Origin of the sequence: Viridibacterium curvum, from assembly GCF_039544165.1 — a bacterium.
Taxonomy (GTDB): Bacteria; Pseudomonadota; Gammaproteobacteria; order Burkholderiales; family Rhodocyclaceae; genus Viridibacterium; species Viridibacterium curvum.
Genome location: NZ_BAABLD010000017.1, coordinates 279,459 through 394,801, shown reverse-complemented (window position 1 = coordinate 394,801; position 115,343 = coordinate 279,459). Strand labels below are relative to the sequence as shown.

Annotated in this window: 100 protein-coding genes, 1 tRNA gene and 1 pseudogene (2 of these 102 cut by a window edge); 52 read left to right on the top strand and 50 right to left on the bottom strand. The window is 62.7% G+C overall.

Going from position 1 to position 115,343, the window contains the following annotated elements; translation table 11 throughout:
- Together ABEA02_RS18255 and ABEA02_RS18250 are read right to left on the bottom strand one after the other, a co-directional pair.
- Positions 1-1,530: the 5' portion of a hypothetical protein gene (locus tag ABEA02_RS18255; protein WP_345534533.1), read on the bottom strand. The gene continues 204 nt to the left of window position 1, outside the view; the window shows 1,530 of its 1,734 coding nt (coding positions 1-1,530); the start codon lies at positions 1,528-1,530; the stop codon falls past the left edge of the window.
- Positions 1,531-1,539: 9 nt separating this feature from the next.
- The gene (locus tag ABEA02_RS18250; RefSeq protein ID WP_345534532.1) at positions 1,540-2,055 is read right to left on the bottom strand and encodes a hypothetical protein; all 516 of its coding nucleotides are present in this window, start codon (positions 2,053-2,055) and stop codon (positions 1,540-1,542) included.
- Positions 2,056-2,361: 306 nt separating this feature from the next.
- On the opposite strand from ABEA02_RS18250, the gene ABEA02_RS18245 reads away from it, so the two are divergent.
- Positions 2,362-4,527: a type I secretion system permease/ATPase gene (locus tag ABEA02_RS18245; protein ID WP_345534531.1), complete on the top strand. Its 2,166-nt coding sequence runs from the start codon at positions 2,362-2,364 to the stop codon at positions 4,525-4,527.
- Between the two features lie 3 nt (positions 4,528-4,530).
- Positions 4,531-5,958: an HlyD family type I secretion periplasmic adaptor subunit gene (locus ABEA02_RS18240; protein ID WP_345534530.1), complete on the top strand. Its 1,428-nt coding sequence runs from the start codon at positions 4,531-4,533 to the stop codon at positions 5,956-5,958.
- A gap of 43 nt (positions 5,959-6,001) precedes the next feature.
- Here the strand turns inward: ABEA02_RS18240 and ABEA02_RS18235 are convergent, their stop codons facing one another.
- Entirely contained in the window at positions 6,002-8,197 is a 2,196-nt protein-coding gene (locus ABEA02_RS18235) for a PhoX family protein (RefSeq protein WP_345534529.1), read from the bottom strand.
- Positions 8,198-8,528: 331 nt separating this feature from the next.
- On the opposite strand from ABEA02_RS18235, the gene ABEA02_RS18230 reads away from it, so the two are divergent.
- Positions 8,529-8,675, top strand: a complete 147-nt coding sequence (locus tag ABEA02_RS18230; RefSeq protein WP_345534528.1) for a rhodanese-like domain-containing protein — start codon at positions 8,529-8,531, stop codon at positions 8,673-8,675.
- 9 nt (positions 8,676-8,684) lie between these two features.
- On the opposite strand, the gene ABEA02_RS18225 is transcribed toward ABEA02_RS18230, so the two are convergent.
- From ABEA02_RS18225 to ABEA02_RS18200, 6 genes are all read right to left on the bottom strand, one after another.
- Entirely contained in the window at positions 8,685-9,884 is a 1,200-nt protein-coding gene (locus ABEA02_RS18225; RefSeq protein WP_345534527.1) for a 4Fe-4S binding protein, read from the bottom strand.
- Between the two features lie 77 nt (positions 9,885-9,961).
- Positions 9,962-10,354, bottom strand: coding sequence for a hypothetical protein (locus ABEA02_RS18220; RefSeq protein WP_345534526.1), 393 nt, complete (start codon positions 10,352-10,354; stop codon positions 9,962-9,964).
- A gap of 204 nt (positions 10,355-10,558) precedes the next feature.
- Positions 10,559-11,362: a sulfite exporter TauE/SafE family protein gene (locus tag ABEA02_RS18215; protein WP_345534525.1), complete on the bottom strand. Its 804-nt coding sequence runs from the start codon at positions 11,360-11,362 to the stop codon at positions 10,559-10,561.
- Positions 11,362-11,781, bottom strand: coding sequence for a DUF6691 family protein (locus ABEA02_RS18210; RefSeq protein WP_345534524.1), 420 nt, complete (start codon positions 11,779-11,781; stop codon positions 11,362-11,364). The genes ABEA02_RS18215 and ABEA02_RS18210 overlap by 1 nt, the downstream gene beginning before the upstream one ends.
- 3 nt (positions 11,782-11,784) lie before the next feature.
- On the bottom strand, positions 11,785-12,216 hold the full coding sequence (locus tag ABEA02_RS18205; RefSeq protein WP_345534523.1) for a YeeE/YedE family protein: 432 nt from the start codon (positions 12,214-12,216) through the stop codon (positions 11,785-11,787).
- 5 nt (positions 12,217-12,221) lie between these two features.
- Positions 12,222-12,536 (bottom strand): metalloregulator ArsR/SmtB family transcription factor, encoded by a 315-nt coding sequence (locus ABEA02_RS18200; protein WP_345534522.1) that lies wholly within the window; start codon positions 12,534-12,536, stop codon positions 12,222-12,224.
- Between the two features lie 83 nt (positions 12,537-12,619).
- Here ABEA02_RS18200 and ABEA02_RS18195 point away from each other — a divergent pair, with 83 nt between their 5' ends.
- Genes ABEA02_RS18195 through ABEA02_RS18185 form a run of 3 tightly spaced genes read left to right on the top strand, consistent with a single transcriptional unit; the run spans position 12,620 to position 14,101 of the window.
- On the top strand, positions 12,620-13,495 hold the full coding sequence (locus ABEA02_RS18195; protein WP_345534521.1) for an MBL fold metallo-hydrolase: 876 nt from the start codon (positions 12,620-12,622) through the stop codon (positions 13,493-13,495).
- 49 nt (positions 13,496-13,544) lie between these two features.
- Positions 13,545-13,742 carry a YgaP family membrane protein gene (locus ABEA02_RS18190; protein WP_345534520.1) on the top strand — a complete coding sequence of 66 codons (198 nt, stop codon included), beginning with the start codon at positions 13,545-13,547 and terminating at the stop codon, positions 13,740-13,742.
- An 8-nt stretch (positions 13,743-13,750) separates the two neighbouring features.
- Positions 13,751-14,101, top strand: coding sequence for a carboxymuconolactone decarboxylase family protein (locus ABEA02_RS18185; protein ID WP_345534519.1), 351 nt, complete (start codon positions 13,751-13,753; stop codon positions 14,099-14,101).
- Between the two features lie 7 nt (positions 14,102-14,108).
- Here the strand turns inward: ABEA02_RS18185 and ABEA02_RS18180 are convergent, their stop codons facing one another.
- The 4 genes from ABEA02_RS18180 to ABEA02_RS18165 form a co-directional block, all read right to left on the bottom strand.
- Positions 14,109-14,837 (bottom strand): amino acid ABC transporter ATP-binding protein, encoded by a 729-nt coding sequence (locus ABEA02_RS18180; protein ID WP_345534518.1) that lies wholly within the window; start codon positions 14,835-14,837, stop codon positions 14,109-14,111.
- Between the two features lie 10 nt (positions 14,838-14,847).
- On the bottom strand, positions 14,848-15,504 hold the full coding sequence (locus ABEA02_RS18175; RefSeq protein WP_425584691.1) for an amino acid ABC transporter permease: 657 nt from the start codon (positions 15,502-15,504) through the stop codon (positions 14,848-14,850).
- Positions 15,501-16,238 (bottom strand): amino acid ABC transporter permease, encoded by a 738-nt coding sequence (locus tag ABEA02_RS18170; RefSeq protein WP_345534516.1) that lies wholly within the window; start codon positions 16,236-16,238, stop codon positions 15,501-15,503. The genes ABEA02_RS18175 and ABEA02_RS18170 overlap by 4 nt, the downstream gene beginning before the upstream one ends.
- A 62-nt stretch (positions 16,239-16,300) precedes the next feature.
- Positions 16,301-17,212: a transporter substrate-binding domain-containing protein gene (locus ABEA02_RS18165; protein ID WP_345534515.1), complete on the bottom strand. Its 912-nt coding sequence runs from the start codon at positions 17,210-17,212 to the stop codon at positions 16,301-16,303.
- A 299-nt stretch (positions 17,213-17,511) separates the two neighbouring features.
- Here ABEA02_RS18165 and prsT point away from each other — a divergent pair, with 299 nt between their 5' ends.
- Together prsT and xdp1 are read left to right on the top strand one after the other, a co-directional pair.
- Positions 17,512-20,295 carry an XrtA/PEP-CTERM system TPR-repeat protein PrsT gene (gene prsT, locus ABEA02_RS18160; RefSeq protein WP_345534514.1) on the top strand — a complete coding sequence of 928 codons (2,784 nt, stop codon included), beginning with the start codon at positions 17,512-17,514 and terminating at the stop codon, positions 20,293-20,295.
- A gap of 183 nt (positions 20,296-20,478) precedes the next feature.
- Positions 20,479-21,363 carry an exosortase-dependent surface protein XDP1 gene (gene xdp1, locus ABEA02_RS18155; RefSeq protein WP_345534513.1) on the top strand — a complete coding sequence of 295 codons (885 nt, stop codon included), beginning with the start codon at positions 20,479-20,481 and terminating at the stop codon, positions 21,361-21,363.
- Positions 21,364-21,597: 234 nt separating this feature from the next.
- Here xdp1 and ABEA02_RS18150 read toward each other — a convergent pair whose 3' ends face one another.
- The 13 genes from ABEA02_RS18150 to ABEA02_RS18090 form a co-directional block, all read right to left on the bottom strand.
- Positions 21,598-23,409 (bottom strand): ABCB family ABC transporter ATP-binding protein/permease, encoded by a 1,812-nt coding sequence (locus ABEA02_RS18150; RefSeq protein ID WP_345534512.1) that lies wholly within the window; start codon positions 23,407-23,409, stop codon positions 21,598-21,600.
- A gap of 4 nt (positions 23,410-23,413) precedes the next feature.
- Positions 23,414-24,643 carry a c-type cytochrome biogenesis protein CcmI gene (gene ccmI, locus ABEA02_RS18145; protein WP_345534511.1) on the bottom strand — a complete coding sequence of 410 codons (1,230 nt, stop codon included), beginning with the start codon at positions 24,641-24,643 and terminating at the stop codon, positions 23,414-23,416.
- Between the two features lie 18 nt (positions 24,644-24,661).
- On the bottom strand, positions 24,662-25,171 hold the full coding sequence (locus ABEA02_RS18140; protein ID WP_425584689.1) for a cytochrome c-type biogenesis protein: 510 nt from the start codon (positions 25,169-25,171) through the stop codon (positions 24,662-24,664).
- A complete protein-coding gene (locus ABEA02_RS18135) occupies positions 25,164-25,694 on the bottom strand; it encodes a DsbE family thiol:disulfide interchange protein (protein WP_345534510.1) in 531 nt (176 codons plus the stop codon). Before ABEA02_RS18135 ends, ABEA02_RS18140 begins: the two co-directional genes overlap by 8 nt.
- A 1-nt stretch (position 25,695) precedes the next feature.
- Entirely contained in the window at positions 25,696-27,666 is a 1,971-nt protein-coding gene (locus ABEA02_RS18130) for a heme lyase CcmF/NrfE family subunit (RefSeq protein ID WP_345534509.1), read from the bottom strand.
- 19 nt (positions 27,667-27,685) lie between these two features.
- The gene (gene ccmE, locus ABEA02_RS18125) at positions 27,686-28,132 is read right to left on the bottom strand and encodes a cytochrome c maturation protein CcmE (protein WP_345534508.1); all 447 of its coding nucleotides are present in this window, start codon (positions 28,130-28,132) and stop codon (positions 27,686-27,688) included.
- A gap of 6 nt (positions 28,133-28,138) precedes the next feature.
- Positions 28,139-28,309, bottom strand: a complete 171-nt coding sequence (gene ccmD, locus ABEA02_RS18120; RefSeq protein WP_345534507.1) for a heme exporter protein CcmD — start codon at positions 28,307-28,309, stop codon at positions 28,139-28,141.
- Positions 28,306-29,043 carry a heme ABC transporter permease CcmC gene (ccmC, locus tag ABEA02_RS18115; RefSeq protein ID WP_345534506.1) on the bottom strand — a complete coding sequence of 246 codons (738 nt, stop codon included), beginning with the start codon at positions 29,041-29,043 and terminating at the stop codon, positions 28,306-28,308. Before ccmC ends, ccmD begins: the two co-directional genes overlap by 4 nt.
- A 55-nt stretch (positions 29,044-29,098) precedes the next feature.
- Entirely contained in the window at positions 29,099-29,773 is a 675-nt protein-coding gene (ccmB, locus tag ABEA02_RS18110; protein ID WP_345534505.1) for a heme exporter protein CcmB, read from the bottom strand.
- Entirely contained in the window at positions 29,770-30,396 is a 627-nt protein-coding gene (ccmA, locus tag ABEA02_RS18105) for a cytochrome c biogenesis heme-transporting ATPase CcmA (protein WP_345534504.1), read from the bottom strand. The genes ccmB and ccmA overlap by 4 nt, the downstream gene beginning before the upstream one ends.
- A 66-nt stretch (positions 30,397-30,462) precedes the next feature.
- On the bottom strand, positions 30,463-30,936 hold the full coding sequence (locus ABEA02_RS18100) for a hypothetical protein (RefSeq protein WP_345534503.1): 474 nt from the start codon (positions 30,934-30,936) through the stop codon (positions 30,463-30,465).
- A 183-nt stretch (positions 30,937-31,119) separates the two neighbouring features.
- The gene (locus ABEA02_RS18095; protein WP_345534502.1) at positions 31,120-32,307 is read right to left on the bottom strand and encodes a response regulator; all 1,188 of its coding nucleotides are present in this window, start codon (positions 32,305-32,307) and stop codon (positions 31,120-31,122) included.
- A 90-nt stretch (positions 32,308-32,397) separates the two neighbouring features.
- Positions 32,398-33,588: a response regulator gene (locus ABEA02_RS18090; RefSeq protein WP_345534501.1), complete on the bottom strand. Its 1,191-nt coding sequence runs from the start codon at positions 33,586-33,588 to the stop codon at positions 32,398-32,400.
- 194 nt (positions 33,589-33,782) lie between these two features.
- Between ABEA02_RS18090 and ABEA02_RS18085 the strand changes: the two genes are divergently transcribed.
- Both ABEA02_RS18085 and ABEA02_RS18080 read left to right on the top strand, forming a co-directional pair.
- Complete coding sequence (locus ABEA02_RS18085) at positions 33,783-34,640, top strand: phosphate/phosphite/phosphonate ABC transporter substrate-binding protein (protein WP_345534500.1); 858 nt, start codon at positions 33,783-33,785, stop codon at positions 34,638-34,640.
- 36 nt (positions 34,641-34,676) lie between these two features.
- On the top strand, positions 34,677-36,707 hold the full coding sequence (locus ABEA02_RS18080; protein ID WP_345534499.1) for a hybrid sensor histidine kinase/response regulator: 2,031 nt from the start codon (positions 34,677-34,679) through the stop codon (positions 36,705-36,707).
- 68 nt (positions 36,708-36,775) lie between these two features.
- Here the strand turns inward: ABEA02_RS18080 and ABEA02_RS18075 are convergent, their stop codons facing one another.
- Entirely contained in the window at positions 36,776-37,228 is a 453-nt protein-coding gene (locus tag ABEA02_RS18075; RefSeq protein ID WP_345534498.1) for an Hsp20 family protein, read from the bottom strand.
- A 180-nt stretch (positions 37,229-37,408) separates the two neighbouring features.
- On the opposite strand from ABEA02_RS18075, the gene ABEA02_RS18070 reads away from it, so the two are divergent.
- The gene (locus ABEA02_RS18070; RefSeq protein WP_345534497.1) at positions 37,409-38,296 is read left to right on the top strand and encodes a 2OG-Fe(II) oxygenase; all 888 of its coding nucleotides are present in this window, start codon (positions 37,409-37,411) and stop codon (positions 38,294-38,296) included.
- Positions 38,297-38,407: 111 nt separating this feature from the next.
- A complete protein-coding gene (zwf, locus tag ABEA02_RS18065) occupies positions 38,408-39,868 on the top strand; it encodes a glucose-6-phosphate dehydrogenase (RefSeq protein ID WP_345534496.1) in 1,461 nt (486 codons plus the stop codon).
- 29 nt (positions 39,869-39,897) lie between these two features.
- Here the strand turns inward: zwf and ABEA02_RS18060 are convergent, their stop codons facing one another.
- Positions 39,898-40,938 (bottom strand): LacI family DNA-binding transcriptional regulator, encoded by a 1,041-nt coding sequence (locus ABEA02_RS18060; protein ID WP_345534495.1) that lies wholly within the window; start codon positions 40,936-40,938, stop codon positions 39,898-39,900.
- A gap of 735 nt (positions 40,939-41,673) precedes the next feature.
- On the opposite strand from ABEA02_RS18060, the gene ABEA02_RS18055 reads away from it, so the two are divergent.
- From ABEA02_RS18055 to ABEA02_RS18025, 7 genes are all read left to right on the top strand, one after another.
- A complete protein-coding gene (locus tag ABEA02_RS18055; RefSeq protein WP_345534494.1) occupies positions 41,674-42,918 on the top strand; it encodes an ABC transporter substrate-binding protein in 1,245 nt (414 codons plus the stop codon).
- Positions 42,919-43,071: 153 nt separating this feature from the next.
- Positions 43,072-44,085: a carbohydrate ABC transporter permease gene (locus tag ABEA02_RS18050; RefSeq protein ID WP_345534493.1), complete on the top strand. Its 1,014-nt coding sequence runs from the start codon at positions 43,072-43,074 to the stop codon at positions 44,083-44,085.
- A 4-nt stretch (positions 44,086-44,089) separates the two neighbouring features.
- Positions 44,090-44,935, top strand: coding sequence for a carbohydrate ABC transporter permease (locus tag ABEA02_RS18045; RefSeq protein ID WP_345534492.1), 846 nt, complete (start codon positions 44,090-44,092; stop codon positions 44,933-44,935).
- A gap of 29 nt (positions 44,936-44,964) precedes the next feature.
- Positions 44,965-46,296, top strand: a complete 1,332-nt coding sequence (locus tag ABEA02_RS18040) for a GH1 family beta-glucosidase (RefSeq protein WP_345534491.1) — start codon at positions 44,965-44,967, stop codon at positions 46,294-46,296.
- The gene (locus ABEA02_RS18035) at positions 46,293-47,396 is read left to right on the top strand and encodes an ABC transporter ATP-binding protein (protein WP_345534490.1); all 1,104 of its coding nucleotides are present in this window, start codon (positions 46,293-46,295) and stop codon (positions 47,394-47,396) included. The genes ABEA02_RS18040 and ABEA02_RS18035 overlap by 4 nt, the downstream gene beginning before the upstream one ends.
- 346 nt (positions 47,397-47,742) lie before the next feature.
- Positions 47,743-48,966, top strand: coding sequence for a carbohydrate porin (locus tag ABEA02_RS18030; RefSeq protein WP_345534489.1), 1,224 nt, complete (start codon positions 47,743-47,745; stop codon positions 48,964-48,966).
- Positions 48,967-49,041: 75 nt separating this feature from the next.
- Entirely contained in the window at positions 49,042-49,677 is a 636-nt protein-coding gene (locus ABEA02_RS18025; protein ID WP_345534488.1) for a hypothetical protein, read from the top strand.
- A 48-nt stretch (positions 49,678-49,725) separates the two neighbouring features.
- Here the strand turns inward: ABEA02_RS18025 and ABEA02_RS18020 are convergent, their stop codons facing one another.
- From ABEA02_RS18020 to ABEA02_RS18005, 4 genes are all read right to left on the bottom strand, one after another.
- Positions 49,726-50,886 (bottom strand): response regulator, encoded by a 1,161-nt coding sequence (locus ABEA02_RS18020; RefSeq protein ID WP_345534487.1) that lies wholly within the window; start codon positions 50,884-50,886, stop codon positions 49,726-49,728.
- A 535-nt stretch (positions 50,887-51,421) separates the two neighbouring features.
- Positions 51,422-53,044: a chaperonin GroEL gene (gene groL, locus ABEA02_RS18015; protein ID WP_345534486.1), complete on the bottom strand. Its 1,623-nt coding sequence runs from the start codon at positions 53,042-53,044 to the stop codon at positions 51,422-51,424.
- Between the two features lie 34 nt (positions 53,045-53,078).
- The gene (locus ABEA02_RS18010; protein WP_345534485.1) at positions 53,079-53,396 is read right to left on the bottom strand and encodes a co-chaperone GroES; all 318 of its coding nucleotides are present in this window, start codon (positions 53,394-53,396) and stop codon (positions 53,079-53,081) included.
- A gap of 153 nt (positions 53,397-53,549) precedes the next feature.
- Entirely contained in the window at positions 53,550-54,182 is a 633-nt protein-coding gene (locus ABEA02_RS18005) for a hypothetical protein (protein ID WP_345534484.1), read from the bottom strand.
- Positions 54,183-54,446: 264 nt separating this feature from the next.
- Between ABEA02_RS18005 and ABEA02_RS18000 the strand changes: the two genes are divergently transcribed.
- From ABEA02_RS18000 to ABEA02_RS17965, 8 genes are all read left to right on the top strand, one after another.
- Complete coding sequence (locus ABEA02_RS18000) at positions 54,447-55,112, top strand: TetR/AcrR family transcriptional regulator (protein WP_345534483.1); 666 nt, start codon at positions 54,447-54,449, stop codon at positions 55,110-55,112.
- An 88-nt stretch (positions 55,113-55,200) separates the two neighbouring features.
- Complete coding sequence (locus tag ABEA02_RS17995; RefSeq protein ID WP_345534482.1) at positions 55,201-57,705, top strand: acyl-CoA dehydrogenase; 2,505 nt, start codon at positions 55,201-55,203, stop codon at positions 57,703-57,705.
- A 103-nt stretch (positions 57,706-57,808) separates the two neighbouring features.
- Positions 57,809-59,095, top strand: a complete 1,287-nt coding sequence (locus ABEA02_RS17990; RefSeq protein ID WP_345534481.1) for an acetyl-CoA C-acetyltransferase — start codon at positions 57,809-57,811, stop codon at positions 59,093-59,095.
- Between the two features lie 5 nt (positions 59,096-59,100).
- Complete coding sequence (locus ABEA02_RS17985; RefSeq protein WP_345534875.1) at positions 59,101-61,041, top strand: 3-hydroxyacyl-CoA dehydrogenase NAD-binding domain-containing protein; 1,941 nt, start codon at positions 59,101-59,103, stop codon at positions 61,039-61,041.
- Positions 61,038-61,439, top strand: a complete 402-nt coding sequence (locus ABEA02_RS17980) for an acyl-CoA thioesterase (RefSeq protein WP_345534480.1) — start codon at positions 61,038-61,040, stop codon at positions 61,437-61,439. Before ABEA02_RS17985 ends, ABEA02_RS17980 begins: the two co-directional genes overlap by 4 nt.
- Positions 61,440-61,472: 33 nt before the next feature.
- Positions 61,473-62,738 (top strand): OmpP1/FadL family transporter, encoded by a 1,266-nt coding sequence (locus ABEA02_RS17975; protein WP_345534479.1) that lies wholly within the window; start codon positions 61,473-61,475, stop codon positions 62,736-62,738.
- Between the two features lie 108 nt (positions 62,739-62,846).
- Entirely contained in the window at positions 62,847-65,237 is a 2,391-nt protein-coding gene (locus ABEA02_RS17970) for a 3-hydroxyacyl-CoA dehydrogenase/enoyl-CoA hydratase family protein (RefSeq protein ID WP_345534478.1), read from the top strand.
- Between the two features lie 88 nt (positions 65,238-65,325).
- Complete coding sequence (locus tag ABEA02_RS17965; RefSeq protein WP_345534477.1) at positions 65,326-66,528, top strand: acetyl-CoA C-acyltransferase; 1,203 nt, start codon at positions 65,326-65,328, stop codon at positions 66,526-66,528.
- A gap of 150 nt (positions 66,529-66,678) precedes the next feature.
- Here ABEA02_RS17965 and ABEA02_RS17960 read toward each other — a convergent pair whose 3' ends face one another.
- Positions 66,679-67,449, bottom strand: coding sequence for a YdcF family protein (locus ABEA02_RS17960; RefSeq protein WP_345534476.1), 771 nt, complete (start codon positions 67,447-67,449; stop codon positions 66,679-66,681).
- Positions 67,450-67,565: 116 nt separating this feature from the next.
- Between ABEA02_RS17960 and ABEA02_RS17955 the strand changes: the two genes are divergently transcribed.
- The 8 genes and pseudogenes from ABEA02_RS17955 to ABEA02_RS17920 all read left to right on the top strand — a co-directional run bounded on the left by ABEA02_RS17955 (position 67,566) and on the right by ABEA02_RS17920 (position 72,252).
- Positions 67,566-68,168, top strand: coding sequence for a DUF2802 domain-containing protein (locus ABEA02_RS17955; protein ID WP_345534475.1), 603 nt, complete (start codon positions 67,566-67,568; stop codon positions 68,166-68,168).
- Positions 68,161-68,997 carry an SPOR domain-containing protein gene (locus ABEA02_RS17950; RefSeq protein WP_345534474.1) on the top strand — a complete coding sequence of 279 codons (837 nt, stop codon included), beginning with the start codon at positions 68,161-68,163 and terminating at the stop codon, positions 68,995-68,997. Before ABEA02_RS17955 ends, ABEA02_RS17950 begins: the two co-directional genes overlap by 8 nt.
- A 35-nt stretch (positions 68,998-69,032) precedes the next feature.
- Positions 69,033-69,545, top strand: a complete 513-nt coding sequence (locus tag ABEA02_RS17945) for a hypothetical protein (protein ID WP_345534473.1) — start codon at positions 69,033-69,035, stop codon at positions 69,543-69,545.
- Between the two features lie 89 nt (positions 69,546-69,634).
- Positions 69,635-70,132 (top strand): annotated as a pseudogene (gene dfrA, locus ABEA02_RS17940) (DfrA12/DfrA21 family trimethoprim-resistant dihydrofolate reductase).
- 411 nt (positions 70,133-70,543) lie between these two features.
- Positions 70,544-70,981, top strand: a complete 438-nt coding sequence (gene fliW / locus ABEA02_RS17935; RefSeq protein WP_345534472.1) for a flagellar assembly protein FliW — start codon at positions 70,544-70,546, stop codon at positions 70,979-70,981.
- A gap of 63 nt (positions 70,982-71,044) precedes the next feature.
- The gene (locus ABEA02_RS17930) at positions 71,045-71,425 is read left to right on the top strand and encodes a RidA family protein (protein ID WP_345534471.1); all 381 of its coding nucleotides are present in this window, start codon (positions 71,045-71,047) and stop codon (positions 71,423-71,425) included.
- 15 nt (positions 71,426-71,440) lie between these two features.
- On the top strand, positions 71,441-71,803 hold the full coding sequence (locus tag ABEA02_RS17925) for a hypothetical protein (protein ID WP_345534470.1): 363 nt from the start codon (positions 71,441-71,443) through the stop codon (positions 71,801-71,803).
- Positions 71,800-72,252, top strand: a complete 453-nt coding sequence (locus tag ABEA02_RS17920; RefSeq protein WP_345534469.1) for a GNAT family N-acetyltransferase — start codon at positions 71,800-71,802, stop codon at positions 72,250-72,252. Before ABEA02_RS17925 ends, ABEA02_RS17920 begins: the two co-directional genes overlap by 4 nt.
- A gap of 46 nt (positions 72,253-72,298) precedes the next feature.
- On the opposite strand, the gene ABEA02_RS17915 is transcribed toward ABEA02_RS17920, so the two are convergent.
- Positions 72,299-73,861: a pectate lyase family protein gene (locus ABEA02_RS17915; RefSeq protein ID WP_345534468.1), complete on the bottom strand. Its 1,563-nt coding sequence runs from the start codon at positions 73,859-73,861 to the stop codon at positions 72,299-72,301.
- A gap of 257 nt (positions 73,862-74,118) precedes the next feature.
- Between ABEA02_RS17915 and recG the strand changes: the two genes are divergently transcribed.
- Entirely contained in the window at positions 74,119-76,167 is a 2,049-nt protein-coding gene (gene recG, locus ABEA02_RS17910; protein WP_345534467.1) for an ATP-dependent DNA helicase RecG, read from the top strand.
- 13 nt (positions 76,168-76,180) lie between these two features.
- Here recG and ABEA02_RS17905 read toward each other — a convergent pair whose 3' ends face one another.
- Both ABEA02_RS17905 and ABEA02_RS17900 read right to left on the bottom strand, forming a co-directional pair.
- Positions 76,181-76,978 carry a transporter substrate-binding domain-containing protein gene (locus tag ABEA02_RS17905; protein ID WP_345534466.1) on the bottom strand — a complete coding sequence of 266 codons (798 nt, stop codon included), beginning with the start codon at positions 76,976-76,978 and terminating at the stop codon, positions 76,181-76,183.
- A gap of 96 nt (positions 76,979-77,074) precedes the next feature.
- The gene (locus ABEA02_RS17900) at positions 77,075-77,929 is read right to left on the bottom strand and encodes an HDOD domain-containing protein (RefSeq protein WP_345534465.1); all 855 of its coding nucleotides are present in this window, start codon (positions 77,927-77,929) and stop codon (positions 77,075-77,077) included.
- Positions 77,930-78,115: 186 nt separating this feature from the next.
- Between ABEA02_RS17900 and ABEA02_RS17895 the strand changes: the two genes are divergently transcribed.
- From ABEA02_RS17895 to ABEA02_RS17880, 4 genes are all read left to right on the top strand, one after another.
- A complete protein-coding gene (locus ABEA02_RS17895; protein ID WP_345534464.1) occupies positions 78,116-78,667 on the top strand; it encodes a chorismate--pyruvate lyase family protein in 552 nt (183 codons plus the stop codon).
- The gene (ubiA, locus tag ABEA02_RS17890) at positions 78,664-79,554 is read left to right on the top strand and encodes a 4-hydroxybenzoate octaprenyltransferase (RefSeq protein WP_345534463.1); all 891 of its coding nucleotides are present in this window, start codon (positions 78,664-78,666) and stop codon (positions 79,552-79,554) included. The genes ABEA02_RS17895 and ubiA overlap by 4 nt, the downstream gene beginning before the upstream one ends.
- An 11-nt stretch (positions 79,555-79,565) precedes the next feature.
- Positions 79,566-81,029 (top strand): metalloprotease TldD, encoded by a 1,464-nt coding sequence (gene tldD / locus ABEA02_RS17885; protein WP_345534462.1) that lies wholly within the window; start codon positions 79,566-79,568, stop codon positions 81,027-81,029.
- 197 nt (positions 81,030-81,226) lie between these two features.
- Positions 81,227-82,330, top strand: a complete 1,104-nt coding sequence (locus ABEA02_RS17880; RefSeq protein WP_345534461.1) for a nucleotidyltransferase family protein — start codon at positions 81,227-81,229, stop codon at positions 82,328-82,330.
- Between the two features lie 54 nt (positions 82,331-82,384).
- On the opposite strand, the gene ABEA02_RS17875 is transcribed toward ABEA02_RS17880, so the two are convergent.
- From ABEA02_RS17875 to rpsU, 5 genes are all read right to left on the bottom strand, one after another.
- Positions 82,385-82,463: transfer RNA gene (locus tag ABEA02_RS17875), tRNA-Ile, on the bottom strand.
- A 194-nt stretch (positions 82,464-82,657) separates the two neighbouring features.
- Complete coding sequence (gene rpoD / locus ABEA02_RS17870) at positions 82,658-84,670, bottom strand: RNA polymerase sigma factor RpoD (RefSeq protein WP_345534460.1); 2,013 nt, start codon at positions 84,668-84,670, stop codon at positions 82,658-82,660.
- An 85-nt stretch (positions 84,671-84,755) separates the two neighbouring features.
- Complete coding sequence (gene dnaG / locus ABEA02_RS17865; protein ID WP_345534459.1) at positions 84,756-86,513, bottom strand: DNA primase; 1,758 nt, start codon at positions 86,511-86,513, stop codon at positions 84,756-84,758.
- A 17-nt stretch (positions 86,514-86,530) separates the two neighbouring features.
- The gene (locus ABEA02_RS17860) at positions 86,531-86,977 is read right to left on the bottom strand and encodes a GatB/YqeY domain-containing protein (protein WP_345534458.1); all 447 of its coding nucleotides are present in this window, start codon (positions 86,975-86,977) and stop codon (positions 86,531-86,533) included.
- Positions 86,978-87,083: 106 nt separating this feature from the next.
- Positions 87,084-87,296 (bottom strand): 30S ribosomal protein S21, encoded by a 213-nt coding sequence (gene rpsU / locus ABEA02_RS17855; protein WP_345534457.1) that lies wholly within the window; start codon positions 87,294-87,296, stop codon positions 87,084-87,086.
- 186 nt (positions 87,297-87,482) lie between these two features.
- On the opposite strand from rpsU, the gene tsaD reads away from it, so the two are divergent.
- Positions 87,483-88,517 (top strand): tRNA (adenosine(37)-N6)-threonylcarbamoyltransferase complex transferase subunit TsaD, encoded by a 1,035-nt coding sequence (tsaD, locus tag ABEA02_RS17850; RefSeq protein ID WP_345534874.1) that lies wholly within the window; start codon positions 87,483-87,485, stop codon positions 88,515-88,517.
- Here the strand turns inward: tsaD and plsY are convergent.
- A complete protein-coding gene (gene plsY, locus ABEA02_RS17845) occupies positions 88,508-89,122 on the bottom strand; it encodes a glycerol-3-phosphate 1-O-acyltransferase PlsY (protein ID WP_345534456.1) in 615 nt (204 codons plus the stop codon). The two genes, tsaD and plsY, sit on opposite strands and share 10 nt — an antisense overlap.
- A 29-nt stretch (positions 89,123-89,151) precedes the next feature.
- Between plsY and ABEA02_RS17840 the strand changes: the two genes are divergently transcribed.
- Positions 89,152-89,538, top strand: a complete 387-nt coding sequence (locus ABEA02_RS17840; protein ID WP_345534455.1) for a dihydroneopterin aldolase — start codon at positions 89,152-89,154, stop codon at positions 89,536-89,538.
- 65 nt (positions 89,539-89,603) lie between these two features.
- On the opposite strand, the gene ABEA02_RS17835 is transcribed toward ABEA02_RS17840, so the two are convergent.
- From ABEA02_RS17835 to ABEA02_RS17805, 7 genes are all read right to left on the bottom strand, one after another.
- Positions 89,604-89,939 carry an H-NS histone family protein gene (locus ABEA02_RS17835; RefSeq protein WP_345534454.1) on the bottom strand — a complete coding sequence of 112 codons (336 nt, stop codon included), beginning with the start codon at positions 89,937-89,939 and terminating at the stop codon, positions 89,604-89,606.
- A 150-nt stretch (positions 89,940-90,089) separates the two neighbouring features.
- A complete protein-coding gene (gene xerD / locus ABEA02_RS17830; protein ID WP_345534453.1) occupies positions 90,090-91,031 on the bottom strand; it encodes a site-specific tyrosine recombinase XerD in 942 nt (313 codons plus the stop codon).
- Positions 91,001-91,486 carry a methylated-DNA--[protein]-cysteine S-methyltransferase gene (locus ABEA02_RS17825; protein WP_345534452.1) on the bottom strand — a complete coding sequence of 162 codons (486 nt, stop codon included), beginning with the start codon at positions 91,484-91,486 and terminating at the stop codon, positions 91,001-91,003. Before ABEA02_RS17825 ends, xerD begins: the two co-directional genes overlap by 31 nt.
- Positions 91,483-92,013 carry a chalcone isomerase family protein gene (locus tag ABEA02_RS17820; RefSeq protein WP_345534451.1) on the bottom strand — a complete coding sequence of 177 codons (531 nt, stop codon included), beginning with the start codon at positions 92,011-92,013 and terminating at the stop codon, positions 91,483-91,485. Before ABEA02_RS17820 ends, ABEA02_RS17825 begins: the two co-directional genes overlap by 4 nt.
- Before the next feature lie 194 nt (positions 92,014-92,207).
- Positions 92,208-94,457, bottom strand: a complete 2,250-nt coding sequence (gene pbpC / locus ABEA02_RS17815) for a penicillin-binding protein 1C (protein WP_345534450.1) — start codon at positions 94,455-94,457, stop codon at positions 92,208-92,210.
- A gap of 202 nt (positions 94,458-94,659) precedes the next feature.
- Positions 94,660-100,524 carry an alpha-2-macroglobulin family protein gene (locus tag ABEA02_RS17810; RefSeq protein ID WP_345534449.1) on the bottom strand — a complete coding sequence of 1,955 codons (5,865 nt, stop codon included), beginning with the start codon at positions 100,522-100,524 and terminating at the stop codon, positions 94,660-94,662.
- Positions 100,525-100,656: 132 nt separating this feature from the next.
- Positions 100,657-101,094: a DciA family protein gene (locus tag ABEA02_RS17805; protein WP_345534448.1), complete on the bottom strand. Its 438-nt coding sequence runs from the start codon at positions 101,092-101,094 to the stop codon at positions 100,657-100,659.
- Between the two features lie 257 nt (positions 101,095-101,351).
- On the opposite strand from ABEA02_RS17805, the gene secA reads away from it, so the two are divergent.
- The 5 genes from secA to argJ all read left to right on the top strand — a co-directional run bounded on the left by secA (position 101,352) and on the right by argJ (position 109,303).
- The gene (gene secA, locus ABEA02_RS17800) at positions 101,352-104,075 is read left to right on the top strand and encodes a preprotein translocase subunit SecA (protein ID WP_345534447.1); all 2,724 of its coding nucleotides are present in this window, start codon (positions 101,352-101,354) and stop codon (positions 104,073-104,075) included.
- Between the two features lie 190 nt (positions 104,076-104,265).
- Complete coding sequence (locus ABEA02_RS17795; protein ID WP_345534446.1) at positions 104,266-106,152, top strand: potassium transporter Kup; 1,887 nt, start codon at positions 104,266-104,268, stop codon at positions 106,150-106,152.
- A 112-nt stretch (positions 106,153-106,264) separates the two neighbouring features.
- The gene (locus tag ABEA02_RS17790) at positions 106,265-106,480 is read left to right on the top strand and encodes a KTSC domain-containing protein (RefSeq protein ID WP_345534445.1); all 216 of its coding nucleotides are present in this window, start codon (positions 106,265-106,267) and stop codon (positions 106,478-106,480) included.
- A gap of 71 nt (positions 106,481-106,551) precedes the next feature.
- Entirely contained in the window at positions 106,552-107,994 is a 1,443-nt protein-coding gene (locus tag ABEA02_RS17785; RefSeq protein ID WP_345534444.1) for an HDOD domain-containing protein, read from the top strand.
- A gap of 73 nt (positions 107,995-108,067) precedes the next feature.
- Entirely contained in the window at positions 108,068-109,303 is a 1,236-nt protein-coding gene (gene argJ, locus ABEA02_RS17780) for a bifunctional glutamate N-acetyltransferase/amino-acid acetyltransferase ArgJ (protein ID WP_345534443.1), read from the top strand.
- Positions 109,304-109,503: 200 nt separating this feature from the next.
- Here argJ and ABEA02_RS17775 read toward each other — a convergent pair whose 3' ends face one another.
- Positions 109,504-110,841 (bottom strand): sensor histidine kinase, encoded by a 1,338-nt coding sequence (locus tag ABEA02_RS17775; RefSeq protein WP_345534442.1) that lies wholly within the window; start codon positions 110,839-110,841, stop codon positions 109,504-109,506.
- A 123-nt stretch (positions 110,842-110,964) separates the two neighbouring features.
- Here ABEA02_RS17775 and ABEA02_RS17770 point away from each other — a divergent pair, with 123 nt between their 5' ends.
- The 5 genes from ABEA02_RS17770 to ABEA02_RS17750 all read left to right on the top strand — a co-directional run.
- A complete protein-coding gene (locus ABEA02_RS17770) occupies positions 110,965-111,489 on the top strand; it encodes a YgjV family protein (protein WP_345534441.1) in 525 nt (174 codons plus the stop codon).
- Between the two features lie 174 nt (positions 111,490-111,663).
- Positions 111,664-113,367: a GspE/PulE family protein gene (locus ABEA02_RS17765; protein WP_345534440.1), complete on the top strand. Its 1,704-nt coding sequence runs from the start codon at positions 111,664-111,666 to the stop codon at positions 113,365-113,367.
- A gap of 11 nt (positions 113,368-113,378) precedes the next feature.
- Positions 113,379-114,605, top strand: coding sequence for a type II secretion system F family protein (locus ABEA02_RS17760; RefSeq protein ID WP_345534439.1), 1,227 nt, complete (start codon positions 113,379-113,381; stop codon positions 114,603-114,605).
- 16 nt (positions 114,606-114,621) lie between these two features.
- Complete coding sequence (locus ABEA02_RS17755) at positions 114,622-115,095, top strand: hypothetical protein (protein ID WP_345534438.1); 474 nt, start codon at positions 114,622-114,624, stop codon at positions 115,093-115,095.
- A 107-nt stretch (positions 115,096-115,202) separates the two neighbouring features.
- Positions 115,203-115,343, top strand: partial view of a prepilin-type N-terminal cleavage/methylation domain-containing protein gene (locus tag ABEA02_RS17750; RefSeq protein WP_345534437.1) — the beginning only. It continues 345 nt past the right edge of the window; only the first 141 of its 486 coding nucleotides appear in the window; it begins with the start codon at positions 115,203-115,205; the stop codon falls past the right edge of the window.

Sequence of the window (115,343 nt, the reverse complement as noted above, 5' to 3'; positions counted from 1 at the left end):
ACGAGACGCTTCGCCAATCAAATTCCCATTGTTCAAGATGTCGACTATTTCATAGTTTAGTTCGAGGGACTGAATTCCTGCTTCTGCGATGGAGCGGAGCTCACCTGTATCAGTAATTCCGTTAATGTTTTTGTCTTGCCAAATTTTCAATTCATAGAACTGATTGTCGTTGGCATTAATTACCCCATCAAAATTGGAGTCGTATCTCGCAAGCTGAGCGTAACCTTCCCCGCGAATATCGCTGCCGAACATCTCTGAAACAGAAGTTATCTTTCCGTCGCCGTTGTCGTCATGAACAAGGAATGCGTCGCTTGAGTTTAGCCACCCGGTTCGAACCTTGTTACCAGTCCCCAGCAAATCAAACTCTACGAAAGCATCCGACATGGACAAGGTGTTGAGTCCGTCACCATTCAAATCCACGGCGATAGGTGATGAGTATGAGGAAGAATAGTAATTTTCTAAAGCCGTCGAGTCGCCAACAGCGGCCTCTGCGTCGGCGAGTCGGGCCAGCCCAATTTGGTATATCCAGTCTGGGTCCCCTGTTATGTCATAGTATTCACCATGGTACGTAAAACCAAAAATGGTGTCAGAGTTAGAGAAGTCTTGGGTGAAAAAATTCTCCAAGGAAATCCAGTCTGCTGCATATGAGTAGGGGTTTAAAGCGGATCCAAGAGTGTCGGCTAGTCCCGCTGCGCCAAGAACACTTTGTGCAAACTCTATGGTGTTGCCAGAGAACCCATCTTGCAGGCCGGATAGTGCAGCACTATACGCAGACTCAAAATCTCCAATGTCATTAAAAGAGATGTTTGTAGAAGCCAGAATGGTGCCGAATGAATCTATTTCGTCTGTGTAAAGCAATCCAGTGGTTTGTGTTATACCGAACTCGCCCAGAATCATTTCATCTGGCCCGATAAACCTGAGTGTAATAAATTCCGTACCGTTGTTTTGGTATTGGGTGATCTGCAGGGATGGGTCGGCGAAGTTTTCTGGAGGGGTTTGGCTGAAAATTAATGGGGATAGATCGGTTCCCGAGGCTGGGCTCCATGTGCTGTCAAAGAAGCCGGTATCCGCAGGAGGGGTGATTCCCGCTTCCATCAGGGCGGTGCTGGCTGCTGAGTTCGAGTTTTGCGTGAGGGGCGAATAGGTGAGGTTGGCGTCATTGATGGCCCCTCCAGTAGCTACTATTTGCGCCCACTGTATTGAGAGATCATTGCCTTGAGCTACCACTGTTACTGGATTGCTTGGGTTAAGCAATTGTCCGATGTTGAGCGACTGATAGACGCTAGGGTCATTAATCGGACCTGCTATTACTTGAAGATTTCCGTACACCGATCCGCCTTGCGCGTTTGCCAAAGACGCTTGAGAGACGTTGGAAATATTGCTGGTGTTTGCGGGTGGCGTCCCCGTTGGAAATCCGCTTGATATGTATGTTTGTCCCTGAGAGTTTACATATACAATTGTCTGGTGATAATACTCTGTGCCAAAGAACGTTCCGAGTGGTTCATATACTACAGAAATGCTTTCTGTCATTTTGTTTCCTTAAATTGCGTTGATGACAAACTCAATTTCTACTTTTTGTACCGTGTCGTACTTGTTTTGATCAGTCGGAATTAACGTAAAAACAATGACTGTTTTTGTTGGGAACGATGAATTTATTTCTATTTCTCCAATAACGGAGAAGGCCAATGGAGAGTTTCCTAGAAGTAAATTCCTTCCTCTTTTAGATATCTTTCCGCCCATTTCTTCTACAAGTGCTTCCGCATCATCAAATGCCATGCCGCTGTAAAAGTAACTGGACATCTCTTCACTTATTAAATTTCTTCCTGATCCGCGCGGTTTTAGATGGTCTCTTTTCTCTGCATATAGGTTGTTTAACTTTGCTCTTGCTTCTTTTGCTATTTCTTGCATGCTTTGGCCTTTCGTTGATCCAGCTGTAGTGAGGCTTCTAGACGAGTCATTAATGGTTTTAGGTGATGAATTTTGAGGCGTTGCTGTGCTCCATCCTATGAGGCTGACGACAGCGCTTATAACGATGATTGCGATTTTTGTCTTCAAGGCAGATTTTCCTGAGAGGCCGAGGCTGGTGTTCGGTTCGGGGGCTGAAATGTTCGGTCCCGGCAATCGACCTATGTGAACTCGTTGCCGGTTGTGGCGCTGGAGCTCAGGCGTTCTCGGCGACTATGGCGCCGTCAGCGGAGGTGCGGGCTAGATCTATCGTTACGGTTGGTGAGATGCTAATGTACTGCTATGGCAAATGCAAACTGTTCGTGTTAGCGATAGGTTTTTGGCATTTTGGGTTGAACTTGGTTGAGGGGGCGTGTTAGGAGAAGTCATGGCGTATACACAAAATGGACTGAATCAATGGGTGCAATAGAAGATAGGGCTGCGCCTGGGGTTGGTCATCCGAAGCCTCCCCTTGATTCGGGTCTCGCGTGTCTGGTCATGCTGGCCCGCTTCCATGCGCTGGCCGTAGAACCCGAACAGATCGCCCACGAGTTCTGCAGTGACGGACTCGCCATGACGAGCACCGACATCCTGCTCGCCGCAAAGAAGCTCGGCCTGTCGGCCAAGAAAGCACGCGTTCGCGTCGAACGCCTTGCCACCACACCACTGCCCGCCATGGCTGTGGATCGCGATGGTCGCTACTTCATCCTGGCGCGCGTGGACCAGCAGGAAGGTGCACTGCGCGCCCTCATCCATGATCCCGCAGTGGCGCGCCCAGAACAGCTGTCCCTCGAACAGCTGACCGCGCGCTGGCAAGGCGAGCTCATCCTGTTTACCTCGCGCGCCTCGCTTGCTGGCGATCTCGCCAAATTCGATTTCAGCTGGTTCATTCCCGCCGTTGTCAAATACCGCAAGCTGCTCATCGAAGTCCTGCTGGTCTCCTTCGTCCTGCAGTTTTTCGCGCTCGTTACGCCCCTGTTCTTTCAGGTTGTCACCGACAAGGTGCTGGTACACCGTGGTCTGTCGACACTCGACGTCGTCGCGATTGGCCTTTTGTGCGTCTCGATCTTCGAAGTCTCCCTGACCGCCTTGCGCAGTTATGTCTTTGCGCACACCACTAGTCGTATCGACGTCGAGCTCGGCGCACGCCTCTTCCGCCACCTGCTGACGCTGCCGCTCGCCTACTTCCAGGCTCGTCGTGTTGGTGACTCTGTGGCCCGTGTACGCGAGCTTGAGAATATCCGCTCATTCCTGACCGGTAATGCACTCACCCTGGTGCTCGATATCCTCTTCTCGATAGTCTTCATTGCAGTCATGTTTTTCTACAGCACGCCGCTCACGCTCATCGTGCTGATCTCCCTGCCGTGCTACGCCATCCTATCTGGCTCGCTCATTCCGCTCTTCCGCATCCGCCTGCAAGAGAAGTTCAACCGCAGTGCCGAGAACCAGGCCTTCCTCGTCGAAACGCTCAGCGGGATCGACACCGTCAAGGCCATGGCAGTCGAGCCGCAATGGACGCGCAAGTGGGACCAACAACTAGCCGCCTACGTCGCCGCCGGCTTCCGTACCGCGACACTGGCCACCATTGCCAACAACGGCGTTAGCCTCATCGGCAAGCTGGTGACGCTTGCCGTCATGTACTTTGGTGCCAAGCTCGTCATCGAAGGCAAGATGACCGTCGGCCAGCTCATCGCCTTCAACATGCTCTCTGGCCACGTTTCGCAACCCATCATGCGGCTGGCCAACCTCTGGACAGACTTCCAGCAGACCGGCATCTCCGTACAACGCCTTGGCGACATCCTCAACACACGGACCGAGATTGCCAGCGCCAAGAGCGCGCTGCCACCGCTCAAGGGAGAAGTCGTCTTCGACGACGTGGTCTTTCGCTATCGTCCTGATGGACAGCCTGTTCTGCGCGAAGTCAGTTTGGTCGTTGCACCGGGAGAAGTGTTGGGCATCGTAGGGCGCTCCGGTTCAGGCAAGAGCACGCTCACCAAACTTGTGCAACGACTCTACGTGCCCGAACGAGGCCGCGTACTCGTCGACGGTGTCGATCTCTCGCTGACCGATGTGTCCTCCCTGCGCCGCCAGATCGGCGTCGTGCTGCAAGAGAACGTCCTGTTCAATCGCAGCATTCGCGAGAACATTGCCCTTTCCGACCCCGGGGCCTCGCTCGACGCCGTCCTGCAAGCTGCCCGCATGGCCGGCGCCCATGAATTCATCACCGAATTGCCCGAAGGCTACGACACGCTGGTTGGCGAACATGGCTCCACCCTCTCAGGTGGTCAGCGCCAGCGCATCGCCATCGCCCGAGCTCTGATGAGCAACCCGCGCATCCTCATCTTTGACGAAGCCACCAGCGCGCTGGACTACGAAAGCGAACGCATCATCCAGGACAACATGAAACGCATCTGCCAAGGCAGAACGGTTCTGATCATCGCTCACCGCCTCTCGGCTGTTCGTGACGCCAACCGCATCATCGTCATGGAGCGCGGCGAAATCGTTGAACAAGGGACGCATGCCGAATTGCTGACACGCCCTGACGGGCACTACGCCAGGCTGCACGGCCTGCAGCAGGGATGAATGATGAGTATCAAACTTCGACTCCTCGCCGCAGCCGATCTCTTCAACCGTTACCGCATTGTCTTCGCCCATGCCTGGCAGAACCGGCGCGCCATGCAAGGGCCCGGCTATACGAGTCACGAAGCCCACTTCCTGCCGGCGGCACTTTCCCTGCAGGAGACCCCCGTATCACCCGCGCCTCGCATCGCCATGTGGCTGCTGATTGCGTTCGCTGTGCTGGCCTTGCTTTGGGCCATCTTTGGGCGAATTGACGTGGTGGCCAGTGCGCAGGGACGCATTGTGCCCAATGACCGTGTCAAGACCCTGCAGTCACTGGAGCGTGCAACCGTCAAAGCCATCCACGTGACGGATGGGCAAGCTGTCAAGGCTGGCGATGTTCTTGTAGAACTCGATGCGACCTTTACCCAAGCCGACCAGGATCGGCTCGCCAGTGAACTGAACAGCGCCCGATTGCAGGTGCAGCGTGCCAGAGCGCTGCTGCAAGCGCTCGATAGCGGACAGTTACCGGTACTGGGCAAGATGGATGGCGCGGATGATTTGCTGCGCGCACAGGCACAAAGCCTTCTCACGAGTCAGTACAGCGAATATCAGGCCAAGCGTAGTCGTATGGCCTCTGACATTGCCCAGCGCGAAGCCGAGCTTCGCAGTACGCAGGAGCAAGTTCGCAAGCTGGAGCAGACTGTGCCGATTGCCCGTCAGCGCGCGGAGGACTACAAGAATCTCGCCAATCAGAACTTCGTATCGCGGCATGGCTACCTGGAGAAAGAACAGGCACGCATTGAGCTGGAGGGTGATCTTGCCAATCAGCGCAGCAAGCTGCAGGAAATCGAGGCAGCGCTTCAGGCTGCCCGTTCGCAGCAGGTATCTTTGCTGACTGAGACCCGGCGCAATGCGCTCGACAGTGCCAACGAGGGCGTGCAGAAGGCAGCGAGCCTGGAGCAGGAGCTGCGCAAGGCGACTTCCCGCAATGCCGATACTCGGCTCGTAGCGCCCGTCGACGGCACCGTGCAACAGCTGAGCGTTCACACCGTTGGCGGGGTCGTCAAGGAAGCCGAGCCCTTGATGATCATCGTGCCCAAAGACAATCCGCTGGAGATTGAGGCGATGATTGAGAACAAGGACATTGGCTTCGTTAATGCCGGACAGGTGGCTGCGGTGAAGGTGGAAACGTTCCAATACACCAAGTACGGCACGATTCCAGCGACGGTTACCAGTGTGTCGACGGATGCCATCAATGACGAGAAGCGGGGTCTGATCTACACCGCAAGGGTCAAGATGAGCAGATCGAGCCTGGTGGTGGAAGGCAAGACAGTGAATCTTTCGCCGGGCATGGCGGTGGGCGTAGAGATCAAGACGGGACGGCGGCGCGTGATCGAGTACTTCCTCAGCCCGCTTATCCAGTACTCGCAGGAAAGCTTGAGGGAGCGTTAAAACAGGGCCTGCGGTCGCTGGCCCTGATCGTTGAGCCTGATCCTCAACTACCGATACGCCCACCATCCTTCTTGGTGATGACGATGGTGGCCGAGCGCGGGCGCTTGCCGGGGCCATAGCCGGCGTTGGCAGGCCACTGGCTGGTGTACTTCGCCGGATCGGCGATATTCGCCGGTGAGGTCGTCTCGCCCGGATGCTGGATGTTGATGAACAGTGCCTTGCCGTCAGGCGTTTCGCACAGGCCGGTGATTTCGCAATCGACCGGGCCGACGAGGAAGCGCTTGAGCGTCTTGTCGGTGGCCTGGGCGCCGACGAAGGTGTCGACAGACAGCGTGCTGCCATCGGCCTTCTTGTAGCTGAGCGTCTTCTTCTCGCCATCACCGACCTTGCCCGGCGTGGCCGCGAGCAGCATGCAGTTGCTGACATCGGTGTAGGCGCTGTCGTCGGTCTGGATCCAGCAGATGCCGGTCGCCTGGCTGAAGGCGATGCCGTCGGGGCTGGAGAAGTCCTGGTCGGGGGTCAGGCCGGAGAGGTTGATTGAACGCGGCGCGCCCGCTTCGGCACCGAAGAGGTAGACGTCCCAGCTCAGGCGGTTGTTGCCATCGTCGCGGATGCGCAGGATGTGGCCGTTGGGGTTGCCGCTCTGCAGGGTCGCGGTGTCCTTGACGTCGGTGTAGGCGCGCGGGTTGGCCGAGTCAGGGGCGAGTTGCGAAGTGCCCGAAGGATTGACGCTGCGGTTGTTGTTGTTGGTCAGCGTGTAATAGACCTCGCCGGTCACCGGATGCACAGCGCACCATTCAGGGCGATCCATCTTGGTGGCGCCTGCTGCGTCACCCGCGATGCGGGTGTTGATGCAGATGTCGGCCTGGTTGGCGAAGCGGTAGGCGCTGTAGCCGGCGAGTGCCGGATTGCTGGTGTTCAGTTCCAGCCACTCACCCGTGCCGTCGGCATTGAAGCGCGCGACGAAGAGCTTGCCGTCGTCGAGGTACTTGGCACCCACAGCGAGGCGGTCTGCCGCGTTGGCGTCGGCCGGATTCCAGTTGGCGTTCGACACAAACTTGTAGATGTACTCATTGCGCGCGTCGTCGCCCATGTAGACGGTGAGCGGCTGGCCTGCGGCGACCTTGCCGAAGGCGGCGCTCTCGTGTGCGAAGCGGCCCAGCGCGGTGCGCTTCTTCGCCTTCTTCGTGCGGTCATAGGGGTCGATCTCGACGACGTAGCCGAAGGTGTTCATCTCGTTGCGGTAGTCGTCCGAACCGTCAGCCGAGGTGCCGGTCTTGTTGTTGCTCCAGCGCACGTACTTGTCTTCGTTGCCAGCCGACTCCCAGCCATGGCGCGAAGCCGAACCTTCGGCGCGGCCGTAGCGCTTGAGCGCGAATACGCTCTTGTCATTGCCACGCGCGGCGTCGTCGCCCTTGGCGCGAGCGAAGTAGCCGTTCCAGTTCTCTTCGCCCGTCAGCAGCGTGCCCCAGGGCGTGCGGCCGGTGCCGCAGTTGTTGAGCGTGCCGCGTGCGCGCAGGGCGTCGGGCGAATACTTGGTGACGAGCTGGGCGTCGCCGCGCGCCGGGCCGGCGATTTCCAGCTCGGTCTGCGTGGTCAGGCGGAAGTTGAAGGGCGAGGCAGGGACGTACGCCCACTTGCTGCCGCGCGCCTTGCGCACTTCAACGACCGACACGCCATGGATGGCGAGTTCCTTGTCGACTTCGCTCGCCGGGCGCGGCAGGCTCATCTTGCCGCCATCAGCGTGCAGGAAGAAGGAGCTCAGCTTCGAGTCGGTCGTCGCTTCGTGGTTCATGCCCAGCAGGCCGCGTTCGGTTGCCGTCCAGGAAGGCTTGCCGTCACCGGACAGACCGAACCATTCCATGCCGTCGTGGTGGTCGCCGGCACGGTTCTCGTAATCGGTGTCAGTGCCGTCGTTCTTGTACGCTGGTGTGCTGGCGTTGAGTGGGTCGCCCAGCGCGTAGATGATGGTGTAGGTGTAACCGTCCGCCACGACCACCTTGTCGGCAAGGCTTTTGCCAATGGCCTTGAAGCCGAGTTTGCTGACGCCAGCCTTGTGATCCGCAGCCGCCATTGCGGGCAGGCTCAGGCTGCCGAAGACGGCCATGGCACCCGTGCCGACAGCACCGCCCATGAAGTTGCGGCGGCTGATGCGCGCAGCCAGCAGGCTGTCGAAATGCGGGTTAGCGGATGTGTTGTTGTCTTCGTCGTCGAAAGCGGGGGGAGTGGGCTGGTTCATGTGGCGGGCTCCTGTCAGTCAAGCCGGCCACGGTAGCGCGGCCATGTTGCAAACCCGTGACAGGGGCTGTGGGGGCTTTTAGAGTAGCGTTTCTGTCGGAGGGCTAATGGCTTGCTCACCACCTGCGTCACAATGCCTGTGTTCAGTTGCTGAAGGGAGTTGCCATGAGGTGGATGCTTGTGTCGCTGGCTCTTTGGGCCGTGCCTTGGCCTGCGCTGGGCAAGACAGTGTTGATCGATGTGCGCACACCTGACGAGTACGCCGAAGGGCACCTGGGAACGCCATCAATATCGACCATGCCGTCATTGCGCAGCAGATATCCAAAGCCGGCGTGAGCAAGGACGATACGGTGATTCTGTATTGCCGCTCGGGGCGTCGTTCGGGTGTTGCCCAGCAGACGCTGCGCAGCATGGGCTACAAGGATGTGCAGAACTACGGCGGACTGGACGAGGCACGCAAACGCTTGCAGAAGCCGTGAGCGCGCCGCCTACTCTGGCTGGCGCAGACGCGCCACAGCATCGCGTACGCGCTGTGTGTCGAACTCTGTTTCGCTGACGCCAAGTTTCTGGCGGATTGCTTTGCACGGCGTATCCGGGGGCACCTTGTCCTGCGTGAAGCCCAGTTCGCGATAGAGCGTGTCCAGATCAACATGGAAGGTCGTCGCGACTTCGCTCAAGGTCATAAAGCCTCTGATGTTGGCCGGGTCCAGCGCGCCGTCGGTGCTGACGACTTCGGTCAGTGTTGCGGGGGACGTCTGCCAGACGCCTGCGAGTTTTGCCGCGCCCAGTGTGCCGAGAAACAACGCCAGCCCCAGTGTGGCGAGCCATCCCGGTGACACTTTGAAACGCCCCAGCGTGTTGTGCAGGAAGCTCTTGCCCTCATGCTCCGTGCCGCGCTTGCCGGTCGGGCACGTGGTGGTACAGCCGAGGCAGGCTATGCATTCGGCGGAGTGGATCACGTCCCGCCGCATCAGCGGGATATTGACCGGACATTTCTGCTCGCAGAGCCCGCAGCTGATGCAGGCATCCGTCTCGCGCCGGATACGGAAGGCGCCGAGCTTGGTCGTCAGGCCCAGAAACGCACCTAGCGGGCAGACATATTTGCAGAACACCCGGTCGTAGAACACCGAGGCAATGAGGCTCAGCAGCAGGATGCTGGCGCCGACAGCGAACTCCGCCCACATTTCGCCCAGGCCGGCGAAGGCGTGTGCGTAGGCGGCCCATGGGTCGTAGGGGCGGATGATCAGCGTGGCCGTCTGCCAGGTGAGGTACAGCGTACCGAGCAGCACCAGGTACTTGAGCCAGCGCAGCGGCTTGTCGGCGACGGCGGGCATCACGAAGTGGCGCTTGCGGAACAGGCGTTGCCCCAGTTTGCGCGAGAGCTCCTGCAGGGTGCCGAGTGCGCAGATCCAGCCGCAGAAGTAGCGCCCCACGATCAGTGCCAGCGCGATGGTCCCGGCAAGCAGCACGAGGTCGGAGTAGTACAGGCGGTTGATGAAGCCACCGCTGGCGACGAACTTGTAGAGGGTCTCCAGCCCACCAAAGGGACAGAGGGCGTCGATGGACGCGGAGCCGTCAGGGCCGCCGCCCAGTAGCTGATGGCGAATGGCAGCTGTCGTGACCAGTGCCAGGAATGCCAGCTGGGTGAGCAGGCGGTAGGCCGGGACGCGCGAGGTGTTCTTGCTCATGGTGATTCTCCCTGATCGACTCTGCGGACGACAGCGATCAGCGTGGGCTGAGCGCTGTCGTGTGCGGTGACATGCACTCAGAGAGCGCGTCCCGGGCAGTTTTCGGCACGCATGCCTTGCATGCGACCTGTGCCGCGCGGGTTGCCGACGGCTCCGGTCTGCATGGAGTGCATGCCACCTCTGGTTTGGGCGCGCATCGCCTGAGCTTCGGCGAGGCTCAGCTTGCCGTCCTTATCCGTATCCAGGGCATCAAAGTGCTGCGCCATGTGGGGCAAGGTTTTCTCGGTCTCGGCGCGCGTGAGCAGGCCGTCCTTGTCGGTGTCGGCAAGTTGAAAGTGTTCGGTGAGATGGCCCTGTGGCGCGAAGCCGGCGGCGCCTTGTCCGCGTGCAGGGCCGTTCTGGGCGAGGGCTGCGCTGGCGAGCAGGGCGGCGGCGAGGGCGGTGAGGGTGATGCGAGTGGTGGTTTTCATGATGCGCTCCTTGACAGGTGTAACCGCCAGCGCAAAAGGCGCGGCGGATTCGTCTCTGTTGGGCACATCGACCGGCGAGGCCGGTGAGGGCTTTGCGTGGCATAGCCGGATGGCATGCCGTGCTGTGGTATGAGTCCAGTATGGTCAGATTGCGCTTGCGAGCTGTTTCACAAGCGCGAGCATTTGTATCGGGATGTGAGGCGTTCAGCTGCGGAGCGATTGGATACCCAACCCCAGCGCCACGCACAGCAACAGCAGGGCAAAGGCGCGTTGCACATGTGCAGGGGAGAGAAAATGAGCGAGGCGGCGGCTCGCCAGCATGCCGCTGACGGCGCTGAGTGTGAAAACCACGCCCAGGGACAGTGACATCTCTACGCCATGCCACAGGTTGCTGAGCACCCCGCCGACGCTGATGAGGGCGATGACAAGGAGTGCAGTGGCTACACGGCCGTGTGCTGAGAGCTGAGTGAAGCGCCCCAGCATCGGTACGATGATGAAGCCGCCGCCCACGCCAAGCAGGCCGGCCATGAAGCCAGTCACGGCCCCGATGCTGCCCAGCACACCGGCGGTGGTGGCCGTCCAGATGAAGCGGCCGCTGTATGGATGGATGGGGCCGAGTGCACAGAGTGTGGCCGTTGCGTCATGGCCCCCGGCTTGCGCTGATTGCCGCCAGCTTCGCACGGCGGTGATCAGCATGACGATGACGAAAATCTGCATCACCCGTTCATGGGGCAGCGCATGGGCAGCGCTGACGCCCACCAGGGTGAAAGGCAGGCTGACAAGCGCGACGAGCATTGCGGCGCGGTAGCGCACTAGCCCGTGGCGCAAGCCCTCGATGGCGCCGGCGCCTGCAGCGCTGGCTATGGCGAGCAATGCGACGGGCGCGGCTTGCTGCATGGAGAGCCCGAGGCCGGCAACCAGTGCGGGCACGGCGAGCACGCCGCCCCCCGCGCCAGTAATACCCATGATGGCGCCGACACCCAGGCCGATCAGGATGGCGGAGAGCATCAGGGGGCCTGTTTGCGCTGCAGCTGCGCGAAGACGAGCATGCCGGCCAGCATGGCGGCTGCGAACAGAATGCCTTTGACATTCAGCGCACCGACGAGCACCAGCGCGGGGCCGGGGCAGATGCCGGCGAGCCCCCAGCCGATGCCGAACAGCAGGCTGCCAAGAATGAGCCGGCGGTCGACCTGGCGGGTGTCGGGCAGCGTGATAGTGGCTCCTTGCAGGGTGTGGCCGCGCCGCCTGGCCCACGCGAAGGCCGGCGCCGCGACGCCGATGGCGCCGAGCATGACGAAAGCGAGCGAGGGGTCCCAGTGACCCGCCAGGTCGAGGAAGCCAATCACCTTGGCCGGGTTGCTCATGCCCGAGACGATCAGGCCGAGGCCGAACAGCAGGGCTGCGAGGAATGCGCCGAGTGCCTGCATGGTTCAGCCTCCTGCCAGGTGGCGCAGCACGAACACCGTGCCGAAGCCTGCCGCCATGAAGCTCAGCGTGGCCACCATTGAGCGCAGCGACAGGCGCGAGAGCCCGCACACACCATGGCCGCTCGTACAGCCTGCGGCATAGCGCGTACCGACCCCGACCAGCAGGCCGGCAATGACCAGCTGAACGGAGCCGGTGTCGATCTGGATGACGGGCAGCGCGGCGAACAGCTGCCAGAGCAGCGGCGCGGCAACCAGCCCCGCGACGAAGCACAGGCGCCAGATACGGTCTGCCGGCCACTGCAACAGGCCGCCGAGAATGCCGCTGATGCCGGCAATGCGGCCCCACAGCAGCACCAGCGCGGCCGCCGAGGCGCCGATGAGTGCGCCGCCAAGCAGCGATGCCAGCGGAGTAAAGGCGTCCAGATCGATCTGCATGGGGCTCACCGTGCGGGGCAGTAGAGTTGATAGAGGGTGCCGAGAAGCTGCAGCACCTTGGGATCGGCGACGGAATAGAAGATGCGTTTGCCGTCGCGTCGTGTGCTCACCAGACCCTCGTTGCGCAGCACGCCCAGCTGCTGCGAGAGGGTGGGCTGGTGGATGTCCAGCAGTTCCTCAAGCTCGCTGACGGCCTTTTCGCCCTGGCTGAGCTGGCACAGCAGCAGCAGGCGGTCGGCGTTGGCGAGGGCGCGCAGCACGCTGGTGGCCTGGTCGGCGGCGCTGCGCATCTGATCGATGTCGAGGGAGGCGGCTTCCATTGATCTGATCCAAACAATTTACTTGAAAATAGTTTATACATTGATAGTATGTAAAGCAATATATTGTTTGGACGGTGTTGAAAATGCCTGCGCAAAGCCTGAGCCCACAGATCGAGCCCTTTTACGACGCGGTCACCGGCACGGTGGCCTACGTGGTGTTCGACCGCGCGGGCGGCCGCGCGGCGCTGATCGACCCGGTGCTGGACTTCGATGCCAAGTCGGGCCGCACGCACACGACGCTTGCCGAGCGCATGGTGGCGTTTGTGCGGGACGAGGCGCTGACGGTGGACTGGATACTGGAGACCCATGCGCACGCCGATCACCTCTCGGCCGCGCAATACCTGAAGCAGCAGCTTGGCGGCAAGGTGGCGATTGGCGCGCGCATCCGGCAGGTGCAGGGCGTGTTCAAGCGCCTCTTCAATCTGGAGGCGGAGTTCGCACCGGATGGTTCGCAGTTCGATCACCTGTTCAATGGCGACGAAGTCTTCGCCATCGGCGCGTTGAGCGCGCGCGCACTGTATGTGCCGGGTCACACGCCAGCGGACATGGCCTACCAGGTGGGCGACGCGGTGTTCGTCGGCGACACCCTGTTCATGCCCGACGTGGGGACGGCGCGCTGCGACTTCCCCGGCGGCGATGCGGCAACGCTCTACCGCTCGGTGCGCCGCCTGCTCGACATGCCGCCGGAGACGCAGCTTTACATGTGCCACGACTACCCTCCGACACCGCGCGCGCCGCTGTGGGTCAGCACGGTGGCCGAGCAGCGCGCGCACAACATCCACGTTCGGGATGGCATCAGCGAAGCCGACTTTGTCGCCATGCGCACGGCACGCGATGCGACGCTGGATGTGCCCGTCCTGATCATTCCTTCCGTGCAGGTCAACATCCGCGCGGGCGCCATGCCGCCCGCAGAGGCCAATGGTGTGTCCTACCTGCGCCTGCCGGTCAACGTTTTCTGAGTTTTACTCCGTATGTCACAACCTGTATGTCACAAGACAAGGAGTCGTCATGAAAAGCAATGTCGGAACCATTGATCGTACGCTGCGCATCCTGTTGGGGCTTGCGCTCATCGCGGGTGCAGCGACAGGCGTGTTGGGGGCGTGGGGCTGGGTCGGCGTCGTGCCGTTGGCGACAGGCATCTTCCGTTTCTGTCCGGCTTACCTGCCGTTCGGCTTGAGCACCTGCCGCGTCAAGCAAGCGGACTGAGGTACGCCATGAGCATCCCGAACTACCGCGAACACACGCGCGCCATCGGTCAGAACCTGAGCGCACTGCGCGAAGACCTGCCGGCAGTGATGAAGGCTTTCAACGAGCTGGGCAAGGCGGCGTCCAGCGACGGCGTGCTGGATCGCAAAACCAAGGAGCTCATCGCACTGGCGCTGGGCGTGGCCGCACGCTGCGATGGGTGCATCGGCTTTCACGTGCAGACGCTCGTGAAGCTGGGTGTGACCAAAGCCGAGCTGGAGGAGACGCTGGCGATGGCGGTGTACATGGGCGGCGGCCCGTCGCTGATGTACTCCGCCAACGCGCTGGCGGCGTTCGACGAGTTGTCGAACACCGCCTGACGGCGCCTCAGTGCTGCAGGATGCGCGACAGGAACTGCTGCGCGCGTTCTGACCGGGGCTTGCCGAAGAAGTCGTCCTTGCTGGCGTCCTCAACGATGTGGCCCTGATCCATGAAGATCACCCGGTGCGCCACTTTGCGCGCGAAGCCCATCTCGTGTGTGACCACCATCATGGTCATGCCTTCCTGCGCGAGTTCGACCATGACGTCGAGCACCTCGTTGATCATCTCGGGGTCGAGTGCCGAGGTGGGTTCGTCGAAGAGCATGCAGATCGGGTCCATCGACAGGGCACGCGCAATGGCGACCCGCTGTTGCTGACCACCCGAGAGTTCGCCGGGGAACTTGTTGGCGTGCGCCTTGAGGCCTACGCGGTCGAGCAGCTTGAGGCCGCGTTCGATGGCTTCATCAGACTTGCGACCCAGCACCTTGACCTGACCGATGGCGAGATTCTGCGTAATCGACAGGTGAGGGAAGAGTTCGAAGTGCTGGAACACCATGCCCACGTGCGAGCGCAGCTTGGGCAGATCGGTCTTGGGGTCGTGCACGCTGGTGCCATTGACGATGATGCTGCCTTGCTGAATCGGCTCCAGCGCATTGACCGTCTTGATCAGCGTGGATTTGCCGGAGCCCGAGGGGCCGCAGACGACGACCACTTCACCTTTCTGGACATTGGTGCTGCAGTCGGTAAGGACCTGGAATTTGCCGTACCACTTGGAAACGTTCTTGATATCAATCATGTCGTTGAACTCAGCGAATGATGGCGATGCGCTTGTGCAGGCGCTTGACCAGGGTGGAGAGCGAGAAGCAGATGGCGAGATAGATAAGCGCTGCGAAGGTATACATCTCAACCGGGCGGTTGTAGGTCTTGCCCGTTACCTCGGCCGCGTGCAGCAGGTCGGATGCGCCGATGGCGTACACCAGCGACGTGTCCTGGAAGAGCACAATGACCTGGGTGAGCAGCACCGGCACCATGTTGCGGAAGGCCTGCGGCAGGATGACGTATCGCATGCTCTGCGAGTAAGTCATGCCTATGGCGAAGCCGGCGTTCACCTGCCCTTTCGGAATGCTCTGGATGCCGGCGCGGATGATCTCGCAGAAGAAGGCAGCCTCGAACAATGTGAAGGTGATGAGGGCAGAGGTCTCCGGCTTGATGCGCACAACGAAGGGAATCAGCAGGAAGAACCAGAGGATCACCATCAGCAGCGGGATCGAGCGCAGGGTGTCGACATAGATTGCAGCCGGGGTGCGCAAGAACTTGATGCTCGACAGACGGGCCAGTGCGAGCAGGGTGCCAAGCACGACGCCGCCGCAGGTGGCGATGACGGTAAGGGCCAGGCTGAACTGGAAGCCTTTCCAGACGAAGGGAAGGCTGTTGGGGATGACGCTGAAATCGAAACTCATCAGTGACTCGCAATCAGGCCGGGGACTCGGGTACGCCGCTCAATCAACAGCATCAGGCGGTTGGCAGCAAAGGCGCAAAGGAAGTACAGCAGCGTTGCGACGGTGAGGGTTTCGATGACCTGTCCGCCGGACTCTTCCACCATTTGCCGTGAGACGAAGGTCAGGTCCCATACGCCGATGGCAAACGAGACGGCCGAATTCTTGAAGGTATTCATGAACTCGGAAGTGAGCGGCGGAATGATGATGCGCAGGGCCATCGGCAAGATGACGTGGCGGTAGGTCTGTGCCTGCGTGAAGCCCAGCGCAAGACCCGCATTGCGCTGCCCGCGCGGCAGGCTCTGGATGCCGGCGCGTACCTGTTCGGCGACACGCGCCGAGGTGAAAAATCCCAGAGCAACGGCGGCGGTAATGAATTCCTTGGCCGGCATGTCCTGCTTGACCCACATCGACAGATCACGCGGAAGCAGTTCGGGCACGACAAAGAACCACAGGAAGAGCTGCACCAGAATGGGGATGTTGCGGAAGATTTCCACCCAGATGGTGCCGATCATGGCGACGCGGCGGTTGGGCACGGTGCGCAGGGTGCCCATGACGAGACCGAAAAGCAGCGCAATCAGCCAGGCGGTGAGCGAGACGGCGACTGTCCAGCCCAGACCGATGAACATCCAGTCCAGAAAAGTGTGGTCGCTGGACGAGACTTGCTGGAGGAAGATTCCCCAGTTCCAGTTGTAATTCACATCGACTCCTTGTTGTTGTGGCGCGGGGCCGGAGCAGGCCCCGCGCTGGACTGCGACTGCGATTACTTCTTGTAGGACTCAGCCGGATTGTCATTCGGATTCGCGATCGCGCCCTTGAGGGCGTCGCTCATCGCGAAGTTCAGACTGATGTTCTTCGGCGGAATCGGGGAGAGGAACCACTTGGTGTAGAGCTTGTTGATCTCGCCGGACTTCATCAGACCTTTGACGCTGTCATCGACCAGCGCTTTGAACTGCGGGTCGTCACGACGAAGCATGATCGCAATGGGCTCGGTCGACAGGGCCGGCCCCACGATGGCGTACTGGGCAGCGTTCTGCGAATTGGAGATCAGGCTGGCCAGCAGGTTGTCATCCATCACAAATGCGACCGCGCGATCCGATTCGAGCATCAGGAAAGAGTCGGCGTGATCCTTGCCATAAACCTCCTTGAAGTCGACGTTCTTGCCCTTTTCGTGCGCGCGCATCAGGGCCACGCTGGTGGTGCCCGTCGTGGTCGCAACCGGCTTGCCGGACAGCTGGTCGAGTTCGGTGATGCCCGAGGCTTTCTTGACAGCCATGCGGACGTTGGTCACGAAGGTCGTCGGCGCGAAGGCGACCTGCTTCTGGCGGTCGGCGTTGTTGGTGGTTGATCCGCACTCAAGATCCACGGTGCCATTGACGGTCAGTGGAATGCGATTCTGCGAGGTGACGACCTGCTCGGCGACCTTGAGGCCAGGCATCTTGAGCCTGGCTTTTACGGCATCAACAATCTTGTAGCAGATGTCGATGTGGTAGCCGACAACCTTCTGGTTGCCATCCAGGTAGGACAGAGGGCCGGATGATTCGCGGATGCCCAGGGTCAGCGTGCCGGAATCCTTGACCTTCTTGAGCGTGCCGGTAAGTTCTTCCGCGCTCTGGGCATGAGCATTGAAACTCAGGGTGCTGGCGACGGCAGCGGCGATGAGCAGTAATTTCATCGTACAGACCTCCTGTGGAGAAAAGATGGGTTTGAGAACCCGGAATGTATTGCAACAAGCGGGCCAGAGACCTGAGGGAGCAAAGCCACGGCCGCGGTCGGCAACGTGGCCATACGCTGGCATGCTGCGTGGCCTGGTCACAATCGTGGATTCCCGCAGTGCTGCCAAGACTTCAGTGCAAACGGCCGACCCACGGGCATCCTGTCACGGATTGCGCCTTATGGAGGCCCTATACTGAGGGCCCGAAAACCGTCTTTTCTCTGCCCATGCCCGCTCGAAATTTCCGCTTTGCGCGGATCGTGAATATTTGTGTCGCGCTCTCTCTGGCGGGCATTCCGGCTATCAGTGCGGCCGATTCAGCCAGTGCTGCGCGTTATTACGAGGACGGCTTGGCGCGGTACAAGAAAGACGACGTGCCGGGCGCCATCATCCAGCTCAAGAATGCACTGCAACAGGACAACAAGCTGCTGGCGGCTCATGTGCTGCTGGGCAAGGCGCTGTTGCGGTCGGGTAATCCACCGGCGGCCGAGGCGGCTTTCAACGAAGCGCTGAAACTGGGTGTCAGCCGCAGCGAGGTCTATCCCTCGCTGGGGCGTGTCTGGCTGCAACTGGGGCAGCCCAAGCAGATCATCGAGAGGCTGAATCCGGATGACCTGCCAGTGGCGTCGCGCGTCGAGGTGCTGTCGATCCGCGGCATCGCCTACGCCGAGCAGGGCAACTACCCGGCGGCTGCACGCAGTTTCGAGACGGCGCGTGGCCTTGATGCCAATTCGCTGATTCCCCTGGTTTCGGAAATTCCGGTGCTGCTGACGCAGGCGCAGATTGATCGGGCTAAAGCGCTCAGCGAGAAAGCAATCACGATAGATCCGAACAGCGCGGATGCCTGGAACATGCATGCCTCGACAGCGCATGCTGCGATGGATATCAAGACGGCACTGGAGCGTTACAGCAAAGCCCTGCAGCTCGACCCGCAGCACGTCGATGCGAGGATTGCACGCGCTTCCATCCTGCTCGATCTCAAGCGCGACGCCGAGGCGGCCAAAGATCTGGAAGAGCTGAAGAAGCTGGTGCCGGACGAGGCGCGGGTGGCTTATCTGCGTGCAGTCATCGCCGGTCGCCAGGGCAGGACAGCAGAGGTACAGGCCTCGCTCAAGAAAATCGTCGAAGTCGTGGATGGCTTGCCGGCCTCCTGGCTTGCGACGAGGGAGCAGTTCCTCATGCTCGGGGGCGTCGGCCACCATGGGCTCGGCGAGTTCGTGAAGGCGCGCGCCTATCTCGAATCCGTGATCAACCTGAACTCCCGTAACCTCGGCGCGCGCAAGCTGCTGGCGTCCATTTATCTCGACAGCAAGGATTACGCATCGGTCGAGCGCACGCTGGACCCCATCCTGCGCAGTCTGCCTAATGATCCGCAGACGCTGTATCTCATGGGGCAGATGCGTCTGGCGCAGAAGCGCTATGTGCAGGCCTCCGAGTTGCTGGACCGCGCATTGAAGGCGGGGGGCGACTCAGCTGAAGTGCGTGCAGCCATCGGCTTCACGCAGCTTGGTCTCGGGGAAGGTGCTGCGGGCGTCAAGAGTCTCGAGCTGGCGTTTGCACGTAAACCGGGGGACCCCAAGGTCGGCCTTGCTCTGGCGACCCAGTACCTCAGCAGCAATCAGGGCGCCAAGGCCATTCCCGTCATCGACGCGGTCGCCAAGGCCGAGCCCGAGAACCTCGCTACACGTAACGCGCAGGGGGCGGTGCATGCAGCGGCGGGTGACCTGGCCGGTGCGCGAAAGATCTACGAATCCATACTCGCCAAGGACCCGAACTTTGCGCCCACCGTGCTCAATTTCGCCAAGCTGGAGCGCGCGGAGGGCCGTACGGAAGAAGCACGCAAACGCCTGAGCGCCCTGCTGAACCGTACTCGTGATGATGACAACGCCATGTACGAGATGGGGCAGCTGGAGCAGGCTATCGGGCGCAGGGCCGAGGCTCTGCGCTGGTTTGAGCAGGCTTTCCTGCAGCGCAAGACCAACGTACGCGCAGGCATTTCGCTGGTGGATGCGCAGCTGGCGAGCGGCAAGACGGCAGAGGCCGTGAAGACGGCCAAGGAGCTCGTCGATGCGAACCGCGGCAACATTGATGCGTTGTCGGCACTGTCGCAGGCACAGCTCTCTGCCGGCGACCGCCCCGGGCTGCTGCAGTCGCTGAAGGAGCTGACCTCACTTGCCGAGTACGACGCGCTTCTGCAATTGCGCATTGGTCGCATGCACCTTCTCGCCGGCAATGCCGATGGCGCTGCGTGGAATGCGCAGAAGTCCCTCGCCGCTGCGCCCAACAACCTGGGGGCCATGTCGCTGATGGCGGATGCCGAACTGACGCGCAAGGCCTGGCCCAAGGCGGAAAGTCTTGCGCACGAGCTGCAGACGCGCTACCCGAAGAGCGCCGAAGGCTTCCGCATCGCTGGCGATCTCGCGACAGCGCGCGGTAATGCCGCCGCTGCGGCCGACGCCTACCGCGCAGCCCTGGACCGCGAGCCCTCGACCATCGCCGTTCAGCGCGTTGTGCACGCGCTGTTGCTGGGCAAGGACCCGGGCAAGGCGCAGGACACCATTAACGCCTGGCTGGCCAAGCACCCCACCGACCTCGGCGCCCGTGCTGCGCTCGCTGAGGTGCACATGCGGACAGCCAACTGGAAGGGCGCGCGCGAGCAGTTCGAAAAGGTTCTCGCCGTACGGCGCGACGATGTCGGCATCCTCAACAATCTCGCCACCGTCCTGCAGAAGCTGCGTGACCCGAGTGCCATGTCGGTCGCCGAACGCGCGTGGAAGCTGGCGCCGCAAGACCCCAATGTGATCGACACCTACGGCTGGAGTCAGGCCCAGGCGGGGCAGTATGATGCCGCCCTCCGTTTGCTGCGGGATGCGCGTCTGCGGAACCCCGAAAACCTGGAGACCCGCTATCACCTGGCCTGGACGCTGGGCAAGCTGGGCCGCAAGGCCGAAGCCCGCGAAGAGCTGGCGCCGGTGCTGAAGGCCGGCAGCGCGTTCGAGGCGCAGGAAGAGGCGCGTGCGCTGAACCGGGAGCTGGGTGGCTGAGTCGTGCTCGCAGCCTCCCCAAGACTATTCCGCTGAACACAATCCGACCTGTCGCCAAATTTGACGCTCTGTGTCAGTCGCTTGTTTTTGCTGCATTCAAGCTATTGATATTTATTGAAATTATTGTTGTGGACTGATGCTTGCTACAAGGTCTGCAAAGAAACCGGATTTATCGAGGCTTTCATGTCCCGCATCCTCAAAACCGCTGTTGTACTTGCTGCGCTGGCTGGCTCCCAAGCCGTGCTGGCTTCGGCAACCTACAACTTCACGTCGACAGGGTCTGCATCTACGACCTGCGACAGCTTCACGACCAGCTGCTACGGCAACACCCGTTCCTACACCGCGACCGAATCGGTCAGCGGCTCGGCGATCTCCATGACCGTCAAGGCTTATTCGAATACGGGTACCGCAAGCAGCGCAGCGACCAACGCCAATGCCGTCCTGCAGGACGCTTATCTGGGTTACTACTCCGGCGGCGGTCTGGGCATCACTAACCGCGACCAGGCTTCTTCGGCAGGCGACACATACGAAAACACGGCCCCCGAGCACGCCATCGACAACAACCAGCGCTACGACATGGCCCTGCTGAGCTTCAGCAAGAGCGTCACCCTGTCCGCCCTGTCGATCGGCTACGCGCCTTATGACTCCGACCTCAGCGTCTGGGCCTATGTCGGTACCGGCACACCGGTGCTCGACGGCGCCACCTACGCAGATTTGTTGAGCAGCGCCAGCGGCCTCGTGTCGTCTGGCTGGATCGTGGTCGGCAACTATGCTGATGTTGGCACGGGCTCCGAAGCTATCAATGCCAGCAAGGTCAGCTCCTCATACTGGTTGATCGGCGCTTACAACCCCGCCGGCACGGCAGCATCGTGCGGCTCGAACAGCAGCACCAAAAGCGCCACGGGCACAGCCGGCGACCTGGACTGCGGTGACGATTACATGAAGCTGCTGTCGGTCTCGATTGCGGACCAATCGACCCCGACCACGGAAGTCCCGGAACCCGGCACCTTGTTGCTGACGGGTCTGGCACTGGCCGGTGTCGCAGCGAATCGCAAGTTCAGGAAGTAAGCGCAAGCAGCAGTAAAGCAGTACAGCAGTACAGCAGTACAGCAGTATAAAAATCAAGAAGAGAGCATCGGTGCTTCAAAAAAGAGAAACGGCAGCCTCGGCTGCCGTTTCTCTTTTGTCGTTCCGGATTCCTTGCTTCCAGCAGCTAGCCTGACATAGCCACGCGGGCGCTTTTGCCGTAGGGCCATGTCAAAGACCCGACACGTGCCTGGCGCAGCTATCGCGTGTCCCGCATCAATCGTCGCGCCCGTGTTCGTCTTGCTGCTGAAGGGCCCACATGCGGGCGTAGTTGCCTTGTGCTTCGAGCAGGGCCTTGTGCGTGCCGCGTTCGATGACGCGTCCGCCATCGAGCACGATGATCTCGCTGGCGTTCATGACCGTGGACAGGCGGTGCGCGATGATCAGCGCCGTGCGGCCGACGGCTGCAGCTTCGAGTTGTGACTGGATGGCTTTCTCTGTCTTGGAGTCGAGCGCCGAGGTGGCTTCGTCGAAGATCAGGATGGCTGGATCCTTCAGCAGGGCGCGGGCAATGGCGACGCGCTGCTTCTCGCCGCCAGATAGCTTGAGGCCGCGCTCACCGACGCGGGTTTCGTAGCCATCAGGCAGGCTGGCGATGAAGTCGTGCAGCTGGGCGGCGCGTGCCGCAGCGAGCACTTCGGCTTCGCTGGCTTCGGGGCGGCCGTACTGGATGTTGTAGCGGATGCTGTCGTTGAACAGCACGGTGTCCTGCGGGACGATGCCGATGGCCTGCCGCAGGCTGGCCTGGGTGTAGTGGCGCAGGTCGGTGCCATTGAGCGTGATGCGACCTTGCTGGACATCGTAGAAGCGGAACAGCAGGCGTGACAGCGTGGATTTGCCGGCGCCGGAGTGGCCGACGACGGCGACGGTCTGGCCCGGAGCAATGCTCAGGCTGACGTCTTCGAGCACCGGACGGCGCGGGTCGTAGGCAAAGCCGACCGATTCGAAGCGCAGATGCACCGGCCCGTGTGGCAGGGCGACGGCGTCCGGCGCATCCTGGATCTCGCGCTCGGTGCGCAGCAGACCGAACATGCGCTCGATGTCGACGAGTGACTGGCGGATTTCGCGGTAGAGCACGCCGAGGAAGTTGAGGGGGATGTAGAGCTGAATCAGGAAGGCATTGACCAGCACGATGTCGCCGATGCTCATCTGGCCCGCGGCAACGCCCGCTGCGGCGCGCCACATCATGACCGTGACGCCGATGGCGATGATCAGCGCCTGTCCGGCATTGAGCGCCGAGAGCGAGAACTGGTTGCGGATCTGCGCGTTCATCCAGGCGCCGAGCTGTTCGTCGTAGCGGCGCGTTTCGTAGCCTTCGTTGTTGAAGTACTTCACCGTCTCGTAGTTGAGCAGGCTGTCGATGGCGCGCGCGTTGGCCGCCGAATCGAGCTCGTTGGCCTGGCGTCTCAATGCCGTTCGCCAGTTGGTGACGGTGATGGTGAAGACGATATAGCTCAACAGCGTGAGCACCGTGATCAGTGCGAAGCTCACGTCGTAGTTGCGCAGCATGATGCCCAGTACCAGCGCAATCTCCACGAGGATGGGGAGGATGCTGTAGATCGCGTAGCTGATCAGCGAGCCGATGGAGCGCGTGCCGCGTTCGATGTCACGTGTCAGGCCTCCGGTCTGGCGTTCGAGGTGAAAGCGCAGTGACAGCGCATGGAGATGCTGGAACACCTCGAGCGCAATGCTGCGCACGGCCTGTTGTGTCACCCGTGCGAACAGCAGTTCGCGCAGTTCGGTGAAGGCCGAGGTGAGAAAGCGCAGCGCGCCATAGGCCAGCAGCAGCGCGGCGGGGACGATCAGCAAGGCTTGTCCGGTAGTGAGGCTCAAGTCATCGATGACGTGCTTGAACACCAGCGGCACGGCAACGTTGGAGACCTTGGCGCCGACCAGACAGATCAGCGCCAGCGCAACGCGAAACTTGTACTGCCACACATAAGGCAGCAGCGAGCGCAGCGTCTTCCAGAGATTCAGTTCTCCGGGCGCAGTGGGCGCGGCTTGCGGCAGGCTGGCGGCGCGGCGCATGCGTTTACTTCACGACCTCGGCAATCTCGATGCGGATGCCCGTGGCATCCATGGCGGTCTCGGCCGTGAGGCCTTGCAAGTCCCCCGCTTGCGGCATCGCGTTGCCGCGCTTCGAGATGCGCGCACCGATGATGACCTTCTGCTTCGGGTCCGGTGAGCCCATCATGAGTTGGGCCTGCGCAAAGTCGAACTGGATTGGCAGCTCGCTGACTTTGAAGCGCATGCCTGCGAACGGCGGTCCGCCGGCGGCAGGGCGGGCGAAGAGGAACAGGGCGTCGTCTGGCGAGGCTTTGTCGCGCAGCGCCGCTGCGAGCGTGACGGTGCCGCGCATTTTCAGTGGCGAAGCCGCTGCCGGCGACGGCGTCACAGGCGAAGGCGCGCCAGCTTGCTTCTGCGGCATGCCACCACGCTGGCGCGCCTCGCGCAGCATCGCATCAACCGATTGAGCGAACTCGCTTTCTGGCGGTACGCGTGCCGCGATCTTTTCCCAGTCGGCGACGGCCAGCTTGAATTGCTTGCGCTCGAAAGCCAGCGTACCGGACAGCGCGAGCGCCTTGATGTTGTTGGGGTCGAGCTTGAGCGCCTGACGCACGAGCTTTTCCGGTTCGCCCTCCAGCGAACGGTTCTGGCGACTGGCGACGGCGTCTGCCCAGTCGGCATAGGTCTGCGCTTCGGGCTTCTTGCTGGCGAGCTGCGCGAACGTGGTTTCTGCCTCGGCGAAGCGACCCAGCACCATGTACGAGCGCCCCAGCATCTGCAGGCCTTCGAGATCGTCCGGATGGCGCTTCACGCGGTCGGCGAGTCCGGCCACCATGGCATCGATTTGCGCAGCAGTCGGCGCGGCGTCTTCAGCCAACGCGGCCGTGGCGCGCGGGTTCAGACCTTGCAGGTTGCCCAGCGACAGGTACAGCGCGACGGCCGCCAGCGGCAGCACGAGGGCAAGCCCTGCCGCCCACACGCGGCGGGGTTTGCCGAGGGACTGTTCAGGCGCTTCCGACTCTGCGAGTGCGCGGGCTTCGAGCTCGCCGAGCGTTTGGGCGTGCGCTTCCGCCGTAATCTTGCCGGCTGCCAGCTCGCGATCCAGGTCGGCGCGCTGCTCGCGCAGCACTCTCAGCGCCGGGCTTTCCGCATCGGTCGTAATCGCGCGCCCCTGCCACAGCGGGCGAAAGAGCAGGGCGGTGACGATCAGCAGGAGCGCCAGTGCGGCCGCAATGAACAGGAAGAATGGTGTCATGGGGAGGGAGCGCGGAGATCAGGCGTCGGGCGAATCAAGCAGGGCGCGTGCGCGGGCCTTGTCGGCATCGCTGAGTGACGTTGTGGTTTGCTGGTTGCGGCGTGCGCGCACCGTCAGCGCAAAGCCGCCCAGTGCGAGCAATAGCAGGGTTGCGGGGCCACCCCACAGCAGCAGGGTGCTGGTCTTGACGGGGGGGTCGTAGAGCACGAAGTCACCGTAGCGCTCCACCATGTAGTCGCGGATCTCGTCGTCGCTCTTGCCGGCCGCGATCATCTCGCGCACCTGGCGCTTGAGGTCATTGGCGAGGTCAGCGTTCGATTCCGCAATCGACTGGTTCTGGCAGACAAGACAGCGCAGGGTCTCGGCCAGCTTCATGACACGGGCCTCGACCACGGGGTCCGTGGCGGCGAGGGGCTGCGTGCTGAGGAATGGAAGTGCCGCTGCAATGGTGATGGTGCGCAGCGCGCTCCCCAGGTTCCATTGAGGGCAGGGGGCGTATTGCGTATCGCCTCTTGAGTGGTCAACCACGCTTGAGCTCCGCGATCTTGGGCAGCAGGATCTTGTCGAGCACTTCCTGCGTCAGCGGGCCGATGTGCTTGTAGCGGATGCGGCCATTGCCGTCGATGAGGAAGGTTTCGGGCACGCCGTACACGCCGTAGTCGATGCCGGTGCGGCCTTCGGGGTCGACGATGGAGAGCGTGTAGGGATTGCCCTCGGTGGCCAGCCACTTGAGGCCGTCATCGCGTTTGTCCTTGTAGTTGAGGCCGATCAGCGGCACCAGGCCTTGCTTCGCGAAGTCGACCAGCACCGGGTGCTCTTCGCGGCAGGCCACGCACCACGAAGCCCATACGTTGAGCAGCCAGACCTGGCCCTTCATGTTGGCGAGCGACAGGGACTTGTCGGGCTCTTGCAACTGCGCAAGCTGGAAAGCCGGTGCGGGTTTGTCGATGAGTGCCGAGGGGATCTCGCGCGGCTTCAGCTTGAGGCCTACGCCCAGCAGCACGGCAAGGGCGATGAAGATGGCAAGTGGAATGAGGGCTTTGGTTTTCATCTCAGGCGCCCTGCGCCACGGCGGCAGATTTCGCTTCGCGCGCAGCCTGCTTGCGATAGCGTTTGTCGGTGGCCGCCAGGATGCCGCCGCCGGCCATCATCAGGCAGCCCAGCCAGATCCAGCTGATGAAGGGCTTGTAGTAGAGGCGCACGACCCAGGTGTCGTTGTTCACCGCATCACCCATCGAGGCGTAGATGTCGCGGAATACACCGTTGTCGATCGAGGCTTCCGTCATCGGCATATTGCGGGCCGTATAGAGGCGCTTTTCAGGGTGCAGGGTGTTGAGCGTCATACCGTTGCGAGACAGTGTCAGCGTCGCACGCGCGGCGCGGTAATTGGGGCCTTGCACTTCGCGCACCTCGTCAAGCTTGAAGCTGTAGCCGGCCAGCGCGGTGCTGGTGCCGATCTTCAGTGCCACGTCGACGTTGGCTTCGAGGCTGCGCACCAGGCTCACACCGATGATGAAGATGCCGATACCCAGGTGTGCGAGCCACATGCCCCACCATGCCGAGGGAATGTTGCCCAGCTTCGCAGCAAGGCCGGAGTCGCGACGTTCGCCAAGGCGCTCCTGCAGCAGCTTCAGGCTGCCGAGCAGCACCCAGGCAGCAAGGCTCAGGCCCAGCGCGCTGCGCCAGCTCAGCACGTTCAGCGCCGCCGCGCTGCCGACGCCGATCACAGCGCTGATGAAGAACGCCGGGGCCAGCTTGCGCAGCAGCGGCTGCAAGGCGTGGCCTTTCCAGCGCACGAAGGGGCCGATCACCATGAGCAGCACGACCGGCGCCATCAGCGGGTAGAACACAGCCTCAAAGTAGGGCGGGCCGACCGACAGCTTGGCGCCACTGAGCGCGTCTACGGCCAGCGGGTAGAGCGTGCCGAGCAACACTGTCGCCGCGGCCACGGCCAGCAGGACGTTGTTGGTGAGCAGGAAGGTCTCGCGCGATAGACCATCGAACTGACCACCCCCCACCAGCTTGGGGGCGCGCCAAGCATACAGTGCAAGCGAACCGCCGATGACGAAGACCAGCAGCGCCAGGATGAACACGCCACGCGTCGGGTCACTCGCAAAGGCATGTACCGAAGTCAGTACGCCGGAGCGCACGAGGAAGGTGCCCAGCAGCGATAACGAGAAAGCCGCGATGGCGAGCAGTACGGTCCAGCTCTTGAAGGCGCCGCGCTTCTCGGTGACCGACAGCGAGTGGATCAATGCCGTGCCGACCAGCCAGGGCATGAAGCTGGCATTCTCGACCGGGTCCCAGAACCACCAGCCGCCCCAGCCCAGTTCGTAATAAGCCCAGCCCGAACCGAGTGCGATGCCGATGGTGAGGAACACCCAGGCCGCCAGCGTCCAGGGGCGCGACCAGCGCGCCCACGCCGCATCAAGGCGGCCGCTCAGCAAGGCCGCAATGGCAAACGCGAAGGCTACGGAGAAACCCACGTAACCCATGTAGAGCATGGGCGGGTGGATGATCATGCCCGGATCTTGCAGCAGCGGATTGAGGTCGTTGCCCTCTGGCGCGCCAGGGATCAGGCGCGTGAAAGGGTTGGACGTGAAAAGCGTGAAGGCGAGGAAGCCCGTAGCGACCAGACCCAGCACACCCAGCACGCGGGCGACGAAGCTTTCGGGCAGGTTGCGCGCCAGCGACACAGCCAGCGTCCAGCCCGACAGCATCAGGCCCCACAGCAGTAGCGAGCCCTCGTGGCTGCCCCACACGGCCGTAATGCGATACCACACGGGCAGCTGCGTATTGGAGTGCGAGGCGACGTAGGCGACCGAGAAGTCGTTGGCGATGAAGGCTTGCGTCAGACACAGGAAAGACAGCAGCACCAGTGCGAACTGGATCTGTGCCGCAGGCCTTGCAAGGCGCATCAAGGTGGCATCGCCACGCTGGGCACCGATGAGAGGCAGGGTGCCCATCACAGCGCAGATCAGCATGGCCAGAATGAGGGACAGGTGGCCGAGTTCAGGAATCATGGTGATGTGAGCGCCAGACTTACTGCTTCATGGTGCGCGCGGCTTCGTGCGCCTTGTCGATGGCAGCCTTGGCTTCGGGCGGCATGTAGTTCTCGTCGTGTTTGGCCAGCACCTCGCTGGCGATGAACAGGCCGCTGTCGTCCATCTTGCCTTGCGCCACGGCACCTTTGCCATCCTTGAACAGGTCGGGCAGCGCACCCTTATAGACCACGGGCAGGGTTTTGGCCGTGTCCGTGATGGTGAAACGCACGGTCAGACCGTCTTCCAGGCGTTCGATGGAGCCGCTCTCCACCATGCCGCCAACACGGAAGTTCTGGCCCTTGGGCACCTTGCCATCGGCGACTTCGGTCGGCGTGAAGAAGAACACCAGGTTGTCATTGAAGGCGTTGAGCACCAGCGTGGTGGCGCCGCCGAGCAGGGCCAGTGCGATGCCGATGAGGAGGAAACGTTTGTGACGGGCTTTCATTGCGATTCAGTCTTCGAGTTGTTGCAGGCGCTTGAGTCGATGCAGGGTGTCCCTCCGACGCTTGCCGAGCTGCCAGAGTTCCACGGCGATCAGCAGGAAAGTGGCGCCGTACGAGCCCCATACGAAGGCGCCACGGCCACCCATGGCAAGAAAGGCGGATACAGAGTCCCAGTTCATGCCGTGGCTCCTGCAATCTCGGCCTTGGCCCAGTCCGTGTTGCGTTCGCGCTCCAGGATGATGCTGCGTACGCGCCACAGCGTGACGGCGATGCTGTAGGCCCAGGCGGCCAGCGCCATGATCAGCATGCCCCACAGCATGGTCATGGCCATGCTGGGCGACTTGGTGAGGCTGACCGACGAGCCCTGGTGCAGGGTGTTCCACCACTGCACCGAGAAATAGATGATGGGTACGTTCACCGCCCCGACCAGGGCGATGATGGCGCCGGCCTTGTCGGCACGGCGCTGGTCTTCGATGGCGCTGGTCAATGCCATGAAGCCGAAGTAGAGGAACAGCAGCAGCAGTTGCGAGGTCAGCCGGGCGTCCCACACCCAGTACGTGCCCCAGGTCGGGCGTCCCCACAGGGCGCCGGTCCACAGCGCGAGAAAACAGAAGATGGCACCGGTGGGGGCCAGGGCGCGGCTCATGTAGAACGACAGGCGCGTGCCCAACCCGAGGCCTATCGCAGACCAGAACGCCATTGCCATGTAGATGACCATGCTCATCCAGGCGGCCGGGACGTGGATGAAGATGATGCGATAGACCTCGCCTTGCGTGGCATCGGTCGGTGCGACGAAGAAGCCGATGTAGAGGCCCACGGCACACAGTACAGCGGCCAGCGCGGCGATCCAGGGCGCAAGGCGGCCGGCCAGGGGGTAGAAGGTCTGTGGCGAGGAGAAATGGAAGAAATTCATGGTCGTACCGGCGTGAGGCCGCCATTATCCGGGATGTGAGTGTCTTGCGGCAGGCTTATTCACTGGCCAGGCGCAGTGCCGCTGCGCAGGCCAGCGGGCTCAGCGCCAGTGCGCCCAGCAGGCCGCCGCCCATCAGCAGCAGATGCGCCTTGAGGCCGATGCCGCCGCTCCAGGCATCGACGCTGCCGGCGCCGAAGACCAGTACGGGCACCATCAGGGGCAGCACCAGCAGGGCCAGCAGGCTGCCGGCGCCACGCAGGCCCAGCGTGAGGGCAGCGCCGATGGCGCCGATCAGCGAGAGGACAGGGGTGCCGATCAGCAGGGTGAAGGCCAGTACCCCGATGGCGCCCGGCTCCAGACCGTACATGAGCGCCAGCACAGGCGAGACGGCCACCAGCGGCAGCCCGGTACTGAGCCAGTGGGCGGCGATCTTGGCGGTGACCCACAGGACGGCGGGTTCGGGCGACAACAGCATCTGTTCGAGCACGCCGGAGTCATGGTCCTGACTGAACAGGCGTGGCAGGGCCAGCAGGGTGGCGAGCAGAGCGGCGACCCACACCACGCCGGGGCCGATGGCGCGCAGCTGGTTGGCTTCTGCCCCGACGCCGAAGGGGAACAGGCTGGCGACAATGACGAAGAAGCTCAGCGCGACCAGCAGGTCGGCGCGCGAGCGCCAGGCCAGCAGCAGATCGCGTTGCAGGGTGGCGAGGAAGATGCTGCTTGGCTTCATGCGATATGCGTCCACAGGTCGAGCTGGCGCACGGGGTGGATGAAGTTCACGTCCTGATGGCTGGTGAAGATGACCGCGCCGCCGTGTGACAGGTGGTGGTCGATGCGGCGCGCCAGGGCGTCGACAGCGGCGACGTCCAGGGCGGTGAAGGGCTCATCGAGTATCCACAGCTTCTGTGTGGCACCCAGCCACAGGCGGGCGAGGGCAACGCGGCGGCGCTGGCCCTGCGACAGAAGCTTGCAGGGCAGTTCGAGCTGACGGGCAAGGCCCAGTTCGACGAGCGCTTCGCTGCAGCGCGCCTCATCGGCCGGAGCGTTCATCAGGCTCGCCGCGAAGCGCAGGTTTTCAAGCGGGGTCAGCAGTTCGTGCAGGGCCGGAGCGTGACCGATGTAGAGCAGATCAGCATGGAAGGCTTCGCGCTGCGCAGCCATCGGCTGGCCCTGCCATAGCAGCTCGCCGGCCTCGATGTGCATGAGGCCGCACAGCATGCGCAGCAGGCTGGTTTTGCCGACGCCGTTGGGGCCGATGAGGCGCAGCAGCTCACCGTGCCTGACGGTAAAGTCGAGGCGGCGGAACAACAGGCGTTCGCCGCGCAGACAGGCGAGTTGACGGGCTTCCAGCATGGGGCGGATTGAACCACAAATACGTGGTGAGACAGGGCGCCGGTTTGCGCGGCCCCTGCGGACGGCTTATTGCGCCTTGATGCAGAAATTGATTGCGATCTCGTCCCAGGTGGCGGTCGTGCGACGCCACAGGCGCGGGCTGCGCGAACCTTGCTGGGCGTAGCGGTAGCCACGGAGTAGATCGTCGCCGGAGAATTCGTTGGTGACGGCCCCTTCGCCCATGACTTCGTCGAGCTTTTTCGGGGACTTGATGTGCAGGAAGACAACCGACAGCGGCGGCGATGAGCTGAAGACCGTGAAGGCCCAGCCGCCTTTGCCGGCGCACAGGTGATCGATTTTGCTCTTCGAGATATGGCGGAATTTCTTGGTGCCCATGTCGACGGCCAGGGCCTGTATTTCCTGTTCGCACAACAGTTCCCACTTGGCGCCGTCTGGCCCGATTTTCATGTTGGGCACGATCAGCGAGCCGCCGGTGTAGGTGCAGACCTGAATGCCACGGCCGATCAGTGAGGTCGGGCCATCGAGAATCGGTGTCGTCATGTATGTCTCCTGGTCAGTGCAAGGGGGGCTGCTGCTCTGGCAGGAGTGTATAGAAGCTTGCGCGTTGCGCTGGTGGGAATGACGCGAAAGCAGGCCCTCCCTTTTCGCGGTTGTGGCATCGGCCGTGCTGACATCTGGAGAGCTCTGCCAGAAGCAGGCGTGCCTGAGCGCCCGACTTTGCGCTCAGAAAAGCTCGAAGTCCTCGCCGCCGCTTTTGCCGCGCAAACTGCCGAGGACGGTTTCGAATTCGCTGTCGAACGAGGCGCCATCGAGGAGGAGCTTGAGGATGGCCTCTATCGGCTGGTGCATGGCCCGGTTGATTTCATCTTCCAGGCGATCATCGCGATCAAGCCACGGGAACGCTGAGCTGATGTTGGTCTCGGCATTCAGGAGCTGCAAGCGTACGCCAGCGATCAGGTTGCGCTGCCGATTACGCAAACCTTCCAGCGTGGTGAATATGTCACCCAGCGCGGATTGCATGCTCTCTGCGCGCTCGGCGGATTCACGCCGCATGCCGACACTTTCGGCCAGGGCTTCCGCTGTCTCGGTGACGATGGTCATGTTGTCGCGGATGCGGCCGGCGAGCTCGGGGTCGTTCTCGGGCATGTTGCTGATCACGGTCGTCACCGTGGCGTAATTGATCGCCAGCCGGTTGCGGAAGGCGACTTGCCGACCCATCGATGAGAGTTGATTGATGGCGGCAAGTTCGAGCTCGGTGATTTCCCCGCGTGACGAGTGCGTGGTGGTGTTGCCATTGTGGCGGATGATCACGCTGCACTGGACGCCGAATGTTCTTGCAGCTTCTACGAAGTGTGAGGCCAGTTCTTCGTAGCTCCGACACTTCAGGCTGCTGCGGATGAATTGCAGGAGTGCGCCGTTTTCGCTGGCCGAGGACAGAAAATTCATGGCCATGCGGTGCAGCGAGTCCTTCTCCTGGAGAAGGGAGCGCTGGAGCTGATGTTGCCGGATGGCGAGCTTGACCTTGCGCGAGAGGATCTCTGCCGAGACGGGTTTGACAAAGATGTCCGACCCGCCTGCATCGAATGCCTTGAGGTGTTCCTCGGGGGACGCGTGCCCTGTGGCGAAGAGAATGGGAATGTCGGTGATTTCGCGCAGGCGGCGGCAGGTTTCAAAGCCATTCATGCCTGGCATGTCGATGTCCAGCAGCATGAGGTCCGGCATCTGCGCCTCGCAGGCTTGCAGCGCAGCCTCACCGCTGTTCGCGATCTGGATGTTGTAGCGATCACCGAGGATGGCGCTGTGCATGCGGGCTGTCGCGCGGTCGTCATCGACGACAAGGATATTGGCCCCGGCCATGTCTGCATCGTCATTGCCGGATGACAAGGGGGGTGACGGGTCGGTTTTGGTCATGGCAGTAGTGGATCGCGGTTGTGCCGGCGGCGCGCGTCTTCCGGCATTGTGGGCGTGCAGTCAATCAAGCCGGACTCTCGCCGGCGGGGTTCATGCGGCGCCATGGGGCAACTCCCGCGGGGATGAATCAAGACCACTGCCTGCGCCCGACGTGCAGCGCGCAGGGCTTGTCATGAGGCTCAACAACTGCTCGAACAGGCTATCGGCAGCAGCGTCCTGGCGCAGAACCTCATGGATATCCTCCAGCGGGGCATGCAGGGCGGCGCTCAACACCTCTTCTTGATGCTTGTCGGTGCCGAGCCGATCAAAACTGGCTTCAAGGTTGTCGCGCAGCGCAGTGGTCGCAAGGCCGATGCGGGTGATCAGGCTGCGATGACGCAGGCGGAGAGACTCAAGCATGTTGGCGGCGTTGGCGGGCAGGTCGAGCGGTCTCTCCGGCATGCAGGAGGGGATGCGGGCGCTGAGTGCTTGGATGCATTCGAGGCGCTGCGTGACCTGGGCATGTATGCGATGCGCTTCGGCAGATTGTGCGTCGGGCATGTTGCTGATAACGGCCGAGATGTGCGGGTAGTTGATGCACAACCGGCTCTTGAAGCGTGTTTCGGGGCCGAGTTCAGACAACTGGGCCAGCACCGAGCGTTCGAGAGGGCTGGCCTCACCGTCCTGGCTCAATGTGATGTCCTTGCCGTCCGAGCGCAGGCGCACGCAGCAGTGAATGCCCAGGTGGCGCGTGGCGTCGATGAAGTGCGCCGCCAGGCTGGCGGGGGTGGTACAGGCGAGGGCCTGTTCGAGGAATTCGAGCAGGATGCCGCGCTGCGAGTTTATCGGCGGCAGACGTTGTGCCAGATCCTGCAGGCTCTCCCGCTCGGTCAGCAGGCGACGGCGCTCATGGTGCTGGAGGATGGCGGTGGAGACTTTGTGCAGCAGGATCTCGGCACTGAGCGGTTTGACGCAAATGTCGGTTCCACCTGCTTCATAGGCCTGCATGTGCTCTTCGGGCGAATCGTGTCCGGTAGCGAAGATGATGGGAATGTCGGTCGATTCGCGGAGGGCGCGGCAGGTGTCATAGCCATTCAGTCCGGGCATGCCGACGTCGAGCAGCACAAGGTCGGGCATTTGCTCGCGGCACAAGGCTATGGCTTCTTCGCCCGATTCCGCCGTACGGACTTCGAAACGATTGGCCAGCATCAGACGATGCATGGCACGGGTGGACGACACGTCATCTACGACCAGTATGCTGCCCTGTTGCCTGCGAGCAAGGAATTCTTCGTAGGTTTCCATGTGGCTCTTCTGACGTCCTGCATTCACTTGTATCGAAGGTAAACGGCAATGCCAGGAGTGGCTTTAGCGAGCGCCCCGCTTCAGTTGCGACATGACGTGCCGATATCACCGGAAGCCGGCGGAAATCCAGCGGGCAGCACGCGGACAACCCGCCAGAAAGCACGGTGCTGCAGATCGTCAATGAGGAGGCTTTCATGTCAGTCAAGACAATCATCTCGCGTTGGGCGGCAGGCCTGGCCTGCTTCATCGGCCTGCTTGCCGGGGCTCAGGCCGAGGATGTGGTGTATCGCTTTTCGCCGGTGAATCAGTGGGATATCAACAAGACGGCGGCTTACTGGAACCCCATCATCCAGTACGTGAGCGACAAAAGTGGCGTGAAACTGCAGCTCAAGATCGGTCGTACCTCGGCGGACACGACGGCCTACGTGCTGGCGCAGGAGGTCGAGTTCGTATTCAGCAATCACCTGTTCAGTCCTGAGCGCGAGGCGCTGGGCTGGAAAGTCTTCGGGCGCCGCCAGGACCCCGAGATTCGCGGCGCCATTGCGGTGCCTGAGGACTCGCCCATCGCGAAGCTCGAAGACCTGAAAGGTCAGGAGGTCGCCTTCGCCGGACCGGAAGCCTTCATCGGATACAAAGTGACATATGGCCATTTGCTGTCGCGCGGCATCGACGTCAAGGTGGTGTTCGGAGGCAATCAGAACGCAGCGTTCGCGCAACTGTTTGCTGGCAAAGCCCGTGCGGTGGGCAGCAACTCGGCGTTGATCGAAGCGTTCGAGAAGCGCGAGGGCAAGAAATTCCGCGTCCTGTGGACCTCAGAGGGCTACAACGATCTGGCACTCATGCACTCCGGCAAGGTGCCAGAAAAGGATGTGCGCGCAGTGGCTGCTGCATTCTTCGGCATGCACAAGGATCCGGTTGGCAAGGAAGTGCTGCGCAAGGCGTCTCAGGAGGTGGGGCTGACTGCCGGCGAAGACTTCTTCATCCCGGCTACAGGTAACGACTATGCGTCGTACCGACGCTTCTATCAGACAGCGCCCGCTGCGCTGCGCTAAGCGTGTCAGCCTGTATTGCAGGCGGGTGACGTGACCATGGCGTGGCGCGTTCTGCGTTTGCCCGCATCGCTGGTCGGCCGTGTCTACCTGCTCTATGCGGCGACATGGCTGGCGTTCGTCGCGTCCGGTCTGGGCCTGTTCTATGAGACCCGATTTCATCAGAACGTCGAGGAGCAGCAGCAGTCAGCGGCGATGCTGATCGAGGTGGTGGCGCAATCCGTTGGCGACAGTGCGGTCATCGGTGACTACGACACCATTCAGCGCATGCTCGAAAAAAGCATTCTCAGCTCGTCGTTCTCTGCGGCTACCTACATCGACTTGAGCGGTGGAAAACTGGTCGCGCAGAGCGCCAGAGCTGTCGAAACGCCGGCGCCCTCCTGGCTGGTGGAAGAGGTGGCGGGAGAGCTGGACGAGATCAACCGCACCATCACGGTGGGCGGTAAGGATTACGGTGTGTTGCGCCTGCAGTTCGATGTGCCCCTGATCGCGGGGCAGTTGTGGATGGTGGTTCGTCTCGCGGCAGTACTGTCGGTGGCGAGCCTGCTCGGTAGTCTCTTGCTGATCTGGTACCCCTTGCGCTTGTGGCTGGGGCGTCTGAAACCGGTGTCGATGGCCTCATCAAGCGGACCTGCGCCTGCCACGGCGCCTGTCAATGACAGCATGATTGCGAACGCGCCACTGGAATTCCGTGACACGCTGGTGACGCTGCAAGCGACAGCGGAGCGGCTGCAGAGCGAGTTGTCTCATCGCGAGCAGGCTTTGTCTGCTTTGCGCGGGATCGTTGCCGATCTCATGCCCGCAGGCGATGGTGGGGCAGACACGCAGGAGCTGGAGTCGGTCATCCAGACAATATCGCGGCTGGTGGCCGAGCGCGAGCAAGCGGCCAGACAGATGCGCGAAGCGCGCGACGCAGCCGACGCGGCGAACCGTGCGAAGAGTGACTTCCTGGCCAACATGAGCCATGAAATCCGCACACCCATGAACGGTGTGATCGGCATGCTGGAGCTGGCGCTCGATACGCCGCTGAGTGGTCAGCAGAACGATTACCTGAGCACCGCGCGCAGCTCGGCTGACAGTTTGCTGGCCATCATCAATGAGATTCTCGATTTCTCGAAGATCGAGGCGGGGAAGATCAGCGTTGAAGAGATCCCCGTCGACCTGCCGGGCTTGCTGGTCGATACGCTCAAACCTCCGCGCGTGACGGCCGAGAAGAAAGGTCTGGCACTCGAACTGGTGACCGAATCCGGGACCCCTGCATTCGTGTTGGGCGATCCCGTGCGCCTGCGGCAGATTCTCAACAACCTCGTCAGCAACGCGATCAAGTTCACTGCTGAGGGTCGGGTGACTGTCTCATCCCGCGTCGTTGGTGAGGGGGGTGGGGCGAGGTTGCAGCTGGCGGTTCAAGACACGGGCATCGGTATTCCGCTGGACAAGCAGCAGCGCATCTTCGATGCCTTTTCGCAAGAGGACGACTCCACCACGCGTCGTTTCGGCGGCACCGGCCTGGGGCTGACGATCTGTCGCAAACTGGCCAACCTGATGGGCGGCGACATACTGCTCGACAGTCAGCCCGGCAAGGGAAGTTGCTTCGTACTTGATGTGCCGCTGCGCATTGCCGAGCGTCCGGTGGAGCGCGCAGCAGGAAGCGTGACGACTGCCACCGGGGGGGCGGGGGATGCTGGACTGGATGTGCTGGTGGCCGAAGATAATCCGACCAACCAGAAACTGATCCTGGCGTTGCTGAAGGGGCTGGGGCACCGCACCCAGCTTGCGCAGAACGGCGAAGAGGCCGTGCAACAATGGAGCTCGGGGTCGTTCGACATCATCCTCATGGATATGCATATGCCGGTCATGGGCGGCATTGCCGCAACACGCGAGATCCGCAAACGCGAGGCGGAGCTGGCCCGTGCGCCGATCCAGATCTTTGCGCTGACGGCAGCAGCCATGGCCGACGAGCAGCAGGAAGGGCTGGAGGCAGGCCTCGATGGCTACCTCACGAAACCCATCAGTCGCGCAGCACTGGCTGACACGCTGACCCAGGTTGCGGCGGGCTTGGCTGCGCACTGAACGGGCGCACAAAGAGAAACCCCCACGACAGTGCCGTGGGGGCTGGCGACCGATGCAGTCCGTACGCCTCAGGCGGCGTGTTCAAGCACCTGTACGTTGCTGCCCGTGCCGATGCTGATCTTGCGCGGCTTGAGGGCCTCGGGCACCTCACGGACGAGCTCGATGTTGAGCAGGCCGTTGTCCAGCGCTGCGCCGACGACACGCACGTGGTCGGTCAGCTGGAAGCGGTGCTCGAAGTCGCGCGCAGCAATGCCACGATGCAGCCAGGTCTTGGGGCCGGTATCTTCAGCCTTGCGACCGCTGACGCGCAGCGTGTCGTTGGCCGTCTCGATGTCGAGCTCTTCAGCCCTGAAGCCGGCGACTGCCATCGTGATGCGATATTTGTCTTCTGCCACCAGCTCGATGTTGTAAGGCGGGTAGCTGGGAGTGCTGTCAGTGCGCAGCGCGGCGTCGACGACCTGGGCAAGGCGATCGAAACCGATGGACGAGCGATAGAGCGGGGAAAAGTCGAAAGTACGCATGGTTCATCCTCCTGGGAGCAATGGCTTGAACAGGCCTCACCATGAGCGCCTGTAGCTCCTAGTTATGTTCGTGTTCCGGAGATTTCAAGAGGAGTATCTGCAACGCGTGTTCGTGGCAAGCTATGGCAAAAGACAACACGCCGACCATCCTTGCCAGGGTGGGCAGAGGAGGAGATACCCTTGATCGAATTGCCCGAAGACTGGAAAGCCTGGCTGCGCCACCACGTAGTGCGCAGCACGCCGCCGCAGACCCTTATCCAGGCCATGACCAGCGTGGGTTTCGACAGCGCGACCGCGACCGTGCTGGTGACGCGGGCCTTTTCGCCCGGTGTGCACGTGCCGATTCCCTTGCCGAAGAATCCGGTCATTCCGCCGTATCCCTTCCATGCAGCAACGGGTTATCGCAATGATGTCGTGCCGGTGCCCAAGGGCAATCGCATCGATGTGGGAGATCGCGTGGTGGATGTGGGCATGCGTATCGACAAGCCTTGCGTCATTACCTTCGCCAACGTGGTGTCGGACGAAGAATGCGCCGCGCTGATCGCATTGGCAGAGCCGCGTCTCAAGCCGTCGACGGTGGTCAATGCGCAGACCGGCAGGTCAGATCTGAGTGCGGCACGCAGCAGCGGCGGCACGGTGTTGCAGCGTGGTGAAACGCCGCTGGTGGCGCGCATCGACGAGCGTGTGGCGCGGCTCATGAACCTGCCGGTGGAGAACGGGGAGGGCTTCTCTGTGCTGCGCTATGGTGTAGGGGACGAGTATCAGCCTCACTTCGATTACTTTCCACCGCAGGACCCCGGCAGCCAGAAGCGCATGCTGACGGGGGGACAGCGTGTGGCGACGCTGATCCTCTATCTCAACGACGTTGAGGCGGGTGGTGAAACCTGGTTTCCGGACGCGGGCATTTCAGTGCTGCCGCGCAAGGGTTGTGCGCTGTACTTCCAGTACTGCAATGCGGCGGGTCAGGTGGACCCGCTGACGCGTCATGCTGGTCAGCCGGTGCTGTCGGGCGAAAAGTGGATCATGACCAAGTGGGTGCGGCAGCGGCGCTTCGGTCTGGAGAGCTGAGAACGCGCGACACAGTTCATCGCGATGCCTCTTGATCAGGGACTGCCCGTACGGTAGCGCGGAGCACTTTGACATATGCTGCGGCGCTTCTGATGCGAGCGGGGAATTCTGATGAGTGCGGGTGTAGCGTCTGACGTGGTGTTGTTCGGCGGGACCGGTGATCTGGTCATGCGCAAATTGGTCCCGGCGCTGTTCCACCTGCACAGTTTGAGTTTGCTTGACCCCGGTTGTCGCATCATCGCGGTAGCGCGCGAGCCGTTCGATGACGAGGCGTACCGGCGACTGGTGGCAGACAAGGCGCGCAGCTTCCTGCACGAAGGGCATGACGAGTCGGCATGGGCTGCCTTTCTGGCGCGCCTGGAATACGTGGGCTGCGATGTGCGCGATGTGGCGAGTTTCAACGGGTTGCGCGAGCGTTTGAAGCCGGGGGGCTCGCGCCTCTTTTACCTGTCAACGACGCCGGCGCTGTTCTCGCCGATTTGCCGCAACCTCAGCGCCAGCGGCTTGATTCTCGAAGACAGCCGCGTGATTGTCGAAAAACCGCTGGGCCATGATCTGGCCTCGTCGCAGGCGATCAATGACGAAATTGGTGCGTGCTTTCGCGAAGACCAGATCTTCCGCATCGATCATTACCTGGGCAAGGAGCCGGTGCAGAACCTGCTCGCACTGCGCTTCGGCAACAGCCTGTTTGAACCGCTGTGGCGGCGCGAGTGGGTCAGCGATGTGCAAATCACGGTGGCGGAGACCATCGGTGTGGGCTCGCGCGGCGAGTTCTACAACAGCACCGGTGCGATGCGCGACATGATCCAGAACCACATCCTGCAGCTGCTGTGCATCGTGGCAATGGAGCCGCCGGCGTCGATCTCGCCTGATGCGGTGCGTGACGAGAAGCTCAAGGTGTTACGTGCGCTGCGGCCCATCGTCGAAGAGCGCATCGCGACGCACACCGTGCGCGGGCAGTACCGTGCGGGTGCAGTGGAGGGGCAGGTGGTGCCGGGCTATCTGGAAGAGGCGGGTATTCCGGCAGGGAGCCGCACCGAGACCTATGTTGCCATCAAGGCCGAAATTGATTCCTGGCGCTGGGCGGGCGTGCCGTTCTATCTGCGCACAGGCAAGCGTATGCAGGACAAGCTCGCCGAGATTGTCGTGAACTTCCGCCAGATGCCGCATTCGATCTTCGGCAGCGGCGCGCTGGGGCATTTCGCCAATCGTCTGGTGATCCAGATGCAGCCCAACGAGACGGTGCTGCTGCACATGATGGCGAAGCAACCGGGAGAGGTGATGCGCCTCGAACCGGTGAAGCTCGACCTGGACTTCCGCGAAGCCTTCCGCACGCAGCGACTGGAGGCGTATGCGCGCCTGCTCATGGATGCCTTGCGCGGCAACCTCACGCTGTTCGTGCGGCGTGACGAGCAGGAGGCCGCCTGGCGCTGGGTGGAGCCGGTGATGAATGCCTGGGCCGAGTCAGAGGAGCTGCCACGCAGCTACAACGCCGGCACCTGGGGGCCGGCTGCAGCGAGTGCGCTGCTGGTGCGTGATGGCCTTGGTTGGCACGAGGAGATCGCGCGCTAGGTCTGCAAAGTATGCGGCGCGCTGATCGATCAGATGCGCCGCACCGTATCGCGAACGACGAGCTCCAAGCCGGGGAGTTCGCGTTCCGGTACGTTGTTGCCGAGCATGCGCAGCAGGGTTTCGCCGCAATAGGCGCCCATCTCGAACAGCGGCTGACGCACCGTGGTGAGTGGCGGCGTCTGGAACGCGGCGGCGGGCAGATCGTCGAAGCCGACCAGGGAGATGTCGTCCGGCACGCGGATGCCGCGCCGGTGCAGCACCATGCGTGCGCCGAGTGCGGTCTGGTCGTTGGCGGCGAAGACGGCGGTAAAGTGTTCTTGCGAGTCGAGGAGACGCGTCATGGCGAGCACGCCGCCACTCTCGGTGAAGTCGCCCTGCTGGACCAGAACGTCTTCGCTGTGCAGCCCGGCTTCCTGCAGCGCGCGGCAGTAGCCAGCGTAGCGGCGCTGGGCGTCGGGATGGTCTTTCACGCCGGTGATGAAGGCGATGCGGCGGTGGCCCATGCTGATGAGGTAGCGTGTGGCAAGAAAGCCGCCGTACTCCTGGTCATAGCAGACCGAGCGCACGTTATGTGCTTCCATGTCACGACCCGCGACAACAATGGGCTGGCGCTGCGCGAGGGCGCGCAGGGCATGCTCTTCGAGACGGCCGGTGATGATGACGATGCCGTCTACGCGCCGTGCCGCGAGCAGGCGGATACGGTCTTCTTCCTCGTGTGCATCCCAGTGGCCACTGACGATGAAGAGGGCATAGCCGGCTTTGCTCAGCGCCTCCTCGACGCCCTTCATCACACGTGTGAAGAAGGGGCTTTCGATGTCCTGCGTCACGACGCCGACCGTCATGGTCGTGCCCATCTTTAGGCCGCGCGCGAACTGGTTGGGCTTGAAGGAGAGGGTACGGATGGCGGCTTCGACGGCGCTGCGCTTGTCGGCCGACACGCGCGCGGTGCCGTTGAGGATGCGCGATACGGTGCTCACCGACACCTTGGCCAGCCGGGCGACGTCCGTGACGGTCACGGCCTCCGATTCGTCGGGAAGTTGCGGGCTGCTGGCGTTGCTCTCCATCTTCATGATCTGTTTTTCTTGGCGCGAACAGTGGGGATCATACCTTGGGTGGCAGTGCAGACCGGCTTGTGGACACATCGTCAGCGGGCGCGTGTCGGGCCGTGTTTCGCTGTGCGCGGCAGTCGCCAGAGTGACAAGCGTTCCGGGTGGCAGACGAGAGAACAACGGCTGTCATATATGAAAACGTTATCACCAACAAATGCTATGCCGGAGTGTAGCAGGTGACCGAGGAACGGGGTCGAGTTGATGCGGTGATTTGTTGCGCTGCACAGACCGTATATTCCCTGTGCATGTGTGCGTATTTGCGTAGAAATTAATTACATATTTGATATGTAATGATTTTTGTGTGAATTTCAGTGTCGGGGACTGATTTTTATGGATAGGGATTTTCCCGAATACGAAAGGTTTTTCGTTGACTTTGCTGGTCGCCGAAGCTGAAATCCACTTCACAAAACAGACGGCGCTTTCACAGATCGGCGTGAAAACGTTTTCAATAATGAGCCCTGACAGAGGGGGGTATGGAGAGCGGTCGGCACGGCGCCTGACGCACCTCCGTCCCGTGTCGGCGGTCATGGCGCGTAGCAATAAAGCGCCCTTCTTTGCTGCCTTGCGCTTTTTGCATGCGGGCAGATGAAACGACTATCGGTCCTGGCAGCGACGGCGCTGAGCGGGACTCCTGTACCGGGCGTGCTGCGCCCGAAAATGGTAACGTTTTCAGACTAAAAGAGGAGACACCGCATCATGCAAAGCCTGCTGAAACCCATCATCTGTGCGCTGGGACTGAGCCTTTCGCTGTCTGTGGCAGCGCAGACCGTCGTCACGGTTGCGTCCTTCCCGGATCTGGACCGCGCCACCAAGGCTGCGATCCCGCTGTTCAAGAAGTTGCACCCCGAAGTCGAGATCAAGCTGGTCAGCCTGGCTTATGGCGATCACCACACGGCCATGACCACCGCGCTGGCGACCGGCACCAACCTGCCCGACGTGATGGCGGTCGACTTCGGGTTCATCGGCAAGTTCGCTGAGTCCGGCGGCCTGGAAGACCTCTCCAAAGCGCCTTATAACGCCGGCCAGTTCCGCAGCAAGATCGCGCGCTTCGCCTTCCCGCAAGGCACGGGTGGTACAGGTGCGCAGGCCGCCATCCCGACCGACATCGGTCCCGGCACGCTGTTCTATCGCAAGGACATGCTTGACAAGGCCGGTGTGTCGGAAGCCGACCTTACCAAGAGCTGGGAGAGCTACATCGACGCGGGCAAGAAGATCAAGGCGGCAACGGGCGCCTACCTGATCCCCAGCGCTGTCGATATCAAGGACATCGTCATTCGCAGCGGACTCAAGGACGGCGAGGGCATCTACTTCGACAAGCAGGGCAAGAGCGAGGTGAATACGCCGCGCTTCCAGCGGGCCTTCGAACTGGCCAAGGCCGTTCGCACGGCAGGTCTGGACGGCAACATCAATGCCTGGAGCAACGAGTGGTCCGAAGCTTACAAGCGCGATAAGTTTGCGACTCAGGCATTCGGCGCCTGGTTTGCGGGGCACCTGAACAACTGGCTGAATCCGGAGGCCAAGGGCAAGTGGCGTGTCGCCCAGCTGCCCGGCGGTGCCTTCGCTTCCTGGGGCGGTTCGTTCTACGCGATCCCGGTGAAGGCGGCGAACAAGGCAGCTGCCTGGGAGTTCATCAAGTTCCTGACGGTGAACAAGGAAATGCAGCTGGAGTCGTTCCGCAAGCTTGACGCATTCCCCTCGCTGCTCGAAGCGCAGAACGATCCCTTCATTGACGAGCCGGTTGAGTACCTCGGGGGCCAGAAGGCGCGCCGCCTGTGGAAGGAGTCGGCTGACAGGATCGCAGCCATCGATGTAGACAAGTTCGACATCGTGGCCAAGGAGATTGTCGATTCCGAGCTCGACAACGTCCTGATCAAGAACAAGGACATCAAGCAGGCCCTTGCCGATGCGAAGGCCCAGATCGAGCGCCGCGTGCGTCGCTGACGTAAAGAGTGTCTCCACCCGGGGCGGTTGTTGTAGCGGCCAGACAGCAGCCGTTTCCGGGCCTCCAGTCCCCATTGCCCAGCTTCGGGCTCACACGCAGTATGTCGGTATCGTACTGATGTGACGGAGCTTGTCGTGCCAGGAAAACGCAAAGTGTCATCGTCAATCCAGATCGCGAACGAGAGTGCAGAGCTGGCGTCAGGAACACAGCCGCACGCGAAGAAGCCGCTCCGCTTCCGCATGCGGGATTGGGCGCCTTACCTGTTCATCAGTCCGTTCTTCATCCTGTTCCTGGTCTTCGGCGTTTTTCCGCTGGTGTTCTCGATCTATGTGTCGTTCCACCAGTGGGATCCGACCGCTGGCCTGGGTGGCATGAAGTGGATCGGCCTCGACAACTACATCTACCTCATCACCAAGGACGACTGGTTCCACAAGTCGCTCTACAACACGAGCTGGATCGCCATCGCCTCCGGCCTGCCACAACACCTGGTGGCCCTGCCGCTGGCGTTCTTCCTGCAGACCGCGTTCGGTCGCTGGCGCAACACCTTCGTGGGCATCTACTTCCTGCCCTTCATCACCTCGACAGTGGCGATCTCGCTGGTCTTTACCGCGCTGTTCTCGCGTGAGTTCGGCGCCATCAACAGCCTGCTGCACCTGGGCTCGCAGCTGCCGCTGCTGGGTGGCTTGTTCCCTGCCGAGAATATCGACTGGGCGCAGCCGCAGTATTCGAAGACGATGATTTCCTTCGTCGTGTGGTGGCGGTATGTCGGCTTCAACACCGTGCTTTACCTGTCGGCGATGCAGACCATCCCGAAGGACCTCTACGAGGCCGCGATCATGGATGGCGCGACACGCTGGCAGCAGTTCTGGCACATCACGCTACCCATGCTCAAGCCGATGATCTACTTCGCGGTGACGCTGACCATCATCGGCAACCTGCAGTTGTTTGAAGAGCCCTTTGTGCTGACGGCGGCATCGGCTGGCGATGGTCGCATGTCCGGATCGGGCGGCATCGACCAGGCGGGCAAGACGGCGGCCATGCATGTCTTCACGACAGCTTTCGGCGAGAGCGATTTCGGCACGGCGTCGGCTGTGGCCTGGCTGCTGTTCATCCTGATCGGTCTGGTGACCTGGGCCAACAACCGCTTCTTCGGCAGGAGGGACTGAGGTCATGAGTGCACTCCGTTACGAACGCGCGCCTGTGTCCACCTTCGCCGCCTATTTCACCGTCGGCGCAGGGGCCTTGCTGATGCTGGTGCCCTTCTACTTCATGTTCATCTTCGCGACGCATTCCGACCGCGAGATACAGGCTGTGCCGCCCCCGTTGCTGCCCGGCAGTTATCTGATGGCGAACCTCGGCATCCTGCTCGAGCGCGTGCCGCACTTCTGGCAGAACATCGGCTGGAGCGTGTACATCGCGCTGGCGACGACACTGCTGAACCTCTTCTTCTGCTCGCTGGCGGGCTATGCGTTTGCGATGTACGAATTCCGCTTCAAGGAGAAGCTGTTCGCCATCGTGATGGCGACGCTGTTGCTACCAGCCTTCATCAACATGATTCCGACCGTGCTCATCATGGGCTGGCTGGGCTGGTTCAACGAGCCGCGCGCGCTCTACGTGCCGGCGGCCTGTGGAGCGCTGGGTGTGTTCATGATGCGGCAGTACATCGGCTCGGCGATTCCACGCGAGCTGGTCGATGCCGCGCGCATCGACGGCTGCGGTGAGTTCGGCATCTTCCTGCGCATCATCGTGCCGCTTATCGGGCCTGCGCTGGGCACGCTGGGGCTCGTCACCTTCATCACCTCGTGGAACAACTTCATGGGCCCGCTGGTGGTGATGAACGACATGGCGCACTTTACCGTGCCGCTGGCGCTGCGCTCCATGCAGGGCACGGGGCAGACACCCTGGGGCGCAATCTGCGCTGGCTCGGCGATCTCCGTGCTGCCTCTTCTCCTCATGTTTGTGCTGGCGTCGCGTCGTCTCATCGATGGCCTCACGGCTGGCGCAGTGAAATCCTGATCCATCAACTTATCAACCATTCGATGACCATGAACCAAGGAACAATCAAGCCCGCAGCATTTCCGCCCGACTTTGTCTGGGGGGTGGCGACCAGTGCCTACCAGATTGAAGGCGCGGCAAAGGAGGATGGGCGCGGACTTTCCATCTGGGATACGTTCTCGCACACGCCGGGCAAGGTGCTCAACGGCGACACGGGTGATGTGGCCTGCGACCACTACCATCGTTGGGCCGAGGACCTCGATATCGTCGCGGGGCTGGGTGTGGACGCCTATCGCTTCTCGATTGCCTGGCCGCGCGTGCAGCCGGCGGGGCAGGGCGACTGGAACGAGAAAGGCCTGGACTTCTACGACCGACTGGTCGACCGCATGCTGGAGATGGGCCTTGCGCCGCACGCCACGCTGTACCACTGGGATCTGCCGCAGGCGCTGCAGGACGTGGGCGGCTGGGCCAACCGTGACACCTGCCAGCGCTTTGCCGACTATGCGGAGTACATGGGGCGTCGTCTGGGCGACCGCGTGGCGAGCATCGCGACACACAACGAGCCCTGGTGCACGGCGATCAAGGGCAACCTGCTCGGCGAGTTCGCACCGGGCCTCAGGGATGAAGGCGTTGCGCTGCAGGTGGCGCATCACCTCCTGCTGTCGCACGGCATGGCGTTGCAGGCGATGCGCGCGGCAGGCGTCAGGGCGCCGCTGGGCATCGTGCTCAACCAGTCGCCCGCACACCCCGCCAGCAATGCGCCGGAGGACGTGGCCGCTGCCGCGCGCGCCTATGGCGACTTCGTGCGCTGGTATGCCGACCCGATCTTCCTTGGGCGCTATCCGGCCATCACCAACTACACCCGTCTGCCGGAAGCTCATGAAAACGATTTCAAGAACATCGGCCAGCCACTCGACTTCCTCGGCATCAACTACTACACGCGCATCTGGACCTCGACGGCCCAGCCGCCCGTGCCCGCACCCGGTCCGCATGGTTACAGCGATATGGACTGGGAGACCTATCCCGAGGGCCTGACCGAGTTGCTGCTGGGCATCCAGCGCGACTACGACTTGCCGCCGATCTACATCACCGAGAACGGCATGGCCTGCGCCGATGTGCTCGCCAACGGCCGCGTCGCCGATGCCGACCGCACTGAGTACCTGCGCTCCCACCTCGCTGCGGTGGATGCCGCGCGACGCGGCGGCGTTGATGTGCGCGGCTACTTCTACTGGAGCCTGTTCGACAACTTCGAATGGGAGCTCGGCTACGACAAGCGATTCGGCCTCGTGCACGTCGACTACGCCACCCAGCAACGCACGCTGAAAGACAGCGCGCACTGGTACCGCGACTTCGTGTTGCAGCACAAGGAGACAAGCAAATGACCGCATTGACCCTGCGCAATGTGCGCAAGACCTATCCCGATGGCACTGAAGTACTGCACGGCATCGACCTCCACATTGAACGCGGCGAGTTCGCCGTATTCGTCGGCCCCTCCGGCTGCGGCAAATCGACGCTGCTGCGCATGATCGCGGGGCTGGAGGACATCACCGACGGCGACATCATGATCGGCGATAGCCGCATCAACGACATGCCGCCCTCGCAGCGCGGTGTCGCCATGGTGTTCCAGAGCTACGCGCTGTATCCGCACATGACGGTGGCCGAAAACATGGGTTTCGCGCTGAGGCTGGCGGGGGAGTCGAAGTCCGACATCAAGGCCTCGGTCGGCCGGGCAGCCGAGATCCTGCAGATCACGCATCTGCTGGAGCGCAAACCCAAGGCGCTCTCCGGCGGCCAGCGTCAGCGCGTGGCCATCGGCCGCGCCATCGTGCGCAAGCCGCGTGTGTTCCTGTTCGACGAGCCACTGTCCAACCTCGATGCATCGCTGCGCGTGCAGATGCGCATCGAGCTGACCAAGCTGCATCGCGAGCTGGGTACAACCATGGTCTACGTCACCCACGACCAGGTCGAGGCGATGACCATGGGCGACCGCATCGCCGTGTTCAACAACGGCAAGGTCGAGCAGTTCGGGCGTCCGCTCGATCTCTACGACACGCCCGAGAACCGCTTCGTCGCCGGCTTCCTCGGCTCGCCGCGCATGAACTTCATTCGTTGCGATTCGGTACAGCCCTCAGGTGCCGAGTTGCGGCTGGGCTTCGATCAGGCCGGCGCAATGCTGATGCCGGCAGCGTTGTCGACTGAAGCCGCTTCGCAGGAAATCACGATGGGTGTCCGACCAGAGCACATCACGCTCACGCAGGCCGGTGGGGGGCTGGCTGCGCGGGTCGATCTGGTCGAACACCTCGGGGACTCGGTGATGGTGCATGCGCGTCTGCATGGCTCCGGTCAGTCCGTCACGGTGCGCTTGCACGGTGAGCGCACGCCTTTCGATTCAGGCAATGACGTCGGGATCGTTCCGGACGCGAGTCGCACGCTTCTGTTCGGTGCTGACGGTGCGGCATTGCCGGTCAGCCGCATACATTGAACTTGTTTCACCCATCCAGCCAGGCCGGCTGCGTAACGATAGGTCGGTCGCAGTGCCGACCAGGGCTTGTTAATAGTTATCCGACGGATCGCGTTGAGTCTTATGGCTCGTGGGACAAGGCGCGCGACGCGGTGTGGGGTGGTTCCCCCACACAAGGAGTGCAACGCAGTATCCACGAGCCAGAAGACTCAACCCGGAGGGCTCGCGCTCAATTGAACGTGGCACCGCGTTGCAGCGCCTAGACAGGGGACCACCCTGTCGTCGTTGCTGCGCCTTGTTCCACGCCCAATTGAGCACAAGCGCGACCGCCGGATAACTGTTAACAAGCCCTCAAGAGGAGATGAAGATGAAGAAGATTTATCCGTTGATTGCGCTGTCGGTCGCGGCAGCGTTTGGCTCATCGTCGCAGGCTGCGACGGTGGATTTCTCGGGTTACTTCCGCGCAGGCACGGGCCTTAATACCCGTGGCGGCACGATGACCTGTTTCAAGCTGCCCGGTGCTGACACGAAGTGGCGTCTGGGCAACGAGTGCGACTACGTGATCGAGCCCAACCTGAATGCCACGCTGGCGACGCTCGACGACAAGTCGGAATGGCACGTGCACTTCATGCCTTCGGTGTATCGCGCCTGGGGTTCGAAGGAAAACGGTACAGACGAGCTGACAACACGCTTCGGTCAGGTCTATGCCTATGGCTCGAACATTCCGCAGCTGGCTGGTGGCACGGTGTGGGCAGGGCGTCGCTTCTACAACCGGCTGCAGCTGGGCATCAATGACCAGTTTCTCGAGAACCAGGACGGTGACGGCGCCGGTCTCGAGAACATGAACATCGGTATCGGCAAGTTGAGCGTGGCGTACATGATGAATCCTCGCCCCGAAGACCCCAACAACAACCGATTCGCCCTGCCGCTGCGGCTGACCAATATTCGCACCTTCAGTGACGCCAACGAGCTGGCGATCTACACCAGCTACGAGCGCCAGACGCGCTCGCGCGATGCGGTTGCCAATACCGTGCCCGATCAGCAGTCGAGCGGCAATTCGTTCGGCCTCTACCACACGACGCAAGGCACTCTGGGCGGCAGTACCCTGGTCGGTGCGCGCTATGACAAGAATGAGACTGCGCGCGGCGGCATCGGCCAGCGCAATACGCGTGTCGTGGCGCAGCAGACGGGCGCTGCCGTGGGCTTGAAGACCAACTGGGACGTGATTGCCGAGTACCGCGCACGCAACTACTTCACGAACACGCCGGCGCTCAAGGAAAAGTGGACCTCGTTCGGTGCGCGCACTGACACGCACATCAGCGGCCCTTTCCGTTTCCTTGTCGAGGCCGGGCATGACCGCGTCAAGCCCTCGACGGGTGACACGCGCTACATGACAAAACTGACCGTGGCAACGGCCATTTCGGGTGGCAAGGAGGCGGGTTCGCGCCCGACGATCCGTCTGTTCTACACGCATGCATGGTGGAACGAAGCGGCGCGTCAGAATCTGTCGTCCGAGAGCCGCACGCAGGAGGTGTTCGGCAAGGCGCACAACGGCTCAAGCGTGGGTGTTCAGGCTGAGGCCTGGTGGTGAGATTGTCGGTCCGGTAGCACAATCTGCGACGCGCCAGACCCGGCGCGTCGCTTTTCTTCATGCGGAGATCCAGTCATGCAAAAATTTACTGGTCGCTTGGCGCTGGTCTTCGCGCTGTCGTTCGGCGCGTCGACGGCGCAAGCCGATCACTACGACCTGCGCAACATCTTCCCTCAGGAAGAGATCGTGTACCGGGATGCTTCCGGCATGGCCGCTGCTGTCCTCGTCATCCGTCTCAAACCTTATGGTTCGGCCGGCATTTCGACTCCGCTGTGTGATGCCGTGCTCGACTTCGGTGACGGGACGCCGCCGCACAAACTGCGTCTCGGTGCAGATGGCAAGGTGCTGATCGAGCTTCCCCACGCCTATACCCGTGCCGGCATCTATACATTCAGTGTTCGCGGTGGTGAGACGCGCACGCCATGCGCGGGACGCGCCAGCGGCCAGGTGGATGTGCGCGAGGCGAGCGACAGGCCGCCGGCCGGCACGCCCGGCAAGCCCAATGCCCAGGCTGCCGCTGCTGCGCCACCCAATGTGACGCTGGAAATGCGATCCACCAGCACAGCGGAAGTTTGCCCCGAGGGTTGGCAGCTGGTGCCGGGCTCGATGGCCAATGGACGCTTCAGCTGCCAGCGCAAGCCGTTGCAGCCGTTCGTTTGTCCCAATGGCACGCAGTACTTTGACAGCGGGAGCCTGGTGGGTTGTCGTTGAGCGTTGAGGCAGCCTGAGCAGCGATCAGGCGGGCGTTGCGTCCACGGCTCAGAACAGCTCGACGTCGTGCCCGCCGCTGTTGCCGCGCAAGCTGTCGATGACCGAGGTGAACCCTTCATCGAGCTGCGTACCGTTGAGGAGGCAGCGCAAGATGCGTTCGATCTGCAGGTAAACCTTGTCGTTGATTTCCTTTTCCTGACTGCGGTCGGCAGCCAGCCATGAGAGGGTATGCTCAACATCTTCGCTAAGCTGCTGCAGCAGCATGCGGATATCCGCGACCATCTGGCGGTGCGAGACGCGAAGGTTGTCCACCGTGGTCACTGCGTTACCAAGGGCGACCTGCATCTGTTCGGCGCGCGAAGCAGATTCGAGACGCATGCTCACGTTCTCGGAAAAGGCTTCGGCGGTGCCGGCAAGAACACCGAGATTGTCGCGGATTCGTTCGGCCAGTGAGCTGTCTTCCGGGACGTCGCAGGCAACGATAGTGATCGCCGGGTAGTTCACAGCCAGACGGCTCTTGTATTGCACGAAACGTCCCATCGTCGAGAGCTGACGGATCATGCTACGTTCGAGCTCAGACGTCGGGCGTTGTGCTCCCAATATGGTTTCGTGGCCGTTGTGTCGGATGGCTACCGCACAGCGTACGCCCAGGCCGGCGGCCGTATCGGCGATCAGCTGGGCGAGGGCTTCGTGGCTGCGGCAGGCAATGCCCTTGCGCGTGAAATCGAGCAGGAGGTCGCTGTCTTCAAGCGACGACAGGTAGCTCTTCGCCATTGCCTGCAGGGAGCTGTTTTCCTTGTCGAGGTGGTGCTTGATGCGGTTCTGGACGATTGCCAGCCGACTCTTGCGCAGTAGCAGCTCAGCCGATACGGGTTTAACGCAGACATCGGTGCCGCCTGCGTCATAGGCGAGAATATGCTGGTCCAGCGAATCGTGGGCGGTGACGAAGATTACCGGGATATCGGACATTTCACGCAGCACGCGGCAGGTTTCCAGACCACCGATGCCGGGCATCTCCATATCCAGCAGGACGAGGTCGGGCATGGCGGACTCGCACTGCTCAAGGGCATCTTCGCCGGAAGTGGCTAGCACGACGTCGAACTGCTTCTGCAGCAGTCCCTTGAGCAGGGCGCGCGTCGCGGGGACGTCATCGACGATGAGGATGCAACCTTCCTTGACGGGAGTATCGATCTTGATTTTCGCGTCCATGTGACCAGGCCTGTTGTGCCCCATTGGTGGGCAACCATACGTCTGGCACTGGTAGCGGCTGAAATCCGGCGGGCTTGAGTCTTCGACGCGGTTTTTGTTTGTGTGGCGGGGAAGAGGGAACAACCATCAACTTGCCGCCGGATTCGGTATCCGCATCTTCCATGGGCAGATCGCCTTGCGCGCCAGGGTCAAACTGTCGGCGGGGAGCCATCAATTTGGCAGAAAGACGGGCTCTTTCAGGAGGAGTCCCCTGCCGCTGTCGGAAGACGCTCAACATGCAGCGTCTTGCTTGCCATGATGTGACAGGCAGGATTTGCTCGGCTCGAAAGGAGATTTGCCCCGAGGGCTGGGCGCTGGCGCCGGGTTCGATGGCCAGCGGGCGCTTCACCCGCAAACTCAAACCCGTGCAGCCTTTCATTTGCGCCAACGGTACTCAATTTTTCGATACGGGTCAGCAGGTTGGCTGCCGTTGATGGCGTGCGCATGAAAAAGGCCCGCCGTGCGGGCGGGCCTTCATTGCGGCGTCAGCACGACATCAGTAGTCCATGTCCGCATGCGCGGGGGCAGCGGGCTTGGTCTCCTGCGGGGCTTCGGCGACGGTGGCGTCGGTGGTGAGGATCAGGCTGGCGACCGAGGCGGCGTTCTGCAATGCAAAGCGCGTGACCTTGGTCGGGTCGATCACCCCGAGTGCGACCAGATCGCCGTAGCTGCCGTTGGCGGCGTTGTAGCCGAAGTTGCCCGTGCCTTCGAGCACCTTGTTGACCACCACCGAGGGCTCGTCTCCGGCGTTGGCCGCAATCGCGCGCAGCGGCTCTTCGAGCGCACGCAACACGATGCGGATGCCGGCGTCCTGATCCGGGTTGTCGCCCTTGAGCGTGCCGAGCCTGGTACGTGCGCGCAGCAGGGCCACACCGCCACCGGGCACGATGCCTTCTTCGACCGCCGCGCGCGTAGCGTGCAGGGCATCATCGACGCGGTCCTTCTTCTCCTTCATCTCGACTTCGGTGGCCGCGCCGACCTTGATGACGGCCACGCCGCCGGCGAGCTTGGCGACGCGCTCCTGCAGCTTCTCGCGGTCGTAGTCGCTGGTGGCGGCGTCGATCTGCGCACGGATGGTTTTCACGCGCGCATCGATCTTCGTCTTCTCGCCTGCACCGTCGATGATGGTGGTGTTCTCCTTCTCGATCTCGACGCGCTTGGCGCGGCCGAGGTCTTCGAGACCGGCTTTCTCAAGCTGCTTGCCGGTCTCTTCGGAGATGACGGTGCCGCCGGTGAGGATGGCGATGTCTTCGAGCATGGCCTTGCGGCGATCACCGAAGCCGGGCGCCTTGACGGCCGCGACCTTGAGGATGCCGCGCATGCTGTTGACCACCAGCGTGGCCAAGGCTTCGCCCTCGATGTCTTCGGCAATGATGAGCAGCGGCTTGCCGGTCTTGGCGACCGATTCGAGCACCGGCAGCAGGTCGCGGATGTTGCTGATCTTCTTGTCGTGGATCAGCACCAGCGGGTCTTCCAGCACGGCGGTCTGCTTCTCGGGGTTGTTGATGAAATAGGGGCTGATGTAGCCACGGTCGAACTGCATGCCTTCGACGACTTCGAGCTCGTTGTCGAGGCTCTTGCCGTCTTCGACCGTGATCACGCCTTCCTTGCCGACCTTGTCCATCGCGTCGGCAATGATCTTGCCGATCGATTCATCGGAGTTGGCCGAGAGTGCTGCGACTTGCGCGGTCTCCTTGCTGTTGGTGACCGGACGCGAGATGGCCTGCAGCTCCTTGACGACGGCCGTCACGGCCTTGTCGATGCCGCGTTTGAGATCCATGGGGTTCATGCCGGAGGCGACGTACTTCATGCCTTCCTGCACGATGGCCTGTGCCAGCACGGTGGCGGTGGTGGTGCCGTCACCCGCGACGTCGGCGGTCTTGGAGGCGACTTCCTTCAGCATCTGCGCGCCCATGTTTTCGAACTTGTCCTTCAGTTCGATTTCCTTGGCGACCGAGACGCCGTCCTTGGTGATGTGGGGGGCGCCGAAGCTGCGCGCGAGCAGCACGTTGCGCCCCTTGGGGCCGAGGGTGACTTTCACCGCATTGGCCAGAATGTTGACGCCGGTGACGATGCGCTCACGGGCGTTGTCGTGGAAGCGGACTTCTTTCGCTGCCATGGTGGAACTCCTGTGTCAGATCAGATTGGGGGAATCAGGCGGCCTTGAGCTGGGTAGCGCTGCTGCCCTCGATGACGCCGAAGACGTCTTCTTCGCGCAGCACGAGGTACTCCTGCTCGTCGAGTTTGACGGTCTGGCCGCCGTACTTGCCGAACAGCACCTGGTCGCCGACCTTCACTTGCGGCGCGACGAGGCTGCCGTCGTTGAGGCGTTTGCCGGGGCCGACGGCGAGCACTTCACCTTGCTCGGGCTTTTCGGCGGCGGTGTCGGGGATGACGATTCCGGATGCGGTCTGGCGTGCCTTTTCGACCCGCTTGACGATGATCCGGTCGTGCAGAGGACGGATGTGCATATCAATCTCCTGTGCGATTCAGATGAACGGAAACGGATGGAGACCGCGCCTGCGAGGCCGCAGGCTGCACGGTCTCGTTGGTCTTGGCGACCAACGTGGCCGAGTTATGGGCAGACAAAAATTGTTTCAAGAGGGGGGTGCAAAAAATTTGCGCTAGTAGATCAAACCATTGATGCAGCCCAGCCGGTAGGTCGTGTGGCTGCCGCGCTGGCCGCTGCCCTTGGCTGCGAGAGGGGTGACAGGGCAGGGCGGTGTGCGGTGGCCGCTTTCGTCGAGCGTGTCGTCGCCCTCGCGCGCCTCCCAGATGCCGCCTGCCACGGGGCGGAACTGCCAGCACACGTAGCCGACATCGGCTGCCAGCTGCATGAGCGAGGCGCGGTCTGGCGCTTCTTCGACAAGGGGTTCGTGCGTGGCTGCGAGCGGGAATTCGCCGAAGGCCTGGCGGCAGGCGTGCGCTTCGCTGAGCGGGGCGCCGATGGTGTTGCAAGCGCGCTTTTCGTCGCGCTCCAGATTCCACGCGCCGAGTTGCCAGGCGGCGTCGAGCACCTCGGTTTCGATGTGCTCCAGCGCATGCCAGCGGGTGTTGAGCTGCAGGGCAGAGCTGGGGACGGCGACCGGCTCGGTGAAGGGCTGCCCACGGCGCAATGGCCCTTCGCGGCGGAAGCCGTGCCAGTGCATGAGCAGCAGCAGCGGCGTCTCGGCGCGCGGGATGGCGGCGAGGCTGACGGCGAACAAGGGCAGGCCGACGCTCTGGATCTGCCCGGAGAGGATGTCGAAGATGCGCATGACGGATTCCCTCTGACTTGCTGGCAGAAAAAATACGTCGACCGCCCCGCGCGCGACAAGAGGGGTGGGGCCTGACGGCGAGCGGCAGAGAGGGGCGGGCTGGCGCGTTTTCTTCGCGGCAAGGCCCGGCAGGCCGCGACCGGGCGGGACGCACATGGCCGCGAACGCGCGCCGCTGCTGCGTTGCGGCATATGTTGAGCTTGACAAACGATCGTTTGATTGCAATAGTCAAACGACCGTTTGATCCGGATTTCTACACCCGAAATGGCTGACAACCTGCCTGCTGATACCGCAACCCGCATTCTCGATGCGGCTGAAGCGCTGTTTGCCGAGCACGGCTTTGATGGCGCGTCGATGCGCATGATTACGTCGCAGGCGGGCGTCAATCTGGCGGCGGTGAACTACCACTTCGGCAGCAAGGAAGGGCTCTTCCAGGAAGTGTTCCACCGCCGTCTGGCCGAGCTCAACAAGCAGCGTCTGGCCTGCCTTGATGCGCTGGAAGCAGAGTCGGCCGGCGCGGCGCCCAAACCCAGCCGAGTGCTGGAGGCTTTCTTCGGGCCAGCGCTGGAGATGGCCGCCGACACCGCGCGGGGCGGGGCCACATTCATGCGCTTGCTGGGCCGCACCTACACCGAGCCGGCCGAGTTCATCCGCAAGTTCATGGCTGTCGAGTACGCCGAGGTGGTGGAGCGCTACACGCGTGCGCTCTATGCCGCGCTGCCCGACGTGCCCAAGGCCGAGATCGTGTGGCGACTGCATTTCATGATGGGCGCGGTGTCTTACGCCTTTTCAGGCATCGATGCGCTGGCGCTGGTCACCGGGCGATTCGACGATGACCCGGCCTTGCTCAAACCGCGTCTGACGGCCTTTCTGCTCGGGGGGCTGCGCGCGCCCCTGCCGGATGGCCCGGAAGGGAAATCGGGCCCTTAGCCGGCCCTGTTCTGGCGTTTGCCGTATCCATGACGGGCGGATAGTGCGCGCACAAGGCCGCCCGCCGACAAGAACCAAGGAGACTTTCATGTTGCTGACGATGTTGATCGTGTTGCCGGTGGCCGCCCTCGCGCTGGCCGCCATGCGCATGCCAGCCATCCTGTGGGTCATCGCAGGCTGTGCCTGGCTGATCGGTCTCAACCGGCTGGCGGGCGTTTCGCCGGTTGTGGTGCAAAGCCTGCTCGCCGTCTGGCTGCTTGCGACCGGCCTCATCGTGCTGCGCCCCTTGCGTCGCGCGCTGATCACCAGGCCTGTGTTCGGCATTTACCGCAAGATCCTGCCGCCGATGTCGGACACCGAGAAGACCGCACTCGAAGCCGGCACTGTGTGGTGGGAAGGTGACCTGTTCGGTGGCAAGCCGGACTGGAAGAAGCTGCTGGCCTACCCCTGGCCGAAGCTCACGGCGGAGGAGCAGAGCTTCCTCGACAACGAAACCGAAGAGCTGTGCCGCCTGATGACGGACTGGGATAGCACCCACATCCACCACGACCTGTCGCCCAAGGCCTGGGCCTACGTGAAGGAAAAGGGCTTCCTCGGCATGATCATTCCCAAGGAGTACGGCGGCAAAGGTTTCACGGCCTTTGGCCATGCACAGGTTGTCACCAAGCTCGCCACGCGCAGCTCGGCGTCTGCGATCAGCGTGATGGTGCCCAACTCACTCGGCCCGGCCGAGTTGCTGCTGCACTACGGCACCGATGAACAGAAGCAGCACTACCTGCCGCGCCTGGCACGCGGTGAAGACATTCCCGCTTTTGCATTGACTTCGCCACAGGCGGGCTCGGACGCCGCATCGATCCCCGACTTCGGCATAGTCTGCAAGGGCATGTACCAGGGCCGCGAAGTGCTGGGCATGCGCGTCACCTGGGACAAGCGCTACATCACGCTGGGCCCGATCTGCACGGTGCTGGGTCTGGCCTTCCGCCTGTATGACCCGGACAGGCTGCTGGGTGAAATCGGCAAAGGCGAAGAGGACCTCGGCATCACCTGCGCGCTGGTGCCACACGATCATCCGGGCGTGAACATTGGTCGTCGCCACTTTCCCCTCAACGCCGTGTTCCAGAACGGCCCGAACTGGGGTTCGGATGTCTTCATGCCGCTCGACTTCATCATCGGCGGGCCGAAGATGGCGGGGCAGGGCTGGCGCATGCTCATGGAATGCCTGGCGGCGGGCCGTTCGATCTCGCTGCCCGGCTGCAACACAGGCATGATGAAGCTCACCGCGCGCGCGGTCGGCGCCTATTCACGCGTGCGTGCCCAGTTCAAGACGGCCATCGGCAAGTTCGAAGGCATCGAAGAGCCGCTCGCGCGTATCGGCGGCAATCTCTACATGTCGGACGCCGCCCGCATCATGACCGCAGGCGGGCTGGACCTTGGCGAGAAGCCTTCGGTCGTGTCGGCCATCGTCAAGTACCACGTCACCGAGCGCGGTCGCCAGTCGGTCAATGACGGCATGGACATTCTCGGCGGCAAGGGTATCTGCCTCGGGCCGCAGAACTTCCTTGGCCGCGCCTACCAGCAGCTGCCCATCGGCATCACGGTCGAAGGCGCCAACATCCTCACGCGCTGCCTGATCATCTTCGGTCAGGGCGCAATCCGCTGCCATCCCTATGTGCTCAAGGAGATGCGCGCCGCGCAGGATGACGACGGTGATCGTGGCCTGAAGGCTTTCGACGAAGCCCTGTTCAGCCACATCGGTTTCACGGTCAGCAATGCGGCGCGCAGCTTCATCATGGGTATTACCGGCTCGCACTGGGTCGGCGCTCCGGACGTTGCGCCCGAAACACGGCGCTACTACCAGCAGCTCACGCGTTTCTCCGCCGCTTTCGCCTTCATTGCCGATGTGTCGATGCTGACCATGGGCGGTGACCTCAAGCGCAAGGAAAAGCTGTCGGCGCGACTCGGTGACATCCTCTCCTACATGTATCTCTGCTCGGCGACCCTGCGTCGCTATGAGGCCGAAGGCCGTCAGGCCGCCGATGCACCGCTGATGCACTGGGCGATGTGGGATGCGATGTTCAAGACGCAGAACGCGTTCGAAGGCGTGATCTCGAACTTCCCGAATCGCCTGATCGCCGCCGTGCTGTGGCGCTTCATCTTCCCGCTCGGCCGCCCTTACGTCGTGCCGTCCGACAAGCTGGGTCACGAAGTGGCGCGCCTGCTCATCGAGTCTTCGGCTACGCGTGATCGCCTGATTGCCGACAGTTTTGTAGACCGTGGCAACGAAGAGGATCCGGTCGCCGTGCTGGAACTCGCGCTCGAAGCAACCATGGCGGCGGAAGCCATCGAAGCCCGTGTGCGCGCGGCGCAGAAGGCGAAGCAGATCAGCGGTCGCGGCATGGATGCCCTGATTGCCGATGCGCTCGCCAAGGGCGTCATCAGCGCTGCCGACAAGGCCGTGCTCGAACGCCGAGAAGCCTTGCGCCAGAAAGCCATCCGCGTCGACGACTTCCCGCAGGACTTCGGTCTGGGCGACGCCAATGCGCATGTGCGGCCGAGCTCGGTGCTGACCGCGGTGGCGAGGGAAGCGGCTTGAATACCATTCAACCTCAGCGGTGCAAAGGCACAGAGGCAGGGTGCCCACTGCGCACCATCACCACGCTATCGGTGCGCAGTGCACATCCTGCGAAGGAGTGCGAGTGAGCTTCCAGCCGGTCTACATCATCGACGGTGCGCGTACGCCCTTCCTCAAGGCGAAGAATGCGCCGGGGCCGTTCGCGGCATCCGACCTCGCGACCATAGCCGGGCGTGCCCTGCTGGCGCGTCAGCGCTTCGCACCAGATCAGCTTGACGAAGTGATTCTCGGCTGTGCCTCGCCGTCACCGGACGAAGTGAACATCGGCCGCGTCGCTGCCTTGCGCATGGGTTGTGGCAACAAGGTGCCGGGCTGGACGGTGATGCGCAATTGCGCTTCGGGCATGCAGGCGCTCGACTCGGCGGTGACCAACATCCAGGCAGGGCGCTCGCAGCTCGTGCTGGCAGGCGGTGTCGATGCCTTGTCGCGTGCGCCGCTGTTGTTCAGCGACGCGATGGTGCGCTGGCTGTCGGGCTGGTATGCCGCGAAGACTTTCGGCCAGCGCCTCGCAGCAATCCGCAGGTTCAGGCTGGGCTATCTCGCGCCGGTGATCGGCATCGTCAAGGGCCTGACCGATCCGGTGGTGGGCTTGCTGATGGGGCAGACTGCCGAGAATCTGGCCTGGCGCTTCAACATCTCGCGCGCGGAGATGGACGCGTTTTCTGTGCGTAGTCACCAGCGCGTGGCGGCAGCGCATGACGCTGGCCACTTTGCCGATGAATTGGTATCGCTGGTTGAAGAGCGTGGCACGGTGCACGACTTCGACGATGGGCTGCGCCGCGATTCCTCGCTGCCCAATCTTGCCAGGCTCAAGCCCTTCTTTGACCGCAAGTACGGTCGTGTCACGCCCGGCAACAGCTCGCAGGTCACGGATGGTGCGACCTGGCTGGTGCTGGCTTCGGAAGAGGCCGTGCAGCAATACGGCCTTACGCCCATCGGCAAGATCACCGACAGCCAGTGGGCCGGCCTCGCACCCGAACAGATGGGTCTCGGCCCGGTGCATGCGGCGACCCCGATCCTGCAGCGCCACGGGCTCGGGCTCAATGATCTCGACGCCTGGGAGATCAACGAAGCCTTCGCCGCCCAGGTGATCGGTTGCCTGCGCGCTTGGAACGACGAAGCCTATTGCCGCGAGCAACTCGGGCTGGCTGGCGTGCTGGGGCAACTCGATGAGAGCAGGCTGAACGTGGATGGCGGCGCTGTTGCGCTGGGTCACCCGGTTGGCGCCAGTGGCGCGCGCATCGTGCTGCACCTGTTGCAGGTGCTGCGCAGGACAGGTGGCAAGCGAGGCATCGCGACGATCTGCATTGGCGGCGGGCAGGGCGGGGCAATGCTGGTGGAGGCGGTATGAGCGAGATGACGCCCGCGATGCAACTCGAACACTGGCGCATGCACACCGATGAGTCGGGCATCGCGTGGCTGACCATCGACGTTGCCGACAGCGCGGCCAACACGCTGGGCAGTGCCGTGCTCGGCGAATTCGCGCAGATTCTCGACCTGCTCGAACGCGTACCGCCCAAGGCAATGGTGATGCAGTCGGGCAAGGAGGCTGGCTACATTGCTGGCGCCAACCTCGAAGAGTATGCGCGCATCGAGGCCGTGGCCGACATCAAGGCGCTGGTGGCGCGCAACTGGGGCCTCTTCAATCGGCTCGAAGCCCTGCCGTGCCCCACGCTGGCACTGATTCGCGGGCACTGCATGGGTGGCGGGCTGGAGATTTCGCTGGCCTGCCGCTATCGCATTGCGGTCGACGAGCCGGGGACGCGTCTCGCCTTGCCAGAAGTGATGCTTGGCATCGTGCCGGGCTGGGGCGGCATGCTGCGCCTGCCGCGTCTCGTCGGGCCGGCTGCGGCGCTGGACATGATGCTGACAGGCAAACAGATCGACGCCCGGCGCGCCAGGAAGATGGGTCTTGTCGACGAGTGCGTACCGCCGCGCGTGATGGAGAGTGCTGCCCGCATGCTGGTGCTCTCCGGCCAGCCGGTGCGGCGTGCCAAGGGCTTGCAGGCCTGGCTCAACGGACCCTTGAAGTTCGTCGCAGCGGCCGGTGCGCGCAAGCAGGTGGCAAAGAAAGCCCGCCGCGAAAACTACCCGGCGCCTTACGCGATCATCGACACCTGGCAGCGCTTCGATGGCAATTGCCTGAACGTGCCGTCCGATCATCCCGCTTCGCTGGATCACATCTTTGCGCAAGGCACGGCACGCAATCTCGTTCGCGTCTTCTTCCTGCAGCAGCGCCTCAAGAGCCTGGGCAAGGACAGCGCATTCAAGGCACGCCACGTGCATGTCGTCGGGGCGGGTGTGATGGGCGGCGATATCGCAGCCTGGTGTGTGCAGCGTGGCCTGACCGTGACCCTGCAGGACCAGAACATCGCGCGCATCGCCCCCGCCATGTCGCGCGCAGCAGAAGGATTCAGCAAGAAGTTCCGTGGCGACCGCAAGCAGGTGCGCTTTGCGATGGACCGCCTCATTGCCGACCCTGGCGGCCGCGGTGTGGCGCAGGCCGATGTCATCATCGAGGCAATCTTCGAAAATCTCGAAGCCAAACACGCACTGTTCCGCGACATCGAGGCGCGCGCCAGGCCCGATGCCGTGCTGGCGACCAATACCTCCAGCTTGCGACTGGAAGATATCCGCACCTGCCTGCAACGCCCCGAGCGCCTTGTGGGTATCCATTTCTTCAATCCGGTGGCACGCATGCCGCTGGTCGAAGTCGTCGAGGCCGACGGTACCGACGCCACGGTCTTCGCACGAGCCATGGGCTTCGTGCATCAGCTCGACAAGCTTCCATTACCGGTGAAGAGCGCGCCGGGCTTTCTCGTCAACGCGGTGCTGGGACCATACATGCTGGAAGCCATCCGTTGCGTGGATGAGGGCATGACGCCCGAGAGTGTGGATGCAGTGATGGAGTCATTCGGCATGCCGATGGGGCCGATCGAACTCGCTGATACGGTGGGGCTGGATATCGCCGTGGCGACCGGCAAGGCATTGACCGGCGCGTCAGAGGTGCCTGACGCCCTGGCCGAACTGGTGCAGGCCGGCAAGCTGGGACGCAAGACGGGCGAGGGCTTCTATGTGTGGGAAGATGGTCGCCCGCGCAAGGAACGCCTGACTGATCGCGTACCCGGTCTGGGTCAGCGTTTGCTGGAACCACTGCTGATGGCTACGCAAAAATGTGTGGCAACAGGGGTTGTTGCGGATGCCGATCTGGCTGATGCCGGCGTAATCTTCGGCACCGGCTTCGCCCCCTGGACGGGCGGCCCCATGCATTACCAGCAACGAGAGCAAGCAGCATGAGCGACGAGATTGTCCGTGTCGAACTACCCAACCGCGAGCCTGTGTTGCGCGTGATTCCCATGCCCAAGGATCTCAATGCCGCAGGTGACGTATTCGGCGGCTGGATCATGGCGCACGTAGACCTCGCTGGCTCCATTCCCGCTGCGCGTCGCGCCAAGGGACGCATCGTGACCATTGCGGTGAACGCCTTCACGTTCAAGGAACCTGTTTTCAAAAGCGACCTGGTGAGCTTCTACGCCCACATCGTCAAGGAGGGTACGACCTCCATGACCGTGGACGTGGAGGTTTATTCAGAGCGCGATCCCGCAGACCCGAAGGTCGTCAAGGTGACCGAAGCCACGCTGACTTACGTGGCTATCGACAACCGCGGCGCCAAGCGGCCATTACCACCTCTCTGAGAGAGCATTTGATCCGATAGGAGACACCTACACATGAACAAGAAACTGATTTGCCGCTCGGTGGCTTCTGCCCTGCCGTTCCTCATGGCGGGCGCTGCGCAGGCGTCCGGCTTCCAGCTGCTGGAGCAGAACGCCAGTGGGCTCGGAAATTCGTACGCTGGTTCCGCCGCTGTGTCGGAGAACGCCAGCATCATCTTCTTCAACCCCGCTGGTATGACCCGTCTGCAGAAGCGTGAAGTGTCGCTGGGTGGTAACTACATCAAGCCCAGCTACAAATTCAGCAACGACGGCACGGTGAACACACCTGCGCCGGCAGGTAGCGATGGTGCCGATGCAGGTGATCCGGCACTCGTGCCAAACAGTTATGGTTCCTATGGCCTGACCGACAACCTGTACTTCGGTGTGGGTGTCAGCGTGCCTTTCGGCCTCAAGACCGAGTACTCGCCGGATTGGGCGGGTCGCTTCCAGGCGCTGAGCTTCGACATCAAGACGCTCAACATCAATCCTTCGCTGGCCTACAAGATCGGCGATCGTTTCTCGCTGGGCTTTGGTCTGAACTGGCAGAACATGGAAGCGCAGTACATCCGCCAGGCTGCGGTGAACAACGCCGTGACCCAGAATACGACGATCAGTCTCAACGCCAGCAGCGAAGCCTGGGGCTGGAACACCGGCGTACTGTTCAAGGCCAGCGACAACATGGATATTGGTCTCTCGTATCGCTCCAAGGTCAAGCACAAGCTCGAAGGCATGCTGACGTCGAGCAACCAGTTGGTGTCGCCGGATGTGATGGCGGAAGCGCGCATCACGCTGCCTGACACCATGATCCTCAGCGTCCGCCAGAAGCTGTCGGACGACTGGGAGATGCTCGGTGATATTTCCCATACCTACTGGTCACGGATCAACACCGTCCCCATCGTGCGTACCAGCGGTGCGAATGAAGGCACGACGGCGCAGACGCTGGACGCGCATTTCCGCAACACCTGGCGTTTGGCCCTGGGTGCGACGCAGACGCTCGACAGCGCCTGGAAGGTGAAGTACGGCATCGCCTACGACCAGTCGCCGGTGCGCAGCACCGAAGAGCGCCTCGTGTCGCTGCCTGACAATGACCGTATCTGGGTGTCGCTCGGCGCGCAGTGGAAGATGGACAAGAGCTCCACCGTTGATATCGGTGCGGCTTACCTCTATCTGCGTGAGACGAAGATCGATAACAACCAGAGCACCTCGGGGCGTGGCCGTGTTGCCGGTGTCTATAGCGGCAACGTCACCATCTTCGGTGCGCAGTACTCGCTGGCCTTCTGATGCCGGCTGCGGGGCGGCCCGAGCTGCCCCGCTGTTGCTTGTTCCCGCTGTCTTTCTCCGTCCTATTTGCGGCGCCATGCAGGGGCCGCTGTCATCAAGGATGTTTCCATGAGCAACTTCCAGATCCGCAAGGTGGCTGTGCTGGGCGCCGGTGTCATGGGTGCGCAGATTGCTGCGCACTGCGCGAACGCCGAAATCCCGGTCGTGTTGTTCGATCTTGTGTCGAAAGAAGGGGACCCCAGCGGCATCGCCCGTCGCGGTATCGATGGGCTGAAGAAGCTGGAGCCTTCGCCGCTGGCGACAGCCGATCGCGTGCAGTACATCGAGGCGGCGAACTACGATCAGCACCTGGCGCAGCTCGCCGAATGCGATCTCATCATTGAGGCCATCGCGGAGCGTCTGGAGTGGAAGCTTGATCTCTACCAGAAGGTGGCGCCACACGCTCGCGGTGACGCGATCTTCGCAACGAATACCTCGGGCCTGTCGATCAACAAGCTTGCAGAGGGCTGCCCGGCCAGTCTGCGGCCCCGTTTCTGCGGCGTGCACTTCTTCAATCCGCCGCGCTACATGTCGCTGGTCGAGTTGATTCCCTGCCATGGCACGGACAGTGCACTGCTCGACAATCTCGAAACCTTCCTGACGACGACGCTGGGCAAGGGTGTGGTGCGCGCGCTCGATACGCCCAACTTCGTCGCCAACCGTGTCGGCGTGTTCTCCATCCTCGCAGTGATGCATCACACCCAGCGCCTCGGGTTGGGTTTCGATGAAGCCGATGCGCTGACCGGTCCGCTGATCGGCCGACCGAAGAGCGCCACCTATCGAACTGCCGATGTGGTGGGCCTCGATACGCTCGCGCACGTCGTGAAGACGATGACCGACAACCTGCCGGAGGATCCCTGGGCGACGTATTACAAGACGCCGGAGTGGCTTGCCGCACTGATTGCGAAAGGGGCGCTGGGGCAGAAGACCCGCGCCGGCATCTATCGCAAGGACGGCAAACAGATCAAGGTGATTGATCTCGCGGCGCAGGATTACCGCGACAGTGGGAGGGAGGCTGCCGACGAGGTGATGGCCATCCTCAAGGAGAAAAGCCCGGCTGTGCGCTTCGCGAAGCTGCGTGCAAGTACGCATCCGCAGGCGCAGTTCCTGTGGTCAATATTCCGCGACGTCTTCCATTACGTCGCCGTGCATCTGCCGCACATCGCGCACAACGCGCGTGACGTCGACTTTGCGATGCGCTGGGGTTTCGGCTGGGCACAGGGACCCTTCGAAACCTGGCAGGCGGCGGGCTGGAAGGCCATTGCCGAGGCAATTCGCGACGACATACAGGCCGGTCATGCGATGAGCGATACGCCGCTGCCTGCCTGGGTGTTCAACCATGAAGGCGTGCACGCGCCCCAAGGCTCGTTCGATGCACGCAGTGGCGTCATGCAGGGCAGGTCGTCGGTGCCGGTGTATGAGCGGCAGTTGTTCCCCGAGCGCGTATTCGGTGAAGTCGATGTGGTCGAGTATGGCCGCACGTTGTGGGAGAACGACGAAGTCCGCATGTGGACGCTGGACGACGATGACGGCAAGCATGTGCCCGTTCTGTCGTTCAAGAGCAAGATGTGCGCGGTCGGCCCGGTGGTGCTCGACGGCATCATCGAGGCCGTGCATCGCGCCGAGAAGGACTTCTCTGGCCTCGTGATCTGGCAGCCGACGGCGCCGTTTTCGGTCGGTGCCAATCTCAAGCAGATCCGCCCTGTGCTGGAGGCCGGTGATTTCGTGACGCTGGAGGGCATCGTTGCGAAGTTCCAGCAGATGTCGCAGACGCTCAAGTATGCGCAGGTGCCGGTCATCTCGGCCGTGCAGGGCATGGCGCTGGGCGGCGGGTGCGAGATCGTCATGCACAGCACGCGCGTGGTCGCGGCGCTGGAGAGTTACATCGGTCTCGTCGAGGTTGGCGTAGGCCTGATCCCGGCGGGAGGCGGCTGCAAGGAGTTCGCTATCCGCACGGCCGAGATGGCCGCGCGCACGGCGACCAATGATCCGATGATCTGGCTGCAGAACGTGTTCCAGACCATCGCCATGGCCAATGTGTCGAAGAGCGCGAAGAATGCCAAAGAACTGGCGCTGCTGCGCGAGCAGGATGTGGTGATCTTCAATCCGCACGAGTTGTTGCACGTGTCGCGCAAGACGGCGCTGGGCATCGCGGCAACCGGCTACCGCCCGAAGCTGCCACCGGCTGGTGTGCCCGTCGCGGGGCGTGGTGGCATCGCGACGCTGGAGATGATGCTCATCAACATGCTCGAAGGCGGCATGATCTCGCAGCACGACTATCGCGTGTCGAAGTCGGTGGCGATGGCGCTTTGCGGTGGCGCGGTCGAGAGCGGCACGATGGTCAGCGAGAAGTGGCTGCTCGACGTGGAGCGCTACGAGTTCGTCGAGCTGCTCAAGACACCGCAGACGCAGGCGCGGCTCGTGCACATGCTGGAGACCGGTAAGCCGCTTAGAAACTAGTGATGAGTAAGGAGTGGGGAGAGAGGAGCCAGTACGGGCCTACTCATCACTCCTTACTCTTAACTCTTCACAGTCACGGAGTGACCCAATGAGCAAACAGATTCAGGACGCCTACATCGTTGCCGCGACGCGCACCCCGGTTGCCAAGCGCAAGGGCGCCTTCAGGAACGTCAGGCCCGACGACATGCTGGCGCATGTGCTGCGTGCGGTTGTTGCCAAGGCACCGGGACTCGATCTCAACGAGATCGGCGACGTCGTCGTCGGCTGCGCAATGCCCGAGGCCGAGCAGGGCATGAACGTCGCGCGCATCGGGTTGCTGCTGGCCGGCTTCCCGGACACGGTGCCGGGCATTACGATCAACCGCTTCTGTTCGTCCGGCGTCAATGCGGTGGCGGATGCGGCGACGCGCATCCAGCTCGGTGAGGCTGACGTGATGATCGGTGCCGGTACGGAGTCGATGACCGTCATGCCGCAGATGATGGGTAACAAGGTGGCAATGAATCCAGCCGTCTTCGAGCGCGACGAGAATCTCGCCATTGCCTATGGCATGGGGCTCACGGCCGAGAAGGTGGCGCAGCAGTACAAGGTGTCGCGCGACGAGCAGGATGCCTTTGCGATGGCTTCTCACCAGAAGGCCTGCGCCGCAATCGCCGCAGGGCACTTCGAGAGTGAGATCACGCCCTATCTGGTACGCGAACAGTTGCCGGACTTCAAGACCAGCACCGTGCGTGTTGTCGAGAAACTGTTCGCGCAGGACGAGGGGCCGCGCCCGGACAGCTCGTTCGAAGGGCTTGCCAAGCTGCGCACGGTGTTCGCGGCGAAAGGCAGCGTGACGGCGGGCAACAGCTCGCAGATGTCGGACGGCGCAGCGGCCGTGCTGCTGATGAGCGAAGCCGCGCTCAAGCGCTACAACCTCACTCCCATCGCGAAATACAGCGGCTTCTCCATCGCCGGTGTGCCACCCGAGGTGATGGGCATCGGTCCGGTCGCGGCGATTCCCAAGGTGCTGGGGCGCGTAGGTGTGGCACAGGATGCGCTGGACTGGATCGAACTCAACGAGGCTTTCGCGGCTCAAGCCCTGGCTGTCATCAAGACGCTGGGGCTGGACCCCGCGAAGGTGAATCCGCTGGGCGGAGCGATTGCGCTGGGCCATCCGCTTGGGGCTACGGGGGCGATTCGTGTGGCCACGCTGATGAGCGCCATGCAGCGCAACCCGGCGCTCAGGTACGGCATGGTGACGATGTGCATCGGTACCGGCATGGGCGCGGCAGGCCTGTTCGAGCGTTGCTAGTGCGCGGTCGGTTGAAACCGGCCCTACGAAAAGGCATGACCTGGCTTCGCAGGTGCGGATTCATCCGCACAAACCCACGCCGCAAGGTGGGCCGCGGAGCGTCGTGGCGGAATGGTGGATGCGCTGCGCTATCCACCCTGCGTTTCAGAGCTATCTGAACGCGAAGCGGATCTTCTGCACGCCTATGCCCAGCCATTCGTGCATGGCATACCAGCCCGTGTAGGCCGAGGTGTTGTTCGGCAGATAGTCGAAGAACTCTTCGCCCAGCGTGCCATCACCCATGAAGCCCATGGGCGCGGGAATCACTTCCAGCCCCTGCGCGCGGAACTCTTCGACAGCACGCCGCATGTGAGCCGCATGCGTGACCAGCGCGATGCGCTGGATCTTGAAACCACGCAGCATCGCCGCCGAATTCTCGGCATTTTCGGACGTATCCAGTGATCCGGCCTCCACCCATTGCGGCGGCTGGCGGAAGTCGACGGTCAGTACGCGGCCCATCAATTCGGCTTCCGGTGTCGTGCCGGTCGGTGCGCCACCCGACACGAGGATGGGCAGACCGGTCATGCGTGCCAGCTGCGCACCGAAGCGCACGCGTTCAAGGGTCAGGCGATTGACCGTGGGCTTGCCGTCGTACTCCGGGTTGGCGCGGCGCTGCCCACCACCGAGGATCACGATGGCCTGCGCGCGCCTGGCATCGGGCTCGTCGATGGGAGGGTGATTCTCCAGAGGCGCCGTGATCAGCTGCACCGTGGCCGGCGTGCACAGGAACAGGCCGAGCACGACACCACTCCAGGTCAGGGTCTGCCCGAGCCGCTTCCAGCGTCGCTGGAGGATCAGCCCAAGCACGATGGGCAGCCAGTAGACCAATGGCGGGATCAGCAAGGTGCCGAGGATTTTCTTGGCAATGAAGTAAAAGGACATGGCTCTATCGATGGCAAGGCCCGGGCAGGCTTTGAAAGCAGCGGCGCAACACGTATTATCGCCTCCCAGAGCGCGGCAGATGGTGCTCGACCATACCGCGCGGAGGGGATAACCACTTGCGAATCGTACTGATCGTCCTGCTGCTTCTGTTGTGCGTCTACGTGATCGTGCAACTCTACCGGTTGCGGCGCATGCCTGCGCCGCCGAGCGCGCGTGACAACGATCCGCTCTACCGTGACATCGACCGCTTCACCCCTGATCTTTCCAGCACACTGGATGCCAAGTACGGCGTCATGTCCTCCGAAGAGGTCGACACTCATAACGACGCTGTCGTCTCGCTGTCGGGCGGTGCGCCCATCGAAGAGGAAGAGCCCCCGCCACGTGCCACTCGCCCGCAGGAGCCGGATGCATCCAGCTTCGGCTTCGACGCTCTGCTCGAAGTCCGCCAGATGCGGCACCTTGTCGACGAACAGCGTGATCGCCTGATGCAGCTCTCTGAAGAGGTCTACACCCTGCGCGAGGAGCTCGCTGCCGTGCGCGCCGCCAGCCGCGTATCGCCGGCCTACGCCGAAGCCGTATCCCTGATGCGCAGCGGTTACGACGCCCAAGCGGTGGCCGAGCGTTGTGGCATCTCGGTGGCCGAAGCCGAACTGGTGCGCGCCCTGAGTCAGGGACAGACCGATCAAGCCGATGACATCACGGGGGACCGCCATGCCTGAAGTGCTGCAACAAGCCCGCGAAGAGGATGCACTGCGCCGCTCGCGCCAGCACATGATGATCAAGATCGCGCTGGCGGCCGCGGTGGCCCTGATCGTGATCCTCGCCTTGATCCTCAGCGAAAGCAGCACCACGACCGAACCCGCGCCCACGGCGCAGGTTGTCAAGCCGATCACCGCAGCACCGCGCGCCGATAACCCGCCAGCCGAAAGCCTCGAAGAGGCCGCCCGCCGTGCCCTCAAGACATCGGAAGAAGCCGCCCAGATCCAGTCCGCTGTGCTGGCCGACCAGAAGGCCATGCCGCAGGCCGCCTCGGCCGTGCCAGAAGAGACGACCGACCCGACCGCAACTGCGCTCGGCGTGCCGGCCAGTGCGCCGGCTGCCGCCCGTGCGGAGAGCTCCGGCCGTCTGGTGCTCGGTCAGACCAAGCGCCCGGCTGCCGCCGCCTCGTCAGCCAAGCCGCCAGCCGCGCCGGAACCCGTCACGCGCGGTGCCGGCCCCGTGGCACCGGCTGTTGCAGCCGCCGTGAGCGGGCAGGGCAGCAGCAAGACCCAGAGCCTGCACTCCACGACAGCTGCCAGCAGCGCCGCGCAGTCTATCGGTGTCACACCTCCCGCCTTCCTCGTGCAGGCCGGTGTGTTCGCCAACTACAGCAATGCCGAAGAGCTGCGCAACAAGCTCGTCGCAGCCGGCATCCCGGCGCAGATCGAATCGCGCGTACAGATCGGCCCCTTCGCCAACAAGCAGGAGGCGGCGGCGGCCCAGCAGAAGCTGCGTGCCTTGGGGCTTGATGGCGGCATGTTGGTGCCGCGTACGACGGGCAAGCCTTAACCCTCGTGCCGTATAACTGGCGTTAGGTTTTCCCCGTGCGATACATAGCGAAGGGTTTGCAGATATTTGGTGCGTTGTCATTGGCGGCAGTTATTGCCGCGCTTGGCTACCTCACTTACGCCATCGCTTCTAATGTTGATCGCGAAAACGTCGCAACAAAACGTAGTGTCGCGTTCGTTCTAAACTGGGGTGGTTTGAGTACAAGTCAGGAATACAAAGTGCTCAGCAGCTTCGAGTCTGCGCGTTCATTCACTGGTGATCATCTTGACCACTACTGCATTCAGATTTCGAATTTTTCGCCCAGCGACAACGAAAAAGAAAATTGGCAGCAGGTTTCCAGCCTGGGGAGTCCAGCCAAAGAAGCAGCAATCGAAGCACAAAAAAACGGCAATGCCTCGGAGTGCTTCGCCCGGGACATCACAAACTCAGACAAAACTCTAGCGTATGTTTGGTCCGCCACACTTCACTCCAGTCGCATCACGGCGTACGACATAATCCTCTTTGATCCCCAGACAAAAAGGCTCTTGTATGTCAGCGACAAAACCTAACTTTGCAGTCGAGAGGGAACCAACAAGCTGCGCTTGTTGGTTCCCTCCGCGTTTCGCGCTTCGGTTGCCCTCACTTCCACTTTAGCCGTATGAAGCCGGAATCGGTCCGCATTTATCTGGTCGCTGCCATGGGTGCCAATCGGGTTATTGGCAATGGCCCTGATATCCCTTGAAGTATCCCTGGTGAGCAAAAGATTTTTCGCAGGCTCACCGAGGGTAAAGTGGTCGTTATGGGCCGCAAGACGTTTGAGTCCATAGGTAAGCCCTTACCAAACCGTCGCACAGTGGTGCTCTCGCGCCAAGCGAGTTATAGCGCTGCTGGTTGTGCAGTTGTTTCAACGCTGTCGCAGGCTATTGCCATCGCAGCCGAACACGGCAAGGAACTCTACGTGGCCGGCGGAGCCGAGGTATATGCACTGGCACTACCTCGTGCCGACGGCGTCTTTCTATCTGAGGTACATCAAACCTTCGAGGGTGACGCCTTCTTCCCAGTGCTCGACGCAGCAGAATTCGAGGTTGTCTCAGCCGAAACCGTTCAAGCCACAATCACGTACACGCACTCCGTCTATGCACGTCGTAACGGCTAACAAATCAATCAAGCGGACCGCTGCAAGCTGCGCTTGCAGGTCCCTCCGCCGCTGCGCGCTCCGGCGTCCGCTTACTTCCACGTTGAGCGTAATGAAAAGAGCCGGCGCTAGATATCGCAAAGAGCGCGAGCGCATTCTCTTGGAATGAATCGCCCCGGCTTCCCTGGTTTGCTCCTGTCCCGACCACACAGAAGCATCCTCATGAAGTACCTCGCTCTTTCGCCTTAGTGTGCAGGCTGCCGACCTGACGGTCTGGTTCGGAGGGCGCAGCGGCAAGCAGGGCGATCTGCCGGTTGCCGTCTGCAACTCGGTAGAAATTGCCCGGGCATTTGCCGTCTTATCCGTGCATTCCGGCGCCTGCGCGGTGCCTAGAGTGGACACTCGTATTCGTCCGTCCCCGGGAGGGAAGTCATGAGGATCGAAAGTCCACGTTTTGGCAGTCTCGAAGTCGATGCCGAGAAGCTCATTTCGTTTCCGGCCGGTTTGCCGGGTTTCGAAGACTGCAAGCGCTTCACCTTGCTGGAGATGGAGATCACCAGTGGCCCCGGCATCGGGGTGCTGCAGAGTGTCGAGCATCCCGAGATCGCCTTCTCGGTGGCTGAGCCTGACCAGTTCGGCCTGCACTATGAGTTCGCGTTGTCCGAGGATGAGGAGGCGCTGCTGCGCATCAGTCGTTCTGAAGATGTAGCGGTGCTGTTGATCCTGCGTCGTAACGAAGGGCCTGACAGCGAGCCGCCGGTGAAGGCGAACCTGATGGCGCCGCTGGTCATCAACATGGCCAATCGCACAGGTCTGCAGAAGGTCATTGGCCGCGTTGGCTGTGACGTTACCCTGCGCCCTGCTGCCTGAGCCTCAACAGTCCCCGGCACCCTGGGCTACACTCCGTCGGCATCCCAACCGTCGGAGTGACACATGGCCCGCAGCATCATTTCCACTGACAAGGCGCCCGCCGCCATCGGCACCTACTCGCAAGCTGTGCGGGCAGGTGACACCGTCTATTTGTCCGGCCAGATCGGCCTTGATCCTGTCACCATGCAGATGGCTGAAGGCTTCGAGGCGCAGGCCGTGCGCGTCTTCGAGAACCTCAAGGCTGTGGCCGAAGCGGCTGGTGGTTCGCTCGCCGACGTGGTGAAGATCAATTTCTTTCTCACCGATCTGTCGAATTTCGCACGCCTCAACGAGCTGATGGCGACCTACTTTGTGCAGCCCTATCCGGCGCGTGCCGCGGTGGGTGTGGCTTCGCTTCCGCGTGCAGGCCTGGTCGAAGCGGACGCCGTGCTGGTGCTGGAGTAAGGCGCCGTGGCGGGCATGCGCCCCGCGAAGATCGCGGCTCTGTGTTCGGGGCTGGGCTTTCCCGGTCTGGGTTACCTGTTCATCGGGCAGCGTTTGCGCGGCTGGATCGTGATCGGTTTGTCGACGGCCTGTCTGATTGCCTTGTTGATGGCGGCCATGGAGGCGGCACGGCCGATTGCCGATGCCATTCTCGCGGGTGAGTTGCAGCCGGACTTCAGCAGCATTCTCGGTGCCGTGCATGACGCGAAGGGCAAGGCGATGCGTGCGGCGCGTGGTGCGGTGTGGGGCCTGGTGATCCTGTGGTTGTTCTCGACCGTCGATGGTTACCGACTGGGCAGACGACTCGAACGTGACGCTGCGCGCGGTGATTCCGCATGAGCGTCTCGGCCGTCATGCGTCGCGCCGTGGGCTCCGATCTTGCCGGTCTGCTGGACCTCTATCGTCATCTGCATGCCGATGATCCCGTCGTAGCGCCCGCGGTGGCAGAGGCCCAATGGGCGGCCATCCTCGCCAACCCGCTGCTGCACTATTTCGTGATCGAAGAGGCGGGCATGCTGGTCTCGACCTGCACGCTGAGCGTCATTCCGAATCTCACGCGTGGCCTGAGGCCGTATGGGCTTGTCGAGAACGTCGTGACGCATCCTGACTGGCGCGGGCGTGGCCTCGCAACACAGTTGCTGCATGCGGCGCGTGATGCGGCCTGGGCGGCGGGTTGCTACAAGCTGATGCTGATGACCAGTCGCAAGGCGCCGGCGACGCTGGCGTTCTACGAACGCGCGGGTTTCATCGCTGGCGACAAGATGGCTTTTGTCATGCGTCCGGAATGAAAAATGCCCGGCGTGTGCCGGGCATTTTCGCAAAGCGCAGACTGCCTTACAGACGGCCTGCGCCAGCCTTGGTCTGCACGTGATTCTTGACCTTGTCGCTGGTGAGCGGCGCGTATACGTAGTTGCTCGAAGGTGACCAGATGGTGCGTGTGTCTTCCAGTGCCGGCTTGCCTTGCGTCACGGCCTTGGCCTGGGCTGCAGCGGTGATGCTGCGTGCCTTGCCGTTCAGGATAGTGCCGGTGTCGTAGAAGTAGGTTTTCTCGACCACGCCGTTGATGGTGGCGTTGGCGCCGTACCAGTTGAAGAACATCACGCTGTCATCAACGGTCACACCGTTGGCCGCCTTAACTTCATAGACGTTGTTTTCGGCGTAGATCTTGGCGAAGTTGCCAATGCCGATGCCGTACAGGAAGCGGTTGGAGGGCTGGGCGCTTGTGTCGGCCGGTGCGTACTGGCCGAGGTAGCCGGCGGTGCCGTAGAAGTAGTTGTTGTAGACGTGCACCTTGCCGAAGCGCACGCGCGGCAGGCGCTGGCCCGCATTCTCGTACCAGTTGTTGGCGACCGTGATGGTCAGGTGGCCCCAGCCGTTGGCATCCGACACGGTGTTGCTGTTGCCCAGCAGGTTGGTCTTGTCGTGGTTCTGGAACTTGTTGTACGAGAGGGTGACGTAGTCGGACGTGCCGTTCACGTCCACCAGGCCGTCATGGTGCTGGACCAGATAGTCGTAGCCGATGTGCGGTGCGCTGAACACGGAAGGGTATCTCCAGTCTTCACGCGGGCCATCGTTGAACGAGCAGTGGTCAATCCATACGTTCTTTGCGTTGAGCACGCTGATGGTGTCGTATTCGGAGTTCCAGCGGCCGCCGGGGCATTTCTGCGGGCCGGTGCTGGCATCGACATAGGTGGCCTGGCAGCCGGGAGTGGCCGGCGTGGTCAGTGAGAAGGAGTCGGTCGGATCCCATTCGGGGAAGTAGTCAAAGGCGTCTTCGAAAGTGATGTTGCGGATCACGACGTTGCTGACATTGGTGACCGACAGCTGGCCGTTGATGATGCGCACTGTGTCGGCGCTGCCATCGCCGATGATGCTGGTGTTGGAGCCGACCGGAATCTTGACGACAGCAGCCTGCTTGTCGGCCGAGCGCTGGCGCGCTTCTTCGAGCGGACCAGTGGGCAGCTTGGGGCGGTTCTTGGCGGCATCCCAGTTGGCGGGGTTGGCGTTCCAGACGGCGGGCTTGTAGGCCTCGACGTAGGCGTTGAAGTCGAAGGCGGGATCCTTGTAGTGCTCGTACTTGAGTTCCTGGCCGGCGAGGTTCTGCGACAGGTTGATCTTGCCCTTGATGTAGATGATCTTCTTCGTGGCGTCCGGGCCGGCGGCGGACGTGAAGCTGCCATCGGCGTTGATGACGGCGTCGGGCATCAGCGCCTTGATGAGCTGGGCACGGGTAGTGACGGTGTAGGTGTGGGCCTTGTCGGCGCCGTGGCCGCCGGTGGTGCCACCGTTGGCGGAGGCCCAGCCGAAGGCGCCCAGCGAATTGGGTGCAGCGATGGCGAGGGTGCTGCCGAACAAACTCAGTGCAAAGGCGATCTGGCGCAAGCGCGGTGCGTACATATGCTCTCCTGTCTGATTCTGCAAAGGGGCCGGGGTATCCGGCTTAACCCGACGCGGCCCGGAGCGGCATCGGGCCCGCAATACTGCACTGCAGGACGTGAACTTCCGGTGTCGTTTTTGTTTCGTCAGGTGGAATTATCAAAGCTCCGGATATGCGGCCGGGATCGGGGGACGACGGGCCGCCCTGGCACCGGTCAACTGGTCGCAGCGGCGCACCCGCCGCGAGCTGGCGGGCGCTTGCGGCTATCATTTCGCCCGTGTCCGCCCCGCCTCCCGCCCCTCCAGCCCGCAAGACTTCCGCCCTGCAAGGCCGCCTGGCAAAGCTGGGCATTGCACGCGAGGCGGACCTGTTGCTGCACTTGCCGCTGCGTTACGAGGACGAAACCCGGCTGGTGCCGATTGCCGAGCTCAAGCCCGGGGCGCCGGTACAGGTCGCTGGCGTGGTCGAGCATGCGGAGGTGACGTTCCGGCCCCGTCGACAGCTGGTGGTGCGTTTGCGCGACGACACAGGCGTGCTGACGTTGCGCTACCTGAATTTCTATCCCTCGGTCGTCAAACAGCTCGAAACCGGTGCGCGCATCCGTGCGTTCGGCGAGGTGCGTGGCGGCTTCTGGGGCGAGGAGATGGTGCACCCACGTACGCAGACTCTCGCGGAGGGGAGCGAGCTCCCAGCGGCGCTGACGCCGGTCTATCCGACAACTGCCGGGCTGGCGCAATCGGCACTGCGCAAGCTCATCAGCCGCGCTCTCGAGCGCTGCGATCTGGCAGACCATCTGCCGGACGATTGGCGCAAGGCGCTGCGCCTGCCGGGCTGGGAGCGCAGCCTGCGCCACCTGCACCAACCGCCGCCGGACGCGTCCCTCTCTGCACTGGATGAGCGCAATCATCCGGCCTGGCGTCGCATCAAGTTCGACGAGTTGCTGGCGCAGCAGATTTCATTGCGGCGTGCATATGCCGAGCGTCGCCAGCATCGTGCGCCCTCATTGCTGCCATCGGGCAAGCTCGCGCAGGGGCTGCTGGCCGCCTTGCCGTTCGCGCTGACGGGCGCGCAGCGTCGCGCCGTCAACGAGATCGCGCAGGATCTGGCCCAGCCGCACCCCATGCAGCGTCTGCTGCAGGGCGATGTGGGGAGCGGAAAAACCATCGTGGCAGCACTGGCCATGCTTCAGGCGGCAGAGCACGGCTACCAGGCGGCACTGATGGCTCCAACCGAAATCCTGGCTGAGCAGCACTATCGCAAGCTGGCTGGCTGGCTGGCACCGCTGGGCTTGCAGGTAGCCTGGCTGTCGGGCTCACAGAAGAAGCGGGAGCGTGAGGCCAACCGAGCGCTGCTGGCATCGGGCGAGGCGCTGCTGGCGGTGGGCACGCATGCGCTGATCGAGGACGATGTGTTGCTCACGCGTCTTGGTATCGCAGTTGTCGATGAACAGCATCGCTTCGGTGTGCGCCAGCGTCTGGCTCTGCGCGAGAAAGTGGACGGGGCCCTGCCGCACATGCTGATGATGAGCGCGACGCCCATCCCGCGCACGCTGGCGATGAGTTACATGGCCGACCTCGATGTTTCGGTGCTCGACGAGTTGCCGCCGGGGCGCACGCCGATCATGACGCGACTGGTCTCCGACGCGCGCCGCGACGAGGTGATTGCGCGCGTGCGCGACGCCTGCCTCGAAGGCCGACAGGCCTACTGGGTGTGTCCATTGATCGAGGAGAGTGAAAGCCTGCAGTTGCAGACGGCGCAGGATACTTTCGAGCGCCTGACAGCCGAGCTGCCCGAGCTGAAGGTGGGGCTGGTGCATGGTCGTCTGAAGCCCGCCGAGAAGGCTGCCGTGATGGAGGCCTTCCTGCGCAACGAAGTGCAGCTGCTGGTGGCGACGACGGTCATCGAGGTGGGTGTGGATGTGCCGAACGCGAGCCTGATGGTCATCGAGCATGCCGAGCGCTTTGGTCTGGCACAGCTGCACCAGTTGCGCGGCCGGGTCGGGCGTGGGGCGGCAGCGTCGAGCTGTGTGCTGATCTATGCGCAACCGTTGTCGCAGAACGGGCGTGAGCGACTGAAGGCGATCTACGAAACCACGGACGGTTTCGAGATCGCGCGGCGCGACCTGCAACTGCGTGGCCCGGGTGAATTCATCGGCGCGCGGCAGAGCGGCGCGCAACTGCTGCGCTATGCCGATCCCGATGCAGACATCGACCTGGTGGAGAAAGCGCAAGAGCTCGCGGCACGCATGCTGGCTGAACATCCGGGCACGGCAGAGAGGCTGCTGGAGCGCTGGTTCGGCGGGCGCGCGGAGCTGCTGAAAGCCTGAGTGGCTTGAGTCTTCAGGGTTTGCGCTGCGGTGTGCGCGCAGCAGGGGCGGGCTTGGCGGGCTCCAGCACCTTGATGATGGCCTCGTCGAGCGCACGGCGTTGCGCTTCGGGCAGGCGGCGGCTGCAATAGAAGTGGCGCTGTTCCACGGTGCCGACATCGGTGAGCTCGACGATGCGCAGGGCCTTGGCCGCTGCGGCATTACGCAGCAGGATCTCGGCGGCCTCGTCGGCCTGCAGGATCACAAAGTCGATGCGCTGTGCTACCAACAGATCGGCAAAGTGCTGGTGGTTGGCATTGAAGGTCGAGATCTGTGCGCGAGCGGACGTTCGCAGGCGGTCGATCTGGTCGCTGTAGTGCAGGCCGGCCTGCACGCCCCAGCCCAGCTTGGGATCATTGGCCCACAGCGACAGGCTGGGCGGCTGCGGCATAGGTTCGCCTTGTCGAATCAGGGCGACATAACCGCGTGATTGGCCCAGCGCATGTGAGAACCACCCACGGCGCTCGCGCTCCGCCGTCTTGATGCGACCGACCGCGCAGACGACCTGGCGGTTGTCCTCGACCATGTTGAGCTGTCGGCGCACCGGCACTTCCTGCAGGCTGAAGCGGATACCTGCGGCATGCAGGGACTTCATTGCAATGCCGCCAATGCTGCCTCCGAGCAGGTCGCCTTCCCGGAAAACGAGTGGCGGGCGCAGGTCGAAAACGACCTGCACTGGTGCAGACTCGTCGGCCATGGCTGTACTGGCTGCCGCCAGCAACAGGAAGCGCGGCAATACATGACAACACCATCGTTTGATGTGCGTACTCATGCCCGGAGTGTAGCCCTCAGGCGTGATGGGCGACAGCTGCGTTGCGAGGCATCGCGGCGTCCAGCCTGGCAGACGTGCCCTGTTGGTACGCAGTGCTCAGGCGGTTTCTGCTGCGGACTGCTGGGCGTCACGTGCCGTTTCGATTTCGCTTTCCATGTCAGGCCTGTCCAGTACGAGCTTCTGCAGCAAGGGGTCAGGCAAAGCGGCGGCGATGCTTGCATCGTCTTCGCCATGTTCCAGGCCGAGGGTGATCTGCGCGGACAGATGCACGACGCCCGCATAGGGGCCGGCCTGTTCATGCATGGGGTCGCCATACCAGCGCAGGGCATTCTGGATGGCCGCCGGGAAGTACCAGCGGCGTGCGAGCTCGGCGCCGACTTCGCTGTGATCGAGCTGCAGATGGGTGCGTTCGACGCTTGCCAGTTCGGTGACGTCGAGATCGTGGTTTTCTGCCGCGATTTCTTTCGCCACGCTGGGGTATGCGGCGTTGATCAGCAGCTGGCCAATGCGATGCATGAGGGCCGCCGTGTAGGCGAATTCGGCATTCAGCCGGGCCTTGCGACCAATGCTGCGTGCGATCAGCGCACTTTGCCCGGCGTGGCGCCAGAACAGTTTGAGGTCGATGCCGGGAATGCTGGCGAATGCACCGCTGACGCCGGAGGCGATGACCAGGGTGCGCAGGGCGTTAAGGCCGATCAGCGCGACGGCATCGTCGATGGCGCCGACCTTGTGGCGCGAGCCGTAGTGACTGGAATTGGCGAGGCGCAGCACGCGTGCCGACAATGTCTGATCCTGTTTGACCTTGCTCACCAGGGCGCCGAGATCGGCGTCGTCGTCGCCCAGGGTGGTGATGAGCTCCTGCACGACGCGCGGGATGCTGGGCAGGGTGGGGATGCTGAGGAACAGGCGCTCGATAGGGGTCATGCTGCGGTCTCCGCTTGTGGTTGTCATGGCATGCGCTTCTGGTGCCCGGGCAGGGGCTGACCGGGCCTTGGGTGCCTACCCGAAGGGCAGGGCACATGAGGGATTAACGGAGCGGAGCGGGGGTGACTTGAAGCCTTGCCTGACGGAACCGAAGCACCAGAATAGCCGGGGCGACCGGCGGTTTGGCAGGCGGACGGGTATCATGTGCGCCTCATGTCCAACCACAGTATTTCGCGCAGGCGCTGGATGTGTCCGCCGCCGCCTGCGGTACATCCCCTGCATCGCTGGCTGACCGACCGCGCTTCGCTGACCGCCCGTTTGCAGCGTCGTTGCGGGCAACTGACGGTGAAGGTGCTGAGCCAGCAGCTGACGCCGGTGCATCGTGACGAATCCCTGTTGCTGGGCACCAGGCCTGGCCAGCGCGTGGTTCTGCGCGAGGTGCTGTTGCTCGCAGACGGGAATCCCGTGGTCTATGCGCGTTCCTTGTTGGCACGGCACAGCCTGCGCCGTGCCTGGGGCGTGTTTGCCGGCATCGGCAATCGTCCGCTGGGCGCCGCCTTGTTCGCCGATCCGCAGGTCTGGCGCGGGCCGCTGACCTTGCGGCGGCTGGATGGACGCGACAGTCGCTACGCCAGAGCTTGCGCTGCAGCCGGGATCAGTCGTCGGGAACCGTTGTGGGCGCGTCGTTCGGCCTTTGTGAGGCACGGCGAGCCCTTGGTCGTCTGCGAAGTGTTCCTGCCTGCCATCCGGGAGCTGCGTCGATGAGTCGATCCATCGGTTGGGGGCAACGCCTGCAGGCCTACGAGCGCCTGATGCGGCTGGACAAGCCCATTGGCATCCTGTTGTTGTTGTGGCCGACGCTGTGGGCATTGTGGGTCTCCAGCAAGGGCATTCCCGCGCCGCTGGTGGTGTGGATCTTCGTGCTCGGTACCGTGCTGATGCGTTCGGCTGGCTGTGTGATCAACGATTGGGCAGATCGTGGTTTCGATGGCGAGGTGGAGCGTACGCGTGGCCGCCCGCTGGTGACCGGCGAGGTGAGCTCGAAGGAGGCCCTGCTGCTGGCTGCCGGGCTGTCACTGACCGCCTTCCTGATCATCCTTCCGCTGGACCGCTTGGTCATCCTGTTGTCCGTGCCGGCGCTGCTGCTGGCGGGCAGTTATCCCTTCACCAAGCGCTTCCTGGCGATTCCGCAGGCTTACCTCGGCATTGCCTTCGGTTTTGGCATTCCGATGGGCTTTGCGGCGCATCTCGGGGCCGTGCCGATGGAGGCCTGGCTGATGTTGCTGGCCAACGTGTTCTGGGCCGTGGCCTACGATACCGAGTACGCCATGGTCGATAGACCGGACGATCTGCGCATCGGCATCCGCACCTCGGCGATCACTTTTGGCCGCTTCGATGTGGTCGCGGTGATGCTGTGTTACGCCATGACCCTCGCTTTGCTGGCCTGGGTCGGGCACTTGTCGGGTCTTGGCCTGGTCTACGATCTGGGCTTGGGCGTGGCGGCCGGGATTGCCGGCTACCACTACACCCTGATCCGGGAACGTGATCGCGCACGCTGCTTTCGCGCCTTCCTGCACAACAACTGGTTCGGTGCCGCGGTGTTTGCCGGTCTGGCACTCGATTACCTGCTTCGCAACCACGGGAATCTCTGAGGACGCGCCCCATGAATGCCATCACCATTCCGCCGCTCAAGTCACTCGACACCGCGCGCAGCCTGCTGCTCGAACCGACCGGCCTTACTGAAGCCGATCTGTCGAAGGTGCTGGCGTCGATCATGACGCACAAGGTCGATTACGCCGATCTGTACTTCCAGTACCAGCGCGCCGAGGGTTGGAGTCTGGAGGAGGGCATCGTCAAGTCAGGCAGCTTCAGCATTGAGCAGGGAGTGGGCGTACGTGCCGTGGCGGGTGACAAGACCGCCTTCGCGTATTCGGACGATCTGGGTCTCAAGGCGCTTACCGAGACAGCCGCGACCACGCGTGCCATCGCTGCTGCGGGCAGCCAGCGCAAGGTCAAGGTGGGCGCGCCGAAGTCGGCGCCGCTGCCGCTCTATGCCGATCAGGATCCTATCGCGGGCCTGACGGCGACCGACAAGGTCAAGCTGCTCGAACGTCTCGAGGCCATGGCCCGGGCCGAAGACCCGCGCATCAGCCAGGTGATGGCCTACGTGGGTGCGAGCTGGGAGGTCGTGCTTGTCGCGCGTTCCGACGGCCACATGGCGGCCGATGTGCGCCCCATGGTGCGCGTGTCGATCACGGTAGTGATGGAAGAAAACGGTCGTCGCGAACAGGGCTCGGCAGGTGGTGGCGGCCGTCTCGCGCTGACCCATTTCAGCGATGAGACCTTGAAGACCTATGCACAGCAAGCCGCGCACCAGGCACGTACCAATCTGGCTGCACGCCCGGCGCCGGCTGGTGTCATGACGGTCGTGCTCGGTAGCGGCTGGCCCGGCATTCTGTTGCACGAAGCCATCGGCCACGGCCTGGAAGGCGACTTCAACCGCAAGGGCAGCTCGGCCTTCGCCGGCATGATGGGCAAGCAGGTTGCCGCCAAGGGCGTTACCGTCGTCGATGACGGCACGTTGCCTGACCGTCGCGGTTCGCTGACCGTCGACGACGAGGGCAATCCCACGCGCCGCACTACCCTTATCGAAGACGGCATCCTCGTCGGCTACATGCAGGACATCATGAATGCGCGCCTGATGGGTGTGGCCCCAACGGGCAATGGTCGGCGTGAGTCCTTCGCGCATCTGCCCATGCCACGCATGACCAACACGCTGATGTTGGGGGGCGACAAGAGTCCGGAAGAAATCATCGCTTCCATCGACGACGGACTCTACGCCGCCAACTTTGGCGGTGGCCAGGTCGACATCACCAGCGGCAAGTTCGTGTTCTCGGCTTCCGAAGCCTATGTGGTCAAGAACGGCAAGATCCAGTACCCGGTGAAAGGCGCGACTCTCATCGGCAACGGACCGGATGCGCTGACGAAGGTGACCATGATCGGCAACGACATGAAGCTCGACCCGGGCGTGGGTACCTGCGGCAAGGAAGGGCAGAGCGTGCCTGTAGGCGTGGGGCAGCCGACGCTGCGGCTCGAAGGGCTGACCGTGGGCGGCACGGGCGGCTAAGTATCCGGAGCAGACAGATGTCCGGAGATGCGAATGGCATTCCCGGGGTGTTCTGCCCTGTCGGGCGGGCGTGGTGCTGGAGCCAATGAACTGTCACGTTCGCGACTTATACTTGCCGACGTGACATTTTTCGCGTCCGTTCGGCCGACTCACTCCGGACAATGGCGCGCTCAACGTAATCTGATATCGAGACTGGAATGGCAAAGGCAATGATTCTTGCCGCAGGGCAAGGCACCCGGGTACGTCCGCTGACCAAGGATATTCCCAAGCCCATGATTCCCATCCTGGGCAAGCCCGTCATGGAGTATCTGATCGAGCATCTGGCGCGTCATGGCGTCAAGCAGATCATGGTTAACGTGGCCTTCATGCACCGCAAGATCGAGGAGTACTTCGGCGATGGACATCGCTGGGGGGTCGAGATCGGCTACTCCTACGAAGGCGTCTGCGAACATGGCGACATGCTGCCAAAGCCCATCGGCTCGGCCGGCGGCATGAAGCACATTCAGGACAACAGCGGCTTCTTCGACGAAACGACCATCGTGTTGTGCGGTGACGCCATCATTGATCTGGACATCACGGCTGCGCTGGCCGAGCACAAAGCCAAAGGCGCACTCGCCAGCGTGGTGGCACTCGACGTGCCGCGCGAAGAGGTGAAGAACTACGGCATCGTCGTTTCCGACAAGGAGGGCAAGATCATCTCCTTCCAGGAAAAGCCGTCGCCTGAAGAAGCCAAGTCCACACTGGCATCAACCGGTATCTACATTTTCGAACCTGCCGTGCTGGATCTCGTGCCTTCAGGCAAGGTCTATGACATCGGGAGCGAACTGTTCCCTTCGCTGGTCAAGCTCGAAAAGCCCTTCTTTGCACAGAAGCGGTTCTTCAACTGGATCGACATCGGCCGCGTCACCGACTACTGGACCGTGCTGCAACGCGTGCTGCGCGGCGAAGTGGAGGAGATGCACATGCCGGGCACACAAGTGCGTCCGGGTGTGTGGGTCGGCCTCAACACGCACATCGACTGGGACAAGGTGAAGATCGAAGGTCCGGTCTACATCGGCTCCAGCGTGCGTATCGAACCGGGCTCGACCATCATCGGACCGAGCTGGATCGGCCATGGCAGCCATCTGCGTGCCAATGCCACCGTCGCACGCAGCGTGTTGTTTGAATACACGCGTATCGGAGAAGGCATGCTGTTCAACGAGATGGTTGTCTCGCCGCGTTACTGCGTGGATCGTGCGGGGCATACGACTTACGTGGGCGACGACCGTTGCACTCTGCGTTGGGGTGATGCCCGCGGCTGATCGGAACGTGCCACAAACAAAAAGCCCGGTCGATGACCGGGCTTTTTGTTTGTCTGGTGGGCCCCCTGGGAGTCGAACCCAGCACCAACGGATTATGAGTCCGCTGCTCTAACCAGGCATGAGCTAGAGGCCCATAGTGCCTTCGTCATCGCGGCTGCTTGCTCACGGTGTCGTAGGCATTTTGAAACTTCGAGATCGTGTGGGTTCGTGAAGAAGCCGTAGCGAGCGCCTCAAGGTCGAATCGCGGAGCGGAGCTGTACTTGAGTACAGCGAGCACCACAGATTTCGAGATTGAGGCGAGCCGAGCAGTAGGCTTATTCGCGGACCTTAGCCTTCGCCGTCGAGGAAGGAGCGCAGCTTCTCGGAACGGCTGGGGTGACGCAGCTTGCGCAGCGCCTTGGCTTCAATCTGACGGATACGCTCGCGCGTCACATCGAACTGCTTCCCGACTTCCTCAAGGGTGTGGTCGGTGTTCATTTCGATGCCGAAACGCATGCGCAGGACCTTGGCTTCGCGCGGGGTCAGCGAGTCGAGGATTTCCTTGGTCGTGTCCTTCAGCGACGAATACAGAGCAGCTTCGCCTGGCGAGAGCGTCGAGGTGTCCTCGATGAAGTCGCCGAGGTGGGAGTCGTCGTCGTCGCCGATCGGCGTTTCCATCGAGATCGGCTCCTTGCTGATCTTGAGGATCTTGCGGATCTTGTCTTCCGGCATTTCCATCTTGATCGCCAGTGTTGCAGGATCCGGCTCGGCACCGGTTTCCTGCAGGATCTGGCGCGAGATGCGGTTCATCTTGTTGATCGTTTCGATCATGTGAACCGGAATACGGATCGTGCGTGCCTGGTCAGCGATCGAACGAGTGATGGCCTGACGGATCCACCATGTGGCATAGGTCGAGAATTTGTAGCCGCGGCGGTATTCGAACTTGTCCACCGCCTTCATCAGACCGATGTTGCCTTCCTGGATCAGGTCGAGGAACTGCAGGCCACGGTTGGTGTATTTCTTTGCGATCGAGATCACGAGACGCAGGTTGGCCTCGGTCATCTCGCGCTTGGCGCGGCGCATCTTGGCTTCGCCCGTGGACATCTGCTTGTTGATGTCCTTGAGATCCTTCAGCGAGATCTGGATGCGTTCCTGCAGATCGATGAGCTTTTGTTGCTCTTCGAGGATGTTCGGCTGCATGCGCATCAGCGTGACGCAGTAGGCAGCGCCCGAGCTGATCTCGTTCTTGAGCCAGTCGAGGTTGGTCTCGTTGCCGGGGAACACCTTGATGAAATGCGGGCGCGGCATGCCGGAGCGATCAACGCAGAGCTCAAGGATCTTGCGTTCGTGCTTGCGGACGTCTTCGACCATATGGCGAACGGTGTCGCAGAGGTTCTCGATGACACGCGCCGTGAAGCGGATGTTCATCAGCTCGGCGCAGATCTGGTCGTGAATCTTCTGGTAGCTCTTGTCCTGTGCGCCCTTCTTGGCCAGCGCAGAAATCATCTTGGGGTAGAAGCCCTTGATGATGTCGAATTTGGCCAGGGCGTCAGCCTTGAGCTGCAGCAGCGAAGCCGACACGGCAGCGCTGCCGCCGTCTTCGTCTTCCTCTTCTTCTTCGTCAGCGGCGAGTTCTTCGTCCTCGTCTTCAGACATGGACTTTTCTTCTTCAACGGCGTTCGGATCGATCAGGCCGTCGACGAGTTCGTCGATGCGCATTTCATCCTTGCTGACCTTCTCGGCCATGGCAAGGATTTCGGCAATGGTGGTCGGACAGGCTGCGATGGCCATGACCATGTGCTTGAGGCCGTCTTCGATACGCTTGGCGATTTCGATTTCGCCTTCGCGCGTCAGCAGCTCGACGGTGCCCATTTCACGCATGTACATGCGGACCGGGTCGGTCGTGCGGCCGAATTCGGAGTCGACCGTAGAGAGCGCCTGCTCGGCTTCGGCTTCAACTTCTTCGTCGACGACTGCAGTGGCGACACCATCTGTCAGCAGCAGGTCTTCTGCAGCCGGCGCTTCGTCGAACACCTTGATGCCCATGTCATTGAACGTCGAGATGATCGATTCGATCTGCTCGGCGTCGACCATCTCGTCGGGGAGGTGGTCATTGACTTCGGCGTAGGTGAGGTAGCCGCGCTCCTTGCCGAGTGCAATGAGGTTCTTCAGACGCGTGCGACGGACCTCGGCGTTCTCGCCCGGAGCCACCAGCTCGGCGGGGAGATTGCGCAGATCTTTCTTGTCTTTTGCCTTGGCGGTTTTTGCTTTGGCAGCAGGGGCCTTGGCGGCGGGAGCCTTGGCGGGCGTAGCGGGAACGTCGTTGCGGACTTCGGTGGCGGAGGGTTTTGCCTTGGCCATGGGGTTCCTCTGGGCAGCGCTTGTGTGTTCTGGGCGCCCGCTCCCGTTGCCTTGCGGTGAGAGCGGGGAAACAGATAAGTATATGTTAGACAGGGGGTTTTTGTCCAGCCTTGAGTGATTGCTTGTGGCTCAGCAGGGCGGCGAAGCGGCGCGATTCGTCTGTGCTGAGCCCGCCCTGACTGGCTTTGGCACTCAGTTGGGCAATTTCGCGGTCGATCTGGTTCCGTTGCAAAGTACGCACAATGTCATCCAGCAGAACAAGAGCGGCTGTGTCTTCGAGTGGCTCTTCGTCTTCCGTGCCGGTCAGGAGATCGGCAAGGATATTTCGCAAGCCGGCGTCGGCCTGACTGTCGAACAAGGTGCTCAGTGACAACCCGTGGCCTGCGCGTTCGCAGAACAACTGCAGGATGGCGCTTTCGCCGGCGTCTTCGAGTAGGCTGTCGATGTTGTCCGGCAGTTCTGCGCAGAGGGCAGGTTTGCTTGCCAGCAGACGCAGCAGCTGACGCGATGGCGTTACCACGCGTTGGCGTTCGAGCCGTTTGGGGGGCGGGCGTACTTTCTTGCCTGGCTCCAGTCCCAGAGCACGCTCGACTTCGGGCAGGTCCATGCCGGCCATGTTCGCCAGTTGGCGCAGGGTCTGCGCGCGCAGGATGGGGGCCGACATGCGCGGGATCCAGTCCTTGGCTTCGTGCACAAGGCGGGCGCGGCCCTCTGCTGTGTCGAGATCCAGCGTGCCGCGCAGCTCACGCAGCAGAAAATCGGTGAGTGGTGTGGCTTCGTCCAGCGCGCGCTGGAAGGCAATCAGCCCTTGTTCGCGGATGTAGCTGTCGGGGTCGTGCTCTTTTGGCAGGAACAGGAAGCGCACGGCACGGTCATCGGCGAGGTGTTCAAGGCTGTTTTCGAGTGCGCGGCGAGCGGCCTTGCGACCGGCGTTGTCTCCGTCGAAGCAGAACACCACGCGCTCGGCCTGACGGAAGAGTTTCTGGATGTGCGTCGGTGTCGTCGCGGTGCCCAACGTGGCGACGGCTGCGCCGAAACCGAACTGGGCCAGGGCGACGACATCCATGTAGCCCTCGGTCACGACAACGGTATTGCTCTCGCGGATCGCTTGTCGCGCTTGATGCAGACCGTAAAGCTCTCGGCCCTTTTCGAACAGCGGCGTCTCGGGTGAGTTGAGGTATTTCGGTTCGCCTTGACCCAGCACGCGGCCGCCAAAGCCGATGATGTTGCCGCGCTGGTCGTGGATCGGGAACATCACGCGGTCGCGGAAGCGGTCGTAGCGGCGCCCGGCATCGTTGGTGATGACCAGTCCGCCTTCGACGAGGCCGGGGTCTTCGTAGTGTTCGCCGAACACGGTGCGCAAGCCTTGCCAGCCCTCGGGTGCATAGCCGATGCCGTAGCGGGCAGCGACTTCACCGGTGAGGCCGCGGCCCTTGAGGTAGGTGATTGCGTTGGGCGACACCTTGAGCTGGTCGCGATAGAACTTCGCGGCACGCGCCATGACTTCAAGCAGCGATTGGCTCTGCTTCTGGCGTGCGGGGTCGGGGCGATCTTCTTCCGGAACGGTGAGGCCGACTTGTTGGGCGAGCTCCTTGATCGCGTCGCGGAATGACACGCCAGCGTATTCCATGAGGAAGCCGATGGCCGTACCGTGCGCGCCGCAACCGAAGCAGTGATAGAACTGCTTGGCGGGGCTGACCGTGAAGCTCGGGGATTTTTCGTTGTGGAAGGGGCAGCAGGCGAGATAATTCGCGCCGCCCTTCTTGAGCGGGACGTGGCGCTCGATCAGATCGACGATGTCGACCCGGGCGAGCACCTCCTGGACGAAGGATTCCGGGATCACTCCCCGCGCCCTGTGGCTTACTTCGCGAGGGCGGCCTTGACCTTGCCGGACACAGCCGTCATGTCAGCACGACCAGCCAGGGCCGGCTTCAATGCCGCCATCAGTTTGCCCATGTCGGCCGGGCCGGTGGCGCCGGTGTCGGCGATTGCCTTGGCAATGGCTGCATCGATTTCAGCGTCAGTCAGGCCGGCTGGCATGTAGGCGCTCAGCACTTCGATCTCGAAGCGTTCGGCCGCAGCGAGATCCTCGCGCTTGGCGGCCTCGTACTGGGCCACGGAGTCGCGACGTTGCTTGAGCAGTTTGTCGATGATGGCGACCACGGCTGCATCGTCGAGCGTGACGCGCTCGTCGACTTCTTTCTGTTTCAGGGCGGCAAGCAGCAGGCGAATGGCGGAGAGCTTGGCGCTCTCCTTGGCGCGCATGGCGGCCTTCATGTCTTCGTTGATGCGTTCCTTGAGGGACATGCTGATTCCTTGTCTTCGGGCACTTCAAACAACAAAACCCGGCCACCCAAGAGGGCGCCGGGTCATGCGGCACTGCGGTCTGGCGCGGCCCGCCGGGCCGCTGCGATCAGAACAGCTTCGGCGGCAGGGTCTGGCTGCGCAGACGCTTGTGCAGACGCTTCACGGCAGCGGCTTTCTTGCGCTTGCGCTCGGCTGTCGGCTTTTCGTAGAACTCGCGGGCACGCAGGTCGGTCAGCACGCCGGCCTTTTCGATGGTGCGCTTGAAGCGGCGGATGGCAACTTCGAACGGCTCGTTTTCCTTGACACGTACACCAGGCATCTTGATTCCTTGGTTCCGCTTGCGGCTCTTGGGTGGCGCAAGCTGGTTCGCAAATGGGTATTGATTGGGTCGCAACAACCTGCGGTCGTTGCAGAGAGTCGGCGATCATACATGCGCCGATGGAAATTTCCAAGTCCACGGCGGCCGGGGCGGGTGGCGGCGCTAGAATCGCAGCCCATGAGCAATATGGTTTCAGCCGGGAACGGCTTTGTACTGGGTATCGAAAGCTCCTGCGACGAGACGGGGATCGGCCTGTACGACCTGTCGCAGGGGCGCTTGGCGGCGCATCGGGTGTTTTCGCAGATCGACCTGCATGCCGCTTACGGCGGTGTGGTGCCCGAGCTGGCATCGCGCGATCACGTCAGGCGGATCGTGCCCTTGATTCGCGAAACGCTGGAGGCCGGCGGTTGCAGGCGAGACCAACTTGCGGCTATTGGCTATACGACTGGCCCGGGCCTTGCAGGGGCGCTGCTGGTGGGCGCCAGCGTGGCAGAGGCCATGGCGGCCGCCCTCGATGTACCGGCGATTCCCATTCATCACCTGGAAGGGCATTTGCTATCGCCGCTGCTGGCCAGCGAGCCGCCGGACTTTCCATTTGTAGCCTTGCTGGTGTCAGGGGGTCATACCCAGCTGATGCGGGTGAGTGGTGTTGGGCAATACGAACTGCTCGGAGAGAGTGTCGATGACGCTGCGGGCGAGGCATTCGACAAGACGGCCAAGCTCATGGGCTTGGGCTATCCCGGCGGTCCCGCTTTGTCGAAGCTGGCTGATCAGGGCGTGGCAGGCCGCTTCAAGCTGCCGCGTCCGATGCTGCATTCGGGCGATCTGCAGTTTTCATTCAGCGGCCTGAAAACGGCGGTGCTGACGGCAACGCAGGCGCCGGATTACAGTGAAGCGAGGGCAGCCGATCTGGCCGCAGAGTTTCAGTCCGCAGTGGTTGAAGTCTTGTGCAGCAAGGCTCTGGCTGCCCTCCGGCAGACGGGGCTCAAGCAACTGGTGGTGGCCGGCGGTGTCGGCGCCAATCGCCACTTGCGCGAGCATCTTGTGGCCGCGGCATCGAAGCGCCACGTGAAGGTGTTTTTCCCCGAACTGGAGTTCTGTTCCGACAACGGCGCGATGATCGCGCTTGCCGCAGCGATGCGGATGCAGGCAGGCTGTGCGAAACCGACGCGGGATGGGGCTTTCGTCATCCGCCCGCGCTGGCCACTGGATCAGGCCTGATCTGCTTTCTTCTGGCCGATACGGCCTTCCTGGCCGGCCATCAGTTTCTTGATGTTGCTGGTGTGGCGCCAGATCAGCAGCAGTGACATGGTCAGCACGGCGCCAGGCATGACGTTATGCCCCATGAAGAGGTAGGTGATGACCGGTGCGGCGACGGCTGCACAGAGCGCGGCAAGTGAGGAATAGCGGGTTGCTGCTGCAACGGCGATCCACACCAGCAAGGTGGCGCAACCGACGCGCCAGTCCAGTCCGAGTAGCACGCCAGCTGCTGTCGCGACGCCTTTGCCCCCCTTGAAGCGCAGGAACACCGAGAACACGTGCCCGAGAAATACCGCCAGTGCCACGCCGGCCACCATGTGCTCAGGCAGATGCAGTGCCATGGCGAGCGCGACGGCAAAAGTCCCTTTGATGGCGTCACCAAGTAGCGTGAGTAGCGCCGCGAGCTTGTTGCCACTGCGCAGCACATTGGTGGCGCCGGGGTTGCCCGAGCCGTAGCTGCGTGGATCACCAAGCCCCATGAGTTTCGAAACGATGACCGCGAACGGGATGGAGCCGATCAGGAACGCCACGAGAAAAGGGAGGGCGGAGACTAGAATGGTGGACATGGCGTGCGGCTTCAACAGGACGGCGGGAAATGGATTTTATCTTTATTGAGGGTTTGCAGCTTGAAGCCTGGGTCGGCATCTACCCGCGCGAGAAAGCTGCGGCACAGGCCGTCGAGATCAACCTTACGTTCGGCGTGCCCGATGCGGCGGCCGAGCACGATGACATTGCAGACACCATTGACTACGACCGCGTTGTCAGCCGCATTCGCGAGCTGCTGGCCGAGCGGCATTTCAATCTGCTCGAAACGCTGGGGGAGTTTCTCGTCGGTGTGTTATTCGAGGAGTTCGGTGCGCCCTGGGTCAGGCTGTCGATTGCCAAGCTGGGGGTCTTGCGCGGTGTGCGCCGAGTGGGGGTTTATATCGAACGCGGACGGGAGGGTTTTGTGCCGCCCGTCTGGCCTTCTGCTGCGCATTGAGTCATTCACCGGCGAATAAAAAGGCTGCCTCAGGGCAGCCTTTTTTCATTCAGGGAACAATCGATTTACTTGATGAGAAGGTTGTCGATTTTCTTGCCGCTCTTCAGATAGGCTGCCACCCATGCAGGCTGGCGACCGCGGCCGGTCCAGGTCTGCGAGGTGTCTGCGGGGTTGCGGTACTTCGGCGGCACCTTGCGGCCCTTGGGGGCGCCGGGCTTGCGGCCGGTGCGGCCGGATTTCTTGCCGAGCAGATCAGAGAGAGGGACGCCGGCGTCAGACGCGAGCTTCTGCACTTTCTTCAGCAGATCCTTTTTGGCGCTGTCAGCACGACGTGCGATTTCGGTTTCGATACGTGCTTGCAGACGTTTGAGTTCAGTCAGCGAGAGTTTGCCGAGATCCATGAATAACCTTTCAATGATTTATAGCGGCAGAAAATGCCGGATTGCGGCCGGATTATCGTCGAGCAATTCGAAAATCGCAAAAAATATTTTCAGATAAATACCGATGCGCAATATTGCAGAGCCTTCGTCAAAGCATTTTTCAGCCAATTTTCAGGCGCGCGGGTGATGGATTTCGTGCAGTTTTTTCAGGCGTTCGCGTGCTACATGGGTGTAAATCTGTGTCGTCGAAATATCGGCATGGCCCAGCAATAACTGGACAACGCGCAAATCGGCGCCGTGATTGATCAGGTGTGTTGCGAATGCGTGGCGCAAGGTGTGTGGGGAAATCGTCGCCGCGGGAATACCCGCTGTCACTGCGTGGGCCTTGATGATTTTCCAGAACATCTGGCGCGTCATGGCAGTGCCGAAGCGATTCAGGAAAAGGCTGTCGCAGGGTGCCTTCAGCAAGGCGGGCCGTGCCTCACGCAGATAGCGACGAATCCAGTCGATGGCCCATTCTCCCAGCGGCACCAGACGCTCCTTGCTGCCCTTGCCGGTGATGCGCACGAGGCCGGAAGAGAGGTCGATCTCGAACATGCGCAGGTTCACCAGTTCGCTCACGCGCAAGCCGCTGGCATAAAGGGTTTCGAGCATCGCGCGGTCGCGCAGACCTTGTGGCGTCTCGATGTCGGGCGCATCCAGCAAGCCCTCTACCTGGTGTTCGCTGAGGGTTTTCGGGAAGCGTTCGGGCGCGACTGGCGGATCGGCCTCTATCGTCGGATCGCGACTGATCCGGTTCTCGGCTTGAAGCCAGTGATACAGACGGCGCGTGGCGGCCAGCATGCGGCGCTGGGTGCTGGCTTTGCGCGACGCGGCGAGCTGCACCAGCCATGCAGCAAAGTCGTGCTTGTTGCAGTTCACCAGGCCGCTTTGCTGCGTGGCGAGCCAGCCCGCATGCAGCGCGAGGTCGGAGCGATAGGCTTCGAGCGTGTTTTTCGACAGACCATCCTGCAGCCACACGGCGTCAATGAAGTCGTCGATGAGCTGTCGGTCTTCCGCGGTCGGCTGCGGACGCGCCGGATCTACAGGGCGCCCTCGTGTGCCAGCAGCCATTTCTTGGTCTCGATGAGCCAGCCGTCGCTGGCGTTGGCAAAGCCGCCCAGTCCGCTCGCTGCAACAACGCGATGGCAGGGGACGAGGATGGGCAGAGGGTTGGCACCACAGGCCTGGCCGATGGCACGCGCGGTGCCGCCGGCAGACGCGACCAGTTCGCCATAACAGCGCGTCTGGCCGCGCGGAATCGCAGAGATGGCCCGCCACACGCGTTGCTGGAAGGCCGTGCCTTTTGCACGATGCGTGACGGGCAAGGGGGCATCGGGCGAGGCCAGCCAGTCATGCAGCGCCTTGCCGAATGCCTTCAACAGCGGTGTTGTCGGTGCCTGAAGATGCGCTGCGGGGGGCAGGAACGCCAGCAGATTGATGTGCTCGCCGTCGCTGCGGGCGCCGAAGCGGCAGGTGGGCAAGGCATAGATGGCGTCGAAAGAGTCGGCGGACGGCAGCTTGCTCATGTCTTACCGAGCAGTTGATCTTTCAGGTCCGCTTGCACGGGCTTGTTACCCAGCCAGATTTTCAATACGGCAACGAAGAAGTCTTCGCCCGCGATGTCGCTGCCTTTCTGTTCGTTGCCGACGATAACGCGCGTGCCGCTGGCGGGCAGGTAGTCGAGGCGGATGCTGGTCTTCTCGGCGACCTTGCCGATGCTCAGCATGATGCTGCGCAGCTGGGCGACGCGGGGCGCGAGCTTGCTCATCTCGGCAGTCGAGTGGTTGGCTTCGAGGGCTTCGATCAGCGCATCGGTGAGTTGTTCGGCCGTGAGGTCGCGCAGCGTGGTGATCTGCACGCGACGTGCCCCCGTGCTGGCCAGCACGGCATCGGCTGCGGCTGTTTTCTGCGGCAGGTAGAGGCCGATGGCATAGACCTTGACGACAGCAAAACGGGTGCGCAGGCCGGCACCGTTGAGTTTGAGTTCGCTGCCGGCAACGCTGGTGCTGTCGGCGAAGTTGATGCCGGCGACGTCCAGTGCCTGCGCAGGCATTGAAAGGGCAAGACCAAGAAGGGCGCTGCAGAGGTAAACGCGCCCCCGGCTTTGGCCTGATCGGCCCAAGCCGCCCCCCGTGGGGGCCAGGAAAATCCTGGGGCGGCCCGGCGATTTTCTTGAGGGTGACTTGAACATGATCTGTCTCCTTCTGTTGTAGGTACCGTGCAGCGTCGCCCAGCAAGCACCGCCGGTCAATTGCGGTTTTCCGGACATTGCGTGGCGTGACGCGGGCTGCCGCGCACGGCGAAGCGTACCTGCTCCAGCGTCTTGCCGCCGCTGTCTTGCAAGCTCAGCGCCCATTCGCCGGGTTCGGGCGCCCAACTTTCGTTCGCGGCGAGGGCGATGCGGCAGGGCTGGCTGCCGCCGCGCTCGAGCTGCCAGTGGTGGTCGTTGCGCAGGGGGACCATGTCGAAGGGCAGGCGTTCGTTGCCGGCCGGAATGTCCGGGTCCAGCGCGACGATGAGGCCATTGGCGGGGTAGCGGATGCGGGGTGTGGTTTCATCCGTGGCGACGCGGCCCACTTCGCGCACCTCGGTGCCGGCGATGAACCATTCGCGGCGTGGCGATTCTTCTATGTCAGTGAAACGCACCTGCACGGCTTGCAGTGTGCGTGGTGGTGACGGTGTGCGGGAGGGGGAATCGGCATGCAGGGCCATCATCATCTCGCGCCACACGGGGGCGGCGCCCTGAACGCCGGAGACGTCCCACATTGGCGCGCCGCTGGCGTTGCCGACCCACACGGCGACGGTGTAGCGGTCGCTGAAACCGGCGCACCAGTTGTCACGCATGTCCTTGCTGGTGCCGGTCTTCACCGCTGTCCAGAACGGTGTGGCGAGCACGTTTTCGAGACCAAAGCCGGGGGCTCTTGCGCCACGGTCGGAGAGGATGTCGCCAACGATGTAGCTGGCGTCTTCGCTGAATACGCGTCGCTTGTTGCCCGGGGCTTCATCACGTGAGCGGCGCACGCCATTTGCCATGCCGCGATTGGCGAGCGTGCGGTAGGCGTTGGCGAGATCGAGCAGGCGAACGTCGGAGCCGCCCAGCGCGAGCGACAGGCCGTAGTGCTCGGCGCTCTCAGTCAGCGTGGTGAAACCGAGGCGCTTGAGGCGCTCGTAGAAGGGCGCGATGCCCGTGAGCAGCAGGGTGCGCACGGCGGGGATGTTGAGCGAGGAAGCCAGCGCGGTGCGCGCCGACACCCAGCCTCGGAACTGGCGGTCGTAGTTGCGTGGAATGAAAACGCCGTTCTCGGCCGTCAGCGCGAGCGGCGAGTCGTCGATCAGCGAAGCTGCCGTGAGGCGTTGCTGCTCGATGGCGAGGGCATAGAGGAAGGGCTTGAGCGTCGAACCGGCTTGTCGTAGTGCCAACACGCCGTCGACCTCGGCCGCGTCCGACAGGTTGCCGCTGGAGCCGACCCAGGCCAGCACGTCTCCGCTCGCGTTGTCGATGACGATGAGCGCACCGTCTTCGACGTTCTGTCGGCGCAGCTCGCGCAGGTGGCGGTGCAGGCTGGCGTTGGCGAGGCGCTGCAGGCGGCCGTCGAGCGTGCTGCGCAGCACCGGCTCGCTGCCGGCGGCGAGCGCGGGTGGTGCAGTATTGCCGTGTTGTCGCGTCCAGTCGCTGAGGGCGAGTCGTGCTGCATGGGGTGCGGCAGCGGGCTGCAGGGGCGGCGCGAGTGCGCGGCGTGGCAGCTGTTGCACAGCCATGCCCTTGAGTGTGTCGCAAGGCGGCAGCGGCAGGCTGGCGTCTTCGTTGCGTAAGGTGGCGATGATCGCGCAGGCACGTTCGGCAACGCGTGCGGCCGACGCTTGCGGTTGGCGCACGAGGGCGGCGAGCAGCGCGGCTTCACCGTAGTCGAGGCCATCCGGCTGTTTGCCGAACCACACTTCGCTGGCGGCGGCGATGCCGACGGTTTCACCGCGCCAGGGCACGAGGTTTAGCCAGGCCTCGAAGATCTGCGACTTGCTCCAGCGCGATTCCAGATCGCGGGCAGCCATGGCCTGGTCCCACTTGCGGGCAATGTCGCGGCGCTGGCCTGGGGCGGCGCGCAGTTGCTCGTTGAGCAGGGCTGCGAGCTGCATGCTGATGGTGGAGGCGCCACGCGTGGCCTTGTCGCCGCCGAGCGCGCTACCCGCCTTGTCGAGGGCGGCACGCGCGAAAGCCAGCCAGTCGACGCCGCCGTGTTGCCAGAAACGTTGATCTTCGGCAGTGACCAGTGCGCGTTGCAGGGCGGGAGAAGTGTCGCCAAGGCGTTGCCAGGCGAGGCGGCGAACGCCCTTGTCGATGCGCAGGCGCTGCAGGGGTTGGCCCTGGCGGTCGAGCAGCAGCCAGTCAGAGGGAGTGTGGGCGGCGCGCACTGTCTCGAAGCTGGGTGGTGTCTGGGCCATGCTTATGCCGACACCAAGGCATAGGGCAAAGGTAAGCAGGGTGCGCCGCAGGCTCATGCTTCGTCGTTCCCGCCAGAGCCCTCTCCCCCAACCCCTCTCCCGCAAGCGGGCGAGGGGAGCATCACGCGGCTGCGCCGACTGTAAAGCTGGCAGGAATGACGACGTGCGGGCGAACTATGCCGGATGACGCGACAGCCGTTGGCCATCCCTCCCCCTTTTTCAAAGGGGGGAAGGGGGGCGTTGTGTTGCGTGCGGTTCATTACTCCACGCGCCATGCCGGGTTGGGCGACTCGGCGTAGTTCTCGGGCGCATACATCGCTTCGACGCGCGTATTTGGCAGCAGAAACTCGCCCGGGTTGTTGATGCGCACGGCGTACTCGACCGTGGTCTTGCCCTTGGGGAAGTACTCGTAATAGGCACGGTAAGCGCTGAACGAGCGCTCGACGAAACTTGCACGACCCCACCAGTTGCCGGTGTCATCACTGACCTTGGCACCTGCAATCGCACCCTGCCCAGCGAGGCCGCCACCGAGGATGGTGGAGCCCGCGGGTACCGGATCGTCGAGTACCACCCAGGTCCAGGGCGATTGCGCTTCGATCTCGATGCGGATCAAGGCCACGTCGCCACGGCTCCAGCGGCCCGGCGTTCTCTGCTCCAGCGCTTTCACTTCCTTGCGCATTACAAAGCCGGCGCTGACTGGTGCCTTGAGTGCGCGAGCAACGCGAGTCTGCACGGTCACCCAGGGTTTGCCGGTGCCGCTGTGCGTCAGGTTCACGTCACCCTTGCCGTTGGCGGGCCAGTCAAAGCGGAACAGGGCGCCGCCATCGGCCGCCGGGTCGCGCCAGGCTGTGTTGATGCCAGGCCGTATGGCGCGGCCGTTGGCGACGTCGTCCGCCGCCTTGGCCTCGCGCTGCATGCGCGCCGCTTCGAGTGCTGCCCAGTCGGCCGTCATCGCGGCGGTGTCGCTGCCGTCGAGCTGCACGCGCGTCTGGCCGGCGACCGGTTGCGACTCAAACTTCTGCGCAAACTTCTGCAGCATCAGCACGCCCCAGGTGTTGGCCGTGGTCGTGCCCCAGTTGCCCTGCGACTGGCGCGCCAGCGCGCCACGCACAAGGCGCGGCAGTTCGCGCTGCCAGCCGGGCTGGTCGATGAGGGTGGAGATGCCGCGCAGCACGTTACCGTCCGGCGAGACCATCAGCCACCACCAGTAGTCGTCGCGCTCGGTGTTGAAGCGTATCAGCGTGCCCTGCGAGTCCATGCGCGCGCGCAGCTGGTTCTCGACCTCGGCCATCTGTTTGGCGCGCGCAGGCAGTTTGGGCATGCGCTGCAGGATGGACAGCCAGTCGATGAGGCTGCTGGTGGGCCACAGGCCAGGCGTGATCTGCACGGTCGCGATCTGGCCCGGCGTTGCGCGGTCGTAACGCGCCAGCGCTTCGATGGCGACGAGCTTGCGTTGCGGCAGGTCAGGCCGCGGCGACCAGTAGGGGCGGTCGCTCTTGTCGAGCTGCAGACGCCCTTCGACAAATGCGGCGAGCGCTTCGAGCATGCGCTCGCGCGGCCCTTCCGGAATCTCGTAGCCGGCTTCATGCGCGACCGACAGCACATAGGCCGTCAGCGTTGTCGAGCCGTGGTAGCGCTCACGAGCTTCCGAGCTTGGCGGGAAGTAGCCGACCAGTCCGTCGTTGTGGAAGTAGGTCGGCAACTCGTTCATCAGGCGTTGCCAGGCGGCGCGGTTGTCGGTGCTGATGTAGCGCGAGGTCTGCTGCTCCAGGCAGTTGTAGGGGTAGCGCAGCATGTAGTCGCGCACGCTGTCGACCGACAGGCCGAGGGTGGGCTTGAGGTAGACATCGACACTGCCCATGCCGGCGATACCATCCGCCGGGCGTTGCACTGGCAGGGTGAGCTTGCCGTCGAGCTGCTCCAGCGTCGCAGCCGTGACTTTGCTTTGCAGCGCTTCGTTGACGGTCTGCGTAACCTTCAGCGCATCGCGATCACCGCCCGCGGTAGTGGCGTCGAAGCGCCACTGGATCTGCCGCACGCGCATCGGCACCTGCACGTTCCACGCCACTTCGCGCGATTCGCCAGCGGGCAGTTCGATGCTCTGCGTGGACAACCCTGCGAGCGGCGAACTGCTGCCAGCGGGGGTTGCTGCAGGGGTCACCTGGATGCTCTGCGCGCTCTTGCTGAGGTTGCGCACCGTCACCATGGCGCGGAAGCGATCACCCTCGCGCACCACCGGCGGCAGGCCGGCGAAGAGCTGCAGGTCGCGCGTGCTGCGTACGGTGGCGCTGCCGGTCCCAAAGCGTGCGGCGCCCTGGCGTGCGATGGCGACGAGGCGGAAAGTCGTGAGGCTGTCGTTGTTGGGTACGCGGATGCGCGCCTCGCCCTTGTCGTCGAGCACCACGTGCGGCTGCCACGACAACAAGGTGTCGAACAGCTCGCGCGTCGGCGCGCCACCGCCGCCGCCTGCCGGTACGGCCTTGAGGCCGAAGTGGCGCTTGCCGATCACCTGCGATTGCGCGGTGGCGGTACTGACCGTGTAGCCACGACGACCCATCATGCGTTCGAGCAGGTACCAGGAGTCGTTGCGCGACAGCGTCAACAAGGCTTCGTCGACGACGGCCAGTGCGAACTCGCCACCCTTGGCCGGCGTGCCGTCGGCCAGCGTGACGCGCACTTTGGCGGTGATCTCTTCACGCGCCTTGTACTCGGGCTTGTCAGGTTCGACAGCCACCTTGAGCGTGTAGCCCTGCCAGCCAACGTTGATCTCGGCCACGCCCAGCTTGTAGGCCGGCTTGCCGAGGTCGACGAGGGCCGTGGGCTGAACGTCACCGATGCGGCCGCGCACGACCAGCACCGAGATGTAGGCGTTAGGGCCGTAGTGCGGCTTGATCGGCACACTGATGCGCGGGTCCTTGCCCGACAGCTGCACGGTGAAGCGGTCGATGATGCCTTCGCGCTCCACGCTGACCAGTGCGGTCGCTTCGCGGAACGGCATGCGCACCTGCAGCTGGGCCGTTTCGCCCGGCTGGTAGTGCTTGCGGTCGGGCAGGATGTCGATGCGCTCGGATTCGTCCTGACCGAACCAGTACTCCTCGCCGTAGTTGCTGCCGCCTTGCCATACGGTGGTGGAGGCGTAGCTGGTGCGGCCGGCATCGTCGCGCACGCGGGCCTCGACGATCATTTCGGCGCTGCTCTGGTCCTTTTCGGCCGCCGGGCGACGGAAGCGACAAGTCGCCATGCCCTTGGCATCACTGCTGCCCTTGCAGACTTCGCCGAGCGGGGTGAGGGTGTAGCGCGTGTCGTAGGTGTAGTAGCCGCCCAGCATGCGCTTGCGGTGGACGAAGGCGCGGCGGTACCAGGCTTCGACGACATAGCTGCTGTTGGCAGCCGGTTTGAGGCTGGTGTCCAGCGTGGCGACACGCAGCGAGACATCGTCGCTGCCGGCTTGCTGGGCTTCGCCACTGATGGCCGCCACGCGTGCAGCCGGGAACCAGCGTTGCACCGTGCTGGCCGTGCGTGTTTCGCCCGATGGGTCGTTGTACTCGATCTCGGTCGTGACGTCGGCCGGGCGCGACCACTTGGGCAGGTTCTGCAGGTTGGTGCCCAGCGTGCCTTCGCGGTCCAGTATGAGGTCGCGCCGGTCGTCGAACACGACGGGCTCCGGATCGTTCTGGCTCCAGCCTTCGGCGCTCAGCTTGCTGGCATCGACCGGGGCATTGCCGATGTTGAAGTTCTCCAGCTCGTCGCGGCCCTGCACCCAGGCCGGGCGTGCCTCGCTGCGCAGGCGGATTTTTTCGCCTGCGGCGCCGCCGCCAGAGAGATAGCTGACGCGGGCATTGACGCTGATGCCGTCGCGCCCGACGAGGGGTTTGCCACCACCGGTGACGACCTCGGCCTTGAGCACGGGCAGGCGGAATTCGGCAATGCGGAAGATGCCGCCGGGCCACAGGCGCGAGGCGGGCGACCAGCCGCTCTCGTCCTCGTACTCCATGTCGCCATCGCCGCTCGATTTCTCGCCGGGGCGCAGGAAGCTCACGCGATAGCGACCGAGTTTTGCCGCGTCCGGAATCTTCCAGCTGGTGTCGGCGACGCCGCCCTTCCAGCTGATGGGCATTTCGTATTCTTCGTCACCACCGATCAATGACACGACTATGCGGTCCGGCAATTGCTCGGCGGGCACGTGAGCAAAACCGTTCATGGTGTGGCGGCGCGCAACGTGCTGCATGTTCACGGTTTCGCCGACGCGGAACAGCGGGCGGTCGAACACGGTGTGCGTGACCACGTCGGGCATGATGCCGCCGTAGGGCATCTGGAAGCGCCAGCGCTCGATGCCCTTCTGCCAGCTGGTGGTGGTCATCGACATGTCTTCGACGCCGTTGCTGCTGACGCGCGCAAAAATGAAGAAGGGCTCGTAGGTGCAGCGTTTTTCGGTCGATTGCAACTTGCGTGGAATGAGCATCGTGCCGTCGGCCGTGGTCTTGCCAAACGACAGTTGCTTCCCCTCACAGTCACGCACGGCGACGCGTGCGTCTGCCACCGGCAGGCCGGTGTCGAGTGAGGTCACCCACACCAGCGAATTTTCGTCGCCGAATTTGTAGTGCACGGCGAGGTTTGTGTTGATGGCCTCCGTACGTACGTACATTGGCTTGGGTGTCTCCAGCAGGCGCGAGCCGAGGTACTGCGATTCGCCCTCCGCGACGTAGTAACCGGGCTGGCCCAGCGGAATGCCGACCACTTCCATGGGCTTGGGGCCGTTGGGTTTGGGCAGCAACATCAGCTTGGCGTTGCTGTGTTTCTTAAGCACAGAGGATTCGCGGTCGTAGTAGGTACCTTTTTGCGAATCATTCTGACGGCGCAGCCAGGCAATGATCTGTTCGTCGGTCGTGAGGCGCAGCAGGCGCACCTTGGCCGAGGTTTGAGGTGCGCTGCCATCCGCGACGGGCAGGTTGCGGTCGGCCGATGACAGGCTGTCGAGGTTGCGCAGTGTTACCGGCAGGATGCCGCCAGCCTTCAGTTCGACGATGCCGAAGTCAGCGGCGAACTTGAGCAGGGGCGGGTAGTCGGTGGTCTTCAGCGTGACCCCGGCCAAGCGGTTGCGATTGGTGAGCGGGCGCCCGGCGTCGTCGCGGATCTGTGCCGGCACGACGAGCCGGAACTGCTCGCGCGGCGGGAAGGGGCCACTGAACTGCACGCCCTCCACGTCTTCCGCGCCTTCTTCGTATTCGCTGAACTCGGCGGCCCACTTGCGGCCACCCGCGCCAACGAGCTGAATTTTCGCCACGTCTTCACGTTTCACCGGTGCAGTGAAGTCCAGGCGCATGTTGCCGAAGGGCGTGCAATCGGCATTGGCGTTCTCGCGCTCGCAGCGCACGCTGACGGTGAATTCCGGGCGCACGCGGAACTCGCGTTTCTCCTCTGCCGTGGTGGCGAGGCCAGATGTGCCGCGCACACCAATGCCCCACACCACTTCGACTTTGGCGCCGGCCGGCAGCTTGCGTGCGCAGCGGAAGTAAGCGAGGTGACGCGCGTTGTCTTCCGTCAGATTGCGGTCCTTGAGCAGGCGGGCGCGCTCCGCAGCCGGAGCAAGGCGCGTCGGGATGCGCTCGCCGATGCCCTCGGCAACGCAATAGACGCTGCGTTCGATACTGGCCGGGTCGATGGCGCCTGTGGTGTCGGCGAAGAACAGGGCGTCTTCGTCGATGCGGTAGTTGTCGCCGACAGTATTGAGGTTGCGCAGGTTGGGCCCGCCGGTGTTGAAGCGGTAGGCCGCTTCCATCTTGACGGGCTTGCCTGTGGCGTCGCGATAGTCGGGTACTGGCGTGAACTCGCACTTCAGACCCGCAGGCAACTCCTTGCCGAAATCCATCACCCATGTCTGCGTATCGACCCAACGCGCCGTGCCCGGAATCGGCTTGTCGGTGCCCACACAGTTGCCGCGCAGCGGCGAGGGGCCGGACGGGTCACCGAGCGGGCGTACCGGGACGTCAAAGTTGGCTTTGACCTGCCGCACCTGCTTGGTCTCGCCCTGTGGGCTGAAGCTCCGCAGTTCTGCGGCGTTTGCCGTCAGGTGGGTGAGGGTGACAAGGCCGGCAACGAACAGTAAAGGCAGGGTGGGGCGCATGCAGGGCTCCGGGGGTGAGGCGAGGTGGGCAGCAGGGTAGCGAGCGGTTGCGGCAGCAATTCGACATGCCGCGCGCATTCTGAGCGATGAACTGGAGGGCGGCAACGAGGCCTGTCGGGCAGGAAGGCGCGTTCAGCGCGTCTTGCTGACCATGTCGCGCAGCGCGCGGGCCAGCGGTGACTCGGGGTCCAGCGATTCACCCAGCGAGCGCAGTGCGTCCTTGCTGGCCGGGCTGATGCTGCGGGTTTCGCGGGCGTAGAGGCCACCGCGTTCTGAACTATGAACAGCGCGCACCTTGATACGGATGCCCTGGATGGGTTCGCCTGCAGCGCTGAGGGCCGCGCGCAGGCTCTCCTGGCTCATCTTGAGGCGCGAAGCGAGAGCGGGCGTGCTGGCATGCAGGGTCAGGATGCCGGTCTCGAAGTTGGCAACGCTGACCGCGCCCAGCATGTTGGGCGGCAGCTGGCGCTCCAGCTGGCCCTGCATGCGGACGAGCCGCGCGGCGTGGTCGCGCAGACGCGAAAGTGCGTCGTCGCTGCCGAGAAAGCGGTTTAGCTGGCCTGCGGACATGGTGCGGGGCGGGTGACTTGGGGCTTGTACTGGGCGAAACCGGCCTGATCTGCCGGTTACGCATGCTAACGCCTGGGCGGGCGGGCCGCCAGCGCTTGTGCTGCGCGCCCTGAGAGCGGGCTTGAGCCAGCCCGGCGGGCTGTCACGGCCCGCATGTTAGAATCGCGAGCTTCGCGTAAGGCAGGTCGGTCGCCCGCAACTCCGGCGCCTGTGGTCTTTCGCACCCATTACTTACTTGCCCTGTTCACATCACAAAAATGATCCAAGGTCTGCTCAAGAAGTTCTTCGGGAGTCGCAACGAACGCCTGGTGCGTCAGTACGCGGCCCGTGTGCGTGCCATCAACGCGCTGGAACCGCAGATGGAAGCGCTGTCTGACGAGGCCTTGCAGGCCAAGACTGGCGAGTTCCGTGACCGCATTGCCAAGGGCGAAACCCTTGATGGCCTGCTGACCGAGGCTTTCGCCGTGGTGCGCGAGGCAGGCAAGCGTGTGCACGGCATGCGCCACTTCGACGTGCAGATGATCGGGGGCATGGTCTTGCACGACGGCAAGATCGCAGAAATGCGCACCGGTGAAGGCAAGACACTGACGGCGACCGTGGCGGTGTACCTCAATGCGCTGTCGGGCAAGGGCGTGCACGTGGTGACGGTCAACGACTACCTCGCTTCGCGTGACGCGGACTGGATGGGGCGCATCTACCGCTTCCTGGGGCTGACGACGGGCGTGAACCTGTCGCAGATGAGCCACGAGGAGAAGCAGAAGGCCTACGCGGCCGACATCACCTACGGCACCAACAACGAATTCGGCTTCGACTACCTGCGCGACAACATGGTGTATGAAGTCGGACAGCGCGTGCAGCGAGGCCTCAACTACGCCATCGTTGACGAAGTGGACTCCATTCTCATCGACGAAGCGCGTACCCCCCTGATCATTTCGGGTCAGGCTGAAGATCACACTGATCTTTACGTGAAGATGAATGCCGTGCCGCCGATGCTGACGGTGCAGATCGGTGAAGACGACAAGGTCGAGAAACCCGGCGACTACACGGTGGACCTCAAGCAACACCAGGTGCTGCTGACCGAGCAGGGTTATGAACGTGCAGAGGAAATCCTTGCCAGGCTGGGCATGCTGCCAGAAGGCAGCAGCCTGTACGACCCGGCCAACATCCTGCTGATCCACCACCTGTATGCCGCTTTGCGCGCGTACTCGTTGTTCCACAAGGACCAGCACTACGTGGTTCAGAACGGCGAGATCATCATCGTTGACGAGTTCACGGGTCGCCTGATGTCCGGCCGTCGCTGGTCAGACGGTCTGCATCAGGCCGTCGAAGCCAAGGAAGGCGTCGCCATCCGAGCCGAGAACCAGACGCTGGCCTCGATCACCTTCCAGAATTACTTCCGCATGTACGGCAAGCTCGCCGGCATGACCGGTACGGCCGATACCGAAGCCTACGAATTCCACCAGATCTACAACCTTGAAACCGTGGTGATCCCGACCAATCGGGACATGGTGCGCAAGGATGCGAATGACCTCGTGTATCGCACGGCGGCCGAGAAATACAAGGCCATCATCGACGACATCAAGGATTGCCACAAGCGTGGTCAGCCCGTGCTGGTCGGCACGACCTCGATCGAGAATTCCGAATTGCTGGCACAGATGCTTGAGCGCGAAGGCTTGCCGCACCAGGTGCTCAACGCCAAGCAGCACGCACGTGAAGCCGAGATCATTGTGCAGGCAGGTCGCCCCGGCGTGGTCACCATTGCGACCAACATGGCCGGTCGCGGTACCGACATCGTGCTCGGCGGCAACGTCGAGAAGCAGATCGCGGCGCTGGAAGAAGATGCTTCGCTGACCGATAGCGACAAGGCTTCTCGCATCGAGGCGCTGCGCGCTGAATGGAAGCTGCTGCACCAGCAGGTGCTCGATGCCGGCGGCCTGAAGATCATTGGTACGGAACGTCACGAGTCGCGTCGTATCGACAACCAGCTGCGCGGTCGCGCCGGTCGTCAGGGTGACCCGGGCGCGAGCCGTTTCTACCTCTCGCTCGAAGATCCGCTGATGAAGATTTTCGGCGGTGACCGTCTCAACATGATCATGCAGCGCCTGCGCATGCCCGAGGGCGAAGCCATCGAGCACGGCATGGTGACGCGCTCGCTCGAATCCGCCCAGCGCAAGGTCGAGCAACGCAACTTCGATATCCGCAAGCAGCTGCTCGAATACGACGATGTGGCCAATGACCAGCGTCGCGTGGTCTACCAGCAGCGTAACGAGTTGCTGGAAAGCGCCGAGATTTCCGAAACCATCACGGCCATGCGTCAGGGCGTGATCGCCGAGCTGTTCCGCAGCTTCGTGCCGGCTGAGTCGGTCGAAGAGCAGTGGGACATGGCGGGTTTCGAGAAGGCGCTGGAAGCCGAGTACCGCATCAGCCTGCCGGTGACGCAGTGGGCGGGAGAAACAGGCCTGTCCGACGATGACATCCTTGAGCGCATCATCAAGGCTGTCGACGACGCCTACGCAGCCAAGATTGCCGAAGTGAATCTGGAAGCCTGGCAGAGCTTCGAGCGCAACGTGATGCTCAACAGCCTCGATTCGCACTGGCGCGAACACCTTGCCGCGCTGGATCACTTGCGTCAGGGCATCCACCTGCGTGGCTACGCGCAGAAGAACCCCAAGCAGGAATACAAGCGCGAAGCCTTCGAACTGTTCGAGGCGCTGCTCAATGCCGTGCGTGTCGATGTGACGAAGATGCTGGTCACGGTGCAGATTCGCTCGGAAGAGCAGATCGAGGAAGTCGCTGACGCCCGCCCCGCTGTGGCCAACGTGCAATACCAGCACGCCGGTTACGAGGAGGCGCTGGCCGCCGCAGCGACTGCTTCACCCGAAGCTGTGCCGGTCAACGACACACCGCGCGTGGGTCGTAATGATCCTTGCCCCTGCGGTTCGGGCAAGAAGTACAAGCACTGCCACGGCCAGCTGGCCTGAGCGGTGGTCCATCGTTGTAACAAGATCAGCCGTAACGAAAAGGGGTCGGGATGCCGGCCCTTTTTCTTGGTTTCTGGCGAAGTTTGCGCGACGCACAAATTTCGTTTGTAATGGGACAAGGTGCGGGTTTGCCTGCCGCACCAAGGCGGCAGTGACCGCCGACCAATCCTGTACGCGGAGTCGTCACTGAATGGGTCAATCTGGAGACAAGCGCCAAGGGCTTTCCGCCCTGACGCTGGCGGCGTTGGGCGTCGTGTTTGGCGACATTGGAACCAGCCCGCTGTATGCGCTGAAAGAGGTCTTTTACGGCGCCCATCATCACCTCGACGTCAATCCAGCCAATGTGCTGGGCATCCTGTCCCTGATTGTCTGGACGCTGCTGTTCGTCGTCACCTTCAAGTACGTGGTCATCGTGCTGCGTGCCGACAACCATGGCGAAGGCGGTGTCGTGGCGTTGATGGCGCGTGTCATCGAGCAGGCCAAGGAGCGCCCAAAGAAGCGCAACATCGCGATTGTCCTGGGCCTGTTTGGTGCGGCGCTGTTCTACGGTGACGGCGTCATCACGCCGGCCATTTCGGTGTTGTCGGCAGTGGAAGGTCTGGAGGTCATTGCGCCCAGACTGGAGCCGGCAGTCATGCCCATCACGCTGGCGATCCTGATCGGCATTTTCGTCATCCAGCAGCATGGTACAGCCATGGTCGGGCGCTTCTTCGGGCCGGTCGTGTCCTTGTGGTTCCTGTCGCTGGGCGCCATCGGCATCTTCAACATCGTGCTGCGCCCCGAGGTGCTGGCTGCGCTGTCGCCGCATTACGCCGTGCTGTTCTTTGTCGAGCATCCAGTGGCTGCGTTCTTCTCGCTGTCCGCCGTCATCCTGACCGTCACCGGCGGCGAGGCGATGTATGCCGATATGGGCCACTTCGGCAAGACGCCGATCCGCATCGGCTGGCTGTTCGTCGTGCTGCCCTGCCTGCTGCTCAACTACTTCGGTCAGGGTGCGCTGATTCTCGGTAACCCGGCGGCGGCGGAGAATCCCTTCTACCTGTCGGTGCCAAAGTGGGCGCTGATGCCCATGGTGTTCCTCGCCACGTGCGCCACCATCATCGCCTCGCAGGCGCTCATTACCGGCGCCTTCTCGATGACGCGCGAGCTGATCCAGCTGGGGTTCTGTCCGCGCCTCACGGTGCGTCACACCTCGGACGATCAGATGGGCCAGATCTACGTGCCGGCGGTCAATTGGGCGCTGCTGGTGCTGGTTTTGCTGATCGTGGTGAGCTTCCAGACGTCGTCGCGCCTGGCCGAGGCGTATGGCATTGCGGTCACGCTGACCATGCTGGTGACATCGGTGCTGGCCTTTTCGGTGGCGCGGCGCGACTGGAACTGGCCGAACTGGCTGGCCGTCCTCGCCTTCGTGCCCATGGCCATCGTCGAGCTGGTCTTTCTCGCGGCGAACTCGATCAAGATCCCGGCCGGGGGCTGGTTCCCGCTGGCCTTCGGTTTCATCGTGCTGTTCATTCTCATGACCTGGCGTACCGGCCGCATGCAGCTGGGCGAACGGCTCAAGGCCGACGAGATCGAGCTGGTGCCGTTCGTGAACATGATCGCCACCGACAAGAGCATGCCGCGCGTGCCGCACACGGCGATCTTCCTCTCGCCGCGTCCCGACAGCGTGCCCAACGCCTTGCTGCACAACATGAAGCACAACTTCGTGATCCACGAGAACACCATTCTCGTTACCGTCAGCTTCCTGCCCGTGCCGCGCGTCGAGAATTCGCAGCGCGTACTGGTCGAGCGCATCGGCCATCACTTCCACCGCGTGAAAATCTTCTTCGGCTTCATGGAAGAGCCGGATGTGCCGGCCGCGCTGGAATGGTGCGAAGAGCAGGGGCTGGCGATCGAATCCACAATGGCCTCATTCTTCCTCAGCCGCGAAATCCTCATGCCCACGCCGGGTGCGGGCATGGCGCTGTGGCGTGAGAAGCTGTTTGCCTTCATGTTCCGCAATGCGTCGAGTGCGGCGAACTTCTTCAAGCTGCCGCCAAACCGTGTTGTGGAGGTCGGTAGTCGCATCGTCATCTAGGGTGTGCTGACACTTCCCGACGGGTCGATGTGAACACGCGCTCGCGCGGATATAAACGTTTCCTGACGATGTTCAGGAATGGTTTTGCAGGATTTTCTTGAGGAAAGAGAGCATGGCCATCACACGTCAATCCATCGGTCGTGGCGGCATCCGCTCGGCGGGTTACGACCGCGCCAGTCGTTTGCTGGAGATCGAGTTCGAGGGTGGTCGCATCGTCCAGCACACAGGTGTCGGCGACGAGATCGCCCGCCGCTTCCTGTCCAGCGGCTCGCCGGCCAGCTATTACCGTGACAACATCGAGGAAGAGTTTCCCCAGAAGCGGCTTTGAAGCTGCCTCAAGATTGGGTTCCAGACGTCCGTTGACCGTTCACCAGAACATAAGGCTCAACGGGGGGCGACGTGGCAGGACGCATGGGACTGCAGGACTGGGTGGAGCGTATCCGGGACCGGGACATGCCGGTCTTCGGCCACACCGTGGATGGTGTGCGCAACATCACCGATGACGAAAACGCCTCGATCGGCCAGCTGTCGCGCGTCATCCTGCAAGACCCGGCGCTGACAGCCAAAGTCCTCAAGATCGCCAATAGCGTGATGTTCAATCCGGCACGCCAGCCGGTCAGCACGGTCAGCCGTGCCGTGACGGTCATGGGCTTCGACGGGCTCGGCGACATCGTGCTGTCCCTGTGTCTCATCGACGCCTTCCTGTCCGGCGGCTTGCGTGGTCGCGTGCTCTCCGAGATGGCACGTTGCTTCCACGCTGCCGTGCAGGCACGTTCGGCCGCAGCGGCATGCGGCGTCCAGCAAGTTGAGGAGGTCTTCATTGCGGCCCTGTTGGGGCGGGTCGGCGAGATGGCCTTCTGGTGCTTTGGCGCCGAGGCCGCCACCTTGCTGGATGAGGCCATGATCGAACAGCCTGACGAGCGCCCGGACAACCTGCAGATGGACATCCTCGGTTTCCGCCTGCGCAGCCTGACGAGTTCGCTGGCAAAGGAATGGCGCTTGGGCAGCATGGTGGTGTCGGCTGCCGAGCCAGGCGCCCACCCGTCGAATGCTGAGAAAGCCATTGCACTGGGTTACCGGCTGGCTGCCGCTGCCGAATGTGGCTGGCACACCACGCTCGCCAACAAGGCCATCCAGGCTTATGCAGAGCTCGTCGGCTGTCCCGAGAAAGAGGCGCGCGAAATCGCTGTCGGCAACGCCACCGAGGCGGCGCGTGTGGCCGCGCAGTTTGGCGCTGCGGACGCAGCCAGACTCATTCCGGTTCCCGGAGCGCCTGATCCGGCCGAGCTGGCCGGCGAGAGCGCCCATCATGCGCCGGATCAGAAGTTGCAGCTCAAGATCCTGCGCGACCTGGCCATGATGCTGGCCGGCAAACCCAGCCTCAACGAAGTACTGCTCTTGGTGCTGGAGGGCATCTATCGCGGGCTGGGCATGCATCAGGCCGTGTTCGCCCTGTTGTCGCCGGACCGCACGCAGCTGCTCGGCAAGGCCGGCCTGGGGCGCGACGCTGACGCGCTGGTCAAGCGTTTCCAGTTCCGTCTCGATGGTGCGCGTGGCGATGTGGTCAATGAGGTCTTCCTGCGCAACGAGGCTTTCTGGCTCAGGGAAAACAACATGCGCGGTCTCAATGCCGCGCGGCTCGAAAAGGTGACGGGCCAGCAGGAGGCGTTCATCGCGCCAATCTCGACACACGGCCGTGCCATCGGCGTGTTCTATGCCGACTGCGGTGTACAGGTGCCGGACGAAGAGATCTGGGAAGGCTTCCTGCACTTTGTGCAGCAGGCCAGTCTGTCGTTCGAGCACGTTGCCGCCATGAGCGCGGCGGGGGCCCGGCGACAGTAACGCAGGCAATAAAGGCTTCAGGTGGCGGTGATAGACTCCCCCGTCTTTCAACACCGCTTCACCGAGGTCCGTCATGCCCGTCAATCTGCCCCTGCCTGTTGCCACCGAACTCCTGCCCGTCAAAGGCGTCCGCCTGGGTACCGCCGAGGCAGGCATCCGCAAGGCCAACCGACGCGATCTGACCCTCGTCGAGTTGGCGCCCGGCAGCCGCGCAGCGGGCGTGTTCACGCAGAACCGTTTCTGCGCAGCACCGGTGCAAGTGTGCAAGGCTCACCTTGAAACCGCGGAGACGCGTGCACTGGTCATCAACACCGGCATTGCCAACGCCGGTACGGGTGAGCAGGGTGTGGCCAATGCGCGCGCCAGCTGCCGTGCCGTGGCGCAGGCCCTGGGCGTGCCGGCGGAGGCTGTTCTGCCGTTCTCGACCGGTGTGATCCTCGAACACCTGCCGGTAGATCGTTTGTCAGCAGGCGTGCCGGCCGCGCAGGCGGCCTTGAAGGCGGATGGCTGGTTCGAGGCCTGCCACGCCATCATGACCACTGACACGCAGCCCAAGTGTGCTTCGCGCCAGATCCAGATTGATGGCCAGACCATCACCCTCACCGGCATGAGCAAGGGCGCCGGCATGATCCGCCCCAACATGGCGACCATGCTCGGGTTCCTCGCCACGGACGCAAAGGTGTCGCAATCGCTGCTGCAATCGCTGGTGCGCGAAGCGGCGGACCTCTCGTTCAACAGCATCACGGTTGATGGCGACACCTCGACCAATGACAGCTTCATCCTCATCGCCACGGGTCAGGTCGGCAGCGAGATCAGCGAATTGTCCTCGGCAGCGGGGCAGACGCTGCGCAAGGCAGTCATCGAACTGTCGCAATGGCTGGCCCAGGCCATCGTGCGCGATGGCGAGGGGGCTACCAAGTTCATGAGCATTGCCGTGGCGGGTGGCAAGGATCTGCAAGAGTGCCGCAAGGTGGCCTATGCCGTGGCGCATTCGCCGCTGGTCAAGACGGCATTCTTTGCGTCAGACCCCAACCTCGGTCGCATCCTTGCAGCCATTGGCTACGCTGGCGTCGATGACCTGGATGTCGATGGCATCCGCGTCTGGCTCGCCGGTGGTGGTGAAGAGGTGCTGGTCGCCGAGAAGGGTGGGCGTGCTGTCAGCTACGTCGAAGAGGCCGGCGCGTGCATCATGAAGAACGCTGAGATCACGGTGCGCATCGATCTCGCGCGTGGTGCGGCAGCAACCACGGTGTGGACCTGCGACTTTTCGTACGACTACGTGAAGATCAACGCCGACTACCGTTCCTGAGCCGGTTGCGTCGGCATTGGCAGAGTGGGCGCGGGCCCGCTCTGCAGTGTGGGTTTCAACCCGCCAGAGCCTCTGCGCGAGAGCACCAGGCGGTTTGCGGCGCGGGATTGTGCGGTTGAAACCGCACCTAGGCGCACCTATGCGCACCTACGTATTCCTCCCGCCATCGTGCGACGCCTGCATTCTGCGCTGGACGGGAATTACGCCTGCACGCTGCAGGGCAGGCGCACGATGAAATCGGCGCCGCCATCGCTGTTGTTGCGCGCGACGATATCGCCCCCATGCTGCCGGGCGATCTGCCGCGCGATGCTCAGTCCCAGTCCTGTGCCGCCCGCATTGCTGCGGGTGCGGCTGCTCTGCGTGAATTGCTCGAAGATGCTCTCCAGTTCACCCTCAGGGATGCCTACACCCTGATCGGCGACGACGACTTCCAGCTCCGTCTCCTTCCAGTGGAGGTCAAAACGAATCTCGGTATCCGGCCGCGCATAGCGGATCGCGTTGCTGAGTACGTGATCGAAGAGTCGTTCGAGCGGCAGATACATTCCGCTCACGGAGCGTGGTTCGCCGCTAGTCTTCGTGCTGACGCGCAAGCCGCGCGCATCAAGCTGATCCTGTCGGCGGCTGACCAGGCTGGACAGCAGACTGCGCAGATCCACCGCGCGAATCTCACCGGCCGTGGCGTCCAGTGTTGCCTGTGATGCGTGCGACACTTCGAGCAGGTCGTTGATCAGCCTGTGCAATCGCTCCCCGCTGTGGCGGATGCGGGAGAAGTACTGCTGCATCCGCGAATCGGGTGCACGCTCCAGCCCCATCGCGGCAAAGCTCAGGATGCCGTGCAAGGGCGTTCGCAATTCGTGCGACATATTGGTCAGGAAGGTCGTTTTCGCCGCGTGTGCGTGCTCGGCAGTCTGTCTGGCCACCTCGGCGGTCCCCAGAGCCTCGGCAAGCTGGTAGCGCAGGCGTACGCCTTCTTCCAGGCTGCGACCCGCGCGCTTGCCACCGACCAGTAACAGCAAAGTGAAGAGGCCCAGTGCCAGCGCTGTCAGGCGCTCAATGTGCCCGCCTGTGGTCAGCAGCCAGGCACTGCTCGGCACCATCATGGCGAGAAAGAAGCTGCGGTAGATCAGTTGCACGCTGGTCAGGGACATGACGGCCGCTGCCGACACCCCCATCTGCACCAGTGCGCTGATGGGCTGCAATCCACTCTCGGCGGTCGGATAGAGCAGGGTGCCCGGCAGCCCCCACATCACGCCTCCGAGCCCTACGATGAGCGCGAAGCGACGCTCCCACAGGCGATTGCGCTGGCGACGTGCGGCGTCGCGCATCCAGGCCTTGCTCGCGGCATGGCGCACCCCCATCAGCAACACAAATGCACACCACCAGACGTTCAGTGCCCACGCGGGTTCCACACCCCCGCGCAGCAGAAAGCAGACAAGGCTGGCATTGGCCAGGGTCGCAACGATGATGGGCGGCGTGCTCGTCACATGCATGCGCAGCATCTCTTCGGCAACGGCGTCGTCAAGATCGGTGGCGGGCATGATGGAGAGGCTCCCTGGTGCAGCGTGCACCTCTCCTTAACGGCGCAGGCCTCCCGGAGCTGAAGTGCGTTCGGAGCGTAAAATCGGCGCCTCCATCCTTGGCCTCACCCCCGGTTCATCCGCATGACCACCCACACCTTGTCTGACCTCTTCTCCGTTCCCCAACTGTTCGGTTATCTCGCTTTTGCCTTCGGCGTAGGGTGTTTCCTGCAGAAGAGCGACCTGCGTTTCAAGATTTACATGGCGATCGAATGCGTGGCCTACGTCGTGCATTTCTGGTTGCTGGGGGTGCCGACGGCTGCGGCCAGCTCTGCGGTGTCACTGGGACGTTCTCTGGCATCCATTCGAAGCCGCTCTCCTTGGGTTGCGGCGTTTTTCATCGGGCTTGCCGTCTCCATGGGCATCTGGCTCTACAAGGGGCCGCTTTCCCTGTTGCCCATCATGGCCTCGTGCATTGGCACGACCGCGCTGTTTTTCCTGTCCGGCATCCGCATGCGTCTGCTCATGCTCGTTGGCACCGGGCTGTGGGTGGTCAACAACATCCTCAGCGGTTCGTATGGCGGCACAGCACTGGAGTTGGTGATTCTCAGTACCAACTGCTGGACGATCTGGCGTTTGCGGCGGGATGCGGTGTCTCGCCTGGCGTAATCGCGCAGCAAAAGGCTGCGTCCGTTGCTCGCACTGACAACAGGTCGGCGTCAAGGGGAGCGAGACGCAGCAGGGCGCCAGCCAGGTCGGTCTGCTTCCCCTAAAGCACATCGGCTGCCCTGCCGTTAAGGCTCCGATGGGGGCGAACCGCCCCGCATGACGGGAATGCAGGGCATGGCGAAGCCGCAGAAATACCGATTGGGCGAGTTGCTGGTGCAGGGCGGGTTGATCACGACCGCCCAGCTCGAAGAGGCGCTGGCGCAGCAGAAGCAGAGCGGGCGCAAGCTCGGCCGTGTGCTCATCGACAGCGGTATCGTCACCGAAGAGCGGATCGCGATCGCCATCGCGAACCAGATCGGCGTGCCCTTCGTCGACCTGCGTGACAAGGACATCGACCCCGCAACTGCTGGCGTACTGCCCGAAACCATGGCGCGGCGTTTCCGCGCGCTGGTGCTCGAAGACATGGGCAACCAGTACCTGCTGGGCATGGCCGACCCGTCGGACGTGTTCGGCTACGACGAGATCGCGCGCACCCTCAACAAGGACATCGCGCTCGCGGTGCTGGCCGAATCGCAGTTGCTGGCGCGTCTTGACCGCTTCTACCGCCGCACTGAAGAGATCTCGGGTCTGGCCAAGGAGTTGCAGAAGGATCTTGGCAGCGGTTACCTGGACTTCACGACATCGGCTGTCGAATCGACGGCCGAGGACGCCCCTGTCGTCAAGTTGTTGCAATCCATCTTCGAGGATGCCTACCAGATCAAGGCTTCCGACATTCACATCGAGCCGCAGGAGTTCAAGCTGCAGATCCGCTTCCGCATCGACGGCGAGATGCACCTGCAGACCGAAGTCGACAGCCGCGTTGGCCCTGCGCTGGTGTTGCGTCTCAAGCTCATGAGCGGGCTCGACATTTCGGAAAAACGCCTGCCGCAGGACGGTCGCTTCAACGTCAAGGTCAAGCAGCAGAGCGTGGACATCCGCCTGTCGACCATGCCCACGCAGTACGGCGAGTCGGTCGTCATGCGTCTGCTGGCGCAGAACTCCGGCCTGTTGGAGCTGGGCAAGATCGGCATGCCACCCGAGATGCTGGAAGGTTATCGACGCGTGAGTGGCCACGCGCACGGCATGATCCTCGTCACTGGCCCGACAGGCAGCGGCAAGACCACGACGTTGTACGCCACCCTGGCGCACCTCAACTCGCCTGCCACCAAGATCATCACTATCGAAGACCCGGTCGAATACCGCTTGCCCGGTATCAGCCAGGTGCAGGTCAACAGCAAGATCGACCTCACCTTTGCCAAGGTCTTGCGTTCGACGTTGCGGCACGACCCGGACGTCGTGCTCGTCGGCGAAATGATCGACGCCGAAACGGCACAGATTGGTGTGCGCGCAGCCATGACCGGCCACTTGCTGTTGTCGACCCTGCACACCAACGACGCGGCCAGCACGCCGGCCCGCTTGCTCGACATGGGCGTACCGGGCTACCTGTTGTCGACGACCCTTTTGTGCGTGATCGCCCAGCGCCTCGTGCGTACGATCTGTGTGTCGTGCAAGAGCCCCTACCAGCCGGAAACCACCGAGCTGACCTGGCTCAAGCTGATGGTGGGCGAAGGCGCCGCAAGTCTGCAGCTGCAGCATGGGCGCGGTTGCTCCCACTGCAACAACTCGGGCTACGCGGGCCGCGCACCGGTCTATGAAATGCTGGAGATGTCGCCGCCACTCGCCGAGGCGCTGGGGCGGAATCACGTCGGCGATTTCAGCAGGCTGGCCCGTCAGCAATTGCAGGGCAAGACCATGCGTGCCCATGCGCTGCGCCGCATGATTGCCGGCGAGACAACCATTGGTGAAGCGATGCGCGTCTCCACCCAGATCGACGAGTAAGAAGACGAGCCATGGCGACTTTCAGTTACAAGGCGCGCGATGCGCAGGGCGGTCTGGCACAGGGCGTTCTGGATGGCGCCGACAAGACCGCCGTGGCCGATGTTCTGATCAGCCGCGGCCTGATTCCCATCGACATCGCGCCGGAGAAAGCGCGCGTCCGGCTGATCCCGCTGCTGTCGGAGCACAGCAAGAAAAACAAGATCACCGTTGAAGAAGTCATGTTCTTCAGCCGCCAGATGTACACCTTGCTGAAAGCTGGCGTGCCCGTACTGCAAGCGCTGGCCGGCCTGCGCGATTCGGCGACGACGCCGGCATTTGCCGAGGTGCTGGGCAAGCTGCGCGATAGCCTGGATTCGGGGCGCGAGCTGAGTATTGCGATGAAGGACGCGGGCGGCTTTGACACCTTCTACATCAGCATGGTGCGCGTCGGCGAGCAGACCGGCGGGCTGGACCAGATCTTTTTGCGCCTTTTCGATCACCTCAATTTCGAGAAAGAGATGCGCGGCAAGATCAAGGCCGCGCTGCGCTACCCCAGCTTTGTCGTGATCGCCATGGCCGCGGCGCTCGTGGTCATCAACATGATGGTGATTCCGGCTTTTTCGAAGGTCTTCAATTCCTTCGGCGGCGAACTACCCCTGATGACGCGCGTGCTCATCGGCGTTTCGCAATTTTCGGTGCACTACTGGTACGTCGTCCTCGGGGTCGCCGTTCTCACCGCTTTCGGCGTGTACTCCTGGATCAATACACCGAACGGACGTTACCAGTGGGACCACCTCAAGCTGCGTCTGCCCATCGTCGGCAGCACCATCAACAAGGCCATGCTGGCGCGCCTCACCGGCAGCTTTGCGCTGGCGTTCCGTAGTGGCCTGCCGGTGCTGCCGGCCTTCACGCTCGTGGCCCAGGTCATCGACAACGCCTACATCGCAGCCAAGATCGAGCAGATGAAGAGTGGCATCGAGCGCGGTGAGAGCATCCTGCGCACGGCTGCGACGGCCAGGATCTTCACCCCTGTCGTGCTGCAGATGATTGCGGTGGGCGAGGAGTCGGGCGACCTGGACGGACTGTTGCAGGAGGTGGCCGACATGTACGACCGCGAGGTCGAATACGAAATCGACAACCTCAGCGCGCGCATCGAGCCCATCCTCATCACCTGTCTGGGGGCGATGGTGCTGGTGCTGGCACTGGGCATCTTCATGCCGATCTGGAATCTTTCCAGCGCCATGATGGGCAAGCACTGATCCGGTCACCGGCAGCATGAGGAAGTCGCGTTTCGGCATTCCGCTGCTTGAGCATTTCGTCGCTGCCGTCATCTTCGGTGGCGTCGTGTGGGCCGTGTCGTTCTACATCGACCGCCTGCTCGAAGAAGCCGAAGCGACCGTGGTGCGCGCCACCGTGATGAATATCCGTAGCGGTCTGCGCAACGAGCAGGCCCTGCGCATCTTGCGCGGCGCAGCGCCGGTGCCGCGGGGCGGTAATCCCGTGCGGTTCCTGCAGATCGCCCCCGCCGGCTATCTGCCGGAAGCGCCCTTGCCGGGTGTTTCCGTCCCGCCGGGCAGCTGGTACTACCGCGAAGCCACCCAGACGCTGCACTACGCACCCAAGCGCAGGGCGTATCTGCGACTTCAGTCACAAACCGACACAGAGTCTTTGGCCTGGCGAATCTCGGAGCGGTCTGAGGCCTCTAAAGAAGTCGACATCCTGACCGTTACTCCATTTGAGTGGTTCTAGGACTTGCTGTCTGCACTGGTGGCGTCGTGACCCGGCGTCCGATCCGCGGAATCCCCTCGAAGGCTGGCAGCAAGCCTGTTTTCCCCATACGTACTGGAGTGACACACATGATCAAGAAACAATCGGGCTTTACGCTCATCGAACTGGTGGTAGTGATGGTCATCCTCGGCATTCTCGCCGCCGTCGCCCTGCCCAAGTTCGTCGATATGAGTTCGCAAGCGCGCATCGCCAAGATGCAGGGGGCTGTG

Coding starts and splice junctions, on each gene's coding strand:
- ABEA02_RS18245 (WP_345534531.1), top strand. CDS start 2,362: ATGGGTGCAATAGAAGATAGGGCTGCGCCTGGGGTTGGTCATCCGAAG.
- ABEA02_RS18240 (WP_345534530.1), top strand. CDS start 4,531: ATGAGTATCAAACTTCGACTCCTCGCCGCAGCCGATCTCTTCAACCGT.
- ABEA02_RS18235 (WP_345534529.1), bottom strand. CDS start 8,197: ATGAACCAGCCCACTCCCCCCGCTTTCGACGACGAAGACAACAACACA.
- ABEA02_RS18225 (WP_345534527.1), bottom strand. CDS start 9,884: ATGAGCAAGAACACCTCGCGCGTCCCGGCCTACCGCCTGCTCACCCAG.
- ABEA02_RS18220 (WP_345534526.1), bottom strand. CDS start 10,354: ATGAAAACCACCACTCGCATCACCCTCACCGCCCTCGCCGCCGCCCTG.
- ABEA02_RS18215 (WP_345534525.1), bottom strand. CDS start 11,362: ATGCTCTCCGCCATCCTGATCGGCCTGGGTGTCGGCGCCATCATGGGT.
- ABEA02_RS18210 (WP_345534524.1), bottom strand. CDS start 11,781: ATGCAGGCACTCGGCGCATTCCTCGCAGCCCTGCTGTTCGGCCTCGGC.
- ABEA02_RS18205 (WP_345534523.1), bottom strand. CDS start 12,216: ATGCAGATCGATCTGGACGCCTTTACTCCGCTGGCATCGCTGCTTGGC.
- ABEA02_RS18200 (WP_345534522.1), bottom strand. CDS start 12,536: ATGGAAGCCGCCTCCCTCGACATCGATCAGATGCGCAGCGCCGCCGAC.
- ABEA02_RS18195 (WP_345534521.1), top strand. CDS start 12,620: ATGCCTGCGCAAAGCCTGAGCCCACAGATCGAGCCCTTTTACGACGCG.
- ABEA02_RS18190 (WP_345534520.1), top strand. CDS start 13,545: ATGAAAAGCAATGTCGGAACCATTGATCGTACGCTGCGCATCCTGTTG.
- ABEA02_RS18185 (WP_345534519.1), top strand. CDS start 13,751: ATGAGCATCCCGAACTACCGCGAACACACGCGCGCCATCGGTCAGAAC.
- ABEA02_RS18180 (WP_345534518.1), bottom strand. CDS start 14,837: ATGATTGATATCAAGAACGTTTCCAAGTGGTACGGCAAATTCCAGGTC.
- ABEA02_RS18165 (WP_345534515.1), bottom strand. CDS start 17,212: ATGAAATTACTGCTCATCGCCGCTGCCGTCGCCAGCACCCTGAGTTTC.
- xdp1 (WP_345534513.1), top strand. CDS start 20,479: ATGTCCCGCATCCTCAAAACCGCTGTTGTACTTGCTGCGCTGGCTGGC.
- ABEA02_RS18150 (WP_345534512.1), bottom strand. CDS start 23,409: ATGCGCCGCGCCGCCAGCCTGCCGCAAGCCGCGCCCACTGCGCCCGGA.
- ccmI (WP_345534511.1), bottom strand. CDS start 24,643: ATGACACCATTCTTCCTGTTCATTGCGGCCGCACTGGCGCTCCTGCTG.
- ABEA02_RS18135 (WP_345534510.1), bottom strand. CDS start 25,694: ATGAAAACCAAAGCCCTCATTCCACTTGCCATCTTCATCGCCCTTGCC.
- ABEA02_RS18130 (WP_345534509.1), bottom strand. CDS start 27,666: ATGATTCCTGAACTCGGCCACCTGTCCCTCATTCTGGCCATGCTGATC.
- ccmE (WP_345534508.1), bottom strand. CDS start 28,132: ATGAAAGCCCGTCACAAACGTTTCCTCCTCATCGGCATCGCACTGGCC.
- ccmD (WP_345534507.1), bottom strand. CDS start 28,309: ATGAACTGGGACTCTGTATCCGCCTTTCTTGCCATGGGTGGCCGTGGC.
- ccmC (WP_345534506.1), bottom strand. CDS start 29,043: ATGAATTTCTTCCATTTCTCCTCGCCACAGACCTTCTACCCCCTGGCC.
- ccmB (WP_345534505.1), bottom strand. CDS start 29,773: ATGAAGCCAAGCAGCATCTTCCTCGCCACCCTGCAACGCGATCTGCTG.
- ccmA (WP_345534504.1), bottom strand. CDS start 30,396: ATGCTGGAAGCCCGTCAACTCGCCTGTCTGCGCGGCGAACGCCTGTTG.
- ABEA02_RS18100 (WP_345534503.1), bottom strand. CDS start 30,936: ATGACGACACCGATTCTCGATGGCCCGACCTCACTGATCGGCCGTGGC.
- ABEA02_RS18095 (WP_345534502.1), bottom strand. CDS start 32,307: ATGACCAAAACCGACCCGTCACCCCCCTTGTCATCCGGCAATGACGAT.
- ABEA02_RS18090 (WP_345534501.1), bottom strand. CDS start 33,588: ATGGAAACCTACGAAGAATTCCTTGCTCGCAGGCAACAGGGCAGCATA.
- ABEA02_RS18085 (WP_345534500.1), top strand. CDS start 33,783: ATGTCAGTCAAGACAATCATCTCGCGTTGGGCGGCAGGCCTGGCCTGC.
- ABEA02_RS18080 (WP_345534499.1), top strand. CDS start 34,677: ATGGCGTGGCGCGTTCTGCGTTTGCCCGCATCGCTGGTCGGCCGTGTC.
- ABEA02_RS18075 (WP_345534498.1), bottom strand. CDS start 37,228: ATGCGTACTTTCGACTTTTCCCCGCTCTATCGCTCGTCCATCGGTTTC.
- zwf (WP_345534496.1), top strand. CDS start 38,408: ATGAGTGCGGGTGTAGCGTCTGACGTGGTGTTGTTCGGCGGGACCGGT.
- ABEA02_RS18060 (WP_345534495.1), bottom strand. CDS start 40,938: ATGAAGATGGAGAGCAACGCCAGCAGCCCGCAACTTCCCGACGAATCG.
- ABEA02_RS18055 (WP_345534494.1), top strand. CDS start 41,674: ATGCAAAGCCTGCTGAAACCCATCATCTGTGCGCTGGGACTGAGCCTT.
- ABEA02_RS18045 (WP_345534492.1), top strand. CDS start 44,090: ATGAGTGCACTCCGTTACGAACGCGCGCCTGTGTCCACCTTCGCCGCC.
- ABEA02_RS18040 (WP_345534491.1), top strand. CDS start 44,965: ATGAACCAAGGAACAATCAAGCCCGCAGCATTTCCGCCCGACTTTGTC.
- ABEA02_RS18035 (WP_345534490.1), top strand. CDS start 46,293: ATGACCGCATTGACCCTGCGCAATGTGCGCAAGACCTATCCCGATGGC.
- ABEA02_RS18030 (WP_345534489.1), top strand. CDS start 47,743: ATGAAGAAGATTTATCCGTTGATTGCGCTGTCGGTCGCGGCAGCGTTT.
- ABEA02_RS18025 (WP_345534488.1), top strand. CDS start 49,042: ATGCAAAAATTTACTGGTCGCTTGGCGCTGGTCTTCGCGCTGTCGTTC.
- ABEA02_RS18020 (WP_345534487.1), bottom strand. CDS start 50,886: ATGGACGCGAAAATCAAGATCGATACTCCCGTCAAGGAAGGTTGCATC.
- groL (WP_345534486.1), bottom strand. CDS start 53,044: ATGGCAGCGAAAGAAGTCCGCTTCCACGACAACGCCCGTGAGCGCATC.
- ABEA02_RS18010 (WP_345534485.1), bottom strand. CDS start 53,396: ATGCACATCCGTCCTCTGCACGACCGGATCATCGTCAAGCGGGTCGAA.
- ABEA02_RS18005 (WP_345534484.1), bottom strand. CDS start 54,182: ATGCGCATCTTCGACATCCTCTCCGGGCAGATCCAGAGCGTCGGCCTG.
- ABEA02_RS18000 (WP_345534483.1), top strand. CDS start 54,447: ATGGCTGACAACCTGCCTGCTGATACCGCAACCCGCATTCTCGATGCG.
- ABEA02_RS17995 (WP_345534482.1), top strand. CDS start 55,201: ATGTTGCTGACGATGTTGATCGTGTTGCCGGTGGCCGCCCTCGCGCTG.
- ABEA02_RS17985 (WP_345534875.1), top strand. CDS start 59,101: ATGACGCCCGCGATGCAACTCGAACACTGGCGCATGCACACCGATGAG.
- ABEA02_RS17980 (WP_345534480.1), top strand. CDS start 61,038: ATGAGCGACGAGATTGTCCGTGTCGAACTACCCAACCGCGAGCCTGTG.
- ABEA02_RS17975 (WP_345534479.1), top strand. CDS start 61,473: ATGAACAAGAAACTGATTTGCCGCTCGGTGGCTTCTGCCCTGCCGTTC.
- ABEA02_RS17970 (WP_345534478.1), top strand. CDS start 62,847: ATGAGCAACTTCCAGATCCGCAAGGTGGCTGTGCTGGGCGCCGGTGTC.
- ABEA02_RS17965 (WP_345534477.1), top strand. CDS start 65,326: ATGAGCAAACAGATTCAGGACGCCTACATCGTTGCCGCGACGCGCACC.
- ABEA02_RS17960 (WP_345534476.1), bottom strand. CDS start 67,449: ATGTCCTTTTACTTCATTGCCAAGAAAATCCTCGGCACCTTGCTGATC.
- ABEA02_RS17950 (WP_345534474.1), top strand. CDS start 68,161: ATGCCTGAAGTGCTGCAACAAGCCCGCGAAGAGGATGCACTGCGCCGC.
- fliW (WP_345534472.1), top strand. CDS start 70,544: ATGAGGATCGAAAGTCCACGTTTTGGCAGTCTCGAAGTCGATGCCGAG.
- ABEA02_RS17930 (WP_345534471.1), top strand. CDS start 71,045: ATGGCCCGCAGCATCATTTCCACTGACAAGGCGCCCGCCGCCATCGGC.
- ABEA02_RS17925 (WP_345534470.1), top strand. CDS start 71,441: ATGCGCCCCGCGAAGATCGCGGCTCTGTGTTCGGGGCTGGGCTTTCCC.
- ABEA02_RS17920 (WP_345534469.1), top strand. CDS start 71,800: ATGAGCGTCTCGGCCGTCATGCGTCGCGCCGTGGGCTCCGATCTTGCC.
- ABEA02_RS17915 (WP_345534468.1), bottom strand. CDS start 73,861: ATGTACGCACCGCGCTTGCGCCAGATCGCCTTTGCACTGAGTTTGTTC.
- ABEA02_RS17905 (WP_345534466.1), bottom strand. CDS start 76,978: ATGAGTACGCACATCAAACGATGGTGTTGTCATGTATTGCCGCGCTTC.
- ABEA02_RS17900 (WP_345534465.1), bottom strand. CDS start 77,929: ATGACAACCACAAGCGGAGACCGCAGCATGACCCCTATCGAGCGCCTG.
- ABEA02_RS17895 (WP_345534464.1), top strand. CDS start 78,116: ATGTCCAACCACAGTATTTCGCGCAGGCGCTGGATGTGTCCGCCGCCG.
- ubiA (WP_345534463.1), top strand. CDS start 78,664: ATGAGTCGATCCATCGGTTGGGGGCAACGCCTGCAGGCCTACGAGCGC.
- tldD (WP_345534462.1), top strand. CDS start 79,566: ATGAATGCCATCACCATTCCGCCGCTCAAGTCACTCGACACCGCGCGC.
- ABEA02_RS17880 (WP_345534461.1), top strand. CDS start 81,227: ATGGCAAAGGCAATGATTCTTGCCGCAGGGCAAGGCACCCGGGTACGT.
- rpoD (WP_345534460.1), bottom strand. CDS start 84,670: ATGGCCAAGGCAAAACCCTCCGCCACCGAAGTCCGCAACGACGTTCCC.
- ABEA02_RS17860 (WP_345534458.1), bottom strand. CDS start 86,977: ATGTCCCTCAAGGAACGCATCAACGAAGACATGAAGGCCGCCATGCGC.
- rpsU (WP_345534457.1), bottom strand. CDS start 87,296: ATGCCTGGTGTACGTGTCAAGGAAAACGAGCCGTTCGAAGTTGCCATC.
- tsaD (WP_345534874.1), top strand. CDS start 87,483: ATGGTTTCAGCCGGGAACGGCTTTGTACTGGGTATCGAAAGCTCCTGC.
- plsY (WP_345534456.1), bottom strand. CDS start 89,122: ATGTCCACCATTCTAGTCTCCGCCCTCCCTTTTCTCGTGGCGTTCCTG.
- ABEA02_RS17840 (WP_345534455.1), top strand. CDS start 89,152: ATGGATTTTATCTTTATTGAGGGTTTGCAGCTTGAAGCCTGGGTCGGC.
- ABEA02_RS17835 (WP_345534454.1), bottom strand. CDS start 89,939: ATGGATCTCGGCAAACTCTCGCTGACTGAACTCAAACGTCTGCAAGCA.
- xerD (WP_345534453.1), bottom strand. CDS start 91,031: ATGGCTGCTGGCACACGAGGGCGCCCTGTAGATCCGGCGCGTCCGCAG.
- ABEA02_RS17825 (WP_345534452.1), bottom strand. CDS start 91,486: ATGAGCAAGCTGCCGTCCGCCGACTCTTTCGACGCCATCTATGCCTTG.
- ABEA02_RS17820 (WP_345534451.1), bottom strand. CDS start 92,013: ATGCCTGCGCAGGCACTGGACGTCGCCGGCATCAACTTCGCCGACAGC.
- pbpC (WP_345534450.1), bottom strand. CDS start 94,457: ATGAGCCTGCGGCGCACCCTGCTTACCTTTGCCCTATGCCTTGGTGTC.
- ABEA02_RS17810 (WP_345534449.1), bottom strand. CDS start 100,524: ATGCGCCCCACCCTGCCTTTACTGTTCGTTGCCGGCCTTGTCACCCTC.
- ABEA02_RS17805 (WP_345534448.1), bottom strand. CDS start 101,094: ATGTCCGCAGGCCAGCTAAACCGCTTTCTCGGCAGCGACGACGCACTT.
- secA (WP_345534447.1), top strand. CDS start 101,352: ATGATCCAAGGTCTGCTCAAGAAGTTCTTCGGGAGTCGCAACGAACGC.
- ABEA02_RS17795 (WP_345534446.1), top strand. CDS start 104,266: ATGGGTCAATCTGGAGACAAGCGCCAAGGGCTTTCCGCCCTGACGCTG.
- ABEA02_RS17790 (WP_345534445.1), top strand. CDS start 106,265: ATGGCCATCACACGTCAATCCATCGGTCGTGGCGGCATCCGCTCGGCG.
- argJ (WP_345534443.1), top strand. CDS start 108,068: ATGCCCGTCAATCTGCCCCTGCCTGTTGCCACCGAACTCCTGCCCGTC.
- ABEA02_RS17775 (WP_345534442.1), bottom strand. CDS start 110,841: ATGCCCGCCACCGATCTTGACGACGCCGTTGCCGAAGAGATGCTGCGC.
- ABEA02_RS17770 (WP_345534441.1), top strand. CDS start 110,965: ATGACCACCCACACCTTGTCTGACCTCTTCTCCGTTCCCCAACTGTTC.
- ABEA02_RS17765 (WP_345534440.1), top strand. CDS start 111,664: ATGGCGAAGCCGCAGAAATACCGATTGGGCGAGTTGCTGGTGCAGGGC.
- ABEA02_RS17760 (WP_345534439.1), top strand. CDS start 113,379: ATGGCGACTTTCAGTTACAAGGCGCGCGATGCGCAGGGCGGTCTGGCA.
- ABEA02_RS17755 (WP_345534438.1), top strand. CDS start 114,622: ATGAGGAAGTCGCGTTTCGGCATTCCGCTGCTTGAGCATTTCGTCGCT.